The 115343-nt window shown below is 45.3% G+C and carries 108 protein-coding genes and 1 tRNA gene (1 of these 109 cut by a window edge); 34 read left to right on the forward strand and 75 right to left on the reverse strand.

From position 1 onward, the window contains the following. The first annotated feature begins 322 nt into the window (after positions 1-322). Positions 323-1756, forward strand: a complete 1434-nt coding sequence (nhaC, locus tag J8Z23_RS11200; protein ID WP_434633534.1) for a Na+/H+ antiporter NhaC — start codon at positions 323-325, stop codon at positions 1754-1756. 90 nt (positions 1757-1846) lie between these two features. Here the strand turns inward: nhaC and J8Z23_RS11205 are convergent, their stop codons facing one another. From J8Z23_RS11205 to yejK, 3 genes are all read right to left on the reverse strand, one after another. Then, positions 1847-3010 (reverse strand): chemotaxis protein, encoded by a 1164-nt coding sequence (locus J8Z23_RS11205; protein ID WP_434633537.1) that lies wholly within the window; start codon positions 3008-3010, stop codon positions 1847-1849. 104 nt (positions 3011-3114) lie between these two features. Further along, positions 3115-4431, reverse strand: coding sequence for an Hpt domain-containing protein (locus tag J8Z23_RS11210; protein ID WP_434633540.1), 1317 nt, complete (start codon positions 4429-4431; stop codon positions 3115-3117). 81 nt (positions 4432-4512) lie between these two features. Then, positions 4513-5511 carry a nucleoid-associated protein YejK gene (gene yejK / locus J8Z23_RS11215; RefSeq protein WP_005396521.1) on the reverse strand — a complete coding sequence of 333 codons (999 nt, stop codon included), beginning with the start codon at positions 5509-5511 and terminating at the stop codon, positions 4513-4515. An 85-nt stretch (positions 5512-5596) separates the two neighbouring features. Between yejK and J8Z23_RS11220 the strand changes: the two genes are divergently transcribed. The 3 genes from J8Z23_RS11220 to J8Z23_RS11230 all read left to right on the forward strand — a co-directional run bounded on the left by J8Z23_RS11220 (position 5597) and on the right by J8Z23_RS11230 (position 7900). Then, the gene (locus J8Z23_RS11220; RefSeq protein WP_005380722.1) at positions 5597-5824 is read left to right on the forward strand and encodes a YejL family protein; all 228 of its coding nucleotides are present in this window, start codon (positions 5597-5599) and stop codon (positions 5822-5824) included. 22 nt (positions 5825-5846) lie between these two features. After that, on the forward strand, positions 5847-7655 hold the full coding sequence (locus J8Z23_RS11225) for a DUF3413 domain-containing protein (protein ID WP_046874519.1): 1809 nt from the start codon (positions 5847-5849) through the stop codon (positions 7653-7655). Positions 7656-7809: 154 nt separating this feature from the next. After that, positions 7810-7900, forward strand: a tRNA-Ser gene (locus J8Z23_RS11230). Between the two features lie 191 nt (positions 7901-8091). Here J8Z23_RS11230 and J8Z23_RS11235 read toward each other — a convergent pair. Continuing rightward, complete coding sequence (locus tag J8Z23_RS11235) at positions 8092-9015, reverse strand: histone deacetylase family protein (protein ID WP_258687699.1); 924 nt, start codon at positions 9013-9015, stop codon at positions 8092-8094. 271 nt (positions 9016-9286) lie between these two features. Between J8Z23_RS11235 and J8Z23_RS11240 the strand changes: the two genes are divergently transcribed. Both J8Z23_RS11240 and J8Z23_RS11245 read left to right on the forward strand, forming a co-directional pair. Beyond that, on the forward strand, positions 9287-9976 hold the full coding sequence (locus J8Z23_RS11240) for an SDR family oxidoreductase (protein WP_047010133.1): 690 nt from the start codon (positions 9287-9289) through the stop codon (positions 9974-9976). Positions 9977-10159: 183 nt separating this feature from the next. Continuing rightward, a complete protein-coding gene (locus J8Z23_RS11245; RefSeq protein WP_005380717.1) occupies positions 10160-10366 on the forward strand; it encodes a hypothetical protein in 207 nt (68 codons plus the stop codon). A gap of 44 nt (positions 10367-10410) precedes the next feature. Here J8Z23_RS11245 and J8Z23_RS11250 read toward each other — a convergent pair whose 3' ends face one another. Next, positions 10411-12378 (reverse strand): DNA topoisomerase III, encoded by a 1968-nt coding sequence (locus J8Z23_RS11250; protein ID WP_434633546.1) that lies wholly within the window; start codon positions 12376-12378, stop codon positions 10411-10413. A gap of 103 nt (positions 12379-12481) precedes the next feature. Next, a complete protein-coding gene (locus tag J8Z23_RS11255) occupies positions 12482-13030 on the reverse strand; it encodes an NAD(P)H nitroreductase (RefSeq protein ID WP_253658384.1) in 549 nt (182 codons plus the stop codon). 173 nt (positions 13031-13203) lie between these two features. Here J8Z23_RS11255 and J8Z23_RS11260 point away from each other — a divergent pair, with 173 nt between their 5' ends. Next, positions 13204-14520, forward strand: coding sequence for an MFS transporter (locus J8Z23_RS11260; RefSeq protein ID WP_434633550.1), 1317 nt, complete (start codon positions 13204-13206; stop codon positions 14518-14520). A 60-nt stretch (positions 14521-14580) separates the two neighbouring features. On the opposite strand, the gene J8Z23_RS11265 is transcribed toward J8Z23_RS11260, so the two are convergent. After that, the gene (locus tag J8Z23_RS11265; RefSeq protein WP_065645046.1) at positions 14581-16593 is read right to left on the reverse strand and encodes an NADPH-dependent 2,4-dienoyl-CoA reductase; all 2013 of its coding nucleotides are present in this window, start codon (positions 16591-16593) and stop codon (positions 14581-14583) included. 224 nt (positions 16594-16817) lie between these two features. Between J8Z23_RS11265 and sppA the strand changes: the two genes are divergently transcribed. Together sppA and ansA are read left to right on the forward strand one after the other, a co-directional pair. Further along, positions 16818-18668, forward strand: a complete 1851-nt coding sequence (sppA, locus tag J8Z23_RS11270) for a signal peptide peptidase SppA (RefSeq protein ID WP_434633554.1) — start codon at positions 16818-16820, stop codon at positions 18666-18668. Positions 18669-18833: 165 nt separating this feature from the next. Next, the gene (gene ansA / locus J8Z23_RS11275; RefSeq protein WP_046874512.1) at positions 18834-19847 is read left to right on the forward strand and encodes an asparaginase; all 1014 of its coding nucleotides are present in this window, start codon (positions 18834-18836) and stop codon (positions 19845-19847) included. A gap of 99 nt (positions 19848-19946) precedes the next feature. On the opposite strand, the gene J8Z23_RS11280 is transcribed toward ansA, so the two are convergent. Next, complete coding sequence (locus J8Z23_RS11280) at positions 19947-20231, reverse strand: YeaC family protein (protein WP_005380700.1); 285 nt, start codon at positions 20229-20231, stop codon at positions 19947-19949. Between the two features lie 101 nt (positions 20232-20332). On the opposite strand from J8Z23_RS11280, the gene J8Z23_RS11285 reads away from it, so the two are divergent. Then, positions 20333-21154, forward strand: coding sequence for a DUF2989 domain-containing protein (locus J8Z23_RS11285; protein WP_005396509.1), 822 nt, complete (start codon positions 20333-20335; stop codon positions 21152-21154). A gap of 114 nt (positions 21155-21268) precedes the next feature. Here J8Z23_RS11285 and msrB read toward each other — a convergent pair whose 3' ends face one another. Further along, the gene (gene msrB / locus J8Z23_RS11290) at positions 21269-21679 is read right to left on the reverse strand and encodes a peptide-methionine (R)-S-oxide reductase MsrB (protein ID WP_047010128.1); all 411 of its coding nucleotides are present in this window, start codon (positions 21677-21679) and stop codon (positions 21269-21271) included. Between the two features lie 337 nt (positions 21680-22016). Here msrB and gap point away from each other — a divergent pair, with 337 nt between their 5' ends. The 10 genes from gap (at position 22017) to J8Z23_RS11340 (ending at position 32131) form a co-directional block, all read left to right on the forward strand. Further along, positions 22017-23012, forward strand: coding sequence for a type I glyceraldehyde-3-phosphate dehydrogenase (gene gap / locus J8Z23_RS11295; protein WP_012841556.1), 996 nt, complete (start codon positions 22017-22019; stop codon positions 23010-23012). 158 nt (positions 23013-23170) lie between these two features. Next, complete coding sequence (locus J8Z23_RS11300) at positions 23171-24055, forward strand: D-hexose-6-phosphate mutarotase (protein WP_012841555.1); 885 nt, start codon at positions 23171-23173, stop codon at positions 24053-24055. Positions 24056-24254: 199 nt separating this feature from the next. Further along, positions 24255-26291: a methyl-accepting chemotaxis protein gene (locus J8Z23_RS11305; RefSeq protein WP_301659707.1), complete on the forward strand. Its 2037-nt coding sequence runs from the start codon at positions 24255-24257 to the stop codon at positions 26289-26291. Positions 26292-26387: 96 nt separating this feature from the next. After that, positions 26388-27215 (forward strand): 23S rRNA (guanine(745)-N(1))-methyltransferase, encoded by an 828-nt coding sequence (gene rlmA, locus J8Z23_RS11310; protein WP_258640834.1) that lies wholly within the window; start codon positions 26388-26390, stop codon positions 27213-27215. Positions 27216-27312: 97 nt separating this feature from the next. Then, positions 27313-28260 (forward strand): ChaN family lipoprotein, encoded by a 948-nt coding sequence (locus J8Z23_RS11315; protein WP_301659708.1) that lies wholly within the window; start codon positions 27313-27315, stop codon positions 28258-28260. 251 nt (positions 28261-28511) lie between these two features. Next, entirely contained in the window at positions 28512-28871 is a 360-nt protein-coding gene (locus J8Z23_RS11320; RefSeq protein WP_047010122.1) for a hypothetical protein, read from the forward strand. A 397-nt stretch (positions 28872-29268) separates the two neighbouring features. Further along, a complete protein-coding gene (locus J8Z23_RS11325; protein ID WP_134647269.1) occupies positions 29269-30846 on the forward strand; it encodes an alkaline phosphatase in 1578 nt (525 codons plus the stop codon). 136 nt (positions 30847-30982) lie between these two features. Then, positions 30983-31282 carry a ribbon-helix-helix domain-containing protein gene (locus J8Z23_RS11330; RefSeq protein ID WP_152812084.1) on the forward strand — a complete coding sequence of 100 codons (300 nt, stop codon included), beginning with the start codon at positions 30983-30985 and terminating at the stop codon, positions 31280-31282. Positions 31283-31433: 151 nt separating this feature from the next. Beyond that, positions 31434-31829 (forward strand): VOC family protein, encoded by a 396-nt coding sequence (locus J8Z23_RS11335; protein WP_005397245.1) that lies wholly within the window; start codon positions 31434-31436, stop codon positions 31827-31829. Between the two features lie 17 nt (positions 31830-31846). Then, complete coding sequence (locus J8Z23_RS11340; protein ID WP_256949136.1) at positions 31847-32131, forward strand: putative quinol monooxygenase; 285 nt, start codon at positions 31847-31849, stop codon at positions 32129-32131. A 69-nt stretch (positions 32132-32200) separates the two neighbouring features. Here J8Z23_RS11340 and J8Z23_RS11345 read toward each other — a convergent pair whose 3' ends face one another. Next, positions 32201-33799 carry a mechanosensitive ion channel family protein gene (locus J8Z23_RS11345; RefSeq protein ID WP_005397241.1) on the reverse strand — a complete coding sequence of 533 codons (1599 nt, stop codon included), beginning with the start codon at positions 33797-33799 and terminating at the stop codon, positions 32201-32203. 271 nt (positions 33800-34070) lie between these two features. Continuing rightward, on the reverse strand, positions 34071-34511 hold the full coding sequence (locus J8Z23_RS11350; RefSeq protein ID WP_005384948.1) for a YcgN family cysteine cluster protein: 441 nt from the start codon (positions 34509-34511) through the stop codon (positions 34071-34073). A 188-nt stretch (positions 34512-34699) separates the two neighbouring features. On the opposite strand from J8Z23_RS11350, the gene J8Z23_RS11355 reads away from it, so the two are divergent. Further along, positions 34700-34948, forward strand: a complete 249-nt coding sequence (locus tag J8Z23_RS11355; protein ID WP_005397239.1) for a GlsB/YeaQ/YmgE family stress response membrane protein — start codon at positions 34700-34702, stop codon at positions 34946-34948. A gap of 127 nt (positions 34949-35075) precedes the next feature. Continuing rightward, on the forward strand, positions 35076-35324 hold the full coding sequence (locus J8Z23_RS11360) for a YkgJ family cysteine cluster protein (RefSeq protein WP_025574470.1): 249 nt from the start codon (positions 35076-35078) through the stop codon (positions 35322-35324). A gap of 18 nt (positions 35325-35342) precedes the next feature. Here J8Z23_RS11360 and J8Z23_RS11365 read toward each other — a convergent pair whose 3' ends face one another. From J8Z23_RS11365 to J8Z23_RS11375, 3 genes are read right to left on the reverse strand one after another with little or no spacing between them, the layout of a single operon-like run. Continuing rightward, on the reverse strand, positions 35343-36002 hold the full coding sequence (locus J8Z23_RS11365) for a helix-turn-helix transcriptional regulator (protein WP_005397228.1): 660 nt from the start codon (positions 36000-36002) through the stop codon (positions 35343-35345). A 28-nt stretch (positions 36003-36030) separates the two neighbouring features. Then, on the reverse strand, positions 36031-37308 hold the full coding sequence (locus J8Z23_RS11370; RefSeq protein ID WP_301659709.1) for a serine dehydratase subunit alpha family protein: 1278 nt from the start codon (positions 37306-37308) through the stop codon (positions 36031-36033). A 15-nt stretch (positions 37309-37323) separates the two neighbouring features. Then, entirely contained in the window at positions 37324-37704 is a 381-nt protein-coding gene (locus J8Z23_RS11375) for a RidA family protein (RefSeq protein WP_434633575.1), read from the reverse strand. 317 nt (positions 37705-38021) lie between these two features. Between J8Z23_RS11375 and J8Z23_RS11380 the strand changes: the two genes are divergently transcribed. Both J8Z23_RS11380 and aqpZ read left to right on the forward strand, forming a co-directional pair. Further along, entirely contained in the window at positions 38022-39281 is a 1260-nt protein-coding gene (locus tag J8Z23_RS11380) for an amino acid permease (RefSeq protein ID WP_048625843.1), read from the forward strand. A gap of 201 nt (positions 39282-39482) precedes the next feature. Further along, on the forward strand, positions 39483-40181 hold the full coding sequence (gene aqpZ / locus J8Z23_RS11385; RefSeq protein ID WP_434633577.1) for an aquaporin Z: 699 nt from the start codon (positions 39483-39485) through the stop codon (positions 40179-40181). Positions 40182-40232: 51 nt separating this feature from the next. Here aqpZ and recR read toward each other — a convergent pair whose 3' ends face one another. The 7 genes from recR to J8Z23_RS11420 form a co-directional block, all read right to left on the reverse strand. Beyond that, positions 40233-40832, reverse strand: a complete 600-nt coding sequence (gene recR, locus J8Z23_RS11390; protein WP_031780610.1) for a recombination mediator RecR — start codon at positions 40830-40832, stop codon at positions 40233-40235. 30 nt (positions 40833-40862) lie between these two features. Beyond that, positions 40863-41192, reverse strand: coding sequence for a YbaB/EbfC family nucleoid-associated protein (locus J8Z23_RS11395; protein ID WP_005380618.1), 330 nt, complete (start codon positions 41190-41192; stop codon positions 40863-40865). 82 nt (positions 41193-41274) lie between these two features. After that, positions 41275-43380, reverse strand: a complete 2106-nt coding sequence (gene dnaX / locus J8Z23_RS11400; RefSeq protein ID WP_434633580.1) for a DNA polymerase III subunit gamma/tau — start codon at positions 43378-43380, stop codon at positions 41275-41277. An 8-nt stretch (positions 43381-43388) separates the two neighbouring features. Next, a complete protein-coding gene (gene apt / locus J8Z23_RS11405) occupies positions 43389-43934 on the reverse strand; it encodes an adenine phosphoribosyltransferase (RefSeq protein WP_005380615.1) in 546 nt (181 codons plus the stop codon). Positions 43935-44096: 162 nt separating this feature from the next. Next, a complete protein-coding gene (locus J8Z23_RS11410; RefSeq protein WP_043884580.1) occupies positions 44097-44444 on the reverse strand; it encodes a YbaN family protein in 348 nt (115 codons plus the stop codon). A gap of 72 nt (positions 44445-44516) precedes the next feature. Then, positions 44517-44648 carry a hypothetical protein gene (locus tag J8Z23_RS11415; RefSeq protein WP_005380608.1) on the reverse strand — a complete coding sequence of 44 codons (132 nt, stop codon included), beginning with the start codon at positions 44646-44648 and terminating at the stop codon, positions 44517-44519. A gap of 225 nt (positions 44649-44873) precedes the next feature. Further along, entirely contained in the window at positions 44874-45980 is a 1107-nt protein-coding gene (locus J8Z23_RS11420; RefSeq protein WP_005397213.1) for a response regulator, read from the reverse strand. Between the two features lie 288 nt (positions 45981-46268). On the opposite strand from J8Z23_RS11420, the gene J8Z23_RS11425 reads away from it, so the two are divergent. Further along, positions 46269-47144 carry a LysR family transcriptional regulator gene (locus J8Z23_RS11425; protein ID WP_005397211.1) on the forward strand — a complete coding sequence of 292 codons (876 nt, stop codon included), beginning with the start codon at positions 46269-46271 and terminating at the stop codon, positions 47142-47144. A 65-nt stretch (positions 47145-47209) separates the two neighbouring features. On the opposite strand, the gene purF is transcribed toward J8Z23_RS11425, so the two are convergent. The 10 genes from purF to fabB form a co-directional block, all read right to left on the reverse strand. Continuing rightward, positions 47210-48724 (reverse strand): amidophosphoribosyltransferase, encoded by a 1515-nt coding sequence (gene purF / locus J8Z23_RS11430; RefSeq protein WP_005397209.1) that lies wholly within the window; start codon positions 48722-48724, stop codon positions 47210-47212. A 36-nt stretch (positions 48725-48760) separates the two neighbouring features. After that, positions 48761-49252 carry a CvpA family protein gene (locus J8Z23_RS11435; RefSeq protein WP_005380590.1) on the reverse strand — a complete coding sequence of 164 codons (492 nt, stop codon included), beginning with the start codon at positions 49250-49252 and terminating at the stop codon, positions 48761-48763. 61 nt (positions 49253-49313) lie between these two features. Next, positions 49314-49907, reverse strand: coding sequence for an SPOR domain-containing protein (locus tag J8Z23_RS11440; RefSeq protein WP_434633585.1), 594 nt, complete (start codon positions 49905-49907; stop codon positions 49314-49316). Between the two features lie 14 nt (positions 49908-49921). Then, positions 49922-51184 carry a bifunctional tetrahydrofolate synthase/dihydrofolate synthase gene (gene folC / locus J8Z23_RS11445; RefSeq protein ID WP_434633588.1) on the reverse strand — a complete coding sequence of 421 codons (1263 nt, stop codon included), beginning with the start codon at positions 51182-51184 and terminating at the stop codon, positions 49922-49924. A gap of 46 nt (positions 51185-51230) precedes the next feature. Then, the gene (gene accD, locus J8Z23_RS11450) at positions 51231-52157 is read right to left on the reverse strand and encodes an acetyl-CoA carboxylase, carboxyltransferase subunit beta (protein ID WP_005397203.1); all 927 of its coding nucleotides are present in this window, start codon (positions 52155-52157) and stop codon (positions 51231-51233) included. Between the two features lie 197 nt (positions 52158-52354). Continuing rightward, positions 52355-53149, reverse strand: coding sequence for a tRNA pseudouridine(38-40) synthase TruA (gene truA / locus J8Z23_RS11455; protein WP_005397196.1), 795 nt, complete (start codon positions 53147-53149; stop codon positions 52355-52357). A 138-nt stretch (positions 53150-53287) separates the two neighbouring features. Next, the gene (locus J8Z23_RS11460) at positions 53288-57688 is read right to left on the reverse strand and encodes a FimV/HubP family polar landmark protein (protein WP_434633592.1); all 4401 of its coding nucleotides are present in this window, start codon (positions 57686-57688) and stop codon (positions 53288-53290) included. A gap of 198 nt (positions 57689-57886) precedes the next feature. Continuing rightward, a complete protein-coding gene (locus tag J8Z23_RS11465; RefSeq protein WP_006741728.1) occupies positions 57887-58900 on the reverse strand; it encodes an aspartate-semialdehyde dehydrogenase in 1014 nt (337 codons plus the stop codon). Further along, on the reverse strand, positions 58897-60030 hold the full coding sequence (locus tag J8Z23_RS11470; protein WP_104970073.1) for a 4-phosphoerythronate dehydrogenase: 1134 nt from the start codon (positions 60028-60030) through the stop codon (positions 58897-58899). Before J8Z23_RS11470 ends, J8Z23_RS11465 begins: the two co-directional genes overlap by 4 nt. A gap of 341 nt (positions 60031-60371) precedes the next feature. Further along, positions 60372-61583, reverse strand: a complete 1212-nt coding sequence (gene fabB / locus J8Z23_RS11475) for a beta-ketoacyl-ACP synthase I (protein WP_170902886.1) — start codon at positions 61581-61583, stop codon at positions 60372-60374. Positions 61584-61711: 128 nt separating this feature from the next. Between fabB and mnmC the strand changes: the two genes are divergently transcribed. Beyond that, a complete protein-coding gene (gene mnmC, locus J8Z23_RS11480; RefSeq protein ID WP_301659712.1) occupies positions 61712-63730 on the forward strand; it encodes a bifunctional tRNA (5-methylaminomethyl-2-thiouridine)(34)-methyltransferase MnmD/FAD-dependent 5-carboxymethylaminomethyl-2-thiouridine(34) oxidoreductase MnmC in 2019 nt (672 codons plus the stop codon). A 76-nt stretch (positions 63731-63806) separates the two neighbouring features. Here the strand turns inward: mnmC and J8Z23_RS11485 are convergent, their stop codons facing one another. From J8Z23_RS11485 to J8Z23_RS11495, 3 genes are all read right to left on the reverse strand, one after another. Further along, a complete protein-coding gene (locus J8Z23_RS11485; protein ID WP_053808780.1) occupies positions 63807-64331 on the reverse strand; it encodes an NADPH-dependent FMN reductase in 525 nt (174 codons plus the stop codon). 145 nt (positions 64332-64476) lie between these two features. Next, positions 64477-64740 (reverse strand): YfcL family protein, encoded by a 264-nt coding sequence (locus tag J8Z23_RS11490; protein ID WP_005397926.1) that lies wholly within the window; start codon positions 64738-64740, stop codon positions 64477-64479. A 15-nt stretch (positions 64741-64755) separates the two neighbouring features. Next, positions 64756-65286, reverse strand: a complete 531-nt coding sequence (locus J8Z23_RS11495; protein ID WP_005397924.1) for an elongation factor P hydroxylase — start codon at positions 65284-65286, stop codon at positions 64756-64758. Between the two features lie 333 nt (positions 65287-65619). Here J8Z23_RS11495 and J8Z23_RS11500 point away from each other — a divergent pair, with 333 nt between their 5' ends. Beyond that, positions 65620-66243, forward strand: coding sequence for a trimeric intracellular cation channel family protein (locus J8Z23_RS11500; RefSeq protein WP_005397913.1), 624 nt, complete (start codon positions 65620-65622; stop codon positions 66241-66243). An 84-nt stretch (positions 66244-66327) separates the two neighbouring features. On the opposite strand, the gene aroC is transcribed toward J8Z23_RS11500, so the two are convergent. Both aroC and prmB read right to left on the reverse strand, forming a co-directional pair. Continuing rightward, complete coding sequence (gene aroC, locus J8Z23_RS11505) at positions 66328-67413, reverse strand: chorismate synthase (protein WP_005397911.1); 1086 nt, start codon at positions 67411-67413, stop codon at positions 66328-66330. A gap of 179 nt (positions 67414-67592) precedes the next feature. Then, on the reverse strand, positions 67593-68525 hold the full coding sequence (gene prmB / locus J8Z23_RS11510) for a 50S ribosomal protein L3 N(5)-glutamine methyltransferase (protein ID WP_434633598.1): 933 nt from the start codon (positions 68523-68525) through the stop codon (positions 67593-67595). Positions 68526-68588: 63 nt separating this feature from the next. On the opposite strand from prmB, the gene smrB reads away from it, so the two are divergent. Further along, positions 68589-69119: an endonuclease SmrB gene (gene smrB, locus J8Z23_RS11515; RefSeq protein WP_434633600.1), complete on the forward strand. Its 531-nt coding sequence runs from the start codon at positions 68589-68591 to the stop codon at positions 69117-69119. A gap of 97 nt (positions 69120-69216) precedes the next feature. Here the strand turns inward: smrB and sixA are convergent, their stop codons facing one another. Continuing rightward, a complete protein-coding gene (gene sixA, locus J8Z23_RS11520) occupies positions 69217-69681 on the reverse strand; it encodes a phosphohistidine phosphatase SixA (protein ID WP_005397904.1) in 465 nt (154 codons plus the stop codon). Positions 69682-70056: 375 nt separating this feature from the next. Here sixA and J8Z23_RS11525 point away from each other — a divergent pair, with 375 nt between their 5' ends. Then, on the forward strand, positions 70057-72834 hold the full coding sequence (locus J8Z23_RS11525) for an insulinase family protein (protein WP_434633602.1): 2778 nt from the start codon (positions 70057-70059) through the stop codon (positions 72832-72834). Between the two features lie 168 nt (positions 72835-73002). Next, complete coding sequence (locus J8Z23_RS11530; RefSeq protein WP_046875551.1) at positions 73003-73257, forward strand: hypothetical protein; 255 nt, start codon at positions 73003-73005, stop codon at positions 73255-73257. Positions 73258-73319: 62 nt separating this feature from the next. On the opposite strand, the gene fadJ is transcribed toward J8Z23_RS11530, so the two are convergent. Further along, entirely contained in the window at positions 73320-75431 is a 2112-nt protein-coding gene (gene fadJ, locus J8Z23_RS11535; RefSeq protein WP_005394283.1) for a fatty acid oxidation complex subunit alpha FadJ, read from the reverse strand. Further along, positions 75431-76738: an acetyl-CoA C-acyltransferase FadI gene (gene fadI / locus J8Z23_RS11540; protein WP_005394284.1), complete on the reverse strand. Its 1308-nt coding sequence runs from the start codon at positions 76736-76738 to the stop codon at positions 75431-75433. The genes fadJ and fadI overlap by 1 nt, the downstream gene beginning before the upstream one ends. A 718-nt stretch (positions 76739-77456) precedes the next feature. Between fadI and J8Z23_RS11545 the strand changes: the two genes are divergently transcribed. From J8Z23_RS11545 to J8Z23_RS11560, 4 genes are all read left to right on the forward strand, one after another. Further along, a complete protein-coding gene (locus tag J8Z23_RS11545) occupies positions 77457-78032 on the forward strand; it encodes a sigma-70 family RNA polymerase sigma factor (protein WP_029836529.1) in 576 nt (191 codons plus the stop codon). Continuing rightward, complete coding sequence (locus J8Z23_RS11550) at positions 78025-78756, forward strand: DUF3379 domain-containing protein (protein WP_005394287.1); 732 nt, start codon at positions 78025-78027, stop codon at positions 78754-78756. The genes J8Z23_RS11545 and J8Z23_RS11550 overlap by 8 nt, the downstream gene beginning before the upstream one ends. Before the next feature lie 297 nt (positions 78757-79053). Then, the gene (locus J8Z23_RS11555; RefSeq protein WP_006741718.1) at positions 79054-80313 is read left to right on the forward strand and encodes an outer membrane protein transport protein; all 1260 of its coding nucleotides are present in this window, start codon (positions 79054-79056) and stop codon (positions 80311-80313) included. 309 nt (positions 80314-80622) lie between these two features. Continuing rightward, the gene (locus tag J8Z23_RS11560; protein WP_434633607.1) at positions 80623-81948 is read left to right on the forward strand and encodes an outer membrane protein transport protein; all 1326 of its coding nucleotides are present in this window, start codon (positions 80623-80625) and stop codon (positions 81946-81948) included. Positions 81949-82021: 73 nt separating this feature from the next. On the opposite strand, the gene J8Z23_RS11565 is transcribed toward J8Z23_RS11560, so the two are convergent. From J8Z23_RS11565 to fliF, 36 genes are all read right to left on the reverse strand, one after another. Continuing rightward, complete coding sequence (locus J8Z23_RS11565) at positions 82022-82795, reverse strand: MlaA family lipoprotein (protein ID WP_005394290.1); 774 nt, start codon at positions 82793-82795, stop codon at positions 82022-82024. A gap of 215 nt (positions 82796-83010) precedes the next feature. Continuing rightward, positions 83011-84225 (reverse strand): c-type cytochrome biogenesis protein CcmI, encoded by a 1215-nt coding sequence (gene ccmI, locus J8Z23_RS11570; RefSeq protein ID WP_053808772.1) that lies wholly within the window; start codon positions 84223-84225, stop codon positions 83011-83013. After that, positions 84225-84710 (reverse strand): cytochrome c-type biogenesis protein, encoded by a 486-nt coding sequence (locus tag J8Z23_RS11575; RefSeq protein WP_005380519.1) that lies wholly within the window; start codon positions 84708-84710, stop codon positions 84225-84227. Before J8Z23_RS11575 ends, ccmI begins: the two co-directional genes overlap by 1 nt. Beyond that, a complete protein-coding gene (locus J8Z23_RS11580; protein ID WP_012841537.1) occupies positions 84707-85261 on the reverse strand; it encodes a DsbE family thiol:disulfide interchange protein in 555 nt (184 codons plus the stop codon). The genes J8Z23_RS11575 and J8Z23_RS11580 overlap by 4 nt, the downstream gene beginning before the upstream one ends. Position 85262: 1 nt before the next feature. After that, positions 85263-87239, reverse strand: a complete 1977-nt coding sequence (locus J8Z23_RS11585) for a heme lyase CcmF/NrfE family subunit (RefSeq protein WP_005394299.1) — start codon at positions 87237-87239, stop codon at positions 85263-85265. Next, positions 87236-87721 (reverse strand): cytochrome c maturation protein CcmE, encoded by a 486-nt coding sequence (gene ccmE / locus J8Z23_RS11590; protein ID WP_005380516.1) that lies wholly within the window; start codon positions 87719-87721, stop codon positions 87236-87238. The genes J8Z23_RS11585 and ccmE overlap by 4 nt, the downstream gene beginning before the upstream one ends. Then, a complete protein-coding gene (ccmD, locus tag J8Z23_RS11595) occupies positions 87718-87924 on the reverse strand; it encodes a heme exporter protein CcmD (protein ID WP_005380515.1) in 207 nt (68 codons plus the stop codon). The genes ccmE and ccmD overlap by 4 nt, the downstream gene beginning before the upstream one ends. An 11-nt stretch (positions 87925-87935) precedes the next feature. Continuing rightward, positions 87936-88679, reverse strand: coding sequence for a heme ABC transporter permease (locus tag J8Z23_RS11600; protein ID WP_005394301.1), 744 nt, complete (start codon positions 88677-88679; stop codon positions 87936-87938). 109 nt (positions 88680-88788) lie between these two features. Beyond that, complete coding sequence (ccmB, locus tag J8Z23_RS11605) at positions 88789-89457, reverse strand: heme exporter protein CcmB (RefSeq protein ID WP_006741714.1); 669 nt, start codon at positions 89455-89457, stop codon at positions 88789-88791. Position 89458: 1 nt separating this feature from the next. Continuing rightward, a complete protein-coding gene (ccmA, locus tag J8Z23_RS11610; protein WP_012841536.1) occupies positions 89459-90076 on the reverse strand; it encodes a cytochrome c biogenesis heme-transporting ATPase CcmA in 618 nt (205 codons plus the stop codon). Positions 90077-90362: 286 nt separating this feature from the next. Continuing rightward, on the reverse strand, positions 90363-90857 hold the full coding sequence (locus tag J8Z23_RS11615) for a DUF2802 domain-containing protein (protein ID WP_046875563.1): 495 nt from the start codon (positions 90855-90857) through the stop codon (positions 90363-90365). Between the two features lie 14 nt (positions 90858-90871). Beyond that, positions 90872-91366 carry a chemotaxis protein CheW gene (locus tag J8Z23_RS11620; RefSeq protein WP_005380507.1) on the reverse strand — a complete coding sequence of 165 codons (495 nt, stop codon included), beginning with the start codon at positions 91364-91366 and terminating at the stop codon, positions 90872-90874. Between the two features lie 35 nt (positions 91367-91401). After that, complete coding sequence (locus tag J8Z23_RS11625) at positions 91402-92496, reverse strand: chemotaxis protein CheW (RefSeq protein ID WP_434633615.1); 1095 nt, start codon at positions 92494-92496, stop codon at positions 91402-91404. Then, positions 92486-93265 carry a ParA family protein gene (locus J8Z23_RS11630; RefSeq protein ID WP_006741712.1) on the reverse strand — a complete coding sequence of 260 codons (780 nt, stop codon included), beginning with the start codon at positions 93263-93265 and terminating at the stop codon, positions 92486-92488. Before J8Z23_RS11630 ends, J8Z23_RS11625 begins: the two co-directional genes overlap by 11 nt. 8 nt (positions 93266-93273) lie before the next feature. Further along, entirely contained in the window at positions 93274-94386 is a 1113-nt protein-coding gene (locus J8Z23_RS11635) for a protein-glutamate methylesterase/protein-glutamine glutaminase (RefSeq protein WP_047008842.1), read from the reverse strand. 29 nt (positions 94387-94415) lie between these two features. Beyond that, the gene (locus tag J8Z23_RS11640) at positions 94416-96650 is read right to left on the reverse strand and encodes a chemotaxis protein CheA (protein WP_047008843.1); all 2235 of its coding nucleotides are present in this window, start codon (positions 96648-96650) and stop codon (positions 94416-94418) included. 9 nt (positions 96651-96659) lie between these two features. Continuing rightward, entirely contained in the window at positions 96660-97400 is a 741-nt protein-coding gene (locus tag J8Z23_RS11645) for a protein phosphatase CheZ (RefSeq protein ID WP_006741709.1), read from the reverse strand. A 120-nt stretch (positions 97401-97520) separates the two neighbouring features. Continuing rightward, complete coding sequence (gene cheY / locus J8Z23_RS11650) at positions 97521-97889, reverse strand: chemotaxis response regulator CheY (RefSeq protein WP_017635949.1); 369 nt, start codon at positions 97887-97889, stop codon at positions 97521-97523. A gap of 45 nt (positions 97890-97934) precedes the next feature. Further along, positions 97935-98669 carry an RNA polymerase sigma factor FliA gene (locus tag J8Z23_RS11655; protein ID WP_048625854.1) on the reverse strand — a complete coding sequence of 245 codons (735 nt, stop codon included), beginning with the start codon at positions 98667-98669 and terminating at the stop codon, positions 97935-97937. Continuing rightward, a complete protein-coding gene (locus J8Z23_RS11660) occupies positions 98662-99549 on the reverse strand; it encodes a MinD/ParA family protein (protein ID WP_005380498.1) in 888 nt (295 codons plus the stop codon). Before J8Z23_RS11660 ends, J8Z23_RS11655 begins: the two co-directional genes overlap by 8 nt. Before the next feature lie 14 nt (positions 99550-99563). Further along, a complete protein-coding gene (gene flhF, locus J8Z23_RS11665; RefSeq protein WP_012841533.1) occupies positions 99564-101081 on the reverse strand; it encodes a flagellar biosynthesis protein FlhF in 1518 nt (505 codons plus the stop codon). A 28-nt stretch (positions 101082-101109) separates the two neighbouring features. Continuing rightward, the gene (gene flhA / locus J8Z23_RS11670) at positions 101110-103209 is read right to left on the reverse strand and encodes a flagellar biosynthesis protein FlhA (RefSeq protein WP_041853026.1); all 2100 of its coding nucleotides are present in this window, start codon (positions 103207-103209) and stop codon (positions 101110-101112) included. A gap of 210 nt (positions 103210-103419) precedes the next feature. Continuing rightward, positions 103420-104550 carry a flagellar biosynthesis protein FlhB gene (flhB, locus tag J8Z23_RS11675; protein ID WP_006741705.1) on the reverse strand — a complete coding sequence of 377 codons (1131 nt, stop codon included), beginning with the start codon at positions 104548-104550 and terminating at the stop codon, positions 103420-103422. 3 nt (positions 104551-104553) lie between these two features. Continuing rightward, positions 104554-105336, reverse strand: coding sequence for a flagellar biosynthetic protein FliR (gene fliR, locus J8Z23_RS11680; protein WP_005384463.1), 783 nt, complete (start codon positions 105334-105336; stop codon positions 104554-104556). An 8-nt stretch (positions 105337-105344) separates the two neighbouring features. After that, a complete protein-coding gene (gene fliQ / locus J8Z23_RS11685) occupies positions 105345-105614 on the reverse strand; it encodes a flagellar biosynthesis protein FliQ (protein ID WP_012841532.1) in 270 nt (89 codons plus the stop codon). Positions 105615-105638: 24 nt separating this feature from the next. After that, positions 105639-106508 carry a flagellar type III secretion system pore protein FliP gene (gene fliP / locus J8Z23_RS11690; RefSeq protein WP_006741704.1) on the reverse strand — a complete coding sequence of 290 codons (870 nt, stop codon included), beginning with the start codon at positions 106506-106508 and terminating at the stop codon, positions 105639-105641. After that, positions 106495-106908: a flagellar biosynthetic protein FliO gene (gene fliO, locus J8Z23_RS11695; RefSeq protein ID WP_046875540.1), complete on the reverse strand. Its 414-nt coding sequence runs from the start codon at positions 106906-106908 to the stop codon at positions 106495-106497. Before fliO ends, fliP begins: the two co-directional genes overlap by 14 nt. Before the next feature lies 1 nt (position 106909). Next, positions 106910-107320: a flagellar motor switch protein FliN gene (gene fliN, locus J8Z23_RS11700; RefSeq protein ID WP_012841530.1), complete on the reverse strand. Its 411-nt coding sequence runs from the start codon at positions 107318-107320 to the stop codon at positions 106910-106912. A 59-nt stretch (positions 107321-107379) separates the two neighbouring features. Further along, on the reverse strand, positions 107380-108426 hold the full coding sequence (gene fliM / locus J8Z23_RS11705; RefSeq protein WP_006741703.1) for a flagellar motor switch protein FliM: 1047 nt from the start codon (positions 108424-108426) through the stop codon (positions 107380-107382). A gap of 7 nt (positions 108427-108433) precedes the next feature. Continuing rightward, a complete protein-coding gene (gene fliL, locus J8Z23_RS11710) occupies positions 108434-108937 on the reverse strand; it encodes a flagellar basal body-associated protein FliL (protein WP_012841529.1) in 504 nt (167 codons plus the stop codon). An 85-nt stretch (positions 108938-109022) separates the two neighbouring features. Beyond that, positions 109023-110906: a flagellar hook-length control protein FliK gene (locus J8Z23_RS11715; RefSeq protein WP_434633627.1), complete on the reverse strand. Its 1884-nt coding sequence runs from the start codon at positions 110904-110906 to the stop codon at positions 109023-109025. A gap of 183 nt (positions 110907-111089) precedes the next feature. Next, positions 111090-111533, reverse strand: a complete 444-nt coding sequence (gene fliJ / locus J8Z23_RS11720; RefSeq protein WP_182034840.1) for a flagellar export protein FliJ — start codon at positions 111531-111533, stop codon at positions 111090-111092. 6 nt (positions 111534-111539) lie between these two features. Beyond that, positions 111540-112859, reverse strand: a complete 1320-nt coding sequence (gene fliI, locus J8Z23_RS11725) for a flagellar protein export ATPase FliI (protein WP_046875538.1) — start codon at positions 112857-112859, stop codon at positions 111540-111542. Between the two features lie 3 nt (positions 112860-112862). Beyond that, positions 112863-113663: a flagellar assembly protein FliH gene (fliH, locus tag J8Z23_RS11730; protein WP_124008404.1), complete on the reverse strand. Its 801-nt coding sequence runs from the start codon at positions 113661-113663 to the stop codon at positions 112863-112865. 71 nt (positions 113664-113734) lie between these two features. After that, the gene (gene fliG, locus J8Z23_RS11735; protein WP_012841526.1) at positions 113735-114790 is read right to left on the reverse strand and encodes a flagellar motor switch protein FliG; all 1056 of its coding nucleotides are present in this window, start codon (positions 114788-114790) and stop codon (positions 113735-113737) included. Further along, positions 114783-115343, reverse strand: partial view of a flagellar basal-body MS-ring/collar protein FliF gene (gene fliF, locus J8Z23_RS11740; RefSeq protein WP_006741698.1) — the 3' portion only. 1182 nt of this gene lie beyond the right edge of the window; only the last 561 of its 1743 coding nucleotides appear in the window; the start codon falls outside the window, past its right edge; the stop codon is at positions 114783-114785. The genes fliG and fliF overlap by 8 nt, the downstream gene beginning before the upstream one ends.

Consider the following 115343-nt stretch of genomic DNA (forward strand, 5'->3'; position numbering starts at 1 on the left):
AAATTCGTGTTAAACGAGATTTTTTAGTGTTTGGTTTGCGATTTCGGCCATTTTTCAAGTAGGGAAAGCCCTGTTACTCCAAATTGGTCTTACCACTCAGTGATAAAATAACACATGAAGCACAATAATTTCACATTACACAACATTTAAAACCAAAAAAGTTAAAACAAACTAACAGTTAATTTCACAAGCAAACGTTTTTGCCGACGAACATCAAGATAAAACACCAAATATTCGAAATATAATTTTTGTTAATGTATGTTATGCGCGATTACAACAAGGAGCGCCTTCCTCTATTGCTCCAAGATTGACAGAGGCACATATGAAGCAAGTTACACCACGCCTACCAAGCTTGATACAGGTATTTATCTCGCTCGGTTTATTTCTACTGCTGGCATTTTCGTTCACTGCCAAGCTAGACCTACCGATCCAGCTAGCGCTGTACATCGGTTGGTTCATTATCATGATATTAGGCATTAAGCTTGGTCATCAGTACAAAGATCTGGAAAAAGCTGCACTAAATGGCATTTCCAATGGACTTGGAGCCGTCTTAATTCTTCTTGCCGTTGGCGCGCTTGTTGGTACGTGGATCTCTGGTGGTATTGTTCCAACCATTATTTACTATGGCCTTAAAGCAATTCACCCTTCTATCTTTTTGCTCGCAACCATGATCATCTGTTCATTGACTGCGCTAGCGACTGGCACCTCTTGGGGCGCTGCTGGTACTGCTGGTATTGCGATGATGGGTATTGGCCAAGGCCTTGGCGTTCCTGCACCAATTACAGCTGGTGCGGTGCTTTCAGGTTGTTACTTTGGTGACAAAATGTCGCCTCTATCGGATTCCGTCATCCTTGCTTCATCTATGTCTAACGTTGAAGTAATGGAACATATTAAAGGCATGCTGCCGATCGCACTCATTAGCTACATTATTACAGGCATTATGTTTACTGCATTTGGTTTCCACTACGCAGGTCAAGTTGACATGAGCCAGGTAGACTCTGTAATTAAAGCGATGGAGCAGCAATTCTACATCACCCCTTACTCATTTGTTCCTGTGATCATCGTATTGTCACTTCTAGCAATGCGTATGCCTTCATTCCCAGTGATCAGTTTTGGTTCTCTGCTCGGTATTATTTGGGCAGTAATGATTCAAGATGTGGACTTCCTAACCGCGTTCAACACCGCTTGGGCTCCGTTTGCGATTTCTTCAGGCGTAGATTTCATTGACTCAATTCTTAACCGTGGCGGCATGTCTTCAATGCTTGGCTCGGTTGCTGTTATCGTATTCGGCCTTGGTTTTGGTGGTCTACTAGATAAAGTGGGTGTGTTAGAAACTATCGCTAAGCTGTTTGAAAAACGTGTTCAAAGTGCAGGTTCACTGGCAACAAGTACAATCGGTACAGCCTTTATGGGGAACGTATTTGGTTCAGCGATGTACGTTTCACTTATCCTGACACCAAAAATCTGTGCGAAGAACTACGATCGCCTAGGCTACAAACGTAAGAACTTGTCTCGTAACGCAGAGTTCGGCGGCACATTAACCTCAGGTATGGTTCCTTGGAGTGACAACGGTATCTACATGGCAAGTATTCTGGGTGTTGCGACACTATCTTATGCACCGTTCATGTGGCTAAGCTTTGTATGTATCATTGTGACTATCATCAGCTCCTACATGGGTTGGTTTGTTGATAAATGCGAACCAACGGCGGAAGCAGTTGAACAAGCAGAAGCCGAACTGAAGCAGCAAACCGCTTAAGTTCGCATAGAGATAGGGAGAATCTCTCTTCCGAGTGAGAGACAAAGAAAAAGAGCGCATGAGCGCTCTTTTTTATATCTCAACCAAACGTTAACTTTGTTTGACTTGCGTTTTCACTGCTGCACGCTTACCAAACCAATAGCCCAAGCCAAGTGGTGCAAAGAATATAACGGCAATGAACAAGATGAAGTAGAGAATGGTACTTTTAACGAGCTCAATCAGCTTGGTCATCGCTAAACTGACCACTTCCTGCGAGACTCGGTCCATATCTTGAGCAAACTGCTCACGCTCATGGGTAATGATCTGCGCGATTTCTTGGCGCTCTCTGGCTACCATCAGCTCTAAAGCTTGGCGCTCCTCACCCAATTGAGATAAACGCGCTTGCGTTTTTTGGTCAATATCATCAACCAAAGGTTGTAACTCTACCGCCATTTGCTCTGCCAAATAGCGCATGTACTCTGGATTGTTATCAATAAAGTCCTTCATCGAATCAGCCGTAACTTGTAAGCTATTTAGCGCAGCATTAACTTTTTCGATGCTGGCAGAGCTATTTAATGCTAATAACTGCGCCTTCCAAGTCATAATTTTGGGGGTCTGTTCTGATACAAGGCTTAGACGATCCGAGACATCACCTAATGCTTCTGGCATTGTACCTAGCGTAGTCACTGCCTCTTCCTCGCTAATTTGATTCGCATCTAACCACCCACGGTAAGCTGGCGTCCTGATCATACTTAAGTCCGCGAATGGATGTTGCTTAACGAACTCTGCAACAAACGCTTGTGTCTTGATGTACGCTTCTTGTTTCAACAGAGATTGAGCCAGTTTATCCACCTCTTTCGCTAAGTGAGCAGAAACTAACTTTGCCTCCTCTGTCGCAAACAGTTCATGACCAAGGCCAGTCGTAAAGAATTGATCCATCTGTAGCGTAAAAGTCCAAGTATCAATCAGTGCTGCCATTGGCGAGACTTGGTATGCTGCTGCTTGAAGACCTTCTTCAGCATTTATCTTCCAAAGCAAAATATAAGATTGATGGACTTTATCATGCGGCTCATATTGATCGTGCAATGCATCAGCAGCTTGCTCTACCTGAGCAAAAAACTGTTGCGCATACTCACGAGTCAGGAGACGCATATTAAGCTCTTGTTTGGTAAGAGGGACGGTTTGACTCTCGATTTTCACTTCTAACAGGGAGCACCCTGAAAGCATCACAACCAACCCTATCAACATCATTGAAGACAATCGACGAACGGACATGAAAGTACCTTTAACAAATTGTATGGAACAGGAATAAAGCGAACTAAGTCATATAGTTCGGGCCTTTAATACCCCAACTCTGATGATTGTAAGTCAGAGCAATATCAATCTGTTAGCGCTTCTTGTATCTTTTCACTATTGAGAACGTGGTTAGCGAAAAGTATGGTTTGCTTTAGGACATCATCTAAACGTGTCAGTTTCTCTTCCGGCACTTGTTGCCCTTGTTTAATCAACAGCTCAATATCACTCGAAATGCAGTGCAATGGCATTGCCCCTAAACTTCCCGAGACCCCTTTAAGACTATGAGCCGCTCTTTGCGCTTGCTCTTTATCCTCTTCTAATAGCCGATGCATTTTTGAACCATCGCCAGAGTGATCCTGAATAAAGACTTCAAGTAACATTCGCACCGCGCTTTCATCTCCCGATAGCGAGTCCAGCATCTTATTGATATCTATATACGGCTCACGTTCCACGACTTCCACTTGCGATGTGTTCGGCTCATTAGGGCTCTGTTCGTTAACTTGGCTGCTTTGAGAGCTTTCGGACTGAGCAGAAAAAACAACGTAAGACCCACCAACTTGCTCAGACTCTTTATCCTCTGCTCTTGATGGTATTAGCGGCTGAACGGTTTTTTGGGAGAAAAGCCCCCATGAAATAAGAGAAAGAAATAAACCACTGATTACTGACAACCAAGTAACAAAGGTCATCAACTTTTGTTCCAACTGGTCATTTATCGAAGTTAACTGGTTCGGGAAATCAGGATTAAGCAGTTGATTAACTAGATAGCTGCCTTGCGCCTTGGCAGATAGCGCGCTTGAAGTCTGGGCAAGTTGACGCTGAAAAGCACTTCGCTCTTGAGGAGAAAGCGTGTCCGACTCGATAAAGAGTCGGTCTAAATCACGATAAGTATCGCTATTCGTTGCTGAGTCACTAAAAATAGACTCCAAAACAAGTGCGCCTAAGCGATAGTACATTGATTGAATTTGCTCAGAGTTCTCAGCTCGGGCACGGCTCCTTCGCAACTGCTCGGCTAATGAGACTAGCTCACTGTCACTTCCTACAAAGGCTCGAGCACTTTCTAAAAATCGATCGGTCGCATAAAGCAATTGAGTAATATCTGGTGTGATTTTTCCTTCAGAAAACTCACTTTCAAGCTGTAAGCGAACTGCATAGGCTAACTGAAGTTTTAGTGAAACTTGGTCGACGTGCTTAACACGATAAGGCAGATCGAAGTTAAAAAAATGTCTGACTTCTTCGACTTTGCTTCCTAGCTCATTCACTGTTGAAATGGTTTGAATCGTTTGTTTGGCTTGCAACCAAATCCCTAGCGCTAAAACACACCATAAAACGAACCAGAACCAAACAAACCGCCTAATTCCTTCTTTTAGCTTCAGCAACACTCGCCCCTCGCATATCTCCATTAATTACAAGCATATACTATGGATGTTTCTTATTCACATAAAAAAGAGAGCCATTGGCTCTCTTAATTTGACGATACGGTTTTAGTTGCGACTCAACTGATCTTTTAGATTTGGTGGCGTACCTTTAATCGTTAAGGTATCCGTCTCTGGGTCATAAAAAATACGCTCGCCAAGCAATAGGCTATCAAAGCTAATATTCAAGCCACCGCCAGCACCAACAAATTTAGTCAGTTTGCGAACCGTCGCACGGTCACCAGGGAAAGATTCTTCAAGCTCGTACCCTTGCTCTTTGGTAAAATCCATAAAGCTTGTGCCATCTTGGCTTGGAGGAAGCTCTCCAGAAAGCTCTGAGATTTGAACCTCATCACCAGATTTAATTTGCTCATTACAGTAGTCGTAAACTTGCTTTTTATACTCGTTCACTTCTTGCTTTTCTAGCTTCGAATCAGCACAAAAATCATCCACCGCCTGCATTAACACTAAGTTTTGTTGTTTAGTATCTAAGCCGATGTCCGCTTGCAGGAAATCTAGGAAGAAATCCGCTACTTTACGGCCGACGCGTCCTTTGATGTATTGCAAGTAACGATTAGATTCCTTGTCAGTGTCGTAGCTCGACAAGTCAATTCGTGCCGCAATATCCATTTTGGTGATATCTAGGTAATCCGTCGCACTGATGTCCAAACCTTCGGTCACTTTTAAACTTTGGTTCATTGGTAAGATACCGATGAACAAGTAGTCCGTTGCTAAACTCTGATACTCAGCGAAAACCAAAATACCTTCATCCGCAAATGGGTACTTAATCAACTCTTCTTTCAAGCGATTTGCACTAATTTGTGAGAAGTCGTAAAAATCTCGCTCTCCTTTGCGCATTTCTTGAAGCCAAAATTGAAATTCGCTGTCTGACTGGAAAGAGCCAAAACCTTTACCAGCTTTAGAATGGAATACTCGGTGAAGCTCAGCGACTAAGTTTTCAGTAGATGCATCGTTCTCTAATGATGCTGGACGAAAGTTTACAACTAGCTCGTCCTGATCGTTTTTGCACAGTTGATGCAGAATAACGTTTGAAAGATGAAGGCTCATAGTGATTTTATCTTGCTACAAGGTTTTAGTTGATGGGCATTGTAGGTTATCATAAGCCGCTTTTACTATCATTATTAGAGTCTTTATGCCGATTACATCTAAATATACTGACGAGCAAGTAGAGAAAATTCTTGCTGAAGTAGCAACAGTTCTTGAAAAACACGCTGCTTCTCCTGAGTTGACGCTAATGATTGCCGGAAATATCGCAACCAATGTCTTAAATCAACGTGTTGCTGCTTCACAACGCAAAGCGATTGCTGAAAAATTTGCTCAGGCGCTGATGTCTTCTTTAGAAACACCAAAAACACACTAATAACGGACAATAGAACACATACATGGTAGACAGCGGAAACTCATACGGCGAACGTGTATCTCGACTGGTTGGTTGGGGTCACTGGTTTGCATTCTTCAATATCGTCGCATCGATGTTGATAGGCACACGCTACATTGTTCAGTCTCCTTGGCCCGAGACGTTACTTGGTCAGTTTTATCTGGCGGTTTCTTGGGTTGGTCACTTTGGCTTTCTAGTTTTCGCGCTTTACTTGCTCGTTCTATTCCCGTTAACGTTTATCCTGCCATCGCGGAAATTGTTCCGTTTGGTGGCAGTGATTTTCGCGACCGTTGGGCAAACCATATTATTGATTGATACCCAAGCGTATCAGTCGATCAATTTGCACTTAACTCCTGTCGTTTGGGAGTTACTATTCAGCGAAGATAAAAGTGCACTCAGCACTGATCTACAACATCTGTTTGTTGTAATGCCGCTGATCTTCCTTATTCAGCTCGCTCTATCCGAATGGGTATGGCGAAAACAGCGCAAACTATCTCATAAACACGTAGGACGTCCTCTAGCAGCTGTATTTTTCCTCAGCTTTATGACCAGCCATTTGGTTTATATTTGGGCTGATGCATACTTCTACAATCCAATTACCAGTCAGCGTTCAAACTTCCCATTGTCTTATCCGATGACGGCGAAGAGTTTTATGGAAAAACATGGTCTACTTGACCGTGAGGAATACCTAAAACGCTTAGCGGAAAATGAAGGCAACGTAGAGTTAGTCAATTACCCTCTAGAAAAGCTAGAGTTTAACCGTCGAGTCAATAAGCTCAACGTGTTGATGATCAGCGTAAATAACCTGCGTGCAGACGCGCTGAATCCAGAAGAGATGCCTAACCTCTATGAGTTTGCCGAAAACAATCAGAACTTCCGTAATCATTACAGTTCAAGTAATGATACTTACGGGGCTTTTGGTTTGTTCTACGGCTTACCAACCAGTTACGCCTCAAGCATCAAGGCGCAAGGTGCTTCGCCAGTGTTACTCGATGTACTGAAAGATCAGGGTTACAACTTCGGCCTATTCAGTGGCAGCGGGTTTGAAGATGATCTCTACTCAGAGATTATTTTCCGCGACTTAAAACTAGCGGAAGACCTCGATGGCACACAAGCTCATACCGATAAGCAATCTATCGCGAACTGGAATACATGGTTAACAGAGAAAGCGAGTCAACCATGGTTTAGTTACATCGAAGTCACCACCGTTGATAATTTTGAATCGATCCCTTCAAATAATGACGAAGAAATGTCCGCAAGTGATCGCTTCAAAAAAGCTTATGAATATGCGGTGAAATCAGCGGATAAAACCGTCGCTAGCATTATTGATGAGCTTGAAAAAAATGGACTATTGACAAACACCATCGTGATTATCACTTCTAATCACGGTAGTGAGTTTAACGAAACCAATACGAACAGCTGGGGCGCAAACAGCAACTACAGCCGTTATCAGTTACAAGTTCCTATGGTAATCCAATGGCCAGGAATGTTGGCTGGTGAATTTAATCACAGCACAAGCCACTTAGACCTTTCGGTCACGTTGTTGCAGGATATGCTCGGTGTATCTTCCAACCCATATGATTACAGTAGTGGCCGTAACCTATTTGACGAAAGTCGTCGCCGTTGGATCCTAGCGGGTGACACTCGTGAGCTTGCCTTAATTACTAGCTCGCAAACCACTGTGATCGATAAGTTTGGCAACTACAAGTTGTATGACAAAAATTACAAACGACTTCGAGATGATGCACCGAAGTTGCCAGTTTTGATGCAAGGTTTAACTGAGTTACAGCGTTTTTATTCTAAAAACGATTAATACCTAGCAATCCAGATACTATTCAAACTCCCCTTTTTGGGGAGTTTTTGTTTATTTAAACAACACAAACCACAAATTTGCGCAGTAAACATCCAATCAGTTCAACTAGGGGTTTACAACATTTTCAAAGCCTTATATTATGCGCCTTAACAACGGAGAGATGGCTGAGTGGTTGAAAGCACCGGTCTTGAAAACCGGCATACGTTAATAGCGTATCTAGGGTTCAAATCCCTATCTCTCCGCCACATTTAGAAAAAGCCCGCTAAGAAATTAGCGGGCTTTTTCGTATATCCAGATTTGAAAAGATTTGTACAAATCCCTCCTTGAATACAAGCCAAGCAATCGCCACATTCAGAAAGAACCCATTAGAAAATTAGCGCCCTTTTCGTTCCAGTGTCCCGTTATGAATCAGGTTGATACTCACGTCTAGTTGTATTTACTTACCAACAAAAACTTCTTTAGCGGCATTAATGAGCTGTAAATGGATTGGGACGAGGTCTGAATGATTCGTTCGATATCCACCTCCGACGACAGCTGCGACAGGGATACCTCGCGATTTCATTGTTTGCATTAAAAATCTATCACGCTCTAAAATCCCTTGCGTCGACACATCAAAATATCCAAGCTCATCGTCTTGATGTATATCAACACCAGCATCGTAGATAACCAAATCAGGACGATGAAGATTAAGCGCCATATCGACCACTTCCTTAAACGCCATTAAAAAATCCTCATCACCTGTTCCTCGCACCAAAGGCACATCTAGATCAGACTGAGGCTTTCTAGCCGGAAAGTTTTTGTCACAGTGGAAAGAAAGCGTGATGATATCTGGCTCATCGTGACACAAAGTTGCTGTTCCATCCCCATGGTGAACATCACTATCAATGATCAATACTTTATCGACATGTTCGACTTCGAGCGCTTGCCTGGCCGCGATCACTAAGTCATTAAATAAACAAAAACCACTGCCAAACTCTTTGTGTGCGTGGTGATACCCGCCACTCAAATGAATGGCAACACCATACTCAAGTGCTTTATTTGCGGTCAAAGCCGTGCCCGCTGCTGAAGTTAGCGTTCTGGTAATGAGAGACTCACTCCAAGGAAAACCTATTCGGCGCATCTTCGCAGCTGGCATGTTTCCATTCACAAGTAAGTCGACGTATTCCTGGTCATGAACACGTTTTACTTCCTCAACAGTTAATGCTTCTGGCTGGAAAAACTGCACGTGCTCTTTCCAGTTATCTTTCTCCATATGCACCAATACCGATTCATAGAGGTACTGGTATTTCATAATTGGGTAACGATGCCCCTCTGGCAACTCAAGTTGAGAATAAATCGGGTGGTAGATAAATGGCAGCATGAGAAATTCTTAATAACAATGGTAACGAAATAGTATCAACTTCAAGGGTTGAATAAAATGCAATTTAATTGATAATGATTTTCAATATCAATTAAATTTAATATACATATGAATTCTACTTTCTTTGCTATTCTCGGCGCACTGTTTGGCTCTCTTTGTGCTCTGTCCCTATTTTCATCTCTCGTTGTTGGTGCGTGGTGGTTGGTTGATTTTATTGTTCTTAGCTAACACAATGACTTTCAACTGAAATCAAAAAAACATAGGTGTTTGTATGAGTCAAACCGTCTTTATTACCGGAGCAAATCGCGGCATTGGCCTTAGCTTAACTGAGCTGTACCTGAAGCAAGGCCACCAAGTACATGCTACTAGCCGTTCCTTAGAGAACAGTTCAGAACTACAAACTCTAGCCTCACATTACAGCAATCTGGTTTTGCACGAACTGGATGTCACTCACTACGAACAAGTCGCTAAGCTTGCCGATAAACTCCCCGCCATCGACTTACTCATTAACAATGCGGGATATTACGGCCCCAAGGGATATGGCTTTGGAAACACTGACGTAGAAGCATGGCGTAAAGTCTTCGAAGTAAACACCATTGCACCGTTAAAACTGGTTGAGCACTGTTACCCTCGCTTGCAACAAGGCAAGATAAAAAAGATTGCTTGTATCTCATCAAAAGTGGGGAGCATGACCGAAAATACGTCCGGTGGCGGTTATATTTATCGCTCATCGAAAGCGGCGCTTAACTCGGTTGTGAAAAGCTTAAGTAATGATTTAACACCTGAAGGATTTACCGTTTTAGCGCTTCACCCTGGTTGGGTAAAAACGGCAATGGGCGGACCAAATGCATTGATAGATACGCAAACCTCCGCACAGGGCCTCGCGAACGTGATAGAACTGAGCACACCGCAACTTTCAGGTCGATTTATCAACTACGATGGTACTGAGTTACCTTGGTAGCAGCATTAAGACACAACCATCACTAAACCAAATACCATCAAAGCCAGGCTTCATAATCGTGACTTGGTTGGCAAACATAATGTTCATCAGTGATCCACCAGCATAATTCGCGCAATCTAACTTGAATTTATCTACATCCAATCCAGACTTAGGAAAAAGTAGAACAAATAAGGAGAAAGCACGATGGCAGCAGATAGGGATTTGGTTAATTTTAGCGAAGAGCACGAACTAAATTACTGCTTGAGAAGTGCTGGTAAACGCCAAACTCAAGCGAATCGAGATACATTAGTTGACTTGGGCAACCAGGTGAAAGAGGTACTGGACAAACGCGTGTTAACTCAAGGTGAAGTAAGAGGCGCGATCCAAAACCACGGCGACCTGTTCGAGTAATCTATTTTCAAGCATGCGCGGTGTTTAATTACGCCGCGCTTGTCCTATGCCCGCTTACCTTTGGTTGCACGGGATTTAGTCGCACTACCACTCTTTGAATAACTACGCTTTTTACGTTTAAACGCAGGACGTTCCACCTTGGGTAGATGACGCAATGAATCAGGGATCGGCCCTGCTTTTACTTGTGCCATCAAGCTATCAATGCGTTGCTCTAGTGCTTGCATAAACGGCTGATATGCCTGATTTCTCTCTGCCATACCTTGTAACTGGTGCTCCCAATGAGCCGTCATATCTGGGTACGTTGAATCTTCTGGCAAGGCATGAATGAGACCTCTTCCCGCAGGAGAGCTGAGAATTGATTTACCTTGACGCGTGAGCAGTTGGCGTTTGAACAGCGTGTCCAAAATACCAGCGCGAGTCGCTTCCGTACCTAGCCCATCAGTATCACGAAGGATTTTTTTCAGTTCTTTATCCGCAACGTAACGGGCGATCCCGGTCATCGCTTGCAACAGCGATGCTTCGGTAAAGTGCTTTGGTGGCTCGGTTTTTCGGTCTTTTATTTCCCCTTCACGACAAGTTAACACGGTGCCTTCTGGTAACGGTGGCACGGCATCAATACCTTCATCTTCCTTGTCAGTTTTGCCCATTAGCGCTTTCCAACCCGGTGAAACTAACTGACGACCTTTCGCGATAAACGTACCACCAGCGATATCGAAAACCAATTTCGCTTCTGCGTAAACCGCCGCCGGATAAAACTGCATGAGATACTGGCGCGCAATCAATTGATACACTTTCATCTCATTGCCCGAAAGCGCATTCACATTAGCTTGTTTTGGTGTAGGGATAATCGCATGGTGCGCATCCACTTTTTTATCGTTCCAGGCTTTGGACTTTAATGTTAAGTCTGCTCCCTGAACGGCACCTTGCAGCTCTTTTGCGTTATTCGCAATAGCTGTTGTCACCGTCCCCGCTTGTGAGTAGTGTTCCATCGGTAAATAGCGACAATCTGAACGCGGGTAAGTGATCAGCTTGTGCTTTTCATACAATGCCTGACAAGTATCTAGTACTTGTTGCGCACTCATACCATAGCGCTTCGCTGCATCGATCTGTAAAGCAGATAACGAATAAGGTAATGGTGCTGATTGCTTGGTTTGCTTTTGTTCCGACTCCGTCACTTTAGCGGGTTGATTTGCAATACGGTTTGCAACGTTTTCCACTAACTTACGGTTTAACACTCGCCCTTCTTCATCCTGCCAAGGCTTGCATGCCTCACTCGGCTTCCAACGAGCACGAATATCAAATGTACCATTGGCATCTTGATACGGAATCAGAGCATGTAGGGTAAAATAGTCCTTCGGTACAAAGTTTTCGATTTCCTCATCACGACGCACCACTAAGCCAAGAACTGGCGTTTGCACTCGCCCTACCGAGAGAACACCTTGATACCCTGCTTTTTGACCAAGTAAGGTATAAGCACGAGACATGTTCATGCCATACAACCAATCAGCCCGAGAGCGAGCCAATGCAGAAACTGAAAGTGGGATAAACTCGCGATTACTGCGCATAGAACTGAGTGCACGTTTAACCGCAGGTAAGTTCAAGTCGGAAATCAGCAAGCGCTGTGTGGATTCCTTCTTGGTTTTAGATAACTTGCAATAGTCGAGAACTTCATCAACTAACAGCTGACCCTCTCGGTCTGGGTCTCCTGCATGAATGACTTCGTTAGCTTCTTTGAGCAATTTACGAATCACTGTTAATTGCTTACTTGCGCTTTTCCTCGGTCTGAGCTGCCATTGCTGCGGAACAACTGGTAAATCTGCCATATTCCACTTTTTATAACGCTCATCGTAAGCGTCAGGTTCGACTTGTTCGAGCAAATGGCCGATACACCAAGTAACGATATCCCCGTTCCCACAGCGGATGAATCCTTGATCTTTCTTTTGAGGGTTTGGCAGTGCAGCGGCAATCGCACGGCCTAAGCTTGGTTTTTCAGCAATAAACAGACGAGACATAACGTTTTGGAAATAAATATAATTAGGGCCACATTAACGAATGTAGCCCTAATAAATCAAGAAAAACTGTATAAATAAACAGTCAATTTGCCTAGATGCTCAGTTATAGAAACTCAACAAACTGAGAAAGGTCACGCTCAGGAACTTTCATCGGTGTGCAACCAGGCGTACCTAGGTACAAGAAACCAACAATCTCATCGTCGCCTTCTAAACCAAACGCTTGATGAACTTCTGGATGGAACATCCACTTACCTGAGCGCCAAAATCCTTGAAAGCCTTGCGCTACGGCTGCCATCTGCATGGACTGTACTGCACATCCAGCAGATAAGTGTTGCTCTAGTGCAGGCACTTTCTCATGTTCCGTTACTTTAGCAATCACCGTGATCACCATTGGTGCACGAAATGGCGCATTTTTCACCTTTTCGACCACCGATCCATCACTATTTTCAGCTTCTGCCGCTTTTACCAAGATATCTGACAGTTTTTTCAAACCATCGCCCTGTGCGATAACGAAACGCCAAGGGGTTAATCCCGCATGGTCAGGCGCACGAAGGCCTGCACGAATGATGTTCTCAAGCGCTTTACCTTCTGGTGCAGGCGCAGATAACTTCGCGATAGATCGGCGATTGAGCAAAAGATCGAGAGCGTCCATGAAAGAGTCCTTATCGAATATCGTTGTTATTTTGTTTACGCTACTTTAGCACAATCTGCTCCTGCGAATAACAACCGGTTTTCTGTGGGCTTGATAACGTGCTTCACTTAACATCAAGCTGGATTTAATGTTAATTTATTCGCGAAATGAATAAGTTGAACATAGGCAGGTTGATGAACAAGGATAAACAAAACAGCATTTACGAAAAGATCGTTAATGACGAAGATGCCCGTGCCTGTAAGGCGATTCCTGAATCAGCTTGTCATCAAGTTCCCGGCAACTTTCTTAAAATCATTCTTGCTCAGTTTTTAACGAAGGTCGGCGATGCGTTAATCAACCCCAAAGTCACGTTGCCGTGGATACTACAAAGCCTCGGGGCACCGGTTTACTTAATTGGTTGGCTCGTTCCTATTCGTGAATCAGGTTCACTTATCCCACAACTTAGCATCGCGCACTACATCCGACGCATCCCAGTAAGAAAATGGGTCTGGGTAATTGGCAGCATCTTGCAGGCTCTTTCCATATTTGCAATCGGAGTGGTCGCATTAACTCTGACAGGAGCTGCTGCGGGTTATGGTGTAATTGCATGTCTTGTGATCTTCAGCCTCTCACGCGGTTTAAATTCCGTCGCATCAAAAGATGTGTTGGGCAAAACCATCCCCAAAAACCAACGAGGTCAAGTCAACGGCTGGTCTTCAAGCGCTGCTGGCCTTGTTACACTACTTTTCGCTAGCCTTCTGGCACTGGCCTGGTTATGGGACGTAGAGCCGACGGAGCGCTTTTACAGTCTGAGTTTAGGGTTAGCGGGCGTCATATGGCTTATTGCGGCATTAGTTTATGCACGAGTTAATGAGTATGCCGGTGAGGTAGACGGTGGTCGAAATGGCGTCCTTGAGGCATTTAAACAACTCGCGTTACTTAAAACAGACGTGACCTTTCGTCGATTCGTTATCACGCGGACACTATTTTTATGTTCTGCGCTGAGTGCACCGTACTACATTGTGCTGGCACAGCAATCTCTCGGTGGACAGCTCTGGGTGCTAGCTCTCTTTATGTTTGCGAGTGGCTTGGCCTCCTTTGTGTCAGGTCCTTTCTGGGGAAGAATGTCCGATCGCTCTAGCCGCAGTGTTATGGTCATCGGCGCAACGATGAGCGCGCTACTTGGCGTTGTTTTATTTGTTTACGATACTTGGATAATCGCCAGCACAAGCTTTTTATTCGTGATTCCTCTGCTCTACTTTTGTGTGTGTATTGCCCACGACGGAATACGAGTCGGACGAAAAACCTACTTAGTTGATATCGCAGAAGGTGACAAGCGGACAAGCTATGTAGCCGTGAGTAACACGGTGGTTGGAATAATGCTGCTTCTAATGAGTTCTCTTGGTGTTATGTCGAACTTTTTGAGCCTTTCAGCAGTGGTGTTAGTGTTCTCTTTTATTACTCTTGCTGGCGTAGTAATGGCCAAACAACTGCCAGATATCAGTGACTAGTTCTATACAAAAAAAGCTGCGCTCAAAGCGCAGCTTTCATGGTAAACACACATTAAAAAGCTAGAGTTTTACCGCCAATTTAACACCTTGACGAATCGCACGCACAGCATCAAGTTCACCCGCATGGTCAGCTCCGCCAATGATATGAATCTTCTCTCCGAGTTCAGACCATTTATCTTCAAATGGACGAACAGACTCTTGCCCCGCACAAATGACGACTTTGTCCGCGTTCAATAATTGTTCTTTTCCATCTACATGAATGTGCAAACCTTGATCATCAATTTTATCGTAAGACACGCCACCGACTAAATGTACGCCCCGTTTTTCAAGTGTACGTTTATGGATCCAACCTGTCGTTTTACCCGGACCTTTACCTACACGACCTTTACGACGCTGAAGCACCCAGACTTCTTTATCGCTGACCGCATCAGGGTAAGGGTATAAACCACCCGGTTGAGACATCTCTTTGTCTATTCCCCATTCATGCAACCAGTCATCCAACGTTTGTCCAACCGGCTCAGTGAGCATGGTCGCGACATCTACGCCAATACCACCTGCACCAACGATAGCCACTTTCTCACCGACTGGCGTTTTGTCTCGAATGAGAGTTTGATAGTCGACGACTTTCTCTGGGTTATCAATTCCATCAATATTGACTTTACGTGGCTCAACACCCGATGCCATCACTATCTCATCGTACTCTGTGAGTAAGTCATAGTTCGCTTCCGTCGATAAGTGCAGATTCACGCCTGTTTCATCAATACGGTTAGCGAAATATCGTATCGTCTCTCGAAACTCCTCCTTACCAGGGATCTGCATCGCAAGACGGAACTGACCACCGATGCGGTCGTTCTTTTCGAACAAATCAACCTTATGGCCACGTTCAGCCAGTGTGGTCGCACAAGCCAAGCCCGCCGGACCTGCACCCACAACGGCAATGTTTTTCTTCTTAAAGGCTGGTTCAACAACAATTTCGGTTTCATAGCACGCAAGTGGGTTCACTAAGCAACTGGCGCGCTTACCTTTAAACACGTTATCTAGACACGCCTGATTACATCCAATACATGTATTAATGAGCTGCGCTTTTTCCTGCTCAGCTTTAGCAACAAAGTAAGGATCGGCCAAGAATGGGCGAGCCATCGAAACCATGTCAGCATGACCTGAAGATAAAATGCGTTCTGCTTCATCTGGCGTATTTATACGGTTGCATGTGATAATAGGAACCGAAACATGAGGCTTAACTTTTTCCGTAACCCACGTAAACGCACCGCGTGGTACTTGAGTCGCAATGGTAGGAATTCGAGCCTCGTGCCAACCGATACCCGTATTGATAATCGTGACGCCAGCCTCTTCAAGCGCTTTCGCCAATTCGATAACGTCTTCAAATGTGCTGCCCTGCTCGACAAGATCCAGCATAGAGAGACGGAAAATGATGATGAACTTGTCACCCACCGCCTTACGAACCGCTTTGACAATTTCTAGCGGAAAACGCATACGTTTTTTGTAACTGCCACCCCATTCGTCGTAACGCATGTTCGTGCGCTTACATAAGAATTGGTTTATCAGGTAACCTTCCGAGCCCATTAACTCGACGCCATCATAACCAGCAAGCTGGGCTAACTCAGCGCTGTTCGCAAAGGCATCAATGGTTTTCTTAATCTGGCGGTCGCTCATTTCACTCGGAGCAAACTTTGCAATTGGCGCTTTAATGCCAGACGCACTTTGCGAGAATGGATGCATGGCATAACGCCCAGCATGGAGAATTTGTAGGGCAATTTTGCCACCGTGCTTGTGCACCGCTTCTGTCACAACTTTGTGGGCCTTGGCATGCTTTGGCTTGCTGAACTCAGCACTCAATGGGTGCAAACGACCGCGTAAGTTAGGAGAAAAACCTCCGGTTACAATCAGTCCAACACCGCCTTTCACGCGTTCTTCATAGAAAGCGGCGAGCTTCTGTAATCCTTCTTTGTGCTCTTCTAAGCCCGTGTGCATTGATCCCATCAGGACTCGGTTTCGTAATTGTGTAAAACCGAGATCCAGTGGCTTTAATAGGTTTGGGTACATGGCAGACATCACTTAACATCCATTGTTATTATCATGGTCTGACCAGATTAAGCCCGCTCAACCAAAAAATCAAACAAGCGTTTACATTTTTGTAACACCGATCAATCTCGCGTGAAAATATGCCAATTGTTGAGTGGTCGTGATAAGCTAAAAAAATGTTATCTTTTGAGATCTTAGAGATAAGAACCCATACTTTGTTAGACTCGGCGTAACTATCTCGTTATGGAGACAAGATGAAAAAACTCTTCAAATTTATTGGTTTGATATTTAAAGGGATATGGAAGAGCATAACCTTTATCAGACTCGCACTGGCAAACCTGATCTTCTTGCTGATGATTGCCGTTTTCTACTTTGCTTTTACTTATACCGGAGACGGTCAACCCGTCGTCGAAAAAGAGTCGGCATTGGTGATGAACCTTTCAGGTCCGATTGTCGAACAAAGACGCTATGTAAATCCAATGGACTCTTTTGCTGGTTCCCTTTTGGGCAATGAGTTACCGAAAGAAAACGTTCTTTTCGATATCGTTGATACTATTCGCTACGCGAAAGACGATCCTAAAGTGTCTGGATTAGTGCTAGCACTGCGAGACATGCCAGAAACAAATCTCACGAAATTACGTTACATCGCGAAAGCGTTGAACGAATTTAAAGCGTCAGGTAAACCCGTTTACGCCGTAGGTGATTTCTACAACCAAAGCCAATATTACTTGGCAAGTTACGCTGATAAAGTTTACCTGGCACCTGATGGTGGTGTATTGATTAAAGGTTACAGTGCCTATTCAATGTACTACAAAACGTTACTTGAAAAGCTTGACGTTTCTACTCATGTTTTTCGCGTAGGTACTTATAAATCCGCTATCGAACCGTTTATTCGTGATGACATGTCCGATGCGGCGAAAGAGTCAGCAACACGCTGGGTTACTCAATTGTGGAGTGCTTTTGTTGATGACGTAACAACAAACCGAAACATTGATGCGAAAGTGCTTAATCCAACCATGGATGAGCTGATTAACGAGATGAAGTCTGTAAATGGCGATATTGCTCAGCTCGCAGTCAAACTGGGGCTAGTGGATGAACTCGCGACACGTCAAGACATTCGCACTCTATTTGCAAAACAGTTTGGTAGTGACGGCAAAGACAGCTACAACGCGATTGGTTACTACGACTACCTTGCAACGATTCGTCCCGATTACACACTACCTAAGCACGACATCGCCGTTGTTCTAGCCAGTGGCGCGATTATGGACGGTCAACAACCTCGCGGAACTGTTGGTGGTGACACGGTCGCAAGCTTGCTGCGTCAAGCACGCAATGATGAAAAAGTGAAAGCGGTCGTGTTGCGAGTAGATAGCCCAGGAGGCAGTGCCTTTGCTTCTGAAGTGATTCGTAACGAAGTAGAAGCTCTGAAGCAAGCAGGTAAGCCGGTTGTTGTATCCATGTCAAGTTTGGCCGCTTCTGGTGGTTATTGGATTTCAATGAGCGCAGACAAAATCGTTGCTCAGCCAACAACCCTGACGGGTTCCATTGGTATTTTTAGTGTCATCACCACGTTTGAAAAAGGCTTTAGTAAGTTAGGCATTAATACTGATGGCGTTGGCACATCGCCGTTCTCTGGTGACGGTATTACCACTGGCCTTTCTGACGGCGCGTCTCAAGTATTCCAATTAGGTATCGAGCACGGTTACAAGCGCTTTATTTCTCTAGTTGGCGAGAATCGCGATATGTCTCTAGAGGAAGTTGACAAAGTTGCTCAAGGTCGAGTTTGGACTGGCCAAGACGCACTATCCTTTGGTCTTGTCGACCAGATGGGTGACTTTGATGATGCCGTAGAACTAGCGGCAAAACTGGCGAATGTGACTGATTACGGCATTTACTGGGTAGAAGAACCGCTTTCTCCCACTGAACTATTTTTACAAGAGTTCATGAAACAGGTGAAAGTCTCTCTAGGTATTGATGCAACCAGCTTGCTACCAAAAAGTCTTCAACCCGTAGCTCAACAGTTCGAACAAGACGCAAGCTTGCTACAAAGCTTTAACGATCCTAAAGGTCAATACGCATTTTGTTTGAACTGCCAAGTGCAGTAGCTTTTTCATTAATATTACAAAGGGTATCTCTACTTGAGGTGCCCTTTTTATTACGCTCAACATCTCCTCAGATGACTTTCTGATGCTGTGCGCATAGCCTCGCATCTCAAGGTTATTTAGGTATATAATCCCCGCCTCTGTTCCCCTACATGAAAGAAAAAAACGATGACTAGAAAACACATCTACATCGCTTACACCGGTGGCACCATCGGAATGCAAAAATCGGATCACGGCTATGTGCCTGTTGCTGGCTTTATGGAAAAGCAACTAGCAAGCATGCCAGAGTTTCACCGTCCTGAAATGCCGGATTACACTATCCACGAATACGATCCTCTGATTGACTCATCAGATATGACGCCTGCCGACTGGCAGCAGATTGCGGATGATATTCGTGACAACTATGACAAATACGATGGTTTCGTCATCCTACATGGTACTGACACCATGGCATACACAGCATCTGCATTGTCTTTCATGCTTGAAAACCTTGGCAAGCCAGTGATTGTTACGGGTTCACAGATCCCTCTTGCGGAGCTGCGTTCTGACGGTCAAGCAAACCTATTGAATGCTCTGCATATTGCCGCAAACTACCCGATCAACGAAGTGACTTTGTTCTTCAATAATCAGTTGATGCGTGGTAACCGCAGCACAAAATCTCATGCAGACGGTTTTAATGCCTTTACTTCACCAAACCTTCCTCCACTATTGGAAGCTGGGATCAATATTCAAGTAAGCAACAGCGTAACCGTTGGTGCACAACCAGAAGGTGAGTTTAAGGTTCACAACATCACGCCACAACCAATCGGTGTGATCACCATGTATCCTGGTATATCACATGAAGTTATTCGTAATACGCTTCGTCAGCCTGTAAATGCGATGATTCTTCTGACTTTTGGTGTCGGCAACGCGCCTCAAAACCCTGAGCTACTGGGCCACCTAAAAGAAGCCTCTGAGCGTGGCGTTATTGTCGTGAACCTAACTCAATGTTTGGCAGGCAAAGTGAATATGGGCGGCTACGCCACGGGTTGTGCACTGGCAGACTCTGGAGTTATCAGCGGCTTTGACATGACGCCAGAAGCGGCACTAGCAAAACTGCATTACCTTCTAAGCCAAAACCTTTCTTACGAAGAAGTGAAAGAGAGAATGCAGCAAGTACTGCGTGGTGAGATGAGCCTATAAATTCAAGCTTACTACGATCTAAAAAGCCCAATAGAGATTGGGCTTTTTTCTTTTAAAGTCAAAGTAGTAAACGACACTCTGTAAAATCAAAGGTTACACTTAATCAATGTTCGGATTGACACGAACAATGTCGCTCTCTTCTCCGCTAAATTGTTTTTTAAGTTCTTGCTTCGATTTAAAGCTGATTTCACCACCTGCCGCAACCGTCATATGCTGCGCATCAGTATTATGTTTTGATTGATACAACATCACAGCTTGCATACACGAATCTCGCTGCTCTTTAGAAAGTGTTGTACCCTCTGGCCATCTTCCCGTTTCTACTGCATAGACTAAGCGATCATAAACTTCTGGAGTCATCGCTTGTAATAGTTGTTCTGCGTCCATAATGTACCTTCTTATTACATTCTATTTACAGAACATAACGGGTTAAGAAACTGAGTCAAGAATACGAAAATGAATTGGTGTAACGGATCACAAGCAAAACCATGAAAAGAACACACTGGTTACTTCTCAGCCTCACAAGTCTCGCACTAACGGGCTGTTTCGAAGGTAACGTGACAACCGAAGAGTTGTGCCAAAAAACACCAGAGCTGCGCTGCGAACAGCTCAATATGGATGACGGGCAATGTCGAGTTCCCAGAACAAACTTAGTATGGCATCGGTTTGAGCAACTGAAATATCCATCAGAAGCCAATCAAATTATCGAATACGGTCTGGTCGCTGAATATAGGAAATGCTTAGAACTCGCCTCTCAGATCACACCTATTGATCAAAGTGCTCTCAAGAGACAGCGTTTTAACGCTTTGGTACACAGTATTGATGAGCTAGAACGCATCGTAAACGAGTTAAAAGGCTCAGAAGACCCCGCTACTTTGTATTTTTTGTGGTCTCAAACGGGTGACATCCAAGCTCGTCGCGCATTTTTACAAATGGAAGGCTCACCCAAGTTAAATACTGCTGAGATGCAATATGCATTAGCTACTTTCTATACTAATCGAGATGCTAAGAAAACGTTGATACTGCTGAATAAAGCGTTGTCTTTATCGGATGAAGACAACCTTAATCCGATCATTCTCAAATCAATGGCAAGCATTCATCAAGGGCTTGGAGAAAAAAAGCGCGCGTATCTGTGGGCAATGGTTGCAAAAAGATTCGACGTCCCGCTTGCTGATGAAAAGCAGCTCAAGCGTATGTTTAATTTTAGTCATGCAGAGCAATATCAGCAGCTAGATGAATTAGCTGAATCGGTGGCAAAAGCCATAGAGAGAGGGAACTACTCTCCAGCAATGATACCCAAAGAGATATAAACGAAAAAACTCCCGCAATTGGTGGGAGTTTTTCTTTGGGCAAACTACACTCTATTTTCTACTTACAACAAATCGTATTGAAAGGATAAAACACTATCGAGCACAATTTTGTCGTTATTGTTCTGATTTGTTGAAAATTAACGACACTGAATTAACACAAAAACGCTCACCCGTGGTCTGTGGGCCATCTTCAAAAACGTGTCCTAGATGGCTATCACATGCGGCACAACGAATCTCTGTACGTACCATTCCGTGACTCAGATCTTCTAAATAGCGCACCGCTTGATCATTGATGGGCGCATCAAAACTTGGCCAACCACAGCCAGAGTCATACTTGTTATCAGAGACAAAGAGAGGGGCATTGCAACAGGTACAAGCATAAACACCCGTCTCTTTATTATGCAGTAGTTTACCGCTGAAAGGCGGTTCTGTACCTTGCTCTCGGCAGACACGAAACTCTTCCTCAGAAAGTTGCTCACGCCACTGCTCATCTGACTTCGCCACTTTTTTCCCGTTTTGTTCCACGACTTTCTGCTCCTTCTTTACTGTTTTTGGTATTGACTTTTTTAGCAAAAAACTTGCTTCTCTTAACAGTTGTAGCACATACTTTCTCACCAGGACACCATGCGTAATTAATTTGATAAGAGCACTTATCTCACCAGTTATATTACGCCAACTGGACTACAGAAGAATCAGTTAAAAGTTTAAAAAACGAACATTTGCGAAGAATTGTTAAAAAAAGCGTCGCTTTTTTTTGACTTTAAACAAGTTAAGTCCGATTATCACTTGCAGATGTTTACTGGATTCTGTAATTTTACTACCAGTTATCTTTAATCAGAAATTAAGTTGTGGAGCAACTATAATGACTATCAAAGTAGGTATTAACGGTTTTGGCCGTATCGGTCGTTTCGTATTCCGTGCAGCGCAAGAGCGTGCTGACATCGAAGTTGTAGGTATCAACGACCTTATCGACGTAGATTACATGGCATACATGCTTAAGTACGACTCAACTCACGGCCGTTTCAACGGTACTGTTGAAGTTGAAGGCGGTAACCTAATCGTTAACGGTAAAACTGTACGTGTTACTGCAGAGCGCAACCCAGCGGACCTTAAGTGGGACGAAATCGGTGTTGACGTTGTTGCAGAAGCAACTGGTCTTTTCCTAACTGACGAGACTGCACGTAAGCACATCGAAGCTGGCGCGAAGAAAGTTGTTCTAACTGGTCCTTCAAAAGACGCTACTCCAATGTTCGTAATGGGCGTTAACCACGCTACTTACGCTGGTCAAGACATCGTTTCTAACGCTTCTTGTACTACTAACTGTCTAGCGCCTATCGCTAAAGTTCTTAACGACAAGTTCGGTATCGAATCTGGTCTTATGACTACAGTTCACGCTACTACAGCAACTCAAAAAACTGTAGACGGTCCTTCTGCTAAAGACTGGCGCGGTGGTCGTGGTGCTTCTCAAAACATCATCCCATCTTCAACTGGTGCTGCTAAAGCTGTAGGCGTTGTTCTTCCAGAACTAAACGGCAAACTAACTGGTATGGCTTTCCGCGTACCAACAGCTAACGTTTCTGTAGTTGACCTAACAGTTAACCTAAAAGAAGGCGCATCTTACGAAGCTATCTGTGCAGCAATGAAAGAAGCTTCTGAAGGCGAGCTAAAAGGTGTTCTAGGTTACACTGAAGATGCAGTAGTATCTCAAGACTTCATCGGTGAAGTTCAAACTTCTGTATTCGATGCTAAAGCTGGTATCGCTCTAACTGATAACTTCGTTAAAGTTGTATCTTGGTACGACAACGAAATCGGTTACTCAAACAAAGTTCTAGACCTAATCGCTCACATCTCTAAGTAATTAGATAGTTAGCAATTAGCGAATAACTTCGTTAAAGAAAAGGCGGCTCTAGAGTCGCCTTTTTTGTATCTGGAATTTGAGAGAATACCTCGGCGCTGTTGCATTGTATTTGCGACGGATGTCGAAGCCCTATTTTCCCCAATGATAGGAAACAGCACATGGATTTAAAAACTCTCCCAGCTCTAACCGTGTTATCTGATAACGTTACTGTCGTTGAAATTGATCAGGTCAAAGTAGTACGTGTTATTCATGAGAAAGCGACAGCAGGCATCTCCTTACATGGTGGTCACGTTGTTTCGTTCACTCCTGCTGGTCATGAAGATTTGATTTGGATGAGCGAGAAGGCAATTTTCGACGGGAAAAAAGCTCTGCGAGGCGGCATTCCCGTTTGCTGGCCATGGTTTGGGCGTATTGCAGCACCGGCTCATGGTTTCGCACGTACTGCTGAATGGGAGCTGGTTGAACATCGCGAGAACGATAACGGCGTGATTGTTGAACTTGCTCTGTTCCCGACAGAAGAAATCCACGATATTTGGCCACATATGTTTGACGCTCGTTTGGTGGTTGAAGTTGGCGATGAGCTAAAAGTGACACTCAAAGTCATGAACATCGATGACGAAGCTTGGACCTTCTCTGGCGCGTTACATACTTACCTAAACGTTGGAGACATTAAGCAAGCACAAACGACAGGCATGGGTGCCGAGTACATTGATAGCTTGAAAGCTGATGCGGTATGCCAAGGTGGTGATGTTCTGCAACTCACAGACACCATTGATCGCGTTTACACGCAACCAGAAGCGAAAATTTTGGTAAAAGATCCGGAACTGAATCGTACATTAAGCGTGGAAAACCATGGTCATAACTCCGCGGTACTTTGGAACCCTTGGGCAGAAGGTGCACAAGGTATGGCAGATATGGCTGACGATGGTTACCAAACCATGCTGTGTGTTGAGTCTACTGTTCACGCTCCAAGTATCGAGCAAGGTAAAACGCTCCAGCCAGGTGAGACTCATGAACTTGTCACTGTAATTTCAGTGCAGTAGTTGTAACCAGCTCAAAGGTCGGGGATACCCGGCCTTTTTTGTAATAAAAGCCCCACTTAGATGGTCCTCTCTCAACTAACTTATTGGTTATCAGTCACTTTTGACTATTTCATTAACAAATATCAAAAAATTCGATCATATAAACCGATAGCATGCCGATACAAAACTCATAAATAATAAAAATATCAGGAACTGATCTATGTTAGAGAGATACCGAAATCAAAGTGTCGGATTCCAGTTAAAGCTGGTTATCACTTTGTGTCTATTCATTGCTTTCAGCAGTATTGCTGCGCTTGTTTACCGTAACGCTTCCGATGTTCTATTGGAAAGCACCCTTAAAGAGCACCAATCTAAAGTAGAGTCGATGGCTAAAACCATTGCTGGCCAATTCGATGCTTATCTGCATACCGCTAAAGTGCTCGAGTCCACTTTTCGTAATGGTTACCTTGCCGATGTTTATGTCGAAAACTATACCGTTGATTTCATGGGTCATGAAATACCAAACATCACTCAATACAGTGAAAGCTTAATTAACGACACAAAGCTGGTCGATAGCTTCACACGTGATACCGGTGCTATCGCGACTTTATTCGCGCCTTTGGGAGATGACTTTATTCGAGTATCTACCTCACTAAAAGATCCTCAAGGTCAACGAGCAGTGGGAACCACACTAGGTCTCGACCACCCAGGTTATCAGCAACTAAAAGCTGGTCAGCCATATTACGCTCAAATAAAGTTGTACGGCGAACGCTACATTACCTATTACTCTCCAATTAAAGATGCAACAGGAAAAGTTGCAGGGTTATCGTTTATTGGTTTGCCCGTAGATCAAGCAACACAAACGCTATTCGATGCGCTAGAAGAGATTAAATGGGGCGATACTGGCTATACCATCATTGTCGACAACGACGACAACAATCTTGGTAAGTACCTACTCCATCCGACCAAAAGTGCAACCGACCCTTCAATCACAGAAGTTCGTGACTACGAGGGTAATAAGCCTTTCCATAAAATTTTTGAACAAAAGAGCGGATTAATTCTCTACCCTTACCAATTCGGCTCAACAGTCGGCGAAAAGTACTTAGTGTTTACCGAAGTACCAGGTTGGAACTGGAAACTGCTAGGTGGTACGTTTATCAAAGAAGTAACAAAAGGTAGCGACACGCTTCTCACACTCATTGCTATCATTTCTTCGGTTGCGGCGATCATTACTTTTGTTGTACTGACACTTTTCTTGAATCGCAGCTTACAACCTCTGACCGTTCTAAACTCCTATATGACTCGCTTGGCGGGCGGCGAGGTCAGCTTGAACGTCCCATCGTCTCGTAAGGCATCAAAAAATGAAATTACGAACCTGAATACGGGTGTCGCCAGTATGGCAAGTCAACTCAATGAACTTGTTGGTAAGATCCGTTCCACAAGCGACTTAGTAGAGAGCAACTCCAACAGCGTTGCCAATGATGCCCATAGCAATTTAACCCAAGCTGACCGCCAACAAGAAGAAGTAGAACAAGTGGTAACAGCAATCGAAGAGATGGCCTCTTCCGCTCAATCGGTGGCGCAGCAAGTAGAAAGCATTGCGGAAAACGTACGCTCAGCGAATACCGATAGTCAATCTGGTCTCGCGATTGTGGAAGGCGTATGTATCGATGTTGCTCAACTTAACGATCTGTTGGATCAATCAGCAGCGGCTATCGAGCAAGTCAATCGCGATAGTGAGAGTATTCAAACCGTCACGAAGATGATTGATGAGATTGCAGAGCAAACCAACCTACTTGCGTTGAATGCAGCCATTGAAGCCGCACGAGCAGGTGAGCAAGGTCGTGGCTTCGCAGTTGTAGCAGATGAAGTGCGCACACTTGCGCACCGTACACAAAGCTCAGTTCAGGATGTAGTTGAAATTATTGAGAAGCTAAAAGGCTCTACTCATAATGCAGTTAATATGATGACTGACAGCCAACGCAGTGCCAATCAGGTCTTAGACAAAGCACAAGACGCGGGTACAGCATTAGAAGCTATCGCAGTACAAGTCCAGTCGATAGCGTCTCAAGCCGACGCCATTGCTGCGACCTCAGAAGAGCAAGCGCAAGTATCCCAAGAAATTGCTACAAATGCCCATTCTATCAGTGAGCTAAACCGAGAAAGCCGCAACACCAGCGCGAAAACCTCGCAAAGTGCCATTGAACTGCAACAACAAGCTCGGAACTTGAAAGAGCAAGTCGACTTCTTCCACTAATACTTAATAAGAGCCGATTCTATCGGCTCTTTTTGTTTCACTTGAGACCACGCTTTTTGATAGAATTTGCCGCCCTACTTTCTGTTCGAGATCGTCATGAACTATCAATGCCCTTTATGCCACCAAGCTCTAGCGTTAAATGAAAAAACGTTTAAGTGCGAAAACAATCATCAGTTTGACTTAGCAAAAGAAGGCTACGTTAACTTGATGCCAGCGCACCACAAACGTTCTAAAGATCCTGGTGACAATAAAGAGATGATGCAAGCTCGTCGTCGATTCCTTGAAGGGAATTACTACAACCCAATGCGCCAAGAGGTTGCGCAGCTGTGCGCGAAATACACTGAGGGAACCGGTCATCAGTTATTAGATATTGGTTGCGGCGAGGGTTACTACACGGATCAAGTGCAGAAAACGATACAAACGCAAACGGACGATGCGACGATATATGGATTGGACATTTCAAAAGTTGCGATTCGTTATGCGGCGAAGCGCTACACACAGTGTCACTTTAGCGTCGCTTCTAGCCATCGGCTTCCTTTCGCGAATGAATCCTTAGATGCTATTTTGCGCATTTATGCCCCTTGCAAGGCAGAAGAGCTTCAGCGCGTTGTAAAAGAGAACGGTGTGGTCATCACGGTGACACCTGCAAGCCGTCACTTATACCAACTACGTGAACGCATTTATCAAGATGTTCGTCTTCACAGTGAAGAGCCAGAACATATTGAAGGATATGAATTAGAGCATCAACAACATCTTAACTATGTTATGAATTTGAAGGACGGGGCCGCATTCGATTTATTGCAAATGACGCCATTCGCATGGAAAGCAACCGATGCACTTCGTGAAGAGTTGAAGTCCGCTACACTCTATCAATGTGAGGCTGATTTTATGCTGCGCGTATATCGCAAAAAGTCCACTCAGTAATAATAGTGGCAGACAACAAACGCAAATAGTTATCATTTATATTGATTCATTGTTCAGCCTCCATTAATATCATCCGGACATTTTTGGAGGCTTTTCAATGCGCTTTTCTATTTTGAGCTTGCTCTTTGCTGGCTTACTTACTGGTTGTTCTTCTGTTCCATTAACCAACTCTCACCCTAACTCTGCGGAAGTCACTACTTTTTACGACTACCAACTTTACACCCCTTCTGGCGAGCACATCGCTCTAAGCGAGCTACCAAAAGAGCTGCAACAAGCAGATGTCATTCTTATTGGTGAATGGCACACACATGCCGGCGTTCATCGCTTTCAAACCGATATGCTCAAACAACTTTCATCTTATGATCGCCCACTCGCGTTATCAATGGAACAATTTACCCGCGACAAACAACCTGTTGTTGACGCTTACCTGCGTGGGGAAATCGGTGAACAGTACTTGATGAAACAAGCCAATGCTTGGCCCAATTATGAGAGCGACTATCGCCCTCTCGTTGAGTTTGCTAAGCAGAAAAATCTCCCGGTGATTGCAGCGAATGCACCAAAGGGCATTGTCCGATGTATTGGTCGTCAGGGGATAGACTACGTTAACAAGCTCGATGATGAGCAGCGAACGTTTATTGCAGAATCCATCAACACGGCCAGTAGTCCATACAAAGAGAAGTTTATGGCATCCATGCATCATGGGAAGCCAGAACAAACCGAGAAACAGTTTGCAGCTCAAGTAACTTGGGATGAAACCATGGCAGAGTCTATTGTTAACTACCTAAACGCCAAACCAGGTGCTCAGGTTGTTCATGTCGCGGGTAAGTTTCATACCGAGCAAGGGTTAGGTACGGCTACATCCATCTTAAGCCGCAATCCGAGCTTAAAAGTGGTTGTAATTAGCCCAACAGATAATGTGCTTGCCGATAATACTGACTATCAGTTAGAGGTTCTTGCACCACCAGTACGGTATGTACAAGATGCTCACCGCATGGCGGCATATCAACACCTCACTAAGCGCAATAGCGACCTTCAATGTAAGTAGTTGGTCTCCAATTTAAGTTACTACCTTGTCATTGCGTTGCATCATCACACTGCTCCGAGTTCATAGAGTGACAACGGTCTGCTTCCTGCTGGTCTATTTTTTGCTAATGATCACGAATAGAAACCAGAAGCGGCAAAAGCAGACCTGCTTTTATCCAAATAGCTTCAGAAATAGAATTTGCCGCCGATAGTAATATAACTGCTTTTTACCCGCACTCAGTGAACGAGTGTCGATGTTCCAAGGAGTATTCGATGAATCCAGTAGGAAGCACTTCTGTTAATAGCTATGCCAAACAATCTGTCGCCTCTAAGCAAACAAGTATTGCACAAGAGGAAGGCAACGCTTCGCCGCTAAAAGTCGAACACAATAAGGTGACACTGTCCACGGAGGGCAAAGCGCTCCTCGCCGCTCTGCAGCAAATCGAACACGACAGTAAGAGAGTAGAAGCAGAAGATAAATCTGTTGGTGAAAAAGTGGAGTCCTTTACACATGGCGCACTTGGCATGGATCACCCTGACAAAATCGAGGAAGAAGAAGACGGCTCATATTCTGCGGGTCAATACCTTTCTGCGGCCCTCACTGTCGGTGGCATCATATTAGCGTTGGTCTAATAATCGTTACGACAATAAATCCTATTTGAATAAATCACTAACTGCAGCCCATAATTTGATACGTCAAAGAACGATATGTCGTAAACGTAGGTTATATACTCCTCAATTCGACCGCTCTTATGACCTTAAAACGCATACTCGTTTATTGCTCCCTAAACTAGGTTTCTTGTGAAGGCACTGAATGGATAACTTTAGTCCATGCTTTCAACTCCTAAGCGTAATCCAAGCCCACGTTTGTGGGCTTTCTTCTTTCTAAATTCACAAACGTTAGAGGTTGATTCACTTTTTCTACAAACCCAAGCAAAGACGACAATTTAGTTAAACTTTTATTACCGACACAAAATCGTCATAAATCATTGTTTTAATGCCAGCGCTTTTAATAAACAAGGAAAATATAATGAAGCGCTTAGTATCTCCAATCGTTACCGCAGTGGCAGCATCAACCCTCTCTTTTAATGCACTCTCGGCCGAAATCAAAAACGTTATTTTGATGATCGGCGATGGCATGGGGCCTCAACAAGTTGGTCTACTAGAGACCTACGCCAAACACGCACCTAACTCGATTTACCAAGGCGAAACTACCGCTTTGTATAAACTCGCTCAAGAAGGTGTGATTGGATCATCACTGACTAATCCAGAAGACGCGATTGTAGTCGACTCTGCGTGCTCTGCAACGATGCTAGCAACAGGAATACCTACCGCTTCTGAAGTCATTGGCATTGATAGCCAAGGCAACCACGTTGAAACCATTTTGGAAAAAGCCAAAAGCAAAGGTAAGGCTACGGGTCTCGTCTCTGATACACGTATGACTCATGCAACGCCAGCCGCATTTGCCGCTCATCAACCACACCGTTCTCTAGAAAACAGTATTGCGGCGGACATGCTAGAAACTGGCGTTGACGTGATGATGTCTGGCGGACTTCGTCATTGGATTCCAAAGTCGACAAACGACAAGGGAGAGACATACGAGCAACTTGAAAAGCTCACTGAAGGTAATGTCTACCTAAAGTCGAAACGTAAAGATGAGCGCAACTTGCTTACTGAGGCGCAAGACCAAGGTTACAACCTGGCTTTCAGCCGCGATATGCTCACACAAGCTAAAGGTGACAAATTACTTGGACTTTTTGCTTACTCGGGCATGAACGATGGTATTGCCTACAGTCAAAGCAAAAACGATCCAAAACGTACGCAGCCATCACTGAAAGAAATGACCACCAAAGCAATCGACATCCTTTCAAAAGACAAAGACGGCTTTTTCTTAATGGTTGAAGGCGGTCAAATTGACTGGGCTGGCCACAGTAACGATGCGGGTACGATGCTGCATGAAATGATCAAGTTCGACGAAGCGGTAGACTCGGTTTATGAGTGGGCAAAAGGCCGTGATGACACACTGATCATTGTTACCGCTGACCACGAGACCGGTTCTTTCGGCTTTAGCTACTCATCAGCAAACTTGCCTAAACCGCAAAAACGCGACGGCGAAGCATTCAAAAATCAAGATTACGCGCCAAACTTCAACTTTGGTCAGTTCGAAATCCTCGATGGTTTATACAACCAGAAGAAAAGCTACTACGGTATGATCAGCGAATTCCAAGCGCTTGATAAGAAAGCTCAAACACCAGAGAAGTTTGCAGAAATTGTGAATGCAAATAGCGCTTTTTCGATTACGCCTGAGCAAGCAGAACGCGTATTAGCAAGTAAACCAAATCCATACCGACTCGCTGGACACAAATACTTAAGCGAAGAGAACGTTCCTACAATCAATGACTTTGATGCGTTCTTTCCTTACAACGACCGTGGCAACTTGCTAGCTCGTGAGCATGCAACAAAGCAAAACACAGTATGGGGAACGGGTACTCATACGCATACCCCAGTCAACGTATTTGCTTGGGGGCCGGCAGAAACTATCCTTCCGGTATCAAAAATCATGCACCACTCTCAGTTAGGTGAGTACTTAAAGCAACAAATCAAATAATCGGCTTGCACTTACTTCACGACTCGTGATGTTCAAACGCTCTCGTAAGGGAGCGTTTTTTTATGCATGAAAATAGTTGACGTTTTAAATAATAAACCTCAATAATTATAGGTCTTTGATTATATGAATGAAGAAAATGTGCGAAATATTTGCTAAGCAGCCCCAAGACAACTATCAGTTCATCACCCGCTCTATCCGTATTGATGGTCACGCCACAAGTGTAAAACTTGAAGCGAGCTTTTGGACGATTCTTGAGGAAATTGCTAACGCTCAAAACATGACTGTTCCTAAGTTTATTAGTACGGTCTATCAAGAAGCGCTCGAATACAATGGTGAAGTAAACAACTTTGCCTCCCTACTCCGCTGCGCCTGTCTCACTTACGCTCTCCAGCCTAAAGAGACGATTCGTCAAGCACTGACACAACTAAACACTTAATAACAACCAACTGCTAACCAACCTACCAATAACCCTCATAGGCTATGCAACAGAGTTGTAAGCCATTGAGCATGTTCTAATTTGTCGTACTAGAGTACTACCCAGACTCCTTTTGAACTCGCTAACCTATGCGGACTATCAAGGAGTACCCATGACAAAAATGATTCACACCATGATCCGAGTCAGCGATCTGGACCGTTCTCTACAATTTTACCGCGACGTACTAGAGCTAGAAATCAAAGACCAATACATCTTTGATGGTTTTTCTCTGACCTATCTAGCCAACGAAGAAACTGGCTTTGAATTAGAGTTGACACACAATCACGATCAAACTGAGCCTTACACTCACGGCTCAGGCTACGGTCACCTTGCTGTCAGCGTAGAGGACATCGAACAAACTCACAAACGCATAAAATCTCTCGGTATTGAAGCGGGTGACATCAAAGCTTTTGATCACCAACAAAAGCATTTGGCAACGTTCTTTTTTGTGACTGATCCTGATGGTTACAAAATTGAGTTCTTACAACGCCAAGGGCGTTACCTATAACAAAAAGAGTAAACATCATGATTCACTTGACTGCTACCTTTCACGCACAACCGGGAAAAGAACAGGAACTGAAAGCAGTGCTCACCCGAGCACTTGAACCCACTCGCAATGAAGAAGGTTGTGTTCGTTATCAGTTATTCCAAGATAAAGACAATGCGTGCCACTTCGTTTTTCAAGAGCAATTTAAAGACCAACAAGCGTTCGATCTTCATGGTGAAACAGAACACTTTGCTCTTTTGATTAGCCAAATCGACAACTTGCTAGAATCCGAACCGAAATTGGTGTTCTTTAACGAACTGTAAAAACACCGCTTAATGCAAATAGAAAGGCACTCTTTACTAGAGTGCCTTTTCGTACTGTTGTGGCTGTGATTACGCGTCTTGCTTCTCTACCATGTGCAAATGCACATCTTGTTGTGGGAAAGGAATCGAAATGCCTTCTCGGTCAAAGCGCAGTTTCACTTCTTTTGTCACATCCCAATACACGTCCCAATAATCATCAGTTTTTACCCAAGGACGAACAATAAAGTCTACAGATGATGTGTTTAACGTATGCACTTTGATCATCGGCTCTGGTGTACGAAGTACTGCAGGGTGAGAAGTAATGATATCAGACAGCACTGACTCGGCTTTCAGCAAGTCATCCGCATAACCAATGCCAAACACCATATCCACACGGCGAATGCGCTCGTGTGTGACGTTCTTAATCACATCTCCCCAAATTTTACTGTTAGGTACAATAATAATTTGGTTATCAAACGTACGGATTGTGGTGTTCACCAAACTCATATGGCTTACCTTACCATCCACACCACCAGCATACACAAAGTCACCAACATCAAATGGGCGATAAATAAGCAACATCATACCCGCCGCGAAGTTGGACAAGGTGTCTTGTAAGGCGAAGCCGATAATCACACCAGCAATACCAAAACCGGTTAGGATCGGTGCTAGGTTCAATCCGAGCTGAGATAGGCCCACCATGATACCAATCACCCACACGAATTTGCCGGACATTGAGATAAAGAAGTCCTGCATCAAGTGTGAGAGTTTTAAGTTTTTCGATGAAACCGCCTTGCTGACCACTTTGCGCGTTAACTTCGCAAGCCCACGAGCGATCAATAAAATCAACGCAAATACAAACAACTGGAAAATGTGCTGTGGCGCATTTTCGGCAAACCAGTCTAGTGCCGAGTTGGACCAATGGCTCAGTATTGACCACACTACTTTAGTATTCAGTAAATCGTGGGTGATATTCCCTGTCACTTCGAAAATTTGGCGTTTATATTCGGACGTTTCTAAACCGACTTTATCGCCAATCGAAATTAAGTTGCGTAGGCTTTCCGTCGCAATATTCAGTCTTTGCTTAGTAATAAGCTGACTTAGCTGCAGTGACGCTTTTTCCGATTCAGGGCTTGACGAAAGTTGAGAGCCGATGATCTCACTTTGCTGACTCAAGTACTCAATTGAGGCAGACAGCAAACGCATGCGTTTATCAACTTTATCCTTTAGTTCCGCTTCTGCGCGCTCATTTTGAGCCCCTAACTCTTTCAGCCAAGCAAGGTTTTGCCAACTTGAATCGAAGCTGACATCGAGGTAATGCTGTAACTCTCGGTAATCATTTACAAGAGCAAGTTTCTCTTCATCCTTGGCTTTATTTAAATCTTCAACGACTTTCTTTATTTTTTCCGACAGATAGTTCGTGGCGTCCTCGGAGTATTTTTCCTGCTTTTTAACCAAGGAGATCAATTTGTCACGAGGGATAGTTTCACGTTCAATCGCTGATGCTAACTGACTTCTTAACTCTTCATTTTTTTGGAACAGCTGCAGTTGAAGCGCGTCGCGCTCATCACCACTCGCTTGCGAGAGACCTTGGGATAAATCCACAATTTCTCGATTCAAGTTATCAATAGAAGTTTCGGCAGCAGAGGGCTCTGGCGTATCCTGAATATCTTTCGCATTGATGACCATCGGGGCCATCATACCGAGGATGAGCGCGAATAATGCCACCCAAGATGTCAGGCGTATTTTCTGGGGGAAATGAAACGTCATGTTTACCTCTTAGGGAACAGTTCTGATCAAAACGACCAAGAATAGAAGTGTAAAGCCTTGAAATTATATACCTAAGTTTACAACACTAAATAATAAACTGAGCAGCATTTCGTTAGTTGGGCGTCAAAGTTGAGAAACCCAATAACAAACAAGCCTTTCATTATTAGATGAAAGGCTTGTGTACATTTAACTACGGGCGATTGGGGTGATTCAGAATGTGGTCTTCCCAATCCACCACATCAATCTCATATACCACTTTATTGCGGACACTTTCGCCCGCCGCGTGCATCGCAGATTTCGAGCCCGTAATCAACGGATGCCATTCTGGTAAAGGCTGTTTTTCAGCCAACAGGCGGTAAGCGCACGTATGCGGCAGCCAAGTAAAATCGTCAATGTCTTCGCGCGTCAGCTTGGTGCACTCTTCACCCGAAGTAAAACGATTTGGGTAATCCTTACAAGAACACGTTTTGCTATTTAACCAGCTACAGGCCACATTGGTGTAATAGATTTCGTCGGTATCTTCGTCCATTAGCTTATGCAGGCAACATTTACCACAACCATCACAGAGAGATTCCCATTCCTCTTCTGTCATCTGCTCTAACGATTTACTTTGCCAAAATGGAGTGCTCATACTTCAGGTCTCACCAAGGGAATTTAGGGGGCGATTTATACCCCTCTCGACGCAAAAGTTCAAGTTTTGAGAAGATCTCGAATCATTCACACATAACAGTAGAGATATTCAACTACTTTCGCTTTACTGTTCTATCCTTAAACGAGTTTCCATTACTCAATTGATCAAGAAGGCATTAAGGAGTTTTCATGGGTATTATTTCTTGGATTATTTTGGGCTTAATCGCCGGTGCACTCGCAAAATGGCTCATGCCAGGAAAAGATGGGGGTGGCTGGATTGCGACAATGCTACTCGGTATTGCTGGGGCGTTTGTCGGCGGCTTTCTTGGCGGTATTCTGGGTTTCGGCGGGGCAACTGGCGTAAATATCGGTAGCATAATCACCGCAACGCTAGGCGCATTTATTCTGCTGTTTGTTTACAACCGCTTCTTGAGATGATCACAACGGTTTAGAAGCCAAAAGGAGCACTCTATTGAGTGCTCCTTTTTATTTTTTTCTTAGGCGACTCTTCCAATCCACGTCAAAATGACCATAATTGCCCCTCAATTTTTAAGAGGTTTACATTATGGATTGTCGACTAGGATGCGGAGCTTGCTGTATTGCGCCAAGTATCTCTTCACCGATACCTGGAATGCCCAAGGGCAAACCAGCAGGTGTTCGTTGCGTACAACTCAACGATGATAATTTGTGTAAGCTGTTTGGTAAGCCTGAGCGCCCTAACGTTTGTCACGATTTTAAACCGTGTCCGGTTGTGTGTGGCAAAACCAACCAAGAAGCGCTCGACAACATCACTGAGCTAGAGCAACTTACTTAATCTATTCAGAGCCCCCGTTTAGTCGTTACCAAGCTCTCGTAAGTACAAGTAGATGGTATCGCGCGAAATGCCAAGATGGTTTGCAACCATTAAAACAGCATCTTTGTATTTAAAAATGCCTAAGCCGTGCAGTCGCGTCACCAGTTCACGGTTACGTTTAGAAGGCGCAATGGCTTCATTTTCCCACACTTCTGTTTGCACGGTTTCTATCGTGCTGATGATGGTTTCATCGATATTACGCGCAAACGTTTCTGGTGAGCGAGCACCACCAACACAACACTCGGTGTGTTGCTGAGGCAGCATTGCCTTTAAAAACGCCTGCATCGGTGCATCCATATCCACGTTGATACACAGCAAACCAATCGGTTTGTTTTTTGGATTTCTGACAATTGTCGTAATGGAGTGCAAGGTCTTTCCGTTCGACGTTTTCGTCAGGTACGAATCAGAAACGTCCTTGCCCTCTCTTAACTTCATTCTCGCTAAGTTGGTAATTGGGGCACCTTCACTGCGTTCCGTCACATGCCCATTTGCGATTTTGATGATTTCCGGCGCTTCGGCATCTAAACTGTGGAGAACCACTTCAGTGTGTTCACCATACATACGTGCAATGCCATCCACGACGTTTTTCATAGAGTTCAAAATATCGAGATCACTCTTGGTGAGTTTCTTTAGTAGCAATGTTACTTCCCTTAGCAAAAACTGGAGGTTAGGCCGACATAATATCGATAATAGATTTGTCAGTATACGGCATACCGAAACGAACCATTGAGCCAACATTTCTTATCGTTTGCTCAACTTCTTCGCCTACTATACCTTGATTCTTAACACTGTGGTTACCCATCGCCATCAAATATGAGCGCACCGCCGTTGTCGATGAAGTACACACTTTCATCGCACAAGAGGACTTCGCACCATCGCACACCATACCTGAACTGTCGCTGATGACGTTTTGAATGGCGTAGCATGATTGCTCGAATGTACCACCAGCTAAATACACCAGCGCCATAGAAGCTGCCGCACTGGTAACAGTGTTGCCACAAAATGCGGATAACGGTGGGTAATAAGATTTGATGTAAATAGCCCCTAAATGACTCATGATCAACGCGCGAGCCAGCTGTTCTTCGTCGTTTTGAAATGCTTCTGCGGCAACTACAACTGGCATTGTAGCGGCAATACCTTGGTTCCCACTGCCGAAATTGCTCATGGCTGGCAACGTCGCCCCTCCCATGCGAGCATCAGACGCCGCTGATGTCATCATCTGTATACGACTCATTAAGTCATTGCCCAATAAGCCTTGCTCGATGTTGCCTTTTAGCGTGCGTCCAATTTCTAGGCCGTAACCTCGGTCGATACCCTCTTGAGCCAGCAAGGTATTAAGCTCTGCAGCTTGGAGAATAAATTTGATCTCTTCAAAAGGCGCTTGAGTGGCAAACTCATAGATTTGTTTGATCGAAATATCCACACCTTCACAAACGGAAGCGGTTGCAACGCGTTGCTGTGGTGGAGCATCAAAAATCACGTCGCCATTGCGCGTGATCTGGATAATGTTGGTGTGACCGCCACTGATCGTAACCGAAACAACATCGTCATCAGAAGTGAGCGTTACGCTGCAATAAATGAATTCTTGCGTATCCATGCGCGCTACAGTTACCCGCTCTTCATCTATCAATTGTTGCGCAGCAGCGACATCCTGCTCATTAATCCGAGCCAACACTTCCAGTTCTGCTGTTGGGTCACCGGCTAATGCACCAACTGAGGCGGCAATTTTGAGGCCTATCTTGCCCGTTCCGGGTACGAAAACACCCATCGAGTTTTTAAATAGGTTGTCTGAAACACGCACCTCTATCGCATCAATATCGGATGTGCCCAACTCTTTTCTAGCAACTGCTGCCGCGTACGCAGCAGCAATGGGTTCTGTACATCCTAATGCAGGTTTCACAACTTGCTTAATGATTTGGATATATTGTGTCCATTGCTGGTTCATGCTCTGTTCTCCGTATTACTTTTTATGAGCAATCGCTTCGACTTCAATTAACACGTCAAGAGGCAAATCTTTCACTGCGAAGCAACTGCGTGCCGGACAATCTTGTTGGAAAAACTCTGCGTAGACCTTGTTAAACTCGGCAAAGTCATTAATATTCGATAGGTAACACGTTGTTTTTAAAACAGTATCGATACTGCCACCACCAGCCTCTAAAACGTGCTTCAAGTTAGTAAGAGATTGATGACTTTGTGCACTGATGCCGCCTTCAACTACTTTTCCTGTTGCCTTATCAACGGGTAATTGGCCAGAAGTAAAAATCAAATCGCCATAGCTAGTGCCATGTGAATAAGGTCCGATAGCAGCAGGCGCGTGTTCAGATGAAATCAATTTTTTCATTTTTAAATCCTCACATAAATTTTATTTTTTATTAAGAAGTTTCTAATTTAACTTCCGTATTAGCGTTATTTTTTCAATTAAATATGAACCAAACAACTAGATCAGATCACAAAATTCGTTAAAAACTCCAATTTATTTGAACTTCCTCGCCAAGATCTCAAATTTATCTGAATTTTCCACAAAAAAATTGGTTATATACATTTTCTCAATTAAATTTGAGAAAAATTCATACTAACAAGAGAAACAATAAAATGAGCGTGACAGCACCTACACAAACCTTACCCATCGGTAAAGAGCCACCGCACGTAAAAGCAGGCATGGCCCTAGATGAGTGGAAAGCCGCGATCAAGTTTGATAGCACAGACTGGGGATGGGTGATCATGAGTATCGGCATGGCAATCGGCGCCGGTATTGTTTTTTTACCAGTAAAAGTTGGCGTATTGGGCCTTTGGGTATTCTTGGCCTCTGCCGTAATCGGCTACCCAGCGATGTACTTGTTCCAACGCCTTTTCATCAACACTCTCTCAAGTTCACCAAAGTGCCAAGATTACGCTGGCGTCATTTCCGGCTACCTTGGTAACAAATGGGGGGCGTTATTAGGTGTGCTCTACTTCATCATGTTGGTGATTTGGGTCTTTGTTTACTCAACAGCTATCAACAATGACTCGGCATCTTTCCTACATAGTTTTGGCATCACGGAAGGTTTATTGTCTGAAAACCCGCTATATGGTCTGGCTTTAGTGTGCGCGCTGGTCGCTATTGCATCTCGTGGTGAAAAGATTTTGTTTAAGGTCAGTACTGGTCTTGTACTGATTAAACTTTGTACCGTTGCATTACTTGGCGTCATGATGATCGAAAAATGGGATGTAGCGAATGTCGGTGCAATTCCAGAAACAGGCGCTGGTTTGAAAGATGCAATTGAGCTACTGCCGTTTACTCTAACGTCTATTCTCTTCATTCAAAGCTTGAGCCCAATGGTGATCTCATACCGCTCAAAAGAAAAATCGATTGAGGTTGCTCGCTTTAAAGCCATGCGCGCAATGAAAATTGCTTTCGGTATCTTGTTTGTGACCGTCTTCTTCTACGCGATTTCCTTTACGCTTGCGATGTCACATGAACAAGCGGTTAAAGCAGCAGAAGAGAACATCTCTGCTCTTGCGATGGTTGCGCAAGGTATGGACGGCACGACGCTAAAACTAATGAGTTTGATGCTGAATATTTTCTCAGTAATGACTGCGTTTTTTGGCGTGTACTTAGGTTTCCGCGATTCTTGCCAAGGTCTAGCGATGCTGGCTCTAAAAAAGGTCATGCCTGAAGAGAAAATCAATAAAGACTTAGTCACCAAGGGAATCATTCTCTTTGCTATTCTCATGGCGTGGGGTGCAATTGTATTGAATCTACCAGTTCTGAGCTTCACATCAGTATGTAGCCCTATCTTTGGTTTGATTGGCTGTTTGATTCCAGCTTACCTTGTCTACCAAGTGCCTTCTTTACACAAATACAAAGGCGCGTCGCTTTACTTGATTATTGCGACTGGTATTTTGTTGTGCGTATCACCTTTCGTCGCATTTAGCTAAAACCTACTTTGCCTTGGCTGTTACTCAGGTAGTGATGGCCAAGGCAACCTTAAGATTCAACCTCTCCTTGCTTTTCTCTCATCCTTGAGAACTCTTGCCACATACCGTCCTATTTGCAGTCTTTGCGCGATCTCCCTCACACTTTATTGACAATTCTCGACTATGTTCAGCGGGTCATTTAAGTAGAAATTAGGAAATAACATGAACAAGTATTTGGCAGAGGCTTTTGGTACGTTCTGGCTAGTATTGGGCGGCTGCGGTAGCGCAGTGTTGGCTGCAGGTTTCCCAGATGTTGGTATTGGTCTGCTGGGCGTTGCTCTGGCCTTTGGTTTAACCGTTTTAACCATGGCATTTGCAATCGGTCATATTTCAGGTTGCCATTTGAACCCTGCTGTGACGGTTGGCCTTTGGGCAGGCGGTCGTTTTGAGACAAAAGACGTTGCGCCTTACATCATCGCACAAGTGATCGGCGGGCTGATCGCTGGTGGCATTCTTTATGTCATCGCGACAGGACAAGCTGGATTTGATGTTGTGGGTTCTGGCTTTGCCGCCAACGGTTATGGTGAACACTCGCCGGGTCAGTACTCCATGCTTGCTGCGCTAGTTTCTGAAGTCGTGATGACGATGATGTTCCTTATCGTAATCATGGGGGCGACAGACAAACGTGCACCTCAAGGTTTTGCACCTATTGCGATTGGTTTGTGTCTGACTCTTATTCACCTGATCAGCATTCCTGTCACAAATGCCTCAGTAAACCCGGCTCGTAGTACAGCAGTCGCGATATATGTGGGCGACTGGGCAGTTTCTCAATTATGGCTGTTCTGGGTTGCGCCTATTTTGGGTGGCGTACTTGGTGCAGTCATCTACAAAAATCTTCTTGGTAAAGAATCGAACGATTAATCGTTCCCAACTCCCAAAATCAAAAAAGCCGCTGAATTCAGCGGCTTTTTATTAAATTCTGTGTCGACCTAACAGCGAGTGTGACAACGTCGTGCCATCGACAAGCTCAAGTTCTCCACCGACAGGCACACCATGCGCGATGCGGCTGGCATCAACTTGGTGTTCTTTACATAGCTCTGCGATGTAATGTGCAGTGGCTTCGCCTTCAACCGTCGGGTTTGTTGCCAAAATCACTTCGGCTATATCACCGCGACGTAAGCGGTAATCAAGCACATCCAGCCCAATATCACTTGGACCAATACCGTCTAGTGGTGACAAGTGTCCCATAAGAACAAAGTATCGACCAGAATACTGGCCCGTTGCTTCGACTGCAGCAATGTCTGCCGGGCTTTCTACCACACAAATTTGACCATTTTCTTGGCGTTTTGGGTTAGTACAAATATGACAGACTTCTTCTTCGGTGAAGGTTCGACACTCAGTACAATGACCGATTTCTGTCATTGCCTGGCTAAGCGCATCTGCAAGTTGCAAACCGCCTTTTCTATCGCGCTGTAACAAATGAAAGGCCATACGCTGCGCTGACTTGGGGCCAACCCCAGGTAGACAACGTAAGGCCTCCATCAATTGCTCCAGCATATGACTGGTACGCATTAAAAGTCCGCTTAATTAAATATCAGCAGATTAGAATGGCATTTTCATACCTGGTGGTAGTTGCATACCGCCAGTTACAGAAGCCATTTTCTCTTTTTGAGTTTCTTCAACACGACGGGCCGCATCGTTGAACGCCGCAGCGATCAAATCTTCAAGCATTTCTTTGTCGTCTTCCATCAAACTTTCATCGATGTCAACACGACGTACGCTGTGACTACCAGTGATAGTAACTTTAACTAGGCCAGCACCAGACTCGCCAGTTACTTCCATATTCGCGATTTCTTCTTGAAGCTTTTGCATGCGATCTTGCATTTGCTGGGCTTGCTTCATTAGGTTGCCCATACCGCCTTTACCAAACATGTTTATCTCTCTGGTTTAATGAGGTGTTGCATCAATTAATGGGGTTATACCTTTGGGTTTTCAACCCCATTCCATTCGATTATTAGATAGGGCGCACACTATCTTTATCAAGCTCTGCAGCAAAACGACGTTCAATAAATTGAACATTTGGATCGTTTTCTAAACTATTCAGAGCTTGCTGTAATTTCTCTTGATAGAGCCTATCTCTAAGTTCAAGTGGTGTTTCTCCACTCTCCCCTATTTCGATGCTCATGTGGCACTCTTCACCTAACACGGTATTAAGTGCTTTAAGCAATTCGGCTTGAGCTCTATCAGTATTCAAATGAGCTTGGCTGCTTCTCAATAGTAACGAAACGGTTGTTCCTTCCTTACTATAATGAGAGTTTAGCGCAAGTTGCTCTACCAGCTTAGGGATCTCCATTAAGCTGATTAGCTTCGCCCATTCATTATGTTCTAACGATTCATCGATGAGCTTTTGTGCCATTTCAGGCGTTTTCTCATGCTCAAGTGCCTGCTTGAGCTGCGTAGGTGTCAGTTTTGTATTCACTTTTGTCTCAACAGGCTTGCTTGGACGCCAGCGATACGCTTCCTCAACTTGTGGCTCCGTCGACTTCGGAGCTGAGTTTGGCGACACCTGCGCGGAATTGCCATGCAATTGCGCTACTCGGTCGATAACCGATTCTGGTTGTGCAGATGCCGCTTTAGGCTTTTTTGAGCCACCATTTTGAGGAGTGTTCTGTTGTAGGCCTTGACGCTGAGAGCGTAATTGGTGACGTAAACCGCTTAGACCACCGCGCGCCGATGTTGAAACGCTCTCTTGCACTTGTTGAGGTGGCGTTTCATGCTGCGGCGCTGGGTTTTCGCTCATCGGCGGCGCCATATCATACTGTGGCGGAACCGTCTCATATCCACTCGCGTGATACTCAGGTTGCGAATTGGATGAAGGTTGAGGCGCCACTTGTGGTGTGCTTTGTGCTGGATTCGGCTGCTGAGCTCGAGGAGCAGCGATTGTCTGAGCTGGCGCAGTCTTTGGCTGACTGGCACTTTGAACTGGTACTGAAGCTGGTTCGCAGTTACTGGAAACAACATTTGCCCCACTGTTATTTGATGGGCGGAACGCCATCATACGCAGTACAATCATTTCCAGACCGACTCGCCCATTTGGCGAGAGGGTCAAATCTTCACGACCTTTCAATGCAATTTGGTAGTAAAGCTGAACGTCTTGCGGACTTAGTGCTTTACTCAACAACTCGATTTTTTCTGCATCTGGCTGCGCTCGGTCTAGCGACGCTGGCAACGCTTGATACATCGCAATTCGATGAAGCTGTGTTGCGACTTGCTGCAACAAACCATCCCACTCAACACCATTTGCCGCTAATTGCTGGATTTTATCCATGGCTTGTTGAGGTTGCTTGCTGCTGATTGACTCTAGTAAGTGAATCGCTTGGTCGGTATCAATCGTCCCCAACATGTGGCTGACAATATCGGTTTGCACCGCACCGTTACCTAAAGCAATTGCTTGATCGGTCAAGCTGAGAGCATCACGCATACTGCCATCTGCAGCATGTGAAATCATACCCAGTGCTTTTGGTTCTGCCGATACTTGCTCTTGACCCAAAATGTAGTCGAGTTGCTGATGAATATCATCAACGCTGATCGGTTTGAGATGGAACTGTAGACAACGCGACAATATAGTAACTGGCAGCTTTTGTGGATCGGTTGTCGCGAGTAAGAACTTCACATACTCTGGCGGCTCTTCCAGGGTTTTCAACAACGCATTGAAAGAGTGACGCGATAGCATGTGTACCTCATCGATGAGGTACACTTTAAAACGTCCACGAGCAGGTTTGTATTGAACGTTGTCTAACAGTTCGCGAGTGTCTTCAACTTTAGTACGTGATGCCGCATCGATTTCAAGAAGATCGACAAAGCGACCTTCATCAATTTCACGACAAGTATCGCACTTACCACAAGGTGTCGCGGTAATACCGGTTTCGCAGTTCAAGCCTTTGGCAAACAACCTACCGATACTCGTTTTACCCACACCACGAGTCCCGCTGAACAGATAAGCATGGTGTAAACGGTTTTGCGCCAGTGCGTTTTCCAACGCCGTCAGGACATGTTTTTGTCCGACAACTTGGTCAAACTGATTAGGACGCCATTTTCGCGCTAAAGCTAAATAACTCATTGAATGTATTAATGTCCTTCAAAATCGCAAATGCTGTATACGTTTAGACCTAGTGCTTCTAAACGTTTATCACCACCGATTTCTGGTAGGTTGATAACGAACGCAGCGTGCTCAACTTCACCGCCCAGTTGGCGAATCAGCTTAGTCGTCGCTTCAATAGTACCGCCCGTTGCTAATAAATCGTCGACAACCAGTACTTTGTCGCCTTCAACGATGGCATCTGTATGGATTTCCAGTGTATCAACGCCGTATTCAAGCTCATAAGATTGAGCAACAGTAGGACGTGGTAGCTTGCCTGGTTTACGCACTGGTACAAAACCAACACCTAGCTCAAGCGCTAAAGGCGCACCAAATAAAAAGCCACGAGCTTCCGTACCCACAACCTTGGTAAAGCCCATATCTTTGTAACGTTCAACAAGAAGGTTGATCGTCGCTTGGTATGCTTTTGCGTCTTCAAGAAGGCTCGTCACATCACGAAATAGAATGCCTGGCTTTGGGTAGTCTTGGATGCTTTTGATGCTAGATTTGATCAGTGAAATTGTTTCTGTAGTCATAATACCGATTTACTTAGATTGGCTCATCGCCCTCTCTAATCGCAGTATCACGAGGGCAACGAACAATAGGTTTTCACCACTATGTGCTTATTTTCGTAACAGTCACAGGCGCTGAAAATACAAACGCCCACTCGAAGAGCGGGCACACTATTCTCTATAATCTTAGTGATTTTCTTCTCTGTCAGCAACCAACTCAATCACAGGCAGACGCATAAACCAGCCGAGTAAAACGATTAGCATCACTAAAAGACCAATTTTCACCCAAACAAGGGGAACAACAACGATTGAAACCATGAAACTAAGTGCAATAAAAATGGCGCCACGCTGTTTTACTTTTGAAGTAACAGCCCGGTGCTTATGCCAATTATCGAGAATCGGTCCAAACGTTTTGTGGTTATGTAGCCAATGATGAAATGCGGGGCTACCACGCATAAAACATGCACTAGCAAGTAGAATGAAAGGAGTGGTGGGTAAAAGCGGAAGGGCTATGCCGGCAATGCCGAGCACAATACAGAGTCCACCAACGGTATTGAAAAAGTAACGCTTAATACGAATGGTGAACTCCGGTACAAAATAGCTAGATTAAAAGCCTGCGTAACCATTCATTACACGAAGCCAGGTTAGCGTTGCAGGTAATGTTGGAATTAAAAGTACTGCAATGAAACCTAAAAAGTAAAAAATATTATAAGGCTCTTTAAAATCTTTGTCTGCCATGATGTATCTTCTCACTAGTTGACTTTGCTTCTCCCAAGGCACAGCGTTAAATTATCGTTGCACAAATGGGTCATTATTGTTTTGGGCGTTGACTATACCTTAAACAGCCAAATCTAAACACCAGCAAAAAGTAAGGTTATTGTTCGAGCATTTGTTGTTTTTTTGTGGTTCTAAAAAGACAATAAGCAGCGCCAAGACGCTGCTTATTGTGTTATGAAGTCAGAATTATACCAGTCGTGATTTCCGGGCAATATTTAAGCTAAAACTTGAAGAGCCTAAACAACCGATGGATAACTGACCAGCAACACCTAGCGGTAAATCTCGGGTTATGAAGTTTTTCATACTTCCTGCCCCTAAACAGTTACCTGCCGCGATATGTTGATTAGTATTTCCGTCAGACCAATGACTATCTAAACCCGCAGGCAGGATAGAAACGGAAGACGAAGCCAGATCGGCGACACCAAATACAGCATTAACCGCACCAGCGCACTCTGAACACTCGATTCCTTTTTCAATGATCCCTACCATATCCTTCAGATCAGCACTGAAACTCTTCAAATTACGCAGGTAATCGTCAAACAAAGCCCTAACAAGCAATGTCGTCGCGACACCATCATTACTCTGGGAAGCAGAGTCAACGAGATAGAACGCAAACTGCCCGTTCATTAACCAACGATAATCGAACACCAGTGGCATAACGTCCGTCGATTGCAATAAACGGTATGAGCAGCGCCAATCACCTTGAGAAGCATCTTTCTCTGGCAATAAAGCATGCAGTAAATCTCTTGCAGCACTCGGGTTCTGCTGCAAATACTCTAGATGCCAGTGAAGCTCTTGCTCATCTGGGATTTCGCCACCGTCATCGACTCGGAACCACTGACTTGAAAAGTCTCGCTGTTCGGAGAAATGGCTATCGGTATCTTCGAGCGTATTGTCTATCGCCTGAGATAGGTGCTCATAATTACCTATCGGTTTAGGAAGAAAATCTTTAATACCAAATCGCAACGCTTTCGCGACATCGGACATTTCATCCGTGCCGGATACCACGATAAGCGGCAAGTATGGATATTCAAGACTGACTTCTTCGACGAATTCAATGCCATCTAACACCGGCATCGATAAATCACACAAGATAAGATCGGGTTGGCATTCCCTGAGTTGTTGAAGCGCCTCTAGGCCGTTTTCAGCTTCTACTACTTTAAAACCCTGACTTTCTAAATAAGCATTGGTTACTTTACGAAATATTGGATCATCATCCACCAACATAATTAGTTTTTGATTAACCACTTCCTGTGCCGAGACCATTGCCGTTTGACTGTGAGTCTTAAACATACCTTTACACCTCACAAAGCTAAGTCAAAAAACAGATTTATTATTAAGTCATTATTTTTGTTGTGTTTACATCCGGCGAAACGTTGCGCAGCAAGACTTGAGGCCGTTCCGCCTTGTTATAAAACGTAGCTTGAAAACGGCGTTTATACAAATATTACGGGGTATAACAGTATTTACTCAAACAGGGTTGCTGTGTTCAAATGATGCAACATGTTGACTTAAAGCAAGCTTTGATCACAAAGTTAATTATAAATTAGCCGTAATCGGTAATTTAATGTGTCTGGAAATATGAAATTAGATGACTTAAACCTGTTTCGACTGGTTGTCGAAAATGGGAGCTACACCGCAACTTCGCGAAAAACCATGATCCCGGTTGCGACCATCACCCGACGCATTCAAGCGCTAGAAGACTCTGTCAATCTTCGACTGTTGAACCGTCACGCTCGCAAACTCTCGCTTACAGAAGCCGGGGAACGTTTTTACCATGAGTGCTCTCCTTTGCTACAAAGGCTAACCACGGCAGCAGAGGAAATCACTGACGACTGCCGAGGAGCATCAGGCAAGATTAAGATATCGGCGCCTTATAACTTAACTAAGCGCATGATGATGCCGATGTTCAACAGCTTTATGAAGCAGTATCCGGACATCAATATCGAACTAACGACAGAAAATAATGCAGACAAGCTTGACCCGACTGAATGGGATGTCATTTTTCGAGTGGGGCCCCAACGTGATTCTAGCCTGATCGCACGCAAGATTGGCGAAGTGAAGGATATTCTTGTCGCAAGTCCTGACTACCTTGCCTCGAATCCGGCACCAAACCACGCAGAAGAGCTCTCTAACCATTCATTGCTAAAAGGCTACCCTCTTATCAAGTGGACCTTAATTAATAGCAAAGGCGAGTCTGTAGTAAACGTTGATCGTGGTCGCTTTCAGGCGAATGCACTAAATGTAGTACGCAGTGCTTGTTCCGAAGGTTTAGGCATCACGCTAATGCCAGATGTCATGATCAAAGAATACATCGAAAGCGGCGATTTGGTACGCATACTGCCAGATTGGAGTGCAAACCCGCGCGACATTTATATGCTTTACAACCACAAAGATCACCTGCCAGAGAAAGTTCGTCTCTTTATCGACTTTGTGATCGCTTACAACATTCACTAATTCGATAGCGAATACAAAAAACCAGAGCCGGAGCTCTGGTTTTTTTACGCCTCAAGAAACGCCTATTATGCGCCTTCGTTATGCAGCTCTAGGTTTGCTAAATCCTGTTGGATTTCAAGTTGTGTTTTCGCATCATCGTTACGAAGACCATCTAAGAAGTCTAGGTATTGTTGGTCAATATCACCCGTTACGTATTCGCCGTTAAACACGGATGTATCGAACTGAGTAATATCTTGGTTTCCAAGGCCGACAGCCTCAACCAAGTCTTCTAGACGTTGATAAATCAATGCATCAGCACCAATCTGCTTACAAATTGTATCGTTGTCACGGCCATGAGCAATAAGCTCGGTAGCACTTGGCATATCAATGCCGTACACGTTCGGGAATCGAACTTCTGGTGCTGCTGATACCATGTACACTTTCTTAGCACCAGAATCACGTGCCATTTCGATGATTTGTTCTGACGTAGTACCACGAACGATAGAGTCATCCACCAGCAACACATTCTTATCTTTGAACTCCGAACGAATTGCATTCAACTTGCGACGTACAGATTTCTTACGTTGTTGCTGACCAGGCATGATAAACGTACGTCCCACGTAACGGTTTTTCACGAAGCCTTGGCGGTAAGGGATATCGATCGCTTGAGCGATTTGAAGTGCGATATCACATGAAGTTTCAGGGATAGGAATAACGACATCAATATCAAGATTTGCGTAGTCTTCACGAATACGTTCGCCTAACTTTTTACCCATTTCAACGCGAGCACTGTATACCGAAATTTTATCGATGAACGAGTCTGGACGAGCAAAATACACGAACTCGAAAATACAAGGGTTCAGCTTAGGATTGTCTGCACACTGCTTCGTGTACAGTTCACCGTCAAACGTTGCGTAGATCGCCTCACCAGGTGCAACATCACGAACAAAATCAAAACCGACGGCATCCAATGCTACCGACTCAGACGCAACCATGTACTCCGCTCTGCCATTAACTTCACGCTTACCTAAACATAGAGGGCGAATACCGTGTGGGTCACGAAACGCAATCATACCATGACCGATAATCATGGCAGTCACAGCGTAAGCACCACGAATTGTGCGATGCACATTGGTGACTGCGCGGAATACGTCTTCTGTCGTGACATTTCCTTTTACTGAGTCAATTTCGTGCGCCAGTACATTTAGTAATACTTCGGAGTCTGAAGTGGTATTGATATGACGGCGATCTTTTTCAAACAGCTTTTGACGAACTTCGTTAGCGTTGGTCAAGTTGCCATTGTGGGCAAGTGTAATACCGAAAGGAGAGTTTACGTAGAAAGGTTGAGCTTCTGAAGCACTTGAACTGCCTGCTGTTGGGTAACGAACATGACCAATTCCGACCTCGCCTTGCAGGCGCTGCATATGTCTTGCTTCAAATACATCCTTGACTAAACCGTTCGCCTTGCGCAGACGAAAACGATTGCTTTCTATGGTACAAATACCAGCGGCATCTTGGCCACGATGCTGTAACACCGTTAACGCGTCATAAATAGACTGGTTTACAGGCGTTGTGCCCACGATTCCAACAATACCACACATGTCCTAATCCTCGATTTGCGACAGTAGCTGGCACTACTAGATAGTGCCAGACAGAAAACTTGATGTTGCTTGTAAATGCTCGAAGAATGGGGCGATGATACGGCTGAACTCAGGGATCAACTGTGAATCTTTCCACCAATCCGAGCTTGGGAATGCAGTAAACGCATCCATAAAAAACAGCACCGCAGAAACAATTAAGACTCCGCGTAGACCACCAAATACAATCCCAAGAATTCGGTCCGTACCTGATAGCCCTGTTTTTTGTACCAGTTGACCAATGACGTAATTCACCACTGCACCAACTACCAAGGTCGCGACAAATAAAGCCGCAATCGCCGCTCCGTTACGAAACATGTCATCTTCGATGTTGGTGAAGTACACCGCCAATTTGGCGTAGTAGTTGCTGGAGATAAAAAACGCTCCAAACCAAATCACCAAAGACAAAGCTTCTTTAGCAAAACCGCGAACTAAACTGATCAGAGCTGAAAATCCGATCACACCTAAAATGATAAAATCTATCCAATTCATGTTTTCTTCATCTTAAGTTGGCGCGCATTTTAACAGAAAAAATGCTGACGCAAACGTTTTCTTATGGATTTAATGGCTTAAATTTAAGCAATTGACCTTTTGAGCCTGTAATTTTTTGTAATTCCTTGACTTGCCGTTCAAGTTTACTTTTTGACACATCAGGACCAACAATCACTCTCGTAAACTCGTTTTCTTTCTTTGTATGAGCTTGATAGCCACGCTTTTGCAAATCAGCGACAAGCGCGACCGCATTTTCGTGATTCTTAAGCGCCATCAACTGAATGATCCAAGCAGAATCTTCATATTGATTTTTTTCTTGCACAGGACGAGTGGCCACCTCAACTTGCTCTGGCTGTTTGATGACCTCTGGTTTAGGCGTCGGTGTTGGGTCAGGCTCAGAAGCAGCCACTTGGGCGCCCTCTTGATCCTGCACCACCGCTTCAACTGGAGAGTCCGGTAACGCTATGTCGTCTTCCACTGGCTCTAATATTTCGAAGTTTTCCACATCACTATCAAGTTCAGGTTTGATAGGAATACTGGCAAATTCTTCTTTGTAGTGCAGTTTCTTACCATCTAGCACATCGGGAAGAACAATCACTCCGACTGCGACTAGAATGATGGTGCCGACTAAACGACTTTGGAATTTACTTGCCATCAAAATACCTTTGCTTATTTATTCTTTGATTGCCAATGTTCCAATACCTCTCCGACAGTATGGAATGAACCAACCACCAGAATGACGTCTTCTTGCTTTGCGTGGCTTCTTGCATTCTCAAAGGCGTCAACAGGGTTTTCAAAATGAACTTGCCCATCGGGTAAGTATTGGCACAACTCTCCAGCAGTCGCCGCTCTCGGTCCGGTTAGCGACGCTGGATACCATTGTGTTGCAATTGGAGTTAGCGCTTCAATGGTTGCTTTAATGTCTTTGTCATGCAGCATCGCGACTACAATATGGATATTCTTACCCAAATATTGGTGCTTCACTTTCTCTACCAAATACTCAGCAGAGTGCGGGTTGTGCGCGACATCAAGGATTATCTCCGGCTCGTGATGCAATATCTGCATGCGCCCTGCCAGGCGAGCATTATTCAAGCCATTGACAATGTTTATGTCAGTGATTTGCAATTCCGATGCTCCCAACGCCATCAATGCTGTTGCCGCGTTTTGTAGCGGTAACGATGGGACAGGTAAATCCTCTAACGCAAATGCGCCACTGCTCCACTTCCAACCATTATTAGTTAGTTGGTAATCATACTGAATACCAACTTGGAAGAACTCAGAGCCAATATCGTCAGCATGAGCTGCCACGGTCGCCGGTGGCATTGGTTGACCACAAATTGCTGGCTTCCCTGGACGGTAAATGCCTGCCTTTTCAAAACCAATGACATTGATGTCATCACCAAGCCAATCCACATGATCGATCGCTAAGCTCGTAATAACAGAAACATCATGGTCAACAACGTTGGTGGCGTCTAGACGGCCGCCAAGTCCTACTTCAAGCAACACAACGTCGACTTTCTCTGCTTGGAAAATACGTAGCGCAGCAAGCGTACCGAATTCAAAGAGGCTAAGGCTGATATCACCACGCTGCTTTTCTACATAGTCGAATGCTTCACAGTGCTTTGCATCTACAACGTCGACGCCATTAATGCGTACACGCTCGTTGTAACGAATCAGGTGCGGAGAGCTGTAAACACCGACTGAATAGCCAGCATCGAGTAAAATGGCTTCCATTAACGCACACGTTGAGCCTTTGCCATTGGTTCCGGCAACGGTGATTACGGTTGGAGCTGGTTTGGTAAGATTGGCTTTGTTTGCTACCGCTTGGACACGGTCTAAGCCTAGATCAATTGCTGAGGAATGAATATTTGCTAAATAATCAAGCCACATCTCTAATGAAGATGTGGCTTGAGGAATTGGGTTTTGGGTCATCTAACTTTAACCATTAAATTCTTTGGTTTTTATGTTAGTTGATACTTTACCCTTTTTCGTCCGCTTCTGGTACAGAATATGGCTCTTCATTTGGAGATTCGTTAACCGAAACCACCAAAGGAGACTTGTGGTTAGTCATCTTAGCGATTAGACCACCCACACGCTGACGCATTTCACGACGGTCAACGATCATATCAATCGCACCGTGATCAAGCAGGAACTCACTACGCTGGAAACCTTCAGGAAGATCTTCACGCACTGTTTGCTCGATAACACGACGACCAGCAAAGCCAATCAGCGCCTTAGGTTCACCGATGTTGATATCACCCAACATAGCCAAACTTGCTGATACACCACCCATTGTAGGGTCAGTTAGAACCGAAATAAACGGCAGGCCTTTTTCTGATAGACGCTCAAGCGCAGCACTGGTTTTTGCCATTTGCATAAGAGACATCAATGCCTCTTGCATACGAGCGCCACCACTTGCTGAGAAACAAACAAGTGCACAATTGTTTTCAATTGCTGCATCCACCGCTTTTACGAAGCGAGCACCAACAACTGAACCCATTGAACCGCCCATAAAGGAGAATTCAAACGCACACGCCACAAGGGGTAGACCAAGCAGTTCACCTTGCATCACAACTAGCGCATCTTTCTCTCCGCTGTTTTTTTGTGCTGCAGAGATACGCTCTTTGTATCGCTTAGAATCTTTAAATTTCAGTTTATCCTGTGGCTCAAGTTCGGTACCTAATTCAACTCGATTGCCTTCATCTAAAAACGTTTCCAAACGACGACGCGCTTTCATGCGCATGTGATGGTTACACTTTGGACAAACTTCTAGGTTACGCTCTAGTTCAGCATGGTATAAAACCTGTTCACAAGAGGTACATTTAGTCCACACACCTTCTGGGATAGAAGCTTTGCGTGAACTTACTAGGTTGCTTTTCTCTAAAATCTTTTCAAGCCAACTCATGGAAGACCTTTTCTCTCAACTCTTCCGCTTCATTGCGAAAGATATAAATTCGACATAATACCGACGGATTAAACCATATCTTGCAGCTACTGTAGATAAAAAACTGGTTGTACCTATTTTTGATATCATAAATAGCGTATGTTTTCCGCTCACATTCAATGTAAACACTACCGATATTTTGAAATAAGTTTGTAAAATTAGTTCAAATTATCTGGCAAAAACAGTGGACCGATCGGCACTTCAGGTAACCCAAATTCTTCTGGATAGTCTACATCTACCAGGTACAGACCTTCCGCTTTCGCTGTCGCACCCGCTAGTTTGCGATCTTTAGCCTCTAGCAACCATTTGATCCATTCAGGACTCTCTTCACCACGTCCAACCTTTATCAAGCTACCCGTGATGTTACGAACCATATGATGCACGAACGCATTGGCTTTAATATCAATAACCACATAGTTCCCATGGCGCGTAACGTTCAGATGCATCAAGTTTCGAAATGGGCTACGAGACTGACAATGCGCCGCACGAAACGACGTAAAATCATTTTCACCAAGCAGATACTGCCCTGCCTCATGCATTTTTTTCTCGTCGAGCTCACCATGATAGTGGCTCACACCAGAGTTTAAGATGCCAGGTCGTAAAGCATGATTGAAAATAATGTAACGATAACGGCGCGCTGTCGCTGAGAATCGTGCATGGAAATCATCTGGGACTTCCTTAGCCCAACGAACCGCTATATCACTCGGCATGTTCGCGTTTGCGCCCATGGTCCAAGCTACCATTTTTCGAGTAACGTTGGTATCAAAGTGCACAACTTGTCCTGTGCCATGCACGCCAGCGTCTGTCCGACCAGCACACTGCACTTCAACTGGGTGATTAGCAATAACGGACAATGCTTTCTCTAGCTCTTCTTGGACACTTTTCACTTCTCTTTGGCGCTGCCAACCAAAGTAGTTTGTACCGTTGTACTCGATACCTAATGCGATTCTCATCTTAACCTTCGAACTCTAAAATGGGGCGGGAAGTATATACTCAAGTCACCTCAAGTTGCCAGTTTCAACAAGGATGACGTAGAGGTAGCATCATACTAGCGAGACACAAAAAGGGTAGCCAACGCTACCCTTTTCGATTTATCGGCCATTAATGGCATCAATCAAGCTCTTTGCTTCGCGGCGTATATCATCTTCACCGTAAACAATCGCCTCTTCTAGTAATTTTATCGCCCCTTGAGAATCGTTCATCTCGAGATAGATTTTAGCAAGGTCCAGTTTTCCAGCAGCTTCAGCGTTGCTATCTACGTCAACATCGCCGATCTCACCGATAACATCTGGAAACTCGTTCAATCCGACATCAAGCTTCAGATCTTCCTCTTCGAACTCACCACCTTCTTTATCGACCTGAGCCATCAATTCATCAATCGTCATAAATTGATTTTTCTTCGGGTCGAAGTCATCCAAGTTGCTTTGCTCTGCCCAGTTTTCTTGCGCGATCTCTGGCTGACTTAGTGCGTCACTCGAATTCCAAACATCACGCTGGTCCTCAGGCACATCTTCCGTAGAACTTACGCTATCGGCAGCTGGTTTAAAGCCATCCCAATCATCTCCAACATCAAGCATGGTTTCAAAATCCATACCTGCGCTTGCGATGGTGTCACTGTCTAACTGACCTTCAAATACCTCTGAACTTGCGTCTTCAGCAAGAAGGTTAGCCATTGAAGATTCATCATCTAAGTCACTTAGCGGCTCACCCTCTGTCGCCGTTGGCTGCACTTCTGGTTCAGTATCAAAACCGTTTTGCTGCGCAAAAACTTCAAACAAAGCATCATGATCGTTATCGGCTTGAAGAGTTGGTCTCGATGTCTCAGCTTCAACATTAGGAGTCTCTGGCGCACTCTCATTCATTGATGCGAGAACATCTTCCTCATTGAACTCAGGAAGGTCTTGGTCGTCAAAACTTAGCTCTTCATCCTCACCGGAGATTGGTTCTATATCTGCGGTTTCAGAACTCGGTAATTCTGGCTCTTCTTCCATAGATGCCAAGGCGTCTTCTTCACTGAACTCTGGTAGATCGAGTTCATCAAAATCGAACTCTTCTTCTGCTTCAGTAGCCGACTCAGCTTCAGAGCGCTCAGGCTCGATAGACTCTGATTCATCTAACGCAGATTCGTCTGCCATGGACGCCAATGCGTCCTCTTCGCTGAACTCTGGTAGATCGAGTTCATCGAAATCGAACTCTTCTTCTGCTTCAGTCGCCGACTCAACTTCAGAGCGCTCAGGCTCGATAGATTCTGGTTCATCTAACGTAGGTTCGCCTGCCATGGACGCCAATGCGTCCTCTTCGCTGAACTCTGGCAGTTCGAGTTCGTCGAAATCGAACTCTTCTTCTGCTTCAGTCGCCGACTCAGCTTCAGAGCGCTCAGGCTCGATAGACTCTGATTCATCTAACGCAGATTCGTCTGCCATGGACGCCAATGCATCCTCTTCACCAAACTCTGGCAGTTCGAGTTCATCAAAATCGAACTCTTCTTCTGCTTCAGTCGCCGACTCAGCTTCAGTAGCCGACTCAGCTTCAGAGCTCTCAGGCTCGATAGACTCTGGGTCATCAAACGCAGGTTCACCCGCCATAGACGCCAATGCGTCCTCTTCGCTGAACTCTGGTAGATCGAGTTCATCAAAATTGAGTTCATCTTCTTCTGCTTCAGTAGCCGACTCAGTTTCAGAGCGCTCAGGCTCGACAGGCTCTGGTTCATCAAACGCAGGTTCGTCGGCCATGGATGCCAGTGCATCTTCTTCACTGAACTCTGGTAGTTCGAGTTCATCAAAATTGAACTCTTCTTCTGCATTGGTGGCCGAATCAGTTTCTGATGCTAGTTCTGAACTTTCTGGCTCACTTTTGTTACCCGAGTTTTGTTCTTGCTCTGGTTGAGTTTCACTTTCTAGTTCAGGCTCATCCAGTAGCCAATCTTCTTCTTGTGGAACACCAAATTCATTTTCTACTGTATTTGGTGTCGGAGTGAACGCTGGAGCGTCTTCTACTGTCTCAACTTGAGGCGGCACTTTAGCATCAGGCTCTACTGATGCATCTTGAGTTGACTTAGAATTGGCATCCTCTTCTTGTTGTGGCGAAGATTCCTCTATCTCAGCTTGCGGCTCTTCAACTTGTTGTTGCGCTAAATCATCTTCAGTATCAAATAGCGCATCCAGTTCAGCAGAAAAGTCCGCGTTTTCTTGCTCTGTAGGCTGAAGCTCTTCACTGTCTGACTCAAACAAGTCGTCTAGCTCGCTCATTAAAGGATCGTTCTCTGGTGAGAGATCCTCTAAATCACCAAGAAACTCATCGCTGCTAAATGGCTCTGAATCAGTTTCTGGCTCGGTTAATGGTTGCTCTGGCGCTGTTTGTTGTGGGTCTGGTTGACTGTCACTTAATAAAGCGTCGATGTCCAAACCAGACTCAATTTCCGGCTCTTCATGAGCGGGCTCTGACTCGGCTATTGAAGATGGTTTTTCGTCGCCGTCTGGTTCGCCAAAACCAAGAGAAGCGAGTAACTCTTCCTCTTCCGATTTATTCTGTGCAGGGCTTTCGTCCTCTCGAATCAGATCATCAAACGGGTCTAACTCTGTCTCAGTTCCTGTCTCTTCATCCAGTTCGGATGTGACGTCATCAATGAGTTCATCCAGTAAATCTGTGCTATCTGCATCTAACTCTTCAATCGAGTCATCACCTTCAAAACCAGAGAGTGCTTCTAGCTCATTCAGTGGATCAAACTCGTCGTCTATTTCATCTTCGTCAAAATCGATCAGTTCATCGAGTAAGTCCGTACTGTTTTCATCTAGAACGGCGTCTTCGCTGGCGTCACCTTCAACTTCTGTCGACTCAGTAACAGGCTGCTCGTATTGAGCTAATAGCTTATCGATATCGTCATCAGATGCCTCTCCTGCGCTGAAATCATCATCCGATACGGGCTGTTTTAGTTCAGGTTCATCGGTATCTAGGTCGAAGTCGTCATTGCCAAGTTCCGCAAACAAGTCATCAAGCATATCCTGATCGACAGTGTCACTTGGTAACTCTTCTGACGGCTCATCTGCTGCAAGTAGTTCCGCAAATGCGTCATCTGAGAGCGAATCTGCTTTCTCGTTCGTATCATCTGAAAGATCGAAGCCAGCCTCATCGTCATCGAGCACTTCTAGTTCTGGAGCAACCTCATCTAAGGCTCGCTCCATCTCTTCTAAACCAAGCGCTTTTTCTTCGCCGTTAACTTGGATACCATTGTTCGATGACTCAAACTCATCCAGACCAACATCTAGGTCGCCGTCATCACCGATACCCGCAAATGGGTCATCGTCCCCTTCTAGATTGAAATCCAGTTCTTCATCGTCAAGGTTGGCAAAGACGTCTTCTTCTAAATCTGGCTTCTCTTCTTGTGTAGCCTGAGTATTAATATCTTCATCTGCGAACAACTCATCATCAAGTGTGAGTTCTTCATCCAGCTCGTCCGTCGCCGCTAAACCAATTGGCGCAGCTAATGGATCGGTTTCCTGCGGCGATTGCTCAGCAGGCTCTTCCTCTTTGTTTTTAGAACGGCGACCAAGCAACATCACAACCAACAGTGCCAGCAATGCACCTGGAATAAGCGCCGCTAAGCCGACAAGCCAACCATTAGACAAAATCTTGTCAATCGTACTTGGCTGCATGCGTTGTTGCTCAGCAAGGCGCTGGCGCTCTTCAGCAAGCAGTTTCTCGACTTCCGAGCGAATGCGTTCTTCGTCATTCAGCTCATTTTTCAAGGTTTCAACTTCGCTTTGCACTTCTGACAACATTAAGCGAAGACGATGGTTCTTCTCTTCCAATGACTCTAATTCACTTTGTGAGCCTTGAAGTTTGTCTTTTAACGCACTGACCTGCTTTTCACCCTGCGGAGAGGTGTTCACAGGTGGCGCAGGAATAACTGGTATTGTTTTTTGAACCGGTTTTGGTTCCGCAGCTACAGTGGTTTCTGGTTTAGGAGCAACAGGCTTGGGTTCTACTTTTATTTGTGGCTTTGGTTGCTCGGTGACGCGTTGCGCTGGCGTGGCTCTATTTGTCGGCTTCGGCTGTTTTAACTTAGCCTCGTGCGCTTTCATAATCGCAACAGCTTGCTCTGTAGTCGCGCTTTGCACTTGCTCTAGAGACGGTACTCGTAGTCGACTCCCTGGGATCAACTCATGAATGTTTTGGTTCTCAAACGCTTGAGGGTTAATTCGATAAATGGCAAGAAGCGTTTGTTGAACGGTAACACCGCGTGAAGGTCTTAATTCTGAAGCGATCGACCATAGTGTTTGATTTTCACCAGTCGGACCAAAGAAACGTGACGGCTGAGTATTTGCAGGAGGAGCAGGTAATGCTCGCTCAATATCTTCAGCATAGCTCGGAGATGATTGCACTTCACCAGACGGTCCAACAAGACGAATTCCTTCGGCTTGAACCACTGATGATGTCTGAGTCGCGCTCATCAACACAAGGGCTGCTAACAAACGCTTATAATTTTGACGCATAGAAGGCTCAGTTTTGTGCTAAATACAATTTGAAATGGTGATCGGTTAAATATATCGGATATCACATGCAAAACTATAGCGTTGAGAATAAAAAATGTGTGGCTCTCGCCATATTCGTACTAATCTCACACTATTTTGTTCCGTTCGTACAAAAAAGCCTCGCACAGTGCGAGGCTTTGAAATGAACGGGTAAGTGACTTAGTAGTAATCGCGGATCAGAACTTCAGCGATTTGTACCGCGTTAGTTGCTGCGCCTTTACGCACGTTATCCGCCACAACCCACAAGTTTACACCACTGTGGTGGCTGATATCGTTGCGGATTCGACCAACCATAACATGATCTTTACCGCCCGCATCACGCACTTGTGTCGGGAAGTCATCACCGTGGAAGACTTCAATGCCTTCTGTTTGCTCAAGCAAGTTAACAACTTCTTGTGCATCGATTGGAGAGCGAGTCTCAATGTGAAGCGCTTCAGCATGACCATAGAATACCGGCACACGCACACACGTTGGGTTTACTGTGATTGATGGATCGTTAAAGATCTTCTGTGTTTCCCACACCATTTTCATTTCTTCTTTGGTGTAGCCATTTTCCATCATCTGATCGATTTGCGGAATACAGTTAAACGCAATCTGTTGAGAGAATTGCTTCTTATCCGCTGGCAGACCGTTTAGAAGCTTAGCCGTTTGACCTGCTAGTTCGTCAATGCCCGCTTTACCCGCACCAGATACGGATTGGTATGTAGATACGTTAATACGCTCAATACCCACTGCATCGTGAATTGGTTTTAGTGCCACCAGCATTTGAATGGTCGAACAGTTTGGGTTCGCAATAATGTTACGGTTACGAAACTCTGCAATCGCTTCTGGGTTTACTTCTGGCACAACAAGAGGAATGTCGTACTCGTAACGGAAGTGTGAAGTGTTGTCGATAACGATAACACCTTCATCTGCCGCGATTGGCGCCCATTTTTCAGATAGCTCACCACCAGCAGAGAACAACGCAATATGAGCTTGAGACCAATCAAACTCTTCAACGTTCTGTACACGAACCGTTTTGCCATTAAAGCGATAAGTCTTGCCTTCGCTACGCTCACTTGCCAATAAGTGAATGTCACCCACTGGGAATTTACGTTCTTGAAGCACTTCTAAAATTGTTTCACCGACCGCACCGGTCGCACCTAAAATGGCAACATTATATTGCTGGCTCATTGACTTACCTCAATCTGAAAACCTAGTTCTGCTAATGGAGCAAGGTTACATGTTTTGTTACCCACTAGCGTGACAGCGCTGTATTCACGGCGATCCCAGTAGTTTTTACGCATCAGGTCAAAAGCACCTGGCTTACTGATCTCACGACGGAAAAGAGCGTCATCTCTACGCACATCATAGATTAACTGCGTGATGTTATGCAGTGTTGCTTCATCCCAAGCTCTGTCCAATACCATAGTAGGAACAGGCGCGGTTGGCAGTAAATCGCTGGCATGCGCACGTAATTCGTTATTTAAGAACTCACAGTAGCTGTTGAAAATCATCGTCGTACCGCGAGCTTTCCCTTCCAAGCCGTAGCCTGCAACGTGAGGGGTTGCGAATGCTAGCAGAGGCAGAAGCTCCATATCAACCTCTGGTTCAAATTCAAATACGTCGAGTGCCGCTGTAAAACCATCGTTTTTCAAAAGGCGTTGCTTCAATGCCTCGTTATCAACGATTGGACCTCGCGCAGCGTTAATCAAAATCTGATCACTACGAAGCGAGTTTAAAACCGTTTCATCAATTAAGTGATGAGTTGGATATGGGCCATCTTTGGTGATTGGCGTATGTAGTGTAATGATGTCTGAGCTTTCAATCAGTTCTGTCAACGGAGTAAAGCTACGAGGATCACCAGCCTCTTGTTTGAATGGGTCATTGATGAGAACTTTAATCCCCATGCCTTTCAAACATTTCTCTAGGTAGCTACCTACTTGGCCTGCACCAATAATACCTACCGTCTTGTCAAATACCGAGAAGCCTTGTTGCTGAGCGAGCACCATCATCACGCTGAACGCGTATTCCGCCACCCCCACTTTGTTACACCCTGGCGCCGCAGTGAAGAAAATGCCTTTCTCTTTTAAAAGTGCTTGGTCAACATGATCCATACCTGCTGTTGCCGTACCAACAAACTTCAGCTTGTTTGCTTTGCTGATCAGGTCAGCATTCACTTTGGTGACTGAGCGAATCATTAGGGCATCAACATCCACTAAATCATCAGCCGTCAGTGTACGACCTGGTTTTAGAATTACGTTACCGAGTTGGCTGAATAGCTCTTCAGCGTACGGCATATTTTCATCAACAATAATTTTCATAGCGCCAGCGTTTTAACATCCATTTGTATGAGTTCGTTTATTCGCAAGATGCGAAACTAAAGCGATTGTGCCCTTTTCCCGAAAAATCTCAAGAAATAACCCTAATAAACCTCAAGGAGATTAGTTCCAAAGAAATCGTTTAACGGGAAGCAATGTAAAAAGCAGAAATTGAGAAAAGAAAAAGCCCGGCTAAATAGCCGGGCAAAGTTCCAGAACAAAAGGATCCTATCCCGCTCTCCATGGGATAGAGTCTGCGTCTGTTCGATCAGTGTGACTGATCAAGCTCTGGAAACTGGATTGTTGACGCTGTACTCACTCACGTGGCGCGCCAACAAATTCAGTTAACCTTGGTACTTTTTAATAACCAAAGTTGCGTTTGTGCCGCCAAAGCCAAAGCTGTTTGACATTACGGTTGTTAACTCTGCATCACGTGCTTCTGTCACGATGTCCAGACCTTGAGCTGCTTCGTCCAAGTTTTCAATATTGATGCTTGGAGCAATGAAGTTTTTGTCTAGCATAAGTGTTGAGTAAATCGCTTCGTGCACACCAGCGGCGCCTAGTGCGTGACCAGTCATTGCTTTTGTTGCAGAGATTGCTGGACTGTTCTCACCAAACAATTGTTGGATCGCACCAAGCTCTTTCACGTCACCAACTGGTGTCGACGTGCCGTGCGTGTTGATGTAATCCACACCGTCAACGTCTTGCATCGCCATCTTCATACAACGGATCGCGCCTTCACCTGATGGTGCTACCATGTCGTAGCCATCTGAAGTCGCACCGTAACCTACGATCTCACCGTAGATTTTCGCGCCACGTGCTAGAGCGTGCTCAAGCTCTTCGATAACCAGCATGCCGCCACCGCCAGAGATAACGAAACCATCACGGTCCGCATCATACGTACGAGATGCTTTGTCTGGAGTGTCATTGTATTTCGTTGACAGCGCACCCATAGCGTCAAACATCATGGTTTGAGACCAATCAAGCTCTTCACCGCCACCAGCAAAAACAATGTCTTGTTTACCAAGTTGAATAAGCTCCATCGCGTGACCGATACAGTGTGCAGAAGTAGCACATGCAGAGCTCATTGAGTAGTTCACACCACGAATCTTAAATGGCGTAGCAAGACAAGCGGAAACCGTAGAAGACATAGTACGAGGAACCATGTAAGGGCCAACTCGTTTTACGCCTTTTGCGCGCATCGTGTCTGTCGCTACCGTTTGGTTGTATGCAGAAGCACCGCCAGAACCCGCAACGATACCGGTACGATCGTTTGAAACCTGTTCTTCTGTAAGACCAGCGTCTGCGATTGCCTGCTCCATTGATAGGTATGCATAAGCAGCCGCATCACCCATAAAGCGCATCTGCTTACGGTCGATGTGTTCCGCCGGGTTGATTTTTAGGTCACCCCATACTTGCGAACGAAGACCGTGTTCTTTGAACTGCTCAGATGCAGTGATGCCAGATTTGCCCGCTTTAAGAGACGCTAGAACTTCTTCGACGTTGTTACCGATACTTGAAACAATACCCATACCGGTGATTACGACTCGTTTCATTATGACATTCCTATAATTCAAAAATCCGCTAGATGATAACTAAGATAGTCAACAAAAGTGGTCAGCTTTCCCATAAATTCGTACAATCGCCCCATTCTTACCGCGCCAAATCACAAATTTGCACCATTATGACTTCAATAAAAAACGCAGAACTTGGTTGGAACGAAGCTGGTACTCCGGTTTCAGACCAATTTGATGATGTTTACTTCTCTAACGTAAACGGTCTTGAAGAGACACGCTACGTTTTCTTAAAACAAAATCATCTCCCAGAAAGATGGCAGGAATTTGACCAAAGACGTTTTGTCATTGGTGAAACAGGATTTGGCACGGGATTAAACTTCTTAGCAGTATGCCAGTGGTTTAGTGAGTTTCGTCGTCAGCATCCAGACGCAGCATTGAAAGAGCTGCATTTTATTAGCTTTGAAAAATACCCGCTAAGCCAAGCGGATTTAAAGAAGGCGCATGAAGCTTGGCCTGAGCTAGCTGAGTACGCGGAAAAGTTACAAAAGCACTACCCTGCCGCCGTACCTGAGTGTCACCGCATTGTGCTTGAAGATGGCGCAATTACACTCGACCTTTGGTTTGGCGACATCAAAGACTGCATGCCGCAAGTCCCATACAACGAACAAGGTTTGATTGACGCTTGGTTTTTAGATGGATTCGCGCCAAGTAAAAACCCAGAAATGTGGAACCAAAATCTGTTCAACAACATGGCTAAGTTAGCCAAGCAAGACTGTACAGTTGCCACTTTTACCGCAGCGGGCTTTGTGCGTCGAGGATTAAACGAAGCAGGCTTTGCAATGAAAAAGGTCAAAGGCTTTGGCACCAAGCGTGAAATGATCGCAGGTTCGATGGAACAACGCGAAAAGCAGTCGAACCACCTTCCGTGGTTCAATCGCACGGCGTCCAGCAATCTTGATTCGATTGCCATAATCGGAGGTGGTATTGCCAGTGCAGCGTTGGCAAAAACGTTGGTTCGTCGTGGCCAAAACGTCACGCTTTACTGCAAAGACACTCAACCAGCCGAAGGAGCGTCGGGGAATCGTCAAGGGGCCGTGTATCCATTGTTGAACGGTCCTCATACTGGTGTTTCGCGTGTGTTTGCGCCTGCATTTTTGTTTGCAAGACAATTTATTGAACAAGCTGCGGAGTCAGTTACATTCGATCACGATTGGTGTGGTGTAACTCAGCTAATGTGGGATGAAAAATCTGCTGATAAGCTGGAAAAGATGCTTGCGGGTAATTTTCCTTCTGAATTGATTCAAAAACTGTCCTCCGAGGAAACTGCGAATACTATCGGATTACCTATCGATATGTCGTCTGTGCACTACCCAATGGGAGGGTGGTTGTGCCCTGCCGAGCTAACGCGTGGGTTAATCAAACAATTAGAACAGACATCGTTACTCTCAACGAAGTTTGAACATCACGTTGAATCATTAAATTGGGATGAAGAGCATCAGCTTTGGACACTAACGGTCAATGGTCAAACATTTGAGCACTCAACCGTTGTGATTGCGAATGGCCATGAGTTCCAGACATTGAGCCAAACCGCTTCCCTGCCGATGGGACAGGTGAAAGGGCAAGTCAGTCATGCTCCGGCAACCGAAACTCTGAGTCAATTGAAAACGGTATTGTGTTACGACGGCTACATGACGCCTGTTAACCCAAACAATCAGCACCTGTGTATAGGCGCGAGCTACGATCGCAGTCACCTAGACTACGAATTTGATGAAAACGCTCAGAAGGATAACGCAGAAAAACTAGTTAAGTGCGTACCGAATCAAGAATGGCCAAAAGAGGTAGATATCAGTGGCAATCGATCTCGCCAAGGTATTCGCTGCGTGAGCCGAGATCACTTACCATTTGTCGGAAATGTGGGTGACTTTGAGACGATAAAAACGCAATACGCCAACTTACAAAATCAAAAAGCAGAAGAGGTAGAAACCGTTTATCAGTACACTAACCTATTCTGCTTCTTAGGTTTAGGATCTCGTGGGCTGAGCTCTGCACCATTGTTAGCTGAAGTGTTGGCATCACAAATCTGTGGAGACCCGCTGCCATTACCTGTTGATGTATTGACCGAACTTCATCCAAGTCGAATGTGGGTTCGTAAACTAAGAAAAGGCAAAGCCATTACTGAGCTGTAAGAGTATTCTCTCGTTTACATTCCCGACGCAAATATGTGTCGGGAATCGCTAACTCATCAAGTCACTCGTGTTGAAATTACTTCAGCTGTGCAATTGCTTGTTTCACTTGCTCTGCTACTTCCGGATTTACCGCCTCACCAGACTCCACGTCAAAGTTCTCGTAGAAGCTCGGCACAGATAGCGATGCTTTCACATCTGCTCCGAAAAATTGCGCGGAACCTGTTGCCGCCGCAAGAACGCTCTGTGCGCCACCCGGGCCAGGAGAAGTTGCTAAGTAAACGACCGGCTTGTTTTGAAATACGTTGCGCTCAATGCGCGTCGCCCAATCAAACAGGTTTTTATACGCTGCTGGGTATGAGCCGTTATGCTCTGCGAAGGAAACAACAATAGCGTCAGCCTCAGCCAAATCACGTAAAAATGCGACAGCACCTTCAGCTTGACCAATTTCTTTCTCTTTGTCTTCGCTAAACATCGGTACTTGATAATTGTTTAAGTCTAAAACGTTCACTTGAGCGTCTTCGACTTGGTTTGCTGCGTAAGTAGCAAGTAGTTTATTGATTGAGGTAGAGCTGGTAGAAGCACCAAATGCGACAATTTTCATGGTTGTAATCCTTTGTTCACGTTTTATGCTAACCAGAATAAAAGTTGAACAGTTTCGCTACAACCACAAAAATTTTATGGAGAGGTTCGAATTTTTCGAAGTAGTAAATGACTTGGACTAATAAACGGAGAACGACGTTCGGAGATTAAGCCTGAGCCTGCAGTTCTTGCCACAAGTCACTGACGATCGCGCGATCAGCTGGGCTTAATTCGGTACGAGCGTCTTCCAAACTGCTCTCAATGCGTGACTTCAGTTCAGTAATATCGCTAATGCCTTCTTCTTCACAAGATGCCGCAGACAAAGAGATGTGACCACGTAGATAACCACCAGCAAACAATTCATCGTCAGATGCTGTTTCAATTCGAGCATCAATCAGTTCCAGTAGTTTTTCTTCAAATTCAATAATCATGGTGTATCTCTGAGGTTATTTAACGCAAAAGTCTGACGCTTCCAGCGGCTTGGTTTGGTAAAACGCACGCAGAGCATCCGAAAGCATTCTCACTCGCAAAGGCAAGCCAGCTTCCAAAATACCCAACACTTCTTTATGCACTTTCTGCATAAAGCCGAGCCTATCTGGTTCAAAATCGCCGTGTAGATTGTCACAACTCACCGTAAAAGGGAAGCCAGCACTTTGTGCCAGAATCCATTCATAAGCTTGCGGACGCACTTCAACTTTCTCAAACTCCGCTTGAACTTCTGCCGTGCGCCCATCGGGTTCATACCAATAGCCAAAATCTTCCAGCAAACGACGCTCTGGCCCTGCCACACACCAATGCGAGATTTCGTGTAATGCGGAGGCATAAAAACCCCGAGCAAAAATAATCCGATGATGAGGATGTTCATCATCAGCAGGAAGATAAATAGGCTCATCACCACCTAACTCCAATTTCGTATTAAATTGGTCTAAAAAGGTGTCATTAAAAATGGTGATAAGGTCTTGGTATTCGTGGGTCATCGTCGAGTTTGTACTTCAGTTTGACATGCGCTGGGTATTGTCGCTGTTTTTATCTATTAGGTAAAGATGCTCCCACAGTTTTGGTTATTAGTTGAATTTATCTGAACATCGCTTTCTCCATATAATTTCTCATTCGTCAGCGTACTCATTTGCTACTACACTCTCGCCTTATTTTGATGCTGCTCAAACTGCTGTTTTTTAAGCGGTTTGATTACAGGCATGTTGCTGGTTTTAATCACTTTTTAAGAATGATAAAACCTTTTGTAAGTATTGTTGCTGCGCCTACGATGATTCATGTAGAACGTAGTAACTTTTTACGTTGAGTGTCTCCCTATGTTGCTAAGTGTGTTGTATATCATTGGTATCACGGCTGAAGCCATGACAGGTGCGTTGAGTGCTGGTAGAAGAAAAATGGACTGGTTTGGTGTTATGTTGGTGGCCAGTGCAACGGCCATTGGTGGTGGCACCGTACGTGACATTTTACTGGGGCACTACCCTCTTGGTTGGGTAAAAAACCCAGAGTTCCTAGCAATCACGTGTGTTGCGGGTGTACTTACCACAGGCTTAGCGAAATGGGTGATTAAGCTAAAAGGTCTATTCATCCGCCTTGATGCGTTAGGTTTGATCGTGTTTAGCATCATCGGAACTAAGATTGCGATGGGCATGGGCTTACACCCTGGAATTTGTATGGTTTCAGCGCTAGTAACGGGTGTATTCGGTGGTCTACTCCGCGACTTAATCTGTCGCCAAACACCGTTGGTACTGCATGAAGAACTTTACGCTTCTGTCGCTCTTATCGCATCAGGAATGTACTTAGCGCTATTAGAATTTAATATTCCCGATGTAACAGCCACTATCATTACGCTGATCACCGGTTATATGCTGCGTATGGCTGCGGTACGTTTTAAGTGGCGTCTCCCTTCTTTCAATTTGGAAACGGAAGGCTCACTCCATTAACTTATCTAAACGCGTAATGAAAACACATTAAAAAGGCTGCCCATTGAGCAGCCTTTTGTCTCTTTATCAAGCTTATTTTTAAGCTTAAATCTTCGGTGTTTCAGTTGTTACGCCATGGTTCTGACCACGATGACGCAGCAAATGATCCATCACCACAATCGCTAGCATCGCTTCAGCAATTGGTACGGCACGAATACCCACACAAGGATCATGACGGCCTTTGGTGATCAATTGAGTTGGCTCACCTTCTTTTGTGATGGTCTCACCCGGAACTGTGATGCTTGATGTTGGCTTAAGCGCAATGTTAGCCACAATGTCTTGACCAGTTGAGATACCGCCAAGAATACCGCCCGCGTGATTGCTGCCAAAACCTTCAGGAGCAAGCGTATCACGATGTTGACTGCCTTTTTGGTTTACCACATCAAAGCCATCACCAATCTCAACGCCTTTCACCGCATTAATGCTCATTAGCGCGTGCGCAATGTCGGCATCCAGACGGTCAAATACAGGTTCACCAAGACCAACAGGCACGTTAGTTGCCACAACCTGAATTTTCGCGCCAATTGAGTCGCCTTCTTTTTTCAGGTCACGGATAAGTTGGTCAAACGCTTCTACTTTGTCCACATCTGGGCAAAAGAACGCGTTGTTTTCGATTTCGTTCCAATCTACCTTGTCGATAGAAACATCACCCATTTGTGACAAGTACGCGCGAATCTCAACACCAAACTCATCTTTCAAGTATTTCTTCGCGATTGCACCCGCCGCCACACGCATTGCGGTTTCACGAGCAGACGAGCGGCCGCCACCTCGATAGTCACGGATGCCATACTTTTGGTGGTAAGTATAATCAGCATGACCCGGACGGAATTTATCTTTGATGTCCGAGTAATCTTTTGAGCGCTGATCGGTGTTTTCAATTAGCAAACCGATCGATGTCCCTGTGGTTTTGCCTTCAAAAACACCAGAAAGAATTTTAACTTCATCCGGTTCACGACGTTGTGTGGTGTAACGTGATGTGCCTGGACGACGGCGGTCGAGATCGATTTGCAGATCTGCTTCTGTAATTTCTAACCCCGGAGGACATCCGTCTACGATACATCCCAGTGCGATACCGTGACTTTCCCCGAATGTCGTCACTCGGAAATGTTGTCCGATACTGTTTCCTGCCATTACTTCCTCAAGTTTTTATCGCTACGCCCTCTCAAACCAGAGCGCAACTGCTTTCCAATTCTTCGTGGATTCATAGTGGCTTTATTACGTTTTGATGTAAAGAGTTAATATCGGCGAGTTATGCATAAAAAAACACCGAGCATAAAGCTCGGTGTTTTGACATTTAGTGGAAGACCCTATTAGTCTTTGTACAGTTTGAAGTCTTCGGCACACTCAACCAGCTGGTCACGCGTTAGCATGAATACGCCGTGACCGCCGTTCTCAAACTCAATCCAAGTGAACGGAATCTCTGGGTACTGTTCCATCATATGAATCATTGAGTTGCCAACTTCACAGATAAGAATGCCGTTATCTGTTAGGTAGTCTGGTGCGTTTGCAAGAATACGACGCACAAGTTTTAGGCCATCCGTACCGGCTGCTAAACCAAGCTCAGGTTCGTGTGTGAACTCGTCTGGCAGGCTGTTCATGTCTTCTTCATCCACATATGGTGGGTTAGACACGATCAGGTTGTACTTCTCTTTTGGTAGGTCGCGGAACAAGTCAGAGCGAATTGGGAATACTTGCTGCTCCATGCCGTGATCTTGTACGTTTTGCTCCGCGACTTGTAGTGCGTCCGTTGAGATATCAATCGCATCCACTTCAGCTTCAGGGAACGCGTGAGCACATGCAATTGCGATACAGCCGCTGCCTGTGCATAGGTCCATGATGCGCGCAGGCTCTTCCACCAACCAAGGTTGGAATTCTGCTTGAATCAACTCACCGATTGGAGAACGTGGCACGAGTACACGCTCATCAACGAAGAATTCAAGACCGCAGAACCAAGCTTTGTTGGTTAGATATGCAGTTGGTGTACGTTCATTGATACGTTTTACTACACGCTCAACAATACGCAGACGCTCGCTGGTCGTTAGGCGAGAGTTTAATACGTGCGGAGGCACATCAATCGGCAAGTATAAGGTTGGCAGGATAAGCTGAACCGCTTCATCCCACGCATTATCAGTACCATGACCGTAAAACAGGTTCGCTGCGTTAAAGCGGCTTACCGTCCAACGAATCATATCTTGAAGGGTATGCAGCTCCGATACCGCTTCTTCTACAAAAATCTTATCCAAAATTGCCTCCGAAAAGCGCTACAATACTGCCAATAAAAGTTTATTAATGAAATTGTTTACCTAATGAGCAAAAAAGACACCGAACACGATGACGATTTCGCCTTGTTTCAGGAAGCAGTACAGGGCGTAAAAAAGTTGCGACAGGATACCATAATCCAGCAACCAAAAAAAAATACTAAGCAAAAAGAAATCAAGCGCTCCAACCGTGAAGCGAGTGATTCTGAGTTTTACTTCTCCGACGAGTTTGTCCCTCTCTTAAATGAAGAAGGCCCAACTCGTTATGCACGTGACGACATCTCCACTTATGAAGTTAAACGTCTACGTCGCGGCGTGTATGTACCGGACGTATTCCTCGATATGCACGGCATGACACAACAAGAAGCTAAGCGCGAACTTGGTGCGATGATCGCCTACTGCGTCAAAAACGAGATTCACTGTGCGTGTGTGCAACATGGCATTGGTAAACACATCCTGAAACAGAAAGCGCCACTTTGGTTAGCACAACACCCAGATGTAATGGCTTTCCACCAAGCGCCGCTAGAATTCGGCGGTGATGGTGCGTTGTTAGTTTTGCTCTCGATTCCAGAAAAGTAACTAGCTCACTGTAGAAGCAATTAAACAAAAAGGCAGGAAATTTCCTGCCTTTCTTCATTCTATATCTAATGTTTAAATGCTTATTTGGTTTCGACGCTTATGGCGTAATATGCCACAGCACTTCACCGTTTTGCGTTTGTAGATCGTATTCAATACACACTAGACCTGATGTAGGAAACATCGGTGGTGCCATGTCTTTTACAAACTCTGAAGTGAGATAACCAACCAAAGGCAAGTGAGAGACAAGCAGAAGCGAGTCTAGTTTTTCCACTTCAATCAATGCACTTGCAAAATCAAATACATGCTCAGATTGACCGTAAGGTGTAATATCTTCACAAGTTTCGATGCTTTTTGCAGCAAAATACTCGCTGATCTCTTGCCAAGTTTGTTGAGCTCTAATGTACGGACTCACCAACACTTTATCGAATTGCGCAAAACCTTGTTCTTTACAGGCTCTCGCAACCGCTTCTGATTCGACTCTGCCTCTTGGAGTCAATTGTCGTGCTGCGTCTGAATCTGCAAAATGCTCGGCTTCGCCGTGACGCATGATGAATATTTTCATGTTATTTCCTAGGGATAGCTAACGCTACCAAAAGGTTGACTGCTATCTTTATTAGATAGACGGGGCTAACTTTAATAATGACGAAACAAAAATACTGATATAATTATCTGTTCATTATACCAATTCGCTTGCTAAAGATAGCGACTTTCTTAACAATCTATTAAAAAGAATGTACTCAGTTCATCACAGTATTTAACTGTGCTATGAGTTCAGGGCATTCATTCAAACAGTTCTTCCCCATACGCAAACGCGATGGGCCTGTGCAGAAGTCTACGAATAACAAAAATACGGCAAGCAGTATTTGTCGAAACGCAAACTTTGCGCCCCCTAGCTAGGGGTTCATAATTACTGTAATGCGAAATCTGGAGACGCATCGTGCATCTAAGTCCTAACGATTCAAATCAATACCGCTACATTACCTTGAGCAATGATCTGCGTGTACTGCTGATTCATTCCGAGACAGCTCAACAGTCAGCAGCTGCTCTAGCAGTGAACGTTGGACACTTCGACGACCCAAACGATCGCCAAGGTCTGGCACACTATTTAGAACATATGCTTTTTTTGGGTACGGAAAAATACCCTAAAGTGGGCGAGTTTCAAAGTTATATTAGCCAGCATGGAGGAACAAATAACGCTTGGACGGGTACTGAGCACACTTGTTTCTTTTTTGATGTTACTCCGAATGCCTTTGAAAATGCCTTAGATCGATTTAGCCAATTTTTTACCGCACCATTGTTTAACGAAGAAGCTTTAGACAAAGAACGCCAGGCTGTCGACTCCGAATACAAACTCAAACTTAATGACGATTCTCGCCGCCTGTATCAAGTCAACAAAGAAGTCATCAATCCAGATCACCCTTTCTCTAAGTTCTCAGTCGGCAACCTAGATACATTAGGTGACCGAGATGGTAAATCCATCCGCGACGAAATTGTCGAGTTTCACCACTCTCAATACTCTGCCGATCTCATGACGTTGACGCTCTTTGGGCCGCAGTCGCTAGATGCTCAGCAAGCGTGGGTAGAAGCCATGTTTGCCAATATCCCAAACCACCACCTTCGTGGAAAATCGATTGATGTCCCCATTAGCACCAAAGAAAGTACCGGAATTTTAGTTCAAGTTGAACCAATCAAAGAATTTCGAAAACTCATTCTCACCTTCCCAATGCCGGGAATGGATAAGCACTACGGCGTTAAACCACTCTCTTACTTCGCGCATTTACTCGGCTATGAAGGCGAAGGCAGCTTAATGCTCCAGCTAAAAAATGAAGGCTGGATTACGTCACTTTCTGCAGGAGGCGGCGCTAGTGGTAGCAACTATCGAGATTTTACGGTTAGCTGCACACTCACCCCGCTGGGTCTCAACCACGTTGACAACATCATCCAAGCGGTTTTTCAATACCTCTCGATGATCAAACAAGACGGGCTAGATGAATGGCGCTATCTCGAAAAACAAGCGGTGCTTGAGTCGGCGTTTCGTTTCCAGGAACCATCTCGACCAATGGATTTGGTTAGCCATCTTGTTATCAATATGCAGCATTATCAGCCAGACGATACCATTTATGGCGACTACAAAATGGCGGGCTATGATGAACAACTGCAGCGTTCGTTGCTGCAATACTTAACCATCGATAATGTCCGCGTAACCCTGATTGCAAAAGGACTGGAATACAATCGTACTGCCGAATGGTACTTTACTCCGTATTCCGTCACGCCTTTTAGTGATGAGCAACGCCGCTTCTATCAACAAATCGATCCAAGCTGGCAGTTCGTCTTACCAGAAAAGAACCCTTATATTTGCTACGATCTCGATCCCATGCCGTTCGAAAATGGTGGTTCACTACCAGAGTTAATTGAAGATCTCGAAGGCTTCCGACTTTGGCATTTACAAGATGATGAATTTCGCGTGCCAAAAGGCGTTGTATATGTCGCTATCGACAGCTCTCATGCTGTTGCATCGCCGAAGAACATTGTCAAAACTCGCCTATGTGTCGAGATGTTCCTCGACTCGCTAGCAAAAGAAACCTATCAAGCTGAAATCGCAGGGATGGGTTACAACATGTACGCTCACCAAGGCGGGGTTACCTTAACCCTCTCAGGGTTCAGCCAAAAACTGCCTCAATTGTTGGAAATGATCCTGCACCGTTTTGCTTCTCGAGATTTCAGCCCTGCACGCTTTGAAACCATCAAGCAGCAACTGTTACGTAACTGGAGAAATGCTTCACAAGATCGTCCTATTTCGCAGCTGTTTAACGCACTTACAGGGCTACTTCAACCCAATAACCCGCCTTTCGCAACCTTAGTCGAAGCGCTAGAAGAAATCGAAGTCGATGAACTCTCAGTATTCGTAGAATCAATTCTTGCAGAGCTGCACGTTGAAATGTTTGTTTACGGAGATTGGCAGCGTCAACAAGCGCATGACATGGCGACGACCTTAAAGGATGCCCTAAGAGTAAAAGAGCAGCGTTATGAAGAGGCGCTCCGCCCACTCATCATGCTGGGAAAAAACGGCAGTTTTCAACGTGAAGTACATTGCAACCAGCAAGATTCGGCGGTCGTTATTTACCACCAGTGTGAGGATATTGAGCCTCGTAGCATTGCTCTATACTCATTGGCGAACCATCTCATGTCGGCAACATTTTTCCACGAGATCCGCACAAAACAGCAATTAGGTTACATGGTGGGCACTGGCAATATGCCACTTAACCGTCATCCAGGTATTGTGCTTTATGTGCAGTCACCCAATGCAGCGCCTGCCGAGCTGGTTACCTCAATCGATGAGTTCTTAAATGCCTTTTATATGGTGCTGTTAGAACTGAACGATTACCAATGGCATAGCAGTAAGCGCGGCTTGTGGAATCAAATAGCGACGCCGGACACCACACTGCGAGGTCGTGCTCAGCGTCTTTGGGTTGCAATAGGAAACAAAGACACCGAGTTTAACCAACGTGACAAGGTACTTGCTGAACTGAAGAAATTGACCCGAGCAGACATGATTCGCTTTGTCGTTAATGAGTTGAAACCTCGCACGGCAAACCGATTGGTCATGCACTCTCAAGGGCAATCGCATTCGGACGCTCCGCGCATCCACTTAGGGCAAGAAATTGGATCGATTGAAGAGTTCCAACTTAGGCCAAAAGATTGCGGCTTAGGATGATCTAATTGCGCAGTAATAAAATTATCGATTAGTAAGTATATACCCACAAACCAATGAGGTTGTGGATCTCATAAATAGAATCGACACCATAATTGGCAGAAAATTGAAATTACGCCATTGCGGCTTATGCTCTAATTACCACACTAAAAATAAATTAATGAGGTAATCATGAAAAAAGCACTACTACTTGCTGCTATTATACTGCCACTGGCATCTGCACACGCTGAAATCTCGGTGAAAGGTGATGGCTTTGAGCTAAGTAACGACTGTGTCCGCCTAAGCGGAGACAATGTTTCCATCAAATCAGATGATTGCTCTTCAAAACAGTGGAAAGATAAAGACAACAAAGGCAACAGCAGCGTTCACGGGGACGACAACCCAGGTAAAGGCCACAATAAAGATAAAAAAGACAAGAAGAAGTAACTATTTCTTATTTATGAAAAAGGCTTGCCGCTGGCAAGCCTTTTTCTTTACCGAAGCAACGCTTAATAGAATGTGGTTCCTTCTCCAGCTCGAGTAAGCAAACCATCACACGGTGCGTAACGATCGCCGTACTTCGATGCAAACTCATTCATTTTCTCAACCAGTTCTTTAATGCCAAACTGATCCATATAACGGAATGGACCGCCCAAGAATGGAGGGAAACCAATGCCAAATATTGCACCAATATCACCATCACGTGGCGAGCGAATGATGCCGTCATCCAAACAACGTACCGCTTCATTCAGCATTGGTAGTACACAGCGCAACGCAATATCGTTATCACTCAACTTAGATTCAGGATCGAGCTTAAGCAGCTTGTAGATAGATTTATCGACTTCTTTCTTCTTACCTTTGTAAGTGTAGAAACCTTTCCCGCTCTTACGTCCTTTGCGACCGTCATTCAATAAGATATCGAACACGTCCGGGCCTTTGAATCGCTCACCTAACTCATTGACTAGAATCGGCATGATCTTCGCGCCAATGTCGACACCGACTTCATCCAGTAAGGTAATCGGGCCGACAGGGAAACCAAAATCAAGCAACGCCGTATCAATCTTTTCGATCGGTTCGTTAGCCAGCAGAATATGCGCCGCTTCGTTCATGTATGGCGCAAGAATGCGGTTCACGTAAAAGCCCGCTTTGTCTTTCACTACGATCGGGGTTTTTCCTTGCTTTTTAGCAAGTGCAACGACTGTTGAAATGGTTTCATCTGATGTCGTTTCATGCGGAATCACTTCCACCAACGGCATTTTTTCTACCGGGCTGAAGTAATGCAAACCCACTACGTTTTCTGGACGCTCCGCTTTTTCTGCAATTTTGTGGATTGGTAACGAAGAGGTATTGGTCGCAAAGATGGTTTCCGGCTTGGCATTCGCTTCAATATCCGCCACCATTTTTTGTTTAAGATCTAAGTCTTCAAAAACGGCTTCAATTACGACATCAATATGATTAAAGCTGGTAAAGTCGACACCGCCAGACAGTTGCAACATTTTCGCTTGCAGATCGGCTTTTGATAGAATGCGACGTTTACGCTGTTTCTCGAATAACTTGTAGTTATAGTTGAGTGCGTTTAGAACGCCATCGTTGCTGACGTCTTTGATGCGGACAGGCACCTTCGCTTTTGCAACAGACACATGGCTGATTCCTGCGCCCATCAAGCCACCGCCAAGCACACCAACTTTATGAACTGGCGCGGGTTTCGCATCCGTACCATTTTCTTTCTTCATTTCCGTTGTCGCAAAGAAGATAGAACGGAGCGCTTTTGATTCAGAGCTCATCACAAGCTCACCGAAGCGTTTCGCTTCAAGCTCTTGTCCTTGGGCGAAACCTTTCTCTAAACCATGCTGAATAACGTCTAAAATCGCGACCGTTGCAGGATAGTTACCACGGGTTTTCTGATTGGTTTTCTTCGCTGCCTGTTCAAACACAAACTTGCGCCCTAACCCGCTACCCGACATCACTTTTTCTTTCGTCGATAGCTTTTTCGTACCCTTGTTTTTACCTTTGTCGATAAACTGTTTTGCTACGTCGAGCAAAATGGTATCTGGGACACAGGCGTCCACAACGCCCAGCTTTTTAGCTTTCTTTGCGCGAAGCTGTTTACCCGTCAGGATCAAGTCCAGTGAAGGTAACAGGCCAATCAAACGCGGCAGACGCTGAGTACCACCAGAACCAGGCAATAAACCAAGTTGTACTTCTGGCAGACCTAAACGCGTTTTATCTGAATCCGTACAAACACGATAATCACATGCAAGAGCAAGCTCTAAACCACCGCCCAAACATGGACCGTGAATAGCGGCAACCACAGGATATGGTAAGTCCGATAGCTGCTGGAATAGCTCTTGACCTTGCCTCGCTAATGCTTCTGCTTCACTTGCGGTCGTGCACGCTTCTAGCATGCGAACATCGGCCCCCGCGACAAAGTTGTCCGGTTTTAGGGAATGAATGATCATCCCTTTGATGCCACTGGCGTCTTTTAGCTGAGCAAAGATTTCTTTCATTTCATCAGCAAAAGCCGCCTGTAGCGTATTCATTTTTTCATTAGGTACGTCAATCGCTAACCAAGCAATATTCTGCTCATCAACTTTTAGACTAAATGCTTTTTGCTCGCTCATTACTCAACCTCCAGAATCATTGCTGCACCAAGACCGCCAGCTGCACATGCGGTATTCAATGCAATACCGCCACCACGGCGTTTCAGTTCACGTAGGGTTTGCGTCATCATTCGTGCACCTGTCGCCGCGAATGGGTGACCGTAAGCGATTGAGCCACCAAGCACGTTAAACTTATCCATGTCGATTTCACCGATCGCTTTCGAACGACCTAGATTTTCTTGAGCAAACTTATCTGAAGCAAACATCTTCACATTCGCCAATGCTTGCGCAGCAAACGCTTCGTGCATGTCGATCAACGTCAGATCAGACAGTTCCAAGCCTGTATTTTCTAGCACTTTCGCAGTGGCATAAGTCGGTCCCATCAGCATGTCCTTTTCCACACCAATCGCTGAAAATGCGTAGCCGCGGATGTAGCCAAGAATCTCCATGCCAAGCTCTTTCGCTTTACCTTCGCGCATCAACATCACTGCCGCACCACCATCAGTCAGTGGCGTACTGTTAGCTGCCGTAACACTGCCATACTGGCGATCAAAGGCAGGTCGAAGTTTCGCGTACCCTTCTACGGTTGAGTCGTGACGGACATTGTTGTCTTCCGAAATCCATTTTTTGTATGGTTCGGGAAAAGCCGTCATCACTTCACCTTGGATCTTACCTTCTTTCCAAGCTTGGGAAGCCAGCGTATGAGAGCGATGTGCAAGCGCATCCTGCTCTGCACGAGAAATACCATGCGTCTTTGCCATTTGCTCCGCAGTTTGTCCCATCGACAAGCCCGTCGAGTACTCGGCTACTGCAGGAGGCACTGGCATAAGGTCTTTAAAGCTCAAGTTTTTGAGGATGCTAAGCTTCTGACCCATTGTTTTTGTCTTACTTAGAGCAAGCAGATTAGCGGCCAGTTTCTTAGATACGCCAATAGGCAGGACGGAAGAAGAGTCTGCACCACCAGCAATACCGATATCGATGGTTCCCGCCATGATGCTTTCTGCGACATTGACCGCCGCTTGAAAACTCGTTGCACACGCACGAGTCACACTGTAAGCATCAGTGTGAATGTTCATACCGGTGCCTAACACGATTTCTCGTGCGATGTTTGGCGCTTCAGGCATTTGTACTACTTGTCCAAATACCACTTGTTCGATTAACTTCGGATCAATATCTGTTCGAGCAAGCATTTCGCTTACTACCATTTTCCCTAAATCGACCGCTGGCACTTGGCTAAATTCCGTGCTTTGACGAGCAAAGGGAGTTCGAAGCCCCGCGACAATAGCGACACGCTCACCATTGCGTGTTTTTACTTCCTGCTTGCCCATTGTTTCTCCTTAAATACAAGAGGTCTGACCTGATGCATTGTAATGAATTTGTTAAATTTATCAAACGTGCGTTTAAATAAACGTGAAGCAAGTAGATCAATTACTCTACTTCTTTGATTCTTATGCGATTAATAATGATTAACTATAGAGAGTTAAAACGGTAAGAGGTATATGGAAGGTAAAATCGAAGCAAAAAAAAACCACACATAACTGTGTGGTCGGAATATCTATAAAACAATTAACTTACGCCAATTGAAAATTAATCAGTTTCCTGATTAGGAGAAAGTAAAGTCAGCCTTCAAAAGGAAGTGTCATCTTGCTCAACATGTTAGTCGCAATGACTAACGAGATGACAAGATGTACTATAACCCCTTCACTGCTTGATATTTTGAAATAGATCAATTTTATAGTGATTTTACGAGCTTTAAGCACATCTAAAAGGCTCAGCGATGCAAACCTATTCAAAAATTCACCGCTAGCAGTCTCTTTTTATGTCCCATCGAATGAACTTATCCAAACCATTGATTACTAATGATGATATTGTTAACAATCTTTACCAATTCATGTTCGATGATATTTGGCATTTGCGTATACACTTTTAAGTAACCACATAGCTTATTGTGTCAGAGGTTATCTACGACACACGCTCAACCGAAACCGCGAGGCTATTGAAAAGTAAAGTCATGCTCAGAACAAATAAGAAACTCACAGAGCGAGGATGGAGGCTCCTGTGGCCATATTAAAAATGTTTGGAAAGAAAAATTCCAACAGTCCGGTCAACTCTGATATGGACAAGCAAAGAAAATACGAAGCGCTCGTCCGAGGGTACCATCGTGACTTATATCGCTACGCATACTGGTTGTGCAAAGATAAAGCGATAGCGGAAGATCTAGTTCAGGAAACCTGTCTTAGAGCTTGGAAGTCACTCGATAGTCTCCAGGATGAAAAAGCAGCCAAGTCTTGGCTCATCACCATATTGAGACGAGAAAATGCGCGCCGCTTCGAACGTAAACAATTTGATTTAGTTGATATCGATGATTACGGCAATGATGCTAAAGTCAGCGATGACCCACATCATCAGCAAGAATGGCTGCAAGCGCAGATCATGAAACTCGATGTTGAATACCGCGAGCCTTTATTTCTCCAAGTTGTCGGTGGTTTCAGCGGAGAAGAGATTGGCGACATTCTTGATTTAAATAAAAATACAGTGATGACTCGATTATTTCGCGCTCGTAATCAACTCAAAGAGATGTTGGATTCTCAAGATACTAAGAGAGGACAAAAGAATGGATGATTTAGAATTTCGTCGTCGTATTTTGTCGGATCCAAAACAAAAGGATGAAGAGATTCTGCAAGCTTTAGCTGGTAGCGACACCAACAATAAGTTTGTTGATGACATTTTGGATCTCGACGTAAAAATTAAACAAGCCATGAATGTGGATGTACCTGAAGATCTCGCTGATAAGATTTTATTTAGTCAGACGTCGAGTGCACTTGATGAAGAGAAGGTCGTCAGACCAAACTTTGTGCGCAAAGCAATGGCACTTGCCGCTTCTATTGCGTTCACCGCAGGATTATTAGTTGGTCAAGTAAACTGGGGAAATGTTTTGGTTTCTCCAGCACAAGCCAGTTTAGCTGATACCGCGATGAAACACGTTATTCATGAAGAACCTTTTGTTCGTCATCTTGATGAGGATGTACCGAGCTCGCAAATTAATGCGAAAATGTCGCCATTTCATTACCAGTTTAGTGAAAGCTTTCCATATCACGTTTACTACCTAAACCACTGCGGTTTTGGCGAATCCAATGCGGTGCATATGGTATTCCAAGGTCCAAAAGGTAAAGTAACGTTATTTATTACTGGTATTCCTAGCGAACAAAGTACCGACTTTAATAAGGATGGCATGACCGGAATCGTTCAGCCCGTCGGGAGTTCAAGTTTGATTTTAGTCGGAGAAGAAGGTGAAAATATTGATGCTATCGCTACGACTCTTGCATCAATGATTAAACCGATGTAATAACTTCGACGATTTCCAGCCTTCAAAAGGTTAAATGCCGCTAAATGATCTTATTTAGCGGCATTTTTGTATAAATAGAACACAAAACATTCACCCTCGCTATAGCATTTAGAGCTTAAACTCTAAATTATGCATTTTAAGTGCAATTTCCCGTCTTTTAGACATCATTTCTGCAATTTTTATTCAATTTTATCCAATGGTCGGATTTGTCCAAGCAACTATTGATACTACTATCTGCGCCACTGAGCAAAAGCTCAATTTATCGTCCAAAGAGACGAATCTAATAAGGAAAAACAAATGACTCAGAACACGCGTCTGTTTAAAAAGACTCTCCTAGCAGTAACGGTAGCTTTTGCCTCAGGTCAATCGATGGCAGCGGGTTTCCAAATCAACGCTCAATCAGCAACTGGCATCGGCCGTGCATTTGCTGGTGATGCAGTAATCGCAGATAACGCCGCAGTAATGGCTCGTAACCCAGCAGCAATGGCTCTATTTGATAAAATGGAGCTTTCGCTAGGTTTCGAAAGCATTACTTCAATGATTGAAGTGAAAGATGCGAAATATAACGTTAATACTCCTTTGGGTTCTAGTACTGTAAATGTTGCTGACACTGATGATGTGGGTGATACGTCAATAGCTCCAAACATTCACCTAATCGTTCCAGTAAATGACAAGTTTGCATGGGGCGTAAACGCATACTCTAATTTCGGCACTAAAACTGAATTTTCAGATAACTATACCGCAACCGAGTACGGTGGTCTTACGGATGTAAAAAGCTTCAACTTTGGCTTTGCGGGTTCTTACCGTTTAAACGAACAATGGAGCTTTGGTGCTGGTTTAGATTTAATCTACGGCCAAGGCACAATGAAGCGTACAACTAGCTCTTCAGTCCCACGGGTTGGCGGTCAAAAAATTCTGGACGTAGATAAAGCTGATGGTTGGGCTGTTGGTTTCAACGTTGGTACTGTGTACGAACTAGATGAAAACAACCGTTTTGGTCTAGCGTATCGTTACAGCCCTGAATTTACAGCAAAAGACGACAAAGGTCAGGAAATCACGCTACCTCTACCAGATATGGCCGAGTTTTCTGGTTTCCACAAAATCCAAGACACTAAGTTTGCTGTACACTACAGCATCCAATACATCGGTTGGAAAGATTTCGACCAAATTGATTTTGAGAACCTAAATCAGGGTTTACTTAAAGGTGGTTACTCGAAAGACTATCAATGGCAAGATGGCTGGCACTACGCAATTGGTGGTACTTACTACCTAAACAACAACTGGACACTTCGTGCTGGTTACATGTACGACACAAGCGCTCAAGATAAAGTAACGTCTATCTCGGTACCAGATTCAGATCGCCAGTGGTTCTCAACAGGTTTCTCTTACCATATTGATAATAGCTCAAACATCGATTTTGGCTTCACATACTTGTTAGGTGAAGATGTAAAAGTTAATGAGAATACTCAATTAGCTCCTGGTCTTTCTACCGGTGTAACAGCAACAACTCATGCTGACGCAATTCTATTCGGCTTACAATACAGCCGTAGCTTCTAAGCGCTTCGCTGTTAGTTAGTAGAAAAATACTTTATATAAAAGGCTGGATTTCCAGCCTTTTTTCATATCTGCGATTTATTGCCCACTCAATTTGAGTGAACACGTGTATCTAAATCTCACAATTAGGACGCACAGCTGTTCGCTGAATTCCATTTACAAGCCCTTCACAGTTAGATTATTAAACCACCCAAACAACACTTGAAAGCATAATATTCCAAATGACTGCTTGTGCTGGATTTTCATTTCTAAAGTAAAAACTCTACCTTTAAACTTTCGTCCCACGTTATAAACAAATCAGCGAACATTCGAATGAAAACCAACAAGACTCTTCTATCAACAGCAGTGGCATTAAGCCTACTTGGCACAACGGGCATGGCTAACGCTGCAGGTTTCCAACTTGCTGAATATTCTGCAACAGGCCTAGGTCGAGCATATGCTGGTGAAGCAGCAATGGCTGACAACGCAAGTGCACAATGGCGTAACCCAGCAATGCTAACTTATTTGGAAGGCACTCAAGTGTCCGTTGGTGCAATCTATGTGAACCCAAATATTGATATTGAAGGTGATGTAAACTTCCACGGTAGTACTTCTTCTGCATCTTCAGATGATTTCGCACATGATGCAATCATTCCAAACTTCTACCTATCACATCAATACAATGAGAAATTCGCGATTGGTTTGGCATTTGGCACCAACTACGGCATGGAAACCGATTTAGGTAAAGGCTTTGGTGCTTCACACTTCGGTAACGAAGCAAGCGTAACGACAATGGAAGCGAACTTAAACGCAGCTCACAAAGTCAATGAATCAATCAGCGTTGGTGGTGGTATCCGTTACATCATCGGCGAAGGCAGCTTTGGCGCAGCCGCACCTAAGAATAACGTTGTAGGACAGCACCCTGTCACTGGCGATCCTATCAGTGTTCCTCAAGGTACCGCTCTAAAATACATGGAAGGTGACGATACCGCTTGGGGCTGGCAAGTTGGTACTGCATGGCAGATCAATGAAAATAACCGTATCGGCTTCGCGTACAAATCTGAAGTTGAACTGAAGCTTGAAGGCCATGCTGAAGGTCTAGGTTTTGGCTTCGGTACTAAGCTTTCACAACTACGTGACAACGGCTACATGTACCTAAACCTGCCTGCAACGGCTGAGTTGGCAAGCTTCCACCAAGTAACAGACCAACTTGCGTTACACGCAAGCTTTAACTGGACGGATTGGAGCTCTTTCGAGAAATTGGAAGCACGTCTAGATACTGCTGGCACGCATATGGTTAAAGTAGAAAACTGGGAAGATAACTACCGCTTTGCTGTTGGTGCTACTTACCAGCTTGATCCTAAGATAGCGCTACGTGCTGGTATTGCATACGATACTTCAGCGGTAAGCGACAAAAACCGTACGATCACTATTCCAGAAACTGACCGTACTTGGCTAAGTATTGGCGCAACGTACGATTGGACGAAAGACTTCAGCCTAGACGCTGGCTTCACCTATATTTTCGCGAAAGACGCACCAATCGTTGAGTCTCGTGGTTACAAGTCAGACGACGCTGCAGAACAAGTCGGCGGCCAATTCGTAGGCGAAACTACGGGTAATGTTTGGCTAATCGGTGTTCAAGCAAACTACCGTTTCTAACCAAACAGCAAAAATATGAAAAAGGCTTAGCATCAGCTAAGCCTTTTTCATTTTATATTGTGAGAAACAATGCTTAAAAGTCCTCTAGGTATTCGTCTAAATACTCTTCTTCTTCGATGTTCACTTCTTCAACGGTTTCAACTTCTGCTTTAAAGTTTTGACGCTGAATATAAACATCGCGAGTAAGAATATATGGATCCGGCGACGAGTCTAACTGTGCTTCTTGCGGTACTAATAAAGCACGCTTCTCCATGCCTTCAAACGCCCACTTACCCAAACTCGCCCAGAAGTTGAGGTAAGAGAGGGGTAAATACGTACTATCTACGGTATCTGTCACTTCACGTAAGGTATACGGGCCATAACCTGGAATCATGAAGTAAGGGCCATTTCCAACACCATAGTGGCCTACTGCATCACTGAACGCTTTCTCGTCGTATTTCGTAATACCCGCGGCACTTGCAATATCGAATAAACCGAAAATACCAAACGTCGAGTTAATCCAAAAACGGTTAAAGTGGTCTACGGCTTTCGTGCCGTTACCCATGACTAAGTTATTAACCATGCTGGCTGGCTCATCTAAGTTCGACAAGAAGTTAGCGATACCGGAACGAATAGGAACTGGCGTGTATTCCACATACGCAAGTGATACAGGACGAACCAAATACGGATCTAAATATTCGTAGTTGATTTCCCACATGGTTCGGTTAAAGCCTTCCAACGGGTCATACACATCAGAAGTCGTTTGATTTGTTTCTTGTCCTGTTACTGCTTCATCAGGCGCACTTGAACAGCCAACCAGTCCAACTGCAAGCAGTAACAAGAAGGTAGATTTACCCTTGTTATACATTTTATTTTCCATAACGACTATTAATGTACCTAAGTCACCCAATGAACAGTTGTACGTATGTTGAGCAGTATACGTAGTAAAGATGACTCAGATATGGGAATAAATAAAGGCCAGCAGTCGCTGGCCTTCGGTATTCTACTCGATCGTTTAGAGTCATACCACTAAAGGCAACAGACTCTACCCCGTTGTCATATTTCAGAGACAGACGCTAACGATTAATATTGCTGGTCAATGGTCACTTCAACCGGCGTGCCAAATTCAACGACGTCACTCTCTCCGTGCCAATCTTGGTCACGCGTTGCTACGTTACCGTCAGAGTCCACACGCACACGGACGATTAACTTGTCGAGTGAAGATAGTTTTTGCCCCTGCATCATGGCATTACCATCATCTAATACGACTGTACGAGGGAAAGTACCCAGCGGATAGCGAGCTGCCGCAACAGGCATTGGTGAGCCATCTGCACGATGTACTGACACAATCAGAACTGCGTTTGGATCCAACTGAGCATTTGGTGCAACATTAATTGTCACAGCAACACTCTTATCCGGTGAAACCGCTTCGCCCATTTGCTTACGAGCACTCTCAATACTGCGTGACAACATCTCGTAGCGGCTATCTTCTGGACCAATCATTTGCTGCATGATTCCCCAGTACTTGATGGCTGCCGGGAAGTCTTGACGCTCAAACGCATCGAACGCTAACAAAGAAAACACACGCAGATCGACATAGTCTTGCTGCATCAGCTTGCCGAGTAATGAGCGAGCCGTCGCTTGATCCATTTCCTCTTGAGACAGCATCAGAGCTTGTGCATAACCCAACATCACATCTGGGTCTTTTGGCTCTAGGCGGTATGATTTTTCCATCGCATCGATAGCCGTGGTGACATCACGATTTGCTAACGCAATACGACCTAGCAGTAACCAACCTGTCGAGTCTTCCGGCTGGTAATGTAAGCGAGTTCGAAGGGCAAGGGTCAAATCCGCCATTTCATCGTCACTCAACGGCTCAGAAGAAGCCGACATCAGCTTTTTCGATAACTCAGGTAGATTTGCAGACACTTCTTGCCATTGAACAATATCGTCTGACGCGCCAAATTTGTAATACAAGCCATAGCTCAACGCCACCGTCAGAATTACCGATGGAACTAAAACCGCGATTGGTGAAACCTTGGTTTCTTTTTGCGCTTTATCACCCGGAATATCGTCAAGGAGAGACTGCTTTAGATCAGAAATCAGTTCGTCTTCGCTTTCAACCAGCCCTTCGTCGGTTTCTTCTGCAAGCTCAGATAGACGGTCTTTATAAAATGCCTTGTTGAGCTCATCGCGTAACACATCATCATTGTTCGCTTTTTGTTTAAGCAGCGGCAAAGCCACCAGCGCACAAGCAATAAGCGTAAGAGCAACGGTGGAAATCCAAAATAGTGTCATTACTTCTTATCTCCGTTGTTCTCTTCTTCAAGCAATGCTTTTAAACGAGCTTCTTTTTGCTCATCCCATTGCTCGTCACTGCTCGCTTTTGCCTTAACTTTAGATTTACGGCTGCGCAGCACAATCAAACCAAAACCACCCAGTACTACAGCGAGTGGCCCTAGCCACAAAATCGCAGTCGCGACCGTAAATGGTGGGTTGTAAGTCACGAAGTTACCGTAACGGGCGATCATGTAATCAACAATCTCATCTTTGGACTTACCTTCTTTGGTCATTTCGTACACCTTATGGCGTAAGTCCTGAGCAAGTTCAGCGTTAGAATCCGAGATCGTGTTGTTCTGACATTTAGGGCAACGGAGCGTATGGCTTAGCTCTTTGAACTGCTGTTCTTGTTCCAAGTTATCGAACTCGTATACTTCAATGGCAGCGTGAGCAGCAAGAGATAATGTCATGGCAGCAAAAACTGCAAGGATCAGCTTTCTCATTGCTTCGCCTCCTCAACCAATTTGTTGTAAAGCGGCTCCAGTGTTTCTGACCAATTACGTGGGTTAACATCCCCCACATGGCGATAGCGAATCACACCATTTGCATCAATAATGAATGTTTCTGGTGCACCATAAACGCCAAGGTCAAGACCAAGCATACCGCTACCATCAAATAGGCTAATTAAGTAAGGGTTGCCGAGATCATTCAACCAGCCTACCGCTTTGTTACGATCATCTTTGTAATTCATACCGATAATCTTAACGCCCTTACCCGCCAATTCGTTTAGGTATTTATGCTCTGCATAACACGTTGGACACCACGTAGCCCAAACGTTCAAGAGCAACGGCTCACCTTTAAAAATTGACTGGTCGTATTGTTTTCCAGGTTCAGCTAAGTCTTCTAAGTGAAACTCAGGAACTGGCTTACCAACCAAAACCGACTCCAATTTCGTTGGATCATCGCCCTCTTGGTTGCGCATTAACTGGGTTGCGAAAATGCCCGCCAAAATCATGAAAGCGACGAGCGGAATAAATAAGATTTTCTTATTCATGTTATGCCTCCTGCTCTTTTGACTTCGCGTTTTTCTTTGAAGATTTACGGAAGCGATAACGCTTATCTGAAATCGCTAATGCACCGCCTAACGCCATAATCAAAGAGCCAGCCCAAATCCAACGAACGAACGGTTTATAGTAAATACGAACAGCCCAAGATCGGTTGTCGTCTAAACGTTCACCCATTGCAATGTATAAGTCACGACTAATTCCACGGTCAATGGCAGCTTCGGTCATCATAGACTTAGCCGTACGGTAGAAGCGCTTCTCAGCGTGAAGCGTATTCACGTATTTGCCATCATGTGTGATCTCAAAATCCGCGATGTAGCCATCGTAGTTTGGACCATCTTTATCACGCAGGCCTGAGAAGTAGAAATCATAACCTTGAATTTGGAAGTGTTCGCCAGGTGCTAAACGTACATCACGCTCGATGCTGTAGTTCTGTACCATCGCAATACCGATAACAGATACCGCCAGACCAACATGACCCAACATCATCGCCCAATGGCTACGCTGCAGCTTGCGAACGCCTTCACTAAAGCTATGACGGTGCGTTGCACGCTCATATAGTTCAAAGCCATGCATTGCAATAATCCAAATCGCCATTACCCAGCCAATGTAAGCCATGGTTGAGAAGAAGTCGGCAAACAGGTATACGCATACCGCGGCCAAAGCAAAAGCAAGCACACCTGAAACGAGCATTGGTTTCACAAGTTTAGATAAATTGTCTCGCTTCCAACGGATAAGTGGACCAATACCAAGTAGGAAAGCAAATGGCATCATCAACCACGCAAACAGCATATCGAAGAATGGCGCACCGATAGAAACCGACCCCAAACCAAGCTGCTTATGTACGAGCGGCAACAGTGTCCCCACTAACACCACAACAAGTGCTGCGATAAGTAATACGTTATTGGCTAAGAGCGCGTTTTCACGAGAGACTAAGTCGAAGTTACCACGTACACGTACTGCTGCCCCTTTTACGGCAAACAGCAATAAAGAGCCGCCGATAACGAAAACGAGGAAGCCTAGAATAAACATACCGCGCGACGGGTCAGACGCGAACGCGTGCACCGATACTAAAATACCGGAACGGACTAAGAATGTGCCCAACAAACTCAACGAAAATGCAGAGATTGCCAATAGTACCGTCCACGCTTTAAATGTGCCGCGTTTTTCTGTCACGGCAAGAGAGTGCATTAATGCGGTACCCGCTAACCAAGGCATGAATGATGCGTTTTCTACTGGATCCCAGAACCACCAGCCACCCCAGCCAAGTTCGTAGTAAGCCCACCAAGAGCCTAGTGCGATACCGAGTGTTAAAAATACCCATGCAGCGGTTGTCCAAGGACGAGACCAACGGGCCCAAGCCGTATCAAGGCGTCCGGTCATTAGGGATGCGATCGCAAAGGAGAAGGCAACCGAGAAACCAACGTAGCCCATGTAAAGCATTGGCGGATGAACAATCAAACCAGGGTCTTGAAGCAGAGGGTTCAAATCACGTCCGTCAACCGGGAAGAACGGTAACGTACGTAGGAATGGGTTTGACGTTAGGATGATAAACAGTAGGAAACCCACTGAGATCATGCCCATTACGGCAAGTACACGTGCAACCGACTCTTGCGGCATACCACGACTGAATGTCGCTACAGCGACAGTCCAAGCAGCTTGGATTAACACCCATAGCAACAGTGAACCTTCGTGTGCACCCCATACTGCGGTTAAACGGTAGTACCAAGGAAGCTGACTATTCGAGTTGCTCGCTACATACTGTAACGTGAAGTCGTTGGTATAAAATCCCCAACATAAAATGGCGAAAGAGAACAACAGCATTAGGAACATAGACCAAGATAGCGGTCGCGCTGTGTTCATGAGCATGGTGTTATTATTCGATGCTCCCCACAATGGCAATACGCTCAGCAGCACAGCCATTGCAAGCGAAAGAATGAGAGCAAAGTGACCGATTTCAGCAATCATTGGCCGCTTCCTTGTTTCTGTTCTGTACTGTATTGAAGCGGTTCATGCGTTTTCTTCATCGCTTCCGCAATTTCTGGTGGCATGTATTCTTCATCGTGCTTCGCTAGGACCTCAAATGCCTCAACTGTCGTGGCATCTTTCAGTACACCTTGAGCCACAATACCCTGCCCTTCACGGAACAAGTCAGGAAGAATACCGTCATAAGTAATCGTCACTTTAGGACCGACATCGTGCAGGTCAAAACTCACTTTCAAAGAATTAGGATCTCGACGAACCGAGCCCACAACCACCATACCACCAATACGCAGACGCTGGCCTACTTCTGGCTTGGTGCCATCTGGCTTACCATTAACCAATTCCGTAGGAGTGTAGAAAAGGTCCATATTTTGGTTAAGCGCATAAAGTATCAAACCAATGGTGGCACTAATACCGATAAAGATCGCTAGTACGATACCTAGCCTCTTTTTACGTCTCGGATTCATAAGGTGTTCTCCATGTTCTTCGCTGCGTCGATACGAGCTTGACGGTCAATTTTTGCTTTCACTTCTTTCAATAATGCATCACCGCGGCGAAGGCTAGTGATCAGAAGAATCAGCATGGATAAGAAAGTAATACCAAACGCACTCCATACGTATGATGCGTAGCCACCCATGGCAAAAAAGTCGCTCAGAGATTCAAAATGCATAATCAATTACCTCACTGAGTTTGTTCTGTTGCGAGTTTGCGCACCCAAGGGCGGTGACTTTCTTTACTGATGATTTCGTTACGGAAACGGACCATCGTCACTGCACCAAAGAAGAACGCAAAGCCAAAGATGTTTAGCAATAACGGCCAAAGCATGTCGGATGAAATAGAAGGTTGTTCAAATTTCGTGATCGTCGCGCCTTGGTGAAGCGTGTTCCACCACTCTACGGAAAAGTGAATGATCGGAAGGTTAACAACGCCTACGATCGCTAAAATACCCGCCGCTTTTGCGGCTGTTTTCTGATCGTCAAACGCGTGATAAAGCGCAATAACACCAAGATAGAGAAATAGAAGAATCAACTCTGAAGTAAGACGCGCATCCCATACCCACCAAGTGCCCCACATTGGCTTACCCCAAACGGCACCAGTAAGTAGAGCAATAAAGGTAAATACCGCACCAATCGGCGCCATCGCAAGTGCCGCCATATCAGATAGACGTACTTGCCATACTAAGCCAATAAATGCCGCAATCGCCATCGACATATAAACGCCCATAGACCAAATAGCTGATGGGACATGAATGTAGATGATTCGGAAACTGTCACCTTGTTGGTAATCTGAAGGCGCAAATGCAAGCCCCCAAACCGTACCAACCGATAAGCATACGAGGGCCAATACAGAAAACCAAGGCAGAAACTTACCACTCAAACGGTAAGCGGTTTCTGGCTTGGCATAAGGATGTAGCCATTTCCACATGTTTTGTTCTCACTCTTACTTCAGGGACACTGTCTAAAGGGTTGAGACCGTAGCAGTGCTTTAATAATAATTCTTTGATCAAGCGCCGCTTCATTGGCACTTTATTGAGTTAGTTAACACTAACTCTCAATGCGGCACTAATGGCAAAAGGCGTTAACGTCATCGCTCCCATTAGCATCGCACCTAAAATTGCTAGTTGACCGTTATACGCCATACCAAGCGCGGCGGCATCAATTGCTGATGTTGCGAAAATCAAAATTGGGATGTAGAGCGGAAGAATAAGCAAACTCAAAAGAACGCCACCCTTTTGCAGCCCAACCGTCAAAGCCACGCCAATAGCTCCAATAAAACTTAGTGTCGGTGTACCGATCATCAAGGTTAGTACAACAGATAGCCAAGTATTGAAATCAAGCGAAAGTAAAACCGCCAATAATGGGCTAATTAGGATCAGAGGTAACCCTGTTAACAACCAATGTGCTATGACCTTTGAAACCACTACAAGTTGCAATGGAATCGGCATTAGCATCATTTGTTCCAATGCACCGTCTTGAAAATCATCACGAAATAGACGCTCTAATGATAATAAGGCGGATAGCAATGCGGCAACCCAAACAATGCCCGCTGCAATACGTGCTAACAAATTTGGTTCAGGCCCGATACTAAGAGGAAACAGAGTAATAACAATAATAAAGAACCAAAGCGGGTTCAGAATGTCTGCCTGACGGCGAAATGCTATCAATAGCTCGCGGCGAATGATGGTGGTCATAGATGGAATCATATCAATCACCCAACTTTATTTTTCTAAGTTTCGGGCTGTCCGAAAACATATCTTGATGCGTAGTCAACACGACAATACCGCCATTATCAGCGTGACTTGCGAACAAAGATTCAAGCACTTTGACGCCTTGCTTATCGATGGCGGTCAACGGTTCATCTAAAATCCATAAAATTTGCTTACTGAGCCATAACCTTGCTAGTGCCACTCGTCGTTGCTGACCTGCGGAAAGCTGTGCTACAGGCACATCTTCTCGACCAGCTAAACCAACTTGAGTTAAAGCAGTGAAGATTTCTTCGTCAGAAGAGCGGTTATTTTGAATAGATTGGTAAAAACGTAAGTTTTCTAGTGCGGTAAGCTCTCGTTTCACTCCAGTTTGATGCCCTAAGAACAGCAGATCTTGATGGAAAACATCACGAGATTTTTCAACCTCTTCTCCTTTCCACTTAATGATGCCTTCTTCTCTATCACCTAAACCTGTCACAATACGTAGTAACGTAGTTTTGCCAGTACCATTGCGCCCTTCTATCTGGACCAATTCACCAGGCTTAATTTCAAACTGCAGGTTTTCAAACAGGACCCTCTCATCACGGATCGCTGTCAGGTTAGATACTTCTAACATAGAGCTTCAACTAAAAAATGAACGAAGCGCTATATTAGCACAGCTTAGTTATGACAAAACAGGATAAGAGGGCTGGGATGTATGTAAGTTCATGTATTTTTGTTAATTAATCGTCACACTTTAATAAAATTAACTATAAGTAGTTATAAGCTCTCATTTTAACTTGGGGAGCGAGTGCTAAGAATGAAGAGAGCTCAAGGTAACCTAGGGCTGTATTGCAAAAAGATAATTAGTAACCGAACACAAAAAAAGAGGCTTATCGCCTCTTTTTATCGCTTTAAAACCTTTAGCGTCGACGACGTCCACGCGTCGGGTATTCTGCATCATCTGATGGCTGACCGCTTAGTGGTGGAATTTTCTCTTTTCCCGCCAGTTTTTTCTGTAGTGAAAGCATCAATTCCGCTTCAGCTTTTGGCAGTTCACACTCTTCAATGAGCTCATTGATATCTGCACCAAGCTGTACCATTTTAGAAGCTCGACTGTACAAGCGACCATCAGTATCAGCGTGCTCGAGTTCACGAATTCTCTCGTTTAGGTGCTGAATAATGTCTTGTTGTTCCGTTACTTTTTGTCCAAGACCAACGACAACCGAACGCACTTCGAGTAACTGCTTACTCAACTTTTGTACTTCTTTATCTACATGTCGAGACTGTGCTCGTTGCTGGTCTACTTGCTTTTGCAACCCCGAGCGAATGCGCAGTTGCAAAACAACCAACACCAACACGATAAAAGCGACGCCACCCGCAAGGAATGGAACAGATAAAAGAGTCTCTTCAGCCATCATTATTCAGCCCATTATAGGTGAGCCATCTCGTCCCATTCGTCATCCGTTAGGAGCTTGTTCAAATCCACAAGGATAAGAAGCTTGCCGTCACGGTTGCTCACACCTTGGATGAACTTCGCGCTTTCATCAGTACCAACAGAAGGCGTCGTGTCAATTTCAGAAGAACGTAGGTAAACCACTTCTGCCACACTATCTACCAAAATACCAATCACTTGACGCTCTGACTCGATCACAATAATACGAGTATTATCTGTAACTTCGCCTTCCATCAGGCCGAAACGCGAACGCGTGTCGATAACAGTAACCACGTTACCACGCAGGTTGATGATACCCAGAACATAATCTGGCGCACCTGGAACGGGTGCAATTTCAGTATAACGAAGTACTTCACGAACTTGCATTACGTTGATGCCGTACGTTTCTTCTTCTAGCTGGAACGTCACCCACTGAAGAACTTCGTCATTCGATGCATCTTTCTTCACTTCTACTTCAAAAGCTTGAGACATAGTTAATCCTCGTTAATGTCGTTCCCGACTTAAATCTAATTCAGTGATTTGACATCTAAACCGGCGTTTAGCATGTCAATGAGCGCCTGGACATGAATTAAGGCGCACATTTTTTCTTTTACCATGCCCGCTAGCCAAGGGCGCTTACCCGCCTGTTCACGCCAGCGAACCTTGTCGATATTGAGCGTTTCCGTCCCCATTAGTTGGTTACTGGCCAGCCCCCACATGCTCTCTCCAAGCATGACAACGTATTGGTAATTATCTTTGTAACTGTCATCGCGAAGCTTATCTGCCATCACCCATTTCGCGGTATCGACGACATCAAACTGTTGCTCACGATTTGTTTGTAGCCCCAAATACCAGGCGGGCTTTCCTATCAAATGGTTAAGCTCGCTGATGCGATGAATACCACCTAACTCATCAAGCGGTACGGCAAACGTGACATCATTCACATCAAAGTAAAGCACTTGAAAATCTTCACTTCGCTTCGTGCTTTCCCAGTCAGTTGGTATTTCGGAACCTGTTTGTGTCTCGAGCTCGGTATCAACGTTCGATTCTATATTGACATCATGCTCAATCACCGATTGAGGTTCAACCAGTTCTGGCTGAGTTTCCTCAAAAACTGGCGCATCAATCGCCCAGTCTTGTATCTCTTCAACTGTTTGTAACTCGGGCGTCTCACTAACGGTTTGTACGTCTGGCTCAGCCGCTTTTATTTCTGCTGCAATATCAATCGTATTTTGTTCAAGAATACTATCAATATCTAACTCGGCTACAGGGTTGCTTGCTTCAAGCTGACTTAATAACCTTTGCACATCTTCCAGATTTGGGGCTTCCAATTCTGGCGGGTACGCTTCTTGAAACTGGTAAGTTTCCGGCTCCGAGTATTGAAACTGCAATTCTGGCTCTGGCTCTGGCTCTGGCTCTGGCTCTGGCTCTGGCTCTGGCTCTGGCTCTGGCTCTGGCTCTGGCTCTGGCTCTGGCTCTGGCTCTGGCTCTGCAGATGATATTTCTTGAGCCAGCAAGTCAAGCTCTTCCTCAAGAGTCGTTGCTTCAGCCTCATCACCCAATAGCGCATTAAAGTAGTCATCAAGCGCTTGTTCACTGGAAAGCACGTCGTTACTGCTCATCGAACGCTAACCTCTCCAGGTAAATCAATAACTGTTTATACGCAAACACACCACGACTACCAGATGCAAAATGCGATGCTGGCAAATGCTTTAAACTAGCATCACGGAACTTGGTATCAATCGGCACCGCAGAGGTCCATACTTGATTTGGGTAATCTTTCTTCAGTTGCATCAATGTCTGCAAAGACGCTTTGGTGCGCTTGTCATACATCGTTGGAACGATAGTCACTTTGAAACCACCCGGACGAGACTTTTGCATAATGGTTAACGTGCGCATCATGCGTTCCAAGCCTTTCATCGCCAAAAACTCGGTTTGAACGGGAATCAAAATTCGGTCACTGGCGGCCAGTGCGTTCACCATCATCACACCAAGAATTGGCGGACAGTCAATCAAGACATAATCATAGTCTTGTGAGACCGCTTGTAGAGCTCGTTTTAAGATCAACCCCATCCCACTGCGATTCCCCATGACACGATCAAGCGTCGCAAGGGACATATGCGCGGGAATGATATCCATCCCTTCCAGTTTTGTCTCTAGGATTAACGGCCTCACCGTTTCACGAGAGAATGTCTTCAACTGGAATAAATCAAACAGGCTCGAAGTTACTGCGTCAGGATCATAACCAAGATAGGTAGTCAGTGATGCGTGAGGGTCAGTATCGACCATCAGTACGCGATGACCTTTTTGACTCAGCAAACCCGCTAATGTCACTGTTGAGGTGGTTTTACCCACGCCACCTTTCTGGTTAGCTACACTCCAAACAATCATGATGAATCCTACGCTAGGCCAACTTCCACCAACATGCGTTCAGCAATGCGGTCAAGCGGTAAATCTTCTGAAGAAATGCCTGCTTTAGCAACAGCTTGGGGCATACCATAAACAACACAACTTTCTTCATCTTGAGCCCAAATAGTTGAACCTGCAGACTTCAACATACGAGCGCCCTCACGACCGTCTGCACCCATACCAGTCAGCACTAAAGAGAGTACTTTGTCACCGTATACTTTGGCTGCAGAACCAAAAGTCACATCCACACATGGTTTGTAGTTCATGCGGTCGCCGCCATCAATGATGCGAAGACGAGCAGCCCCTGCTCGACCATCCACCATCATTTGCTTACCACCTGGAGCAAGGTAAGCCACACCAGGCTGTAAGACATCGCCATCTTGTGCTTCTTTCACTTGAATCTTACACAAGGTATTCAAACGACTGGCAAATGCAGCAGTAAAGGTTGCCGGCATATGTTGGATCAATACGATCGGATGCGGATAGTTCATCGGTAAACGCGTCAGAATTTTTTGCAAAGCAACCGGACCACCAGTCGACGTGCCAATTGCGGTCAGTTGATACTTCTTACCAGAGGCTCGGAACTTTGCCGCAGCCGGTCGAGCAGGAGCTGGAGTCGCTGGCGAAGCCGTTCTTGAGCCTAGTGGACGAGCTGCCGCACTGGTACTCGCAGCAGCGCGAGTGATTGGTCGACGCATAAAAGCGCGCTTCGAAGCAATCTGAATAACTCGTTGCTGAAGCAGTGACACCGCTTCTTCGCGGTTACGTGCGATGTCTTCAAACTTTTTCGGTAAGAAATCCAATGCGCCCGCATCTAGCGCATCAAGCGTGGCTTTCGCCCCGTCATGAGTCAGGGACGAAAACATTAGGATTGGCGTTGGAGCCGCTGCCATGATTTCACGCACAGCGGTAATGCCATCCATCACTGGCATTTCAATATCCATCGTGATGACGTCCGGTTTAAGAGATTTGGCTTTCTCAACCGCCTCTCTGCCATTTACCGCAACGTCAATCACTTCTAGGCGCGATTCTGAGTTGATGATTTCGCTCACGCGACGTCGAAAAAAACTCGAATCATCAACGACTAGTACTTTAATCGCCATCTTATTCCTTTTAATAACGTCAGCTTTGCTTAAAGGCGTGAAGCCGCAGCATATCGCTTAAGTAAATCAGGCACATCTAGAATTAATGCAATATGGCCATCGCTAGTGATTGTTGCACCAGCCATGCCCGGAGTGCCTTGCAATAGATTATCGAGTGGCTTAATAACCACTTCTTCTTGACCAATAAGCGTATCCACAACAAAACCAACGCGCTGGTTACCGATCTGTACAATAACCACATGACCGTGACCAGTACGCTCTTCGACGTTTTGTGATTTGGATGCTAACCAGTTCTGTAAGTAAAATAGCGGGATAGATTTTTCACGCACAATGATCGTCAACTGACCATCTACCACGTTTGTGCGACTCAGATCCAAGTGGAAAATTTCGCTCACCGATGCCAGTGGCAGCGCAAACGGATGACCGCCAACACCAACCATCAGTGTTGGTAGGATCGCAAGCGTCAGTGGTACTTTGATGGTGATCTTAGTGCCTTTACCTAGCTCAGAGTCGATATCGATTGAACCATTTAAGGTGTTGATAGCCGTCTTAACCACATCCATGCCAACGCCACGGCCAGAGATGTCAGAAATTTTATCTTTACTTGAGAAACCTGGCGCAAAGATAAGGTTGAAGCACTCTTTGTCTGTTAAACGGGCCGCTGCATCTTCGTCCATCATGCCGCGCTTAACCGCGATACCACGCAGTTTGTTCGGGTCCATACCGCCGCCATCATCTACGATGGATAGCTCAATGTGATCCCCTTCTTGTGATGCAGACAAAATCACTTTACCTGTGCGTGATTTACCTGCTTTCGCGCGGTCGTCTGGCATTTCAATACCGTGGTCAACCGAGTTACGAACCAAGTGAATCAATGGATCAGCCAATGCTTCTACAAGGTTTTTATCGAGATCGGTTTCTTCACCGCGCATTTCCAACACGATGTCTTTATTTAGGTTGCGCGCCAAGTCACGGACAACGCGTGGGAAACGGCCAAATACTTTCTTGATTGGCTGCATACGCGTTTTCATTACCGCGCCTTGCAGATCCGCCGTTACGACATCAAGGTTGGCGACCGCTTTGGACATTTCTTCATTGTCGCTGTTCAAACCAAGGCTTAATAGACGGTTTCGGACCAATACAAGCTCACCTACCATGTTCATGATGGTATCAAGCGTTGAGGTATCGACACGAACGGTTGCCTCTGCCTGAGGCTTTTTAACCGCTGGCGCTTTCGCCTCTTCTTTCACCGCGACAGGTTTAGATTCTGGTTTTGGTGCTGGAGCCGGAGTTGGAGCTGCTGGTGCTGGCTTAACCGCAGGCTCAGGTTTCGCAGGGCTTTCCTCTACGTTTGCTGATGCCGGCTTCGTTGCCATATCCAGTTCTTCTAGCGTAGGACCTTTGCCCGCACCATGTAGCTCATCGAGTAACTTTTCGAACTCTTCGTCCGTCATTAAGTCACTATCTTGATTTGCTGACGATGCAACTGGCGCAGCTGGTTCTGCCGCTTTAGGAGGTTCTGCTGGTGCAGATGCTGCAGCCTCTGCCGCTGATGGACTTTTGCCAACGCCGTGAAGTTCGTCAAGTAGACGCTCAAATTCATCGTCAGTGATATCGCCACTTTCAACTGATGGCGCACTTGATTGAGGGGGCTCAGATGGCGTTGTTGGTGTCGCAGGTTCTGAAGCGCCTGGAGCTGAGCCTTTACCATGAAGCTCATCCAGCAGCTTTTCGAATTCGTCTTGGGTAATTTCATCAACAGAGCCGACACTTGACGCTGGCGCGGCAGGTTCTTCAATAACAGGCTCAGGAATGACAGGTTCAGGAGTAACCACTGGTTCTTCAACCACGGTTGCAGCAACTTCATCTTCTGATTCAGGTTTACATAGACGATGAAGTTCTTCAAGAAGGGCAGGATCCGCAGCTTCCAATGGCTCACGATCTTGAACAGCTTGGAACTGGGTATTGACCGTATCCAACGCTTTTAGCATCGTATCCATTAAGTTTTGCGTGACCGTGCGTTGGCCGTTTCGTAAAACGTCGAACACGTTCTCCGCACCATGACAAGTATCGACTAGCTCTGCCAAAGACAGGAAGCCAGCACCGCCTTTTACGGTGTGAAACCCGCGGAAAATTGCATTAAGTAAGTCTTTGTCTTCTGGGTTATTTTCCAATTCAACCAACTGCTCAGAAAGCAGTTCGAGAATTTCCCCAGCCTCAATGAGAAAGTCCTGAAGAATATCTTCGTCTAAATCGTAGCTCATACGTTACCTTTAAAATCCAAGACTGGACAACAAGTCATCGACTTCGTCCTGCGATGAAACCGCATCTTCTCTCAGTTCTGGATGAAGAATCGGGCCTTCGGCTTCGCTTGTTTGTGTATTCTTTTTATCTGCCGGTTCTGACAAAACTTGAATGTGTTCTTCAGGTTTATTTCCAGAGAATACGGTTAGGATTTCCACTAAGCGGCCTTCTACTTCATTTACCAACGTAATTACGCGGCGAATAATCTGGCCAGTTAGGTCTTGGAAGTCTTGCGCCATGAGAATTTCGGTCAATTGACCACGCAACTCAGTGCTGTCACCTTCGACTTGAACTAATAGCTCGTCGATTCGGTGACAAAGTGCTTTGAATTCGCTTAATTCGATGCGCCCGTGCATGAGTTCATTCCATTGAGGACGAACTTTCTGAAGGCAATCATGCAGGTTGTCAGCGATAGGAAGGCAGCAGTCGACTGCATCCATCGTTTTGTTGGCTGCTAGCTCTGTCTTCTCGATCACATAATTAAGACGATCCCTTGCGTTAGGGATTTCGTCTTTCGCAATTTCGGTCATGCGCTGATCGAGACTGAACTGCTTGAGTGATTCGTGAAGGTCTCGAGTTAAGGCTCCAATTTCTTGCAGCATTGGATTCTCGGCACCTTCGTAGATCGAGGCAACAAGCATATTGGCTTGGTCTTGTTCCCCGTTTTCTAGCATTTGAACGAGTGACTTCGCCTGCTCTAGTGAGATCATTCTGAATAGACCCTTTTACGTTTAGTTCTTCTTATCACTTTAAAAACGCTAAACGAGTCATTTAATAGGTATTTAATAATTGGTATGAATGACTCGAATAACAAAGAGAAAAAGAGAGAGTTATAAACGCTCGAAAATTTTATCTAATTTTTCTTTTAATGTTGCAGCAGTAAATGGCTTAACAATGTAGCCGTTTACGCCTGCTTGAGCAGCTTCAATGATCTGCTCACGCTTCGCTTCAGCCGTGATCATTAGAACTGGCAAATGCTTAAGTTCTGCATCCGCGCGGATGTGTTTAAGCAAATCGATGCCTTGCATACCTGGCATGTTCCAGTCAGTTACAACAAAATCGAAGTCACCTTTTTTCAGCATTGGTAATGCGGTTAAACCATCGTCCGCTTCTTGAGTGTTATTGAAACCCAAGTCACGAAGCAGGTTTTTAACAATACGGCGCATTGTTGAGAAATCATCAACAATAAGGATCTTCATGTTTTTATTCAAAATTGCCTCCACTGAATCGTAAAATCAGTGTTTTTAGTCATTTTGTGTCCACGCACTGAGCTTGGTGCGCAAACGTTGCATCGCTTGACTCAGTATTTGACTTACGCGAGATTCGCTTACGCCTAACACATCGCCAATTTCTTTCAAATTGAGTTCTTCATCATAATAAAGCGAAAGTACCAAAGCTTCACGCTCTGGAAGCTGTTTTATTGATTCAACCAGTGCTTTTCGAAATGATTCATCGGCAACCCCTTTGAACGGGTTACTGTCATCAGTTTCATCTGCAGGTGAAATCACATCATCAGAAACGCCTAAATCTTCAATACCGACTAATTTTGAGCAGTTGATATCGGTCAGAGCACTATGATATTGATCCAGTGTCATACCGAGATGCGTGGCTACTTCAGAATCAGTAGGATCTCGATTTAATTCGCCTTCCAGTTCCGCAATCGCTTGGTTAATCTCTCGATTATTTTTATGAACAGAACGCGGTACCCAATCGCCTTTGCGCATGTCATCTAACATTGCACCGCGAATACGGATACCTGCATAAGTTTCAAAGCTCGCACCTTTAGAACCATCATAATTCTGCTGAGCTTCGATAAGACCGATCATGCCGGCCTGAATTAAATCCTCTACCTGAACACTCGGCGGTAAACGGCCTAATAGGTGGTGAGCAATGCGCTTAACCAACACTGAGTAGCGCTCTATAAACGCTTGCTGGCTATTAAACTTGCCATGTTGGTCATAGGTTATCGCTTTATTCACCAAAAGGGTCCTCTGCGAATTCGGTACGATTTAGCAACCTTTCCACAAAAAATTCCAAGTGTCCACTTGGTGTTTTCGGTAGTGGCCACGTTAACGCTTTGTTTGCTAGTGAGCTAATAGCTAAAGCGGCAGGTGAGCGAGGGAACGCATCAACGACAATTTTTTGTCTTTTTACAGCCTGTCGTACTTTATCATCTAATGGAATACATGCTACGAGTTCAAGGCTGACATTCAAGAATCGCTCTGTGACTAGCGTCAACTTTGCAAACAATTCTCGCCCTTCACGGTAGCTTCTGACCATATTTGCTACAACTTTAAAGCGTTGGACCTGGTGTTCTTTACTTAACAGCTTAATTAACGCATATGCATCTGTGATTGAAGTTGGTTCATCACACACAACCACAACAACGTCTTGAGCTGCTCGCGAAAAACTGATTACCATGTCAGAAATGCCTGCGGCGGTATCTATCAGCAGGACGTCCATTTCGTCTTCAAGACTACCAAATGCTCGAATGAGTCCAGCATGTTGAGCGTGAGAAAGCTCAGTCATGCTCTGCGTGCCAGAAGTTGCAGGGATTATCTTTATACCATAAGGCCCTTCGACAATCGCATCTTTTAGCTCACATTCACCCGCTAAGACATGTCCTAGATTGCGTTTTGCACGAATTCCGAGCATCACGTCCACATTGGCCAGACCTAAATCAGCGTCGAGAACCATCACCTTCTTGCCTTGGCGAGCCATACAAATCGCCAGACCCAGTGTTACGTTTGATTTCCCCACACCACCTTTGCCGCCAGTAACAGCAATCACTTTGGTCAACGATGGTTGTGTTAAGCGACGGAGGCCGCTTGCTTGATCGTGTATCATATTCTCAGTCATAGTAGTCCGCCGCCTTAGAGTCCTTCACTGTCACTGTTCCAAAAGTGAGGTTCGTTCTCTGTCGACTTCTCTAACAGTTCATTTGCTTTCGCAAGCATATATTTTGGTTGCGCTATCACAATGTCTTCTGGCACGCGCTGGCCATTAGCTATGTAAGCCACTGGCATTGCGTTTTGAATCACTACACTGATGAATTCGCCTAGACTTAATGACTCATCAAGCTTCGTCATAATACAACCCGAAAGTGGTATGCGTCGGAAGTGATCCAGCGTTTCTTGTAGAACGCGACGTTGTGCGGTAGCTGGCAAAACAAGGTAGCTGTGAATCACTTCTCCGCTCTCTTGCATTAGAGTATCGAGCTGCTCAGAAAGCCTGACATCTCGTTGCCCCATCCCTGCCGTATCGACCAAAATCAGTCTTCTGTTTCTTAGCTGATATATAACATCGGCTAACTCGTTAGAATCTTTAGCAACTCTTACGGGACAACCCATGATTCTTCCGTAAATTGAGAGCTGCTCATGTGCACCTATGCGATATGTATCTGTTGTCACAAGGGCCACATTGTCGGCACCGTATTCCATGGCGGCACGTGCTGCGAGCTTCGCAACGGTGGTTGTTTTTCCAACCCCCGTCGGACCTAACAGTGCGACCACACCACCACGTTTTAAAATGTCCTGTTTAGGAATATTGATTTGATCCGCCACCAGCGACAACAACGCTTTCCACGCTCGCGCTGGTTTTGTATCTTCCGGGATATAGCAAGCCATTTGGTCTGCTAACTCCGGAGAAACGCCCATACGCTCTAAGCGCTTAATCAGCATTGCTCTGAGCGGCTCACGACGTTCCACTTCCTGCCACATTAGGCCAGAGACTTGATGCTCTAGAAGACGACGAATTGACGTCATCTCTTCGCGCATACTCTCCAGCTCATCTGCAGACTCTTCTCGCTCATCACTTGGACGGCGGCGATCATAGCGTGTCGGATCCAGCTTCGGCGTTGGACGCTCAAATCGATTATCTTGTGCGATTAACTTCGCCAAAGGTGAATCTGGTTGATATGGCGCTGGCTTTTCTTGGTTGTAGCCGTCGCGATGCTTATTCTGGCGTTGCAATAAAGCAGAGAGCGAATCTTCATTTTCCGCTACATGATCGTCAGCATCTGCTGCACCACCACTATATTGCTTAAGCATGTTAGCGAATCGCTGCGTCATCGAGCCTGTTTTTTCGTTGTTACTGTTATTACTGTTCAGGCTAATTTTATCTTCATCTAAATGACGATCTTGATAACGATCTGCAGAAGACGATGACATTTGACGATGTTCGTTATAGCGATTCGATTGAGAAGCACCGCGATTTTGTTGTGACGCTGCGCTTGCTTGAGACGGGTTAGATTCACTATCTATCGCCGCAACAATCGCCACCCCACCAGCCACTTTCTTGTTTGACATGATCACCGCTTCCGCGCCTAACTCCTCTTTCACTTGGAGCAGCGCCGTTCTCATGTCTTTGGCAAAAAATCGCTTTATTTTCAAACTATGAATCCATTAATGATGCGTGAGATCAGTTACCCACGGCTTGCACAATTCTGATCTGTTTTTCATCCGGGATTTCTTGATAAGACAGTACCCGGAGATTAGGTATTGTGTTCTTCACAAATTTCGCCAACGTCGAGCGTAATACACCGGAAGTAAGCAGAACGGCTGGCTCGCCTTTCAATTCTTGTTCCTGTGTCGCTTGGCTTAGTGAAGACTGCAATCGTTCAGCGAGCCCCGGTTCAATCCCCGCGGATTCGCCTCCTGATGCTTGCATAGTTTGATGCAATATTTGTTCCAGCTCAGGTATCAAAGTAATCACTGGCAGCTCAGGCTCTATACCATTGATTTCTTGAACAATTAGACGTTTTAGACTAATTCGAACTGCTGCCGTCAATATGTCAGCTTCTTGACTCTTACTTGAGTACTCAGCCAAAGTTTGAACAATCGTGCGAATATCGCGGATTGGAATGGCCTCGTTTAACAAGTTTTGTAGGACTTTCACCACCACACCTAAAGGCAACTGATCAGGAACAAAGTTCTCAACCAACTTAGGCGCGCTGCGTCCTAACATTTCTAATAAATTCTCTACTTCTTCATGACCAATCAACTGCGATGCGTTATTAGTCAATAACTGGCTCAGGTGCGTCGCTAATACTGTCGATGAGTCAACAACCGTATAACCTAACGCCTGAGCATGCTCACGCTGATCTTCGCGAATCCATACGGCTTCCAGTCCAAATGCAGGGTCAATGGTTGGCTCGCCATCAATCATGCCATACACCTGACCTGGGTTAATCGCTAGCTCTTGATCCGGACGAATCTCAGCTTCGCCGACCGCAACCCCCATTAATGTGATTCGATAGCTGTTTGGCGTCAGTTCAAGGTTGTCACGTATGTGAACCGCAGGGATTAAGAACCCAAAATCTTGCGATAGCTTTTTACGCACACCTTTTACGCGCTCTAACAGTTCTCCACCTTGGTCTCGGTCCACTAGCGGAATCAAGCGGTAACCCACTTCTAGGCCAATAATATCGACTGGCTGGACGTCGTCCCAAGATAGTTCGCGTTGTGATGAAGGCTCTGCACCTTCGTCGGCTTTCGCTGGTAAAGCCGGTTCTTTCGCTTTCTGCTTTTGGCGTTTATCGATAAAATACGCCGCCGCGCCAGCCGCGACCGCCAGACTCAAAAACGCAAAGTGTGGCATGCCCGGTACGATGCCCATCACACCGAGAATAGCTGCGGTAATCATCAGTGCTTTTGGGTTGTCGAACATCTGGAAGACCAGCTGTTCACCCATGTCTTCATCGGTGTTTTGACGCGTCACCATCATCGCCGCTGCAATCGACAGCAATAGCGATGGAATCTGTGCAACTAGGCCGTCACCAATCGTCAGCAAAGTATAGATTTCAATTGCCTCACCGAAACCCAATCCATACTGCGCCATACCGATCGACAGACCGCCGATGATGTTGATAAACAGAATCAAAATACCGGCAATCGCGTCACCTTTTACGAACTTCGAGGCACCATCCATTGAACCGTAGAAATCCGCTTCTTTGGTCACTTCAAAACGACGAACTCTTGCTTGTTCTTGGTCTATCAATCCGGCGTTTAAGTCCGCATCAATCGCCATCTGCTTACCTGGCAACGCATCAAGGGTGAAGCGAGCGCTTACCTCAGAGATACGACCTGCACCTTTGGTCACCACCATAAAGTTGATGATCATTAAGATGAGGAAAACCACTAAGCCGACCGCATAGTTACCACCAATAACGACATTACCAAACGCTTCAATTACGTTACCTGCCGCGTTGCCGCCTTCATGACCATGCAGTAAGACGACACGTGTCGAAGCAACGTTCAGCGCCAAACGCAACAAGGTCGCGATCAGCAGTACCGTCGGAAAAGCGGCGAAGTCCAACGGACGACGTGTGTAAACGGTCACTAACAACACCACCATCGACAACGCGATGTTAAAGGTGAAGAACATATCCAGCAAAAAGGCTGGAATAGGCAGCACCACCATCGCTAAGGTGGCCAAAACCATCACCGGCGCGCCAATAGCTGGCATTTCACGCTGAGGGATTCGTGGCAATTTATCTGCAAATGGCAGGCTTAACTTCATACTACGAGAGATCTCAATCGATTGAAGCGTCACGTTAGCTCTTACTATTAATACGCGACCGCTTTGGCCTAAAAGTTTAGGTATGGTTGATAATTAAGGCGTTTTAAGCAAGCTATGTACCATAATTAACGCCAAAATAATGACTAAACACTCAAGTAGAGCTTAATATCTGATTAAATTAGCTTTTTTAGAATTAAGCTTCTTTCAGTATTAGTGCCGGTGTTCTGGCGGGATTGGCAAATCGTAATCCTGAATTTTGGGGCGCTGTCCACCTCGTTTTCGGTATTGTTTCAACTGGAATACAAATGCCAAAACCTGAGCCACCGCAGTAAATAATCCATCGGGGATCTCTTGTTCTAGCTCAGTAGTATGGTACAGCGCACGAGCAAGTGGCGGAGCAGGTACAATTGTGATGTCATGCTCTCGGGCGACTTCTCGAATCTTCATTGCCATGTGATCAGTACCTTTAGCGATCACTACTGGCGCACGGTCTGTCTTCTGTTTATAACGAAGCGCAACCGAAAAGTGCTCTGGGTTGGTAACAATAACATCAGCCTGAGGAACATCTGCCATCATACGACGTTGAGCCGCTTCTCTTTGCAGCATACGAATGCGTCCTTTGACCTCTGGCTTACCCTCGGTTTCTTTATATTCGTCTTTGACTTCTTGCTTGGTCATTTTTAACTGATCAGCGTGCTGCCAGATTTGAAATGGAATATCGATGGCAACCACGATCAACAGCGAACAGCTGATCAACAAGATAAAGTTCAGCAGAATATCTAAAGCATGGAAGATGTTTTGCGGATACACATCCATACTTAATTGAATCAGATCCGCCTGCGATGCTTGGATCAAATAGATCGCCACACCAGTAACCAAAACCACTTTGAGTATTGATTTGATCAACTCCACCCAGCTTTGCATTCCGACCATCCGCTTTAAACCGCTAAGCGGATTCATTTTCGACAGCTTTGGCATAGCGGCTTGAGCAGAAAAACTGATTCCTCCCACACCCGCAGCACCAATCATGGCGGCAGTAAACAACGTAGCTAGCACCAAAAATAGAGGGAACAACAAATCGGTCATCGCCCCTAAAGCAATGTCAAATAGCTTTGCCGTATCAAAAATCTCTTCTCGTTGAAGATCAAATAAACGGCTCATGATGGAAAACAGTGAGCGTGCTAACGCCTCGCCAAACCACATCAGTGAAATGGCGCCAACGATCAGCACAGATGCTGATGCGAGCTCTTTAGATCGAGCGACCTGCCCCTTTTCTCTGGCTTGTTGTAACCGTCGGGGCGTGGCTTCTTCGGTGCGTTCCTGACCGTCTGATTCTGCCAAATCTTAGCACTCCAAGCGAATGAGCCGACAAATCTGCGCCTCACCCACTGTCCAGAACATTTCATAATGACTGTAAAGGCCAGCCAGTATGTACCAACAAAGTAATAGGCCCACCATCAAAGCAAAAGCAAAACCAAGCGAGAAGATATTCAGCTGTGGTGCGGCACGGGTCATTACACCAAACGACAAGTTAATGGTAAGTAGCGCAATAATGCCAGATAGCGACATACTCAGTGCCGTTTGGAACATAATACCAAGCCAGCCTGCCATTTCACGGAAATCAACCGCGTTGAGCGAGCCGGAACCAATCGGCAAGGTTTTAAAGCTGAACACGACCAGTTGCAGCATTTTCAAGTGCCCATCGGTGGCAAGGAAAAACATTGTCGTCAAAAACATGAATAGCTGACCAAGCAATGGCGTGTTCTGACCATTTGCGGGATCAACCATAGAAGCGAAACCCAAACTTGATTGCATACCCAATATTTGTCCCAACAAGACAAAGGTTTGAATCATAAATTGAGTGACCATACCCATCGCAATACCGATGATCATTTGCTCGGCAATGGTCATAAAACCCCGAAACGAGAGCAACTCAATGTCTTGAGGCACTGCAGGGATCGCTGGCATGACGGCAAAAGTAATGGCTAACCCGAGGTAAAGGCGGATTCGTGGTGAGACAAATCGAGCCCCAGTTACCGTCATCACCATCAGCATGGAAGAGATACGAACGTAAGGCCAGAAATAGTTTGCGATCCAATCTAAGACAACGCTAGTGGGGTACTCCATAGGCGCCTCTAATAAAGCACCTGAGGTAAGCGCTCAATCAAGCCATAGAAATATTCCATCAACATTTGCGTCATCCAGTGACCAAATAGCATTAGAGCCAAAAGCGTGACAATCAAACGCGGCAAGAAGCTCAATGTTTGTTCGTTGATGGAAGTCGCAGCTTGGAAAATCGCAACAATAAGGCCGATAAGCAAACTTGGGATGATAATGGCGCAGACCATGATAAGCACCATCCAAAGTGCTTCACGGAAAAGCTCGACAAACATTTCTGGTGTCATGTCTTATCCTCTATCTGCGCTTATCTAAAGGGCAAAACTGCCCGCGAGTGTCGAAAGTATCAAGTTCCAACCATCGACCAATACGAACAGCATCAACTTGAACGGCAACGAAACAATCATTGGTGACAACATCATCATACCCATTGCCATCAGTACCGACGCTACCACGAGGTCAATAATCAAAAACGGCAAGAAGAGCATAAAACCAATTTGGAATGCAGTTTTTAACTCCGAGGTGATGAAAGCCGGAATCAACACCGCCATCGACACATCTTCTGGGTTCTCAACTTGCTCTCCTGACATGGTTACGAACGTCTCCAAATCTTTGATTCGGGTTTGTTTAAGCATGAAAGCTTTCATTGGTGCTTGTGCAGCATCAAACGCTTCTCTCGCAGTGACTTGCTCATTCAAATAAGGCTGAACGGCTTTATCGTTGATTTCGTTCAGGACGGGAGACATAACAAAGAAGGTCAAAAACAGCGCTATACCAATGATGACCTGATTAGACGGCGTTTGTTGCAAACCCATTGCCTGACGCAATATCGACATCACCACAACAATTCGAGTAAACGACGTCATTAGAATCACCATGGCAGGCAAGAAGCCAAGCATGGTCATTAACGCTAAAATTTGTAGTGTAACCGAGTAATCTTCACTGCCATCTGGGTTTGTGGTCATGGTAAACGCAGGGATGCCACCACCACTAGAAACGGACATAGCACGACTGGCGCCAGTATCACTTTGCATCGCCTGAACAGTGACGCTACTTCCATCGGCCAAGTTGTCAGGCAGAGCAGACTCCTCTGCCTCAGCAAACGAAAATGAAGAAAACAGCACGCCGACGAAAAGCAACAACGTGCTCAGGAGCAAACGAATCGGGTTACCCTTTGTCATGTTTTTTGATCAGTTGGCTAAATTGAGTCGCAAAAGCATTGGTCGCCAACTCTTCCTCTTTCAGTGGCTTATCTAACTTGGCTAACGTTTGGATTGATTGGCTGGTAATTCCAACCAAAAACTGCTCTTCACCCACTTGAACTACGGCGATTCTTTCTTTGGTGCCCACTGGCAACTGACTCACAATACGCAAGCCTTTTTGTTGTCCCATCGCCGGCACTTGCATACGTTTAAGTAGCCAAGCCAACAAAAGAATCACGCCGATCACAAGCACAAGCGAGCCCAGTGTCGTCGCAAGATCCAGATTATTTGGTGCGGCAGCAAATGCATAAGGAGCACTCAGCATTAAGCTCAGTGCTCCAGTGATTTGCGTCAATCGCGTTTTGATTGAGCGGCTCATCTTAACGTAGCTTCTTAATTCGTTCAGTTTGGCTGATCACATCCGTCAAACGGATACCAAACTTATCGTTCACGACCACGACTTCGCCATGCGCAATCAGTGTACCGTTGACTAATACGTCCAATGACTCGCCCGCTAGACGATCCAACTCAACAACCGAACCTTGGTTCAACTGCAATAAGTTCCGAATGCTGATTTGTGAACGACCGACTTCCATCGAAATCGTCACCGGAATATCCATGATGGTGTCGAGTTTACGACGCTCATCTTCGGTAATTGGGCTTGAAGTGTCTTTTAGCTCTTCCAGTGGCGCGGCCAATACTTCATCTACGTCAACAGAAGGTGCAGACGGGTCTTCGCCAAGAGCGGCTGCCCATTCATCTGCTAGCTTTTGATCGTCACTTGGTTCCATTTTTCTATCCTGTGTTAAGCCTTATTTAATGCCAAAGCATGTCTGTTCAACAAGGTATCTTAATCGTCTATATCGTCTTCATTCTCAAGCTCAGACATGATGTCTTTGCCCAAAAAAGCTAAATCTGTTTTGACTACATGTGGGCGCTCAATTTCCTCAGAAATTTGCACCGCTAATTTGTCTTCCGAACGGCCCATTTTTACGCGATAGGTCGGCAGGTCTTCCACAAACATTGTCGCATGTTCTGGCATTTCAATCGGGATGATGTCACCCGGTTGCAATTCCATGAGGTCACGCAAAGAGATGTCTTTTTCAAGCAAGTTAACGCGGAAGTTAACCGGACAATCCATAATCTCTTCACGTAATGCTGAGCTCCAACGGACGTCTGTCTCCATCTTGTCGGACTGAACACCTGCATCCAACAGTTCACGAATCGGCTCAACCATGGAGTAAGGCATAACGACATGAAAATCGCCGCCGCCACCATCGACCTCAATGTGGAAAGAACTCACGACAATCACTTCTGTCGGGCTGACAATGTTAGCCATACTTGGGTTTACTTCAGAGTCGAGATATTCGAACTCCACCCCCATCACTGGCGACCACGCTTCTTTGTAGTCTTCAAATACAATCTTCAGCAGCAGCTGAATGATGCGGCGTTCCGTTGGGGTAAATTCGCGCCCTTCGATTTTGGCATGGAATCGACCATCCCCACCAAAGAAGTTTTCTACCAGAATAAAGACTAAGCGAGCCTCCATGGTGATCAATGCTGTACCTTTTAACGGACGAAAACGCACCATGTTCAAACTGGTTGGCACGTACAATGTGTTTTGGTATTCGCCAAACTTCATCATCTGCACGCCATTGATCGACACTTCTGCCGTTTTACGCAGCATATTAAACAGACTAATACGCATGTGTCGTGCAAAGCGCTCGTTGATAAGTTCGAGCGTCGGCATTCGACCACGTACAATCCTGTCTTGCGACGAGAAATCAAAATTGACGGCACCTTCGTTGTCGTTTTCTATCGGTTCATCGACGTCATCAACATCGTCAACTCCGTGCAATAGCGCATCAATTTCGTCTTGGCTTAATAGATCGGTCACGTTTTACCTATTGAATAACAAAATCTGTAAACAGTACTTTTTCAATCACTGGCTTACCGACCGCAGCGTTTAGCGCTGCTTTGATATCTTCGGAAGCACGATCGCGCAATTCCACTCGTCCCGTTGGAGAACGCAACTGATCAACCGTCGCCGAAGCAAACGTTGATAACAAAGAGCTCTCAATCAGTGGCGAATGGTACCGCGCCAACTCTTCATTCTCTGCGCCGCGAACCATTAACTGCGCTTTAATTTGTACCAGTCTGTCGCGACGGTCCCCAGTAACGTTAAATACAAATGCCTGAGGAAGATTCACGTAGGCAATGGGCGAGGCATCTGATGCCTTCGCTTGAACCTGTTGAGACGCTTCAGCCTGAGCTGGTTCATCAGAGCCCATGAGAAAGAATGCTGCTGCACCACCGCCAAGTAGCAATACCACAACAGCGATTATGATGATAAGTAACTTACCTTTTCCTTTCGGCGCATCGGCCCCTTGTAACTGTTCTTCTGCCATTGTTGTCTCTTATTGTTCTTTTAGGTTACCGAGATGCTTAAGGAAGTCGTTTGGTAACCTTGTATTATTGCCTTTAAACGGCCTGTTATGCGTAAAAGCTAATTCCATCACGCTTTGAAGCCACATTCAAATCCAGATTGACGTCAGCATCAAAGCTCTCTTCTGATTGTCCAGAAAAACCGCTGCCTTGAGCGCTTTGACCATGTTGCTCAGCAGTATACCTACCTTGCTGCTGCCCGCTATTTTGTTGCTGAACAGAAGAATCAGCCAATTGCATGCCCTGCTGCGCCAACATCTCTCTCAAGCGAGGAAGCGTCTGTTCAATGATGTCACGCGCTTGCGGGTTGTTCACCGTAAAATGCACATTAGCTACATCGTTGTTCATCGTCATACGAATTTGCATACGACCTAATTCTGGTGGATCAAGACGAATATCGAGGTTTTTTAGGTTCTTCGACATCATCATTTGCACTTTTTCCGCCACTTGCTCATTGGCTAGCTCTTTGGTCAGTTGCAACGGAAGCTGAGCTTGCTGCGCGGCATCAATACGCGCTTGTTGCTGCACGTTTGTTCCTTGTTGACCCGCCATCGCCTGAAGCTGCCCTGCTAAACCATGTTGAAGTTCTGGTTTATCTTGCTTATCCGCTGTCGCTTTAAGTGCACCAGCAGCCAATGCGGCATTCACAACTTTCTGGTTAACCTCTCCGTCCTTCACGCCTTGAAGCGCAGTCGGCAAATGAGCTGCGGCCAACGCATCTGGCATCGGAGATACTGCGACTTTATCTGCACTCTGAACAGCTTGCGGCTGAGCTGATTGAGTCGCAAAATTAAGGGCTTGCTGAGACATCCCCATAGGTGTAGCCTGGCGAGCCAAATGATGTTGTACTTGCTGCTCGGCGAGAACCTGTTTAACGTCAGTAGGAAGCGCAACAAACTGGGCAAGATCTTGCTCAGGAATATCGGCAATGACCGTCCCTTTTTTCAACCCTTCTATGATCTCTGTTTCTTGCTGAGTCAGTGGTTTTCCCTGCGCCAGTTTGGTATCTATGAGTTCGAGTTCATCCAAGGAAACACGCTGAAGCGCATCAATTTTAGAGCCATCCAAACCCACCTCCAGTGGCGATAGTTCATTGGCAACGTCACCACTGACCATGCCCTTCTCGGTTGGGTGACTGACTTGTTTAGCCATACCTTGCCAAGTAGCAAACTCAGACGAGAGCTTATCGACATCTATAGGTTGACCATTCTTATCTAAAATTGGCTCTAAGCCTTGCCCAGCCATTGCCTGCACTTGTTCAAGCGATTGAGCTAATGGCATGTCATTCAAAGCAAGTTCATCAATGTCTGTTGTTTGCCCGTTGAACGAGTGTTCTAAACCCGCTCGTTGAGGCAAAACTTTGCCACTATCGATGGATGCATTATTCGCGTTCAAGGTTTGATTCGCTTGTTCAATACGACCAAGCAGCTGTTGTCCTTCACCCATCGCGCTTTTTGCGCCATTAGCAGCTGAAGGGGCGTTCGAGAGTGAACCGACTTTCTCAGTGACATCAGCATCATTTTGCGAGTGCGCGCCTTGTTTGGCTTCCAGTAGGCTTGCTTCATCACTTTGAATGGTGTTCGCATGCTCTGTCAGCATGTCGCCAGAGCGGCTTTGCTCTTGAATAGCAGTGTCTTGGCTTTCTTGCGCCAGCAACTCTTCGGTATCGTTACTGCTCGCTTGAGCCACATCTGTGACCGCTTCTTGGCTATCAGCTTCGCCAGACGAAAGCTTGTTAATCTCGGCACTGTTTTGTTCTTCACCATTTAGTGATTTCGTTGCTACTTTTTCTGACTTTTGTGAACCTGAAAACGCATCCGTCAAGGTTTCTAAAAATCCCTTGTTCTCCGCGTTTTCTGTAGGTGCTTGTGCGGCAGAGTCAGACACTGACGTCTTGCTCGTCGCAGAAACATTGGACAAATTCACATTCATATAGAAATTCTCATTATCAGCAGCTTCGAGCGCTAGGCCGCTGCTAAATTGCACACGGTGGCAAATTTAGGTTATTGGGGTGATCATCTACAAAGATATCTGCAAAAATTACGCCAATAACAAGCTCATTGCTGCAGTGACAAAACGAGTGTCATAAGTGGAAGCAACATCAACTTTTAAACATTAAAAAGGCTTCGCTCGACGGCTGTAAAGCAACGTTGAAAACTCGTCCATTTGCTTTTGTTCCCGTTTGGCTTCAGCAAGCTGTTTCTCTTTCTCACGCTTTTCGATCATCCACTCATAGGATTTGCGTTCTTTGCGTACTGTTAACCAGTACTCTTGACAGTTTTCTACCTGTTCTTTGAAATGACTTTCTGCTTGTTTCTGCTTAGATAACGTTTCGTCTAGCTGAGTGAGAAAGCGATTTAAATGCCCATATTCGCTTGCCGTTAAGCCAACCTGGCCACGGTCGATAAGCTGTTGGCAATAATCAAGGCGATACTTTTCGATTTGCTCAACCTGACGGTAATAATCTTCAAGTTCAGAGCGCGCTTTGTTCAGCGCAAGTACGGCTTGATCTTCACGCTCTTTAGTCTGCTCAAGTAGGAACTCCATCGCATTGTTCATGCGCTATCACCCGCCTAAAATGTTTCTAAGCATGTTGACGCACATATCGTATGGCACCGATTCTTTCATGCTCTGCTGTAAGTATTCGTCTAACTTTGGCTTCAATGTAAACGCGCCATCGATAGCAGGATCGGTGCCCGGCTTGTACGCCCCAATCGAGACCAAATCTTGGTTCTTGCGGCAAATCGACAAGACCTGACGTACCGCTTTCGACATCAGAACATGTTCTTCAGTGGTGATTTGCGGCATAACACGGCTAACCGACTTTTCGACGTCAATCGCAGGATAATGGCCTGCATCCGCCATTTCACGGGACAGCACAATGTGACCATCAAGAATTGCCCGCGATGCATCCGCAATCGGGTCTTGTAAATCATCGCCCTCGGTCAACACGGTAAAGAACGCCGTAATTGAGCCTTGTTCGGCGCTTCCGTTACCCGCACGCTCAACCAAAGCAGGTAGCTTGGCGAACACAGATGGCGGATAGCCTTTTGTCGCAGGCGGCTCACCAACAGAAAGGGCGATTTCACGCTGTGCTTGCGCAAAACGCGTCAAGGAATCCATCAATAACAAAACGTCCAAACCTTGATCGCGAAAGTACTCTGCAATGGTTAAGGCGGTTTGACAGCCTTTCAAACGCATCAATGGTGAAGCATCGGCAGGCGCAGCCACCACGACAGAGCGACGTCGTCCATCCTCACCTAAAATCTCTTCGATAAACTCTTTAACTTCGCGTCCACGCTCACCTATCAGACCGACCACAACAACTTGTGCGGTTGTACCTCGCGTCATCATGCCAAGCGTGACCGATTTACCCACACCAGAGCCGGCAAACAGACCGATACGCTGACCTTTACCTACCGTCAATAATCCGTTAATCGCTTTCAAGCCCACATCAAGTGGCTCTGAAATTGGCTTTCGAGCCAGCGGGTTGATTGGCTCAGCATTAAAAGAGGCGCGATGATCGGTATACAACGGGCCAAGTCCATCAAGCGGATTACCAACCCCGTCAATCACGCGACCAAGTAACTCCATGCCAACAGGCAAGCCAGCGTCACTTGTTAATGGCGTCACTCTAGCGCCAGGCAAAATGCCCGTAATTTGCTCGCTTGGCATCAAAAATAGGTTATCACCTGAAAAACCGACGACCTCGGCTTCCATCTGACCGGACATGGTTTCCACTAAGCATAAACTGCCAATTGGCGCGCGACAGCCTGTCGCTTCCAACGTTAACCCAACCACTCGAACCAGTTTGCCAGAGGCAACTGGGCGCGTCGTTAAGCCTTCAACTTTGTAGTTTTTTAAACGGTCAGCCAATGCTTGCATGGATTACTCACCCTCTTGATGACGGTTTGCACCACAAAAACTGTGCAACACGCTTTTGACGCGCTCTTCCATACGGTAGTTAATGCTTGATTCACCCGCTTCAATTTGGACGTCGCCTCGATTGAGTGATGGCTCAGCAACCAACGTCCAGTTGCGGCAATCAAGGTCTTCTTCGCCGTAAGCTGAGCGAATAATCGCAACGTCTTCTGGATTCAGGTGCAAGGTAATGGGATGACCTGATATTGGCAGCGCTTCAACCGACTGCTTAACCGTGTCTAAAATAATTTGAGGGTTGGTTTGTACTTCGACATGCACGACTTCTTTGACTAAACAGAGCACCATATCCACCAGCTGCTTTTCAACCTGAGCATTCATCAACTCCAAAGGTTGAGTAAACTGATTGGCCAAGTTCATAAAGGTTTCGACTTGCTGCTGAATATATTCTTGACCTGCGGTCACGCCTTCGGCTTTTCCAAGCTCCAGCCCTTCAGCATGGCCCGCTTGCAGGCCTTCTTCTTTGCCTTTTTCATAACCTTGCTTAAAGCCGGCTTCTTGACCTTGATACAAACCTTCCTGATAAGCGCCTTGCTTGATCAGCTCTATCTGCTCTTCGGTTAGCTCAAGTGCTTGCTCTTCTTCTGGCTCTTCAAGATTCGGTACCCAACCCGGGTCATAGTTAAACGCGGTTTGTTTTGCTTGCTTGGCTTTGGGCTCGCCGTAATCAGGCAACCCCCAACGTTGTGGTTCGATCATCGAATCATCTTCATCAGGACGGATAAATCCACGTTTTCTTTCGCCAGCCATGGGTTACCTATTATGTATTCGATTAAGAAGTGAGGGCGCTCCGCAATAGGATAATCGCGGAGCAATAGAGATTATAAGAATTCGTCCGCACCGCCAGACAACATGAGTTCGCCTGCATCGGCCATGCGACGAGCGATCGCCAGGATTTCTTTCTGTGCCGCTTCGACATCCGCCACGCGAACTGGCGGCATCGCTTCGATGTCATCACGCATCATCTCAGCCGCTCGTTTCGACATGTTCTTAAATACCTTCTCACGCAGAGAATCGTCGGCACCTTTAAGTGCTTTTTGCAACACGTCTTGTGGTACATCACGCAGCAATTTCTGAATACCTTGATCGTCCACTTCGACTAAGTTTTCGAAGACAAACATCAAGTCTTGAATTTGCGTCGCCATGTCTTCGTCTTGATCGCGAATCTGTTCCATCAACAAACCTTCGACGTTGTTGTCTAGATAGTTCATGATCTCCGCTGCCGCTTTCAGGCCACCAATCTTGGCTGCTTGAGCGCCAGCTTGACCCGCGAACTGTTTCTCCATGATTTCGTTCAGCTCTGCCAGTGCCGATGGCTGAACTTCTTCAAGGTTGGCAATACGCATCATCAGATCCAAACGCACGCGCTCAGGGAACTGAGACAAAATCTCCGCGGATTGGTCTGCTTCTAAATAAGACAATACGATGGTTTGGATCTGCGGGTGTTCGTTGACAATGATGCTCGCCACTTGTCGTGGGTCCATCCATTTCAGCGAATCCAAGCCTTTTGACCCCGTACCAAGTAGGATCTGATCAACCAAGTTGTTGGCTTTGTCTTCACCAAGAGCCGCCACCAGCGCATTACGCATGAAGTCTTCGCTGCCCATGCCGATGTTGGTGTATTTCTGGATGTCCTCCAAAAACGCACGGTGAACGGCTGACACCTTGTCTTGGCTGAGATCTTTCGCCTTAGCCATCGCACTACCCACACGCTGGACCTGTTTTGGCTCTAGGTGACGAATAATGCCAGCGGCATCTTGTTCATTGAGGCTCAGTAGCAAAATTGCTGCTTTTTCTTCGCCAGTAATGGTTGAGACATCCAGCTCAACTGGCATTCCCGCGGCGTTATCATCTTGAGGTACGATATCGTTAGCCATTGTCATTCATCCAGTTTTTCACTACTTGAGCAGCCAGTTCAGGTTCATTCGCGACCAGAGCGCGAACCGCTTTCAATACATCTTCATCTTTATGAAGGTTTGGCAAATCAATACTTGAACCAAACTCAAACAGTTCGCTGCTTTCAATGTCGCTGCCAATCAGGCTAGTTTCACCATCCGCGCCAATCGGCAAGCCGTCTGGTCCGTACATTTCGTCTTCGTCATCACTGGTAGGGTTAAGCAACTTCTTCATTGCTGGGCGAACCAATACCAATACGACAACGATGATCACCAATGCACTTGCGAACCAACGAACCCAGTCACTAAAGTTAGGGTGCTCCCAAATTGGTGGTTCTTCCAGCTGTTCAGCCTCAGGCTCTGCAAACTTCACACTCAGTACATTCAACAAATCACCACGGCCTTGGTCAAAACCAACCGTACCAATTAAGACTTGGCGAATAGCATTAATTTCCGATTCGGACATAGGGGTATAGGTCACTTCTCCCGTATCTGGGTTGACCTGACGACGGTCCTTAATCGCAACAGAAACTGT

Source organism: Vibrio sp. SCSIO 43086 (assembly GCF_051132235.1).
Classification (GTDB): Bacteria; Pseudomonadota; Gammaproteobacteria; order Enterobacterales; family Vibrionaceae; genus Vibrio; species Vibrio diabolicus.

What these genes read in the sequence shown, in the direction of transcription:
- fliN (WP_012841530.1), bottom strand. Translation starts at nt 107,320, where the DNA reads ATGGAACCAAGTGACGATCAAAAGCTAGCAGATGAATGGGCAGCCGCT.
- purF (WP_005397209.1), bottom strand. Translation starts at nt 48,724, where the DNA reads ATGTGTGGTATTGTTGGAATCGTGGGCACAACGCCTGTAAACCAGTCT.
- J8Z23_RS11340 (WP_256949136.1), top strand. Translation starts at nt 31,847, where the DNA reads ATGATTCACTTGACTGCTACCTTTCACGCACAACCGGGAAAAGAACAG.
- cheY (WP_017635949.1), bottom strand. Translation starts at nt 97,889, where the DNA reads ATGAAGATCCTTATTGTTGATGATTTCTCAACAATGCGCCGTATTGTT.
- fliL (WP_012841529.1), bottom strand. Translation starts at nt 108,937, where the DNA reads ATGGCAGAAGAACAGTTACAAGGGGCCGATGCGCCGAAAGGAAAAGGT.
- J8Z23_RS11245 (WP_005380717.1), top strand. Translation starts at nt 10,160, where the DNA reads ATGGCAGCAGATAGGGATTTGGTTAATTTTAGCGAAGAGCACGAACTA.
- truA (WP_005397196.1), bottom strand. Translation starts at nt 53,149, where the DNA reads ATGAGAATCGCATTAGGTATCGAGTACAACGGTACAAACTACTTTGGT.
- fliG (WP_012841526.1), bottom strand. Translation starts at nt 114,790, where the DNA reads ATGGCTAACGATATCGTACCTCAAGATGATAACGCCGCGGGAATGCCA.
- J8Z23_RS11235 (WP_258687699.1), bottom strand. Translation starts at nt 9,015, where the DNA reads ATGCTGCCATTTATCTACCACCCGATTTATTCTCAACTTGAGTTGCCA.
- J8Z23_RS11325 (WP_134647269.1), top strand. Translation starts at nt 29,269, where the DNA reads ATGAAGCGCTTAGTATCTCCAATCGTTACCGCAGTGGCAGCATCAACC.
- fliJ (WP_182034840.1), bottom strand. Translation starts at nt 111,533, where the DNA reads ATGAACAATGCGATGGAGTTCCTACTTGAGCAGACTAAAGAGCGTGAA.
- folC (WP_434633588.1), bottom strand. Translation starts at nt 51,184, where the DNA reads ATGACCCAAAACCCAATTCCTCAAGCCACATCTTCATTAGAGATGTGG.
- J8Z23_RS11550 (WP_005394287.1), top strand. Translation starts at nt 78,025, where the DNA reads ATGGATGATTTAGAATTTCGTCGTCGTATTTTGTCGGATCCAAAACAA.
- ccmE (WP_005380516.1), bottom strand. Translation starts at nt 87,721, where the DNA reads ATGAATCCGAGACGTAAAAAGAGGCTAGGTATCGTACTAGCGATCTTT.
- J8Z23_RS11425 (WP_005397211.1), top strand. Translation starts at nt 46,269, where the DNA reads ATGAAATTAGATGACTTAAACCTGTTTCGACTGGTTGTCGAAAATGGG.
- J8Z23_RS11440 (WP_434633585.1), bottom strand. Translation starts at nt 49,907, where the DNA reads ATGGCAAGTAAATTCCAAAGTCGTTTAGTCGGCACCATCATTCTAGTC.
- J8Z23_RS11620 (WP_005380507.1), bottom strand. Translation starts at nt 91,366, where the DNA reads ATGTCTCAAGCTTTTGAAGTAGAAGTGAAGAAAGATGCATCGAATGAC.
- J8Z23_RS11660 (WP_005380498.1), bottom strand. Translation starts at nt 99,549, where the DNA reads ATGACTGAGAATATGATACACGATCAAGCAAGCGGCCTCCGTCGCTTA.
- J8Z23_RS11545 (WP_029836529.1), top strand. Translation starts at nt 77,457, where the DNA reads ATGGAGGCTCCTGTGGCCATATTAAAAATGTTTGGAAAGAAAAATTCC.
- smrB (WP_434633600.1), top strand. Translation starts at nt 68,589, where the DNA reads ATGAGCAAAAAAGACACCGAACACGATGACGATTTCGCCTTGTTTCAG.
- gap (WP_012841556.1), top strand. Translation starts at nt 22,017, where the DNA reads ATGACTATCAAAGTAGGTATTAACGGTTTTGGCCGTATCGGTCGTTTC.
- ccmI (WP_053808772.1), bottom strand. Translation starts at nt 84,225, where the DNA reads ATGACACTATTTTGGATTTCCACCGTTGCTCTTACGCTTATTGCTTGT.
- flhA (WP_041853026.1), bottom strand. Translation starts at nt 103,209, where the DNA reads ATGAAGTTAAGCCTGCCATTTGCAGATAAATTGCCACGAATCCCTCAG.
- J8Z23_RS11575 (WP_005380519.1), bottom strand. Translation starts at nt 84,710, where the DNA reads ATGAGAAAGCTGATCCTTGCAGTTTTTGCTGCCATGACATTATCTCTT.
- J8Z23_RS11465 (WP_006741728.1), bottom strand. Translation starts at nt 58,900, where the DNA reads ATGAGCCAGCAATATAATGTTGCCATTTTAGGTGCGACCGGTGCGGTC.
- J8Z23_RS11490 (WP_005397926.1), bottom strand. Translation starts at nt 64,740, where the DNA reads ATGATTATTGAATTTGAAGAAAAACTACTGGAACTGATTGATGCTCGA.
- fliO (WP_046875540.1), bottom strand. Translation starts at nt 106,908, where the DNA reads ATGAGCCGCTCAATCAAAACGCGATTGACGCAAATCACTGGAGCACTG.
- fliR (WP_005384463.1), bottom strand. Translation starts at nt 105,336, where the DNA reads ATGGAGTACCCCACTAGCGTTGTCTTAGATTGGATCGCAAACTATTTC.
- mnmC (WP_301659712.1), top strand. Translation starts at nt 61,712, where the DNA reads ATGACTTCAATAAAAAACGCAGAACTTGGTTGGAACGAAGCTGGTACT.
- accD (WP_005397203.1), bottom strand. Translation starts at nt 52,157, where the DNA reads ATGAGTTGGCTTGAAAAGATTTTAGAGAAAAGCAACCTAGTAAGTTCA.
- J8Z23_RS11240 (WP_047010133.1), top strand. Translation starts at nt 9,287, where the DNA reads ATGAGTCAAACCGTCTTTATTACCGGAGCAAATCGCGGCATTGGCCTT.
- J8Z23_RS11435 (WP_005380590.1), bottom strand. Translation starts at nt 49,252, where the DNA reads ATGAATTGGATAGATTTTATCATTTTAGGTGTGATCGGATTTTCAGCT.
- J8Z23_RS11305 (WP_301659707.1), top strand. Translation starts at nt 24,255, where the DNA reads ATGTTAGAGAGATACCGAAATCAAAGTGTCGGATTCCAGTTAAAGCTG.
- J8Z23_RS11375 (WP_434633575.1), bottom strand. Translation starts at nt 37,704, where the DNA reads ATGAAAAAATTGATTTCATCTGAACACGCGCCTGCTGCTATCGGACCT.
- sixA (WP_005397904.1), bottom strand. Translation starts at nt 69,681, where the DNA reads ATGAAAATATTCATCATGCGTCACGGCGAAGCCGAGCATTTTGCAGAT.
- J8Z23_RS11640 (WP_047008843.1), bottom strand. Translation starts at nt 96,650, where the DNA reads ATGAGCTACGATTTAGACGAAGATATTCTTCAGGACTTTCTCATTGAG.
- J8Z23_RS11495 (WP_005397924.1), bottom strand. Translation starts at nt 65,286, where the DNA reads ATGACCCACGAATACCAAGACCTTATCACCATTTTTAATGACACCTTT.
- J8Z23_RS11560 (WP_434633607.1), top strand. Translation starts at nt 80,623, where the DNA reads ATGAAAACCAACAAGACTCTTCTATCAACAGCAGTGGCATTAAGCCTA.
- fadI (WP_005394284.1), bottom strand. Translation starts at nt 76,738, where the DNA reads ATGGGCAAGCAGGAAGTAAAAACACGCAATGGTGAGCGTGTCGCTATT.
- fadJ (WP_005394283.1), bottom strand. Translation starts at nt 75,431, where the DNA reads ATGAGCGAGCAAAAAGCATTTAGTCTAAAAGTTGATGAGCAGAATATT.
- J8Z23_RS11205 (WP_434633537.1), bottom strand. Translation starts at nt 3,010, where the DNA reads ATGTCCGTTCGTCGATTGTCTTCAATGATGTTGATAGGGTTGGTTGTG.
- J8Z23_RS11615 (WP_046875563.1), bottom strand. Translation starts at nt 90,857, where the DNA reads ATGGCTGAAGAGACTCTTTTATCTGTTCCATTCCTTGCGGGTGGCGTC.
- J8Z23_RS11420 (WP_005397213.1), bottom strand. Translation starts at nt 45,980, where the DNA reads ATGTTTAAGACTCACAGTCAAACGGCAATGGTCTCGGCACAGGAAGTG.
- yejK (WP_005396521.1), bottom strand. Translation starts at nt 5,511, where the DNA reads ATGAGCCTTCATCTTTCAAACGTTATTCTGCATCAACTGTGCAAAAAC.
- J8Z23_RS11370 (WP_301659709.1), bottom strand. Translation starts at nt 37,308, where the DNA reads ATGAACCAGCAATGGACACAATATATCCAAATCATTAAGCAAGTTGTG.
- J8Z23_RS11220 (WP_005380722.1), top strand. Translation starts at nt 5,597, where the DNA reads ATGCCGATTACATCTAAATATACTGACGAGCAAGTAGAGAAAATTCTT.
- fliI (WP_046875538.1), bottom strand. Translation starts at nt 112,859, where the DNA reads ATGCAAGCATTGGCTGACCGTTTAAAAAACTACAAAGTTGAAGGCTTA.
- J8Z23_RS11470 (WP_104970073.1), bottom strand. Translation starts at nt 60,030, where the DNA reads ATGAAAATTATTGTTGATGAAAATATGCCGTACGCTGAAGAGCTATTC.
- J8Z23_RS11460 (WP_434633592.1), bottom strand. Translation starts at nt 57,688, where the DNA reads ATGCGTCAAAATTATAAGCGTTTGTTAGCAGCCCTTGTGTTGATGAGC.
- J8Z23_RS11255 (WP_253658384.1), bottom strand. Translation starts at nt 13,030, where the DNA reads ATGGACGCTCTCGATCTTTTGCTCAATCGCCGATCTATCGCGAAGTTA.
- recR (WP_031780610.1), bottom strand. Translation starts at nt 40,832, where the DNA reads ATGCGTACCAGTCATATGCTGGAGCAATTGATGGAGGCCTTACGTTGT.
- J8Z23_RS11210 (WP_434633540.1), bottom strand. Translation starts at nt 4,431, where the DNA reads ATGGAGATATGCGAGGGGCGAGTGTTGCTGAAGCTAAAAGAAGGAATT.
- dnaX (WP_434633580.1), bottom strand. Translation starts at nt 43,380, where the DNA reads ATGAGTTATTTAGCTTTAGCGCGAAAATGGCGTCCTAATCAGTTTGAC.
- J8Z23_RS11300 (WP_012841555.1), top strand. Translation starts at nt 23,171, where the DNA reads ATGGATTTAAAAACTCTCCCAGCTCTAACCGTGTTATCTGATAACGTT.
- J8Z23_RS11625 (WP_434633615.1), bottom strand. Translation starts at nt 92,496, where the DNA reads ATGAGCAGTAACGACGTGCTTTCCAGTGAACAAGCGCTTGATGACTAC.
- J8Z23_RS11395 (WP_005380618.1), bottom strand. Translation starts at nt 41,192, where the DNA reads ATGTTTGGTAAAGGCGGTATGGGCAACCTAATGAAGCAAGCCCAGCAA.
- J8Z23_RS11555 (WP_006741718.1), top strand. Translation starts at nt 79,054, where the DNA reads ATGACTCAGAACACGCGTCTGTTTAAAAAGACTCTCCTAGCAGTAACG.
- rlmA (WP_258640834.1), top strand. Translation starts at nt 26,388, where the DNA reads ATGAACTATCAATGCCCTTTATGCCACCAAGCTCTAGCGTTAAATGAA.
- J8Z23_RS11565 (WP_005394290.1), bottom strand. Translation starts at nt 82,795, where the DNA reads ATGTATAACAAGGGTAAATCTACCTTCTTGTTACTGCTTGCAGTTGGA.
- J8Z23_RS11225 (WP_046874519.1), top strand. Translation starts at nt 5,847, where the DNA reads ATGGTAGACAGCGGAAACTCATACGGCGAACGTGTATCTCGACTGGTT.
- J8Z23_RS11260 (WP_434633550.1), top strand. Translation starts at nt 13,204, where the DNA reads ATGAACAAGGATAAACAAAACAGCATTTACGAAAAGATCGTTAATGAC.
- J8Z23_RS11350 (WP_005384948.1), bottom strand. Translation starts at nt 34,511, where the DNA reads ATGAGCACTCCATTTTGGCAAAGTAAATCGTTAGAGCAGATGACAGAA.
- nhaC (WP_434633534.1), top strand. Translation starts at nt 323, where the DNA reads ATGAAGCAAGTTACACCACGCCTACCAAGCTTGATACAGGTATTTATC.
- aqpZ (WP_434633577.1), top strand. Translation starts at nt 39,483, where the DNA reads ATGAACAAGTATTTGGCAGAGGCTTTTGGTACGTTCTGGCTAGTATTG.
- J8Z23_RS11485 (WP_053808780.1), bottom strand. Translation starts at nt 64,331, where the DNA reads ATGAAAATTGTCGCATTTGGTGCTTCTACCAGCTCTACCTCAATCAAT.
- J8Z23_RS11345 (WP_005397241.1), bottom strand. Translation starts at nt 33,799, where the DNA reads ATGGTCATCAATGCGAAAGATATTCAGGATACGCCAGAGCCCTCTGCT.
- J8Z23_RS11250 (WP_434633546.1), bottom strand. Translation starts at nt 12,378, where the DNA reads ATGTCTCGTCTGTTTATTGCTGAAAAACCAAGCTTAGGCCGTGCGATT.
- ccmD (WP_005380515.1), bottom strand. Translation starts at nt 87,924, where the DNA reads ATGCATTTTGAATCTCTGAGCGACTTTTTTGCCATGGGTGGCTACGCA.
- J8Z23_RS11360 (WP_025574470.1), top strand. Translation starts at nt 35,076, where the DNA reads ATGGATTGTCGACTAGGATGCGGAGCTTGCTGTATTGCGCCAAGTATC.
- J8Z23_RS11265 (WP_065645046.1), bottom strand. Translation starts at nt 16,593, where the DNA reads ATGTCTGCCATGTACCCAAACCTATTAAAGCCACTGGATCTCGGTTTT.
- J8Z23_RS11320 (WP_047010122.1), top strand. Translation starts at nt 28,512, where the DNA reads ATGAATCCAGTAGGAAGCACTTCTGTTAATAGCTATGCCAAACAATCT.
- J8Z23_RS11635 (WP_047008842.1), bottom strand. Translation starts at nt 94,386, where the DNA reads ATGGCGATTAAAGTACTAGTCGTTGATGATTCGAGTTTTTTTCGACGT.
- J8Z23_RS11330 (WP_152812084.1), top strand. Translation starts at nt 30,983, where the DNA reads ATGTGCGAAATATTTGCTAAGCAGCCCCAAGACAACTATCAGTTCATC.
- J8Z23_RS11380 (WP_048625843.1), top strand. Translation starts at nt 38,022, where the DNA reads ATGGCCCTAGATGAGTGGAAAGCCGCGATCAAGTTTGATAGCACAGAC.
- J8Z23_RS11415 (WP_005380608.1), bottom strand. Translation starts at nt 44,648, where the DNA reads ATGGCAGACAAAGATTTTAAAGAGCCTTATAATATTTTTTACTTTTTA.
- ansA (WP_046874512.1), top strand. Translation starts at nt 18,834, where the DNA reads ATGACTAGAAAACACATCTACATCGCTTACACCGGTGGCACCATCGGA.
- J8Z23_RS11355 (WP_005397239.1), top strand. Translation starts at nt 34,700, where the DNA reads ATGGGTATTATTTCTTGGATTATTTTGGGCTTAATCGCCGGTGCACTC.
- J8Z23_RS11285 (WP_005396509.1), top strand. Translation starts at nt 20,333, where the DNA reads ATGAAAAGAACACACTGGTTACTTCTCAGCCTCACAAGTCTCGCACTA.
- J8Z23_RS11335 (WP_005397245.1), top strand. Translation starts at nt 31,434, where the DNA reads ATGACAAAAATGATTCACACCATGATCCGAGTCAGCGATCTGGACCGT.
- J8Z23_RS11315 (WP_301659708.1), top strand. Translation starts at nt 27,313, where the DNA reads ATGCGCTTTTCTATTTTGAGCTTGCTCTTTGCTGGCTTACTTACTGGT.
- J8Z23_RS11585 (WP_005394299.1), bottom strand. Translation starts at nt 87,239, where the DNA reads ATGATTGCTGAAATCGGTCACTTTGCTCTCATTCTTTCGCTTGCAATG.
- fabB (WP_170902886.1), bottom strand. Translation starts at nt 61,583, where the DNA reads ATGAAACGAGTCGTAATCACCGGTATGGGTATTGTTTCAAGTATCGGT.
- J8Z23_RS11500 (WP_005397913.1), top strand. Translation starts at nt 65,620, where the DNA reads ATGTTGCTAAGTGTGTTGTATATCATTGGTATCACGGCTGAAGCCATG.
- J8Z23_RS11715 (WP_434633627.1), bottom strand. Translation starts at nt 110,906, where the DNA reads ATGAATGTGAATTTGTCCAATGTTTCTGCGACGAGCAAGACGTCAGTG.
- apt (WP_005380615.1), bottom strand. Translation starts at nt 43,934, where the DNA reads ATGACTACAGAAACAATTTCACTGATCAAATCTAGCATCAAAAGCATC.
- J8Z23_RS11530 (WP_046875551.1), top strand. Translation starts at nt 73,003, where the DNA reads ATGAAAAAAGCACTACTACTTGCTGCTATTATACTGCCACTGGCATCT.
- fliP (WP_006741704.1), bottom strand. Translation starts at nt 106,508, where the DNA reads ATGACAAAGGGTAACCCGATTCGTTTGCTCCTGAGCACGTTGTTGCTT.
- J8Z23_RS11280 (WP_005380700.1), bottom strand. Translation starts at nt 20,231, where the DNA reads ATGGACGCAGAACAACTATTACAAGCGATGACTCCAGAAGTTTATGAT.
- aroC (WP_005397911.1), bottom strand. Translation starts at nt 67,413, where the DNA reads ATGGCAGGAAACAGTATCGGACAACATTTCCGAGTGACGACATTCGGG.
- J8Z23_RS11600 (WP_005394301.1), bottom strand. Translation starts at nt 88,679, where the DNA reads ATGTGGAAATGGCTACATCCTTATGCCAAGCCAGAAACCGCTTACCGT.
- fliH (WP_124008404.1), bottom strand. Translation starts at nt 113,663, where the DNA reads ATGGCTGGCGAAAGAAAACGTGGATTTATCCGTCCTGATGAAGATGAT.
- J8Z23_RS11630 (WP_006741712.1), bottom strand. Translation starts at nt 93,265, where the DNA reads ATGATTGTTTGGAGTGTAGCTAACCAGAAAGGTGGCGTGGGTAAAACC.
- J8Z23_RS11645 (WP_006741709.1), bottom strand. Translation starts at nt 97,400, where the DNA reads ATGATCTCACTAGAGCAGGCGAAGTCACTCGTTCAAATGCTAGAAAAC.
- sppA (WP_434633554.1), top strand. Translation starts at nt 16,818, where the DNA reads ATGAAAAAACTCTTCAAATTTATTGGTTTGATATTTAAAGGGATATGG.
- ccmA (WP_012841536.1), bottom strand. Translation starts at nt 90,076, where the DNA reads ATGTTAGAAGTATCTAACCTGACAGCGATCCGTGATGAGAGGGTCCTG.
- fliQ (WP_012841532.1), bottom strand. Translation starts at nt 105,614, where the DNA reads ATGACACCAGAAATGTTTGTCGAGCTTTTCCGTGAAGCACTTTGGATG.
- J8Z23_RS11580 (WP_012841537.1), bottom strand. Translation starts at nt 85,261, where the DNA reads ATGAATAAGAAAATCTTATTTATTCCGCTCGTCGCTTTCATGATTTTG.
- ccmB (WP_006741714.1), bottom strand. Translation starts at nt 89,457, where the DNA reads ATGATTCCATCTATGACCACCATCATTCGCCGCGAGCTATTGATAGCA.